This window comes from Micromonospora sp. NPDC049049 (assembly GCF_040649115.1).
GTDB lineage: Bacteria > Actinomycetota > Actinomycetes > Mycobacteriales > Micromonosporaceae > Micromonospora.
On sequence record NZ_JBEZEX010000010.1, the window covers coordinates 1 to 112,097 of the forward strand.

Annotated in this window: 111 protein-coding genes, 1 tRNA gene, 1 other RNA gene, 2 pseudogenes and 1 riboswitch (1 of these 116 running past the window's edge); of the genes and pseudogenes, 53 read left to right on the plus strand and 62 right to left on the minus strand. The window is 71.4% G+C overall.

The window, feature by feature from the left end; genetic code table 11:
* Positions 1-259 precede the first annotated feature (259 nt).
* Entirely contained in the window at positions 260-1,102 is an 843-nt protein-coding gene (locus AB0B68_RS12610) for a histone (RefSeq protein WP_357259803.1), read from the minus strand.
* 82 nt (positions 1,103-1,184) lie between these two features.
* Entirely contained in the window at positions 1,185-1,388 is a 204-nt protein-coding gene (locus AB0B68_RS12615; protein ID WP_357194484.1) for a hypothetical protein, read from the minus strand.
* A 174-nt stretch (positions 1,389-1,562) separates the two neighbouring features.
* On the opposite strand from AB0B68_RS12615, the gene AB0B68_RS12620 reads away from it, so the two are divergent.
* The gene (locus AB0B68_RS12620; protein ID WP_357259806.1) at positions 1,563-2,060 is read left to right on the plus strand and encodes an NUDIX domain-containing protein; all 498 of its coding nucleotides are present in this window, start codon (positions 1,563-1,565) and stop codon (positions 2,058-2,060) included.
* 3 nt (positions 2,061-2,063) lie between these two features.
* Here the strand turns inward: AB0B68_RS12620 and AB0B68_RS12625 are convergent, their stop codons facing one another.
* Genes AB0B68_RS12625 through AB0B68_RS12635 form a run of 3 tightly spaced genes read right to left on the minus strand, consistent with a single transcriptional unit; the run spans position 2,064 to position 4,248 of the window.
* On the minus strand, positions 2,064-3,026 hold the full coding sequence (locus tag AB0B68_RS12625) for a hypothetical protein (RefSeq protein WP_357194489.1): 963 nt from the start codon (positions 3,024-3,026) through the stop codon (positions 2,064-2,066).
* Positions 3,020-3,355: a helix-turn-helix transcriptional regulator gene (locus AB0B68_RS12630; protein WP_357194492.1), complete on the minus strand. Its 336-nt coding sequence runs from the start codon at positions 3,353-3,355 to the stop codon at positions 3,020-3,022. The genes AB0B68_RS12625 and AB0B68_RS12630 overlap by 7 nt, the downstream gene beginning before the upstream one ends.
* Before the next feature lie 20 nt (positions 3,356-3,375).
* The gene (locus AB0B68_RS12635; protein WP_357259809.1) at positions 3,376-4,248 is read right to left on the minus strand and encodes an AraC family transcriptional regulator; all 873 of its coding nucleotides are present in this window, start codon (positions 4,246-4,248) and stop codon (positions 3,376-3,378) included.
* 143 nt (positions 4,249-4,391) lie between these two features.
* On the opposite strand from AB0B68_RS12635, the gene AB0B68_RS12640 reads away from it, so the two are divergent.
* Together AB0B68_RS12640 and AB0B68_RS12645 are read left to right on the plus strand one after the other, a co-directional pair.
* Positions 4,392-4,550 carry a hypothetical protein gene (locus tag AB0B68_RS12640; protein WP_357259812.1) on the plus strand — a complete coding sequence of 53 codons (159 nt, stop codon included), beginning with the start codon at positions 4,392-4,394 and terminating at the stop codon, positions 4,548-4,550.
* 21 nt (positions 4,551-4,571) lie between these two features.
* Complete coding sequence (locus tag AB0B68_RS12645; protein ID WP_357260112.1) at positions 4,572-4,982, plus strand: GrpB family protein; 411 nt, start codon at positions 4,572-4,574, stop codon at positions 4,980-4,982.
* A gap of 103 nt (positions 4,983-5,085) precedes the next feature.
* On the opposite strand, the gene AB0B68_RS12650 is transcribed toward AB0B68_RS12645, so the two are convergent.
* Positions 5,086-5,664, minus strand: coding sequence for a GNAT family N-acetyltransferase (locus AB0B68_RS12650; RefSeq protein ID WP_357259815.1), 579 nt, complete (start codon positions 5,662-5,664; stop codon positions 5,086-5,088).
* A 66-nt stretch (positions 5,665-5,730) separates the two neighbouring features.
* On the opposite strand from AB0B68_RS12650, the gene AB0B68_RS12655 reads away from it, so the two are divergent.
* Positions 5,731-6,615: a transglutaminase domain-containing protein gene (locus AB0B68_RS12655; protein ID WP_357194504.1), complete on the plus strand. Its 885-nt coding sequence runs from the start codon at positions 5,731-5,733 to the stop codon at positions 6,613-6,615.
* On the opposite strand, the gene AB0B68_RS12660 is transcribed toward AB0B68_RS12655, so the two are convergent.
* The 3 genes from AB0B68_RS12660 to AB0B68_RS12670 all read right to left on the minus strand — a co-directional run bounded on the left by AB0B68_RS12660 (position 6,602) and on the right by AB0B68_RS12670 (position 9,730).
* Positions 6,602-7,543: a redoxin family protein gene (locus tag AB0B68_RS12660; protein ID WP_357259818.1), complete on the minus strand. Its 942-nt coding sequence runs from the start codon at positions 7,541-7,543 to the stop codon at positions 6,602-6,604. The genes AB0B68_RS12655 and AB0B68_RS12660 overlap by 14 nt on opposite strands.
* Positions 7,544-8,770 (minus strand): epoxide hydrolase family protein, encoded by a 1,227-nt coding sequence (locus AB0B68_RS12665; RefSeq protein ID WP_357259821.1) that lies wholly within the window; start codon positions 8,768-8,770, stop codon positions 7,544-7,546.
* 180 nt (positions 8,771-8,950) lie between these two features.
* The gene (locus AB0B68_RS12670; RefSeq protein ID WP_357259824.1) at positions 8,951-9,730 is read right to left on the minus strand and encodes an SDR family oxidoreductase; all 780 of its coding nucleotides are present in this window, start codon (positions 9,728-9,730) and stop codon (positions 8,951-8,953) included.
* Positions 9,731-9,874: 144 nt separating this feature from the next.
* Here AB0B68_RS12670 and AB0B68_RS12675 point away from each other — a divergent pair, with 144 nt between their 5' ends.
* Positions 9,875-10,516 carry a TetR/AcrR family transcriptional regulator gene (locus tag AB0B68_RS12675; protein WP_357194516.1) on the plus strand — a complete coding sequence of 214 codons (642 nt, stop codon included), beginning with the start codon at positions 9,875-9,877 and terminating at the stop codon, positions 10,514-10,516.
* A 23-nt stretch (positions 10,517-10,539) separates the two neighbouring features.
* Here AB0B68_RS12675 and AB0B68_RS12680 read toward each other — a convergent pair whose 3' ends face one another.
* A complete protein-coding gene (locus AB0B68_RS12680) occupies positions 10,540-11,373 on the minus strand; it encodes an SDR family oxidoreductase (RefSeq protein WP_357259827.1) in 834 nt (277 codons plus the stop codon).
* A 116-nt stretch (positions 11,374-11,489) separates the two neighbouring features.
* On the opposite strand from AB0B68_RS12680, the gene AB0B68_RS12685 reads away from it, so the two are divergent.
* The 5 genes from AB0B68_RS12685 to AB0B68_RS12705 all read left to right on the plus strand — a co-directional run bounded on the left by AB0B68_RS12685 (position 11,490) and on the right by AB0B68_RS12705 (position 17,112).
* Entirely contained in the window at positions 11,490-12,092 is a 603-nt protein-coding gene (locus AB0B68_RS12685) for a TetR/AcrR family transcriptional regulator (RefSeq protein WP_357259830.1), read from the plus strand.
* 55 nt (positions 12,093-12,147) lie between these two features.
* On the plus strand, positions 12,148-13,074 hold the full coding sequence (locus AB0B68_RS12690) for an expansin EXLX1 family cellulose-binding protein (protein ID WP_357259833.1): 927 nt from the start codon (positions 12,148-12,150) through the stop codon (positions 13,072-13,074).
* Between the two features lie 180 nt (positions 13,075-13,254).
* A complete protein-coding gene (locus AB0B68_RS12695; protein ID WP_357259836.1) occupies positions 13,255-13,725 on the plus strand; it encodes a hypothetical protein in 471 nt (156 codons plus the stop codon).
* 47 nt (positions 13,726-13,772) lie between these two features.
* Positions 13,773-14,144 carry a hypothetical protein gene (locus tag AB0B68_RS12700; RefSeq protein WP_357259839.1) on the plus strand — a complete coding sequence of 124 codons (372 nt, stop codon included), beginning with the start codon at positions 13,773-13,775 and terminating at the stop codon, positions 14,142-14,144.
* Between the two features lie 172 nt (positions 14,145-14,316).
* A complete protein-coding gene (locus AB0B68_RS12705; protein ID WP_357259842.1) occupies positions 14,317-17,112 on the plus strand; it encodes a TIM-barrel domain-containing protein in 2,796 nt (931 codons plus the stop codon).
* 61 nt (positions 17,113-17,173) lie between these two features.
* Here AB0B68_RS12705 and AB0B68_RS12710 read toward each other — a convergent pair whose 3' ends face one another.
* Both AB0B68_RS12710 and AB0B68_RS12715 read right to left on the minus strand, forming a co-directional pair.
* Positions 17,174-17,428: a hypothetical protein gene (locus tag AB0B68_RS12710; RefSeq protein WP_357259845.1), complete on the minus strand. Its 255-nt coding sequence runs from the start codon at positions 17,426-17,428 to the stop codon at positions 17,174-17,176.
* Positions 17,425-17,697: a hypothetical protein gene (locus AB0B68_RS12715; protein ID WP_357194542.1), complete on the minus strand. Its 273-nt coding sequence runs from the start codon at positions 17,695-17,697 to the stop codon at positions 17,425-17,427. Before AB0B68_RS12715 ends, AB0B68_RS12710 begins: the two co-directional genes overlap by 4 nt.
* A gap of 244 nt (positions 17,698-17,941) precedes the next feature.
* On the opposite strand from AB0B68_RS12715, the gene AB0B68_RS12720 reads away from it, so the two are divergent.
* Complete coding sequence (locus tag AB0B68_RS12720) at positions 17,942-18,748, plus strand: helix-turn-helix transcriptional regulator (RefSeq protein WP_357259849.1); 807 nt, start codon at positions 17,942-17,944, stop codon at positions 18,746-18,748.
* A complete protein-coding gene (locus AB0B68_RS12725) occupies positions 18,735-18,926 on the plus strand; it encodes a DUF397 domain-containing protein (RefSeq protein ID WP_357259852.1) in 192 nt (63 codons plus the stop codon). The genes AB0B68_RS12720 and AB0B68_RS12725 overlap by 14 nt, the downstream gene beginning before the upstream one ends.
* 189 nt (positions 18,927-19,115) lie before the next feature.
* Here AB0B68_RS12725 and AB0B68_RS12730 read toward each other — a convergent pair whose 3' ends face one another.
* From AB0B68_RS12730 to AB0B68_RS12745, 4 genes are all read right to left on the minus strand, one after another.
* Positions 19,116-20,870, minus strand: coding sequence for a tetratricopeptide repeat protein (locus tag AB0B68_RS12730; RefSeq protein WP_357259855.1), 1,755 nt, complete (start codon positions 20,868-20,870; stop codon positions 19,116-19,118).
* Positions 20,871-21,968: 1,098 nt separating this feature from the next.
* An RNA gene (rnpB, locus tag AB0B68_RS12735) (RNase P RNA component class A) lies at positions 21,969-22,384 on the minus strand.
* A 176-nt stretch (positions 22,385-22,560) separates the two neighbouring features.
* On the minus strand, positions 22,561-22,947 hold the full coding sequence (locus tag AB0B68_RS12740) for a hypothetical protein (protein WP_357259858.1): 387 nt from the start codon (positions 22,945-22,947) through the stop codon (positions 22,561-22,563).
* Positions 22,944-23,228, minus strand: a complete 285-nt coding sequence (locus AB0B68_RS12745; protein ID WP_357259861.1) for a hypothetical protein — start codon at positions 23,226-23,228, stop codon at positions 22,944-22,946. Before AB0B68_RS12745 ends, AB0B68_RS12740 begins: the two co-directional genes overlap by 4 nt.
* A 92-nt stretch (positions 23,229-23,320) precedes the next feature.
* Here AB0B68_RS12745 and AB0B68_RS12750 point away from each other — a divergent pair, with 92 nt between their 5' ends.
* Positions 23,321-24,082 (plus strand): sulfite exporter TauE/SafE family protein, encoded by a 762-nt coding sequence (locus tag AB0B68_RS12750; RefSeq protein ID WP_357259864.1) that lies wholly within the window; start codon positions 23,321-23,323, stop codon positions 24,080-24,082.
* A gap of 16 nt (positions 24,083-24,098) precedes the next feature.
* On the opposite strand, the gene AB0B68_RS12755 is transcribed toward AB0B68_RS12750, so the two are convergent.
* A complete protein-coding gene (locus tag AB0B68_RS12755) occupies positions 24,099-25,322 on the minus strand; it encodes an MFS transporter (protein ID WP_357259867.1) in 1,224 nt (407 codons plus the stop codon).
* A gap of 54 nt (positions 25,323-25,376) precedes the next feature.
* On the opposite strand from AB0B68_RS12755, the gene AB0B68_RS12760 reads away from it, so the two are divergent.
* The gene (locus tag AB0B68_RS12760) at positions 25,377-25,838 is read left to right on the plus strand and encodes a MarR family transcriptional regulator (RefSeq protein WP_357194607.1); all 462 of its coding nucleotides are present in this window, start codon (positions 25,377-25,379) and stop codon (positions 25,836-25,838) included.
* Positions 25,839-26,018: 180 nt separating this feature from the next.
* Here the strand turns inward: AB0B68_RS12760 and AB0B68_RS12765 are convergent, their stop codons facing one another.
* Positions 26,019-26,909, minus strand: a complete 891-nt coding sequence (locus AB0B68_RS12765; protein ID WP_357259870.1) for an NmrA/HSCARG family protein — start codon at positions 26,907-26,909, stop codon at positions 26,019-26,021.
* Positions 26,910-26,995: 86 nt separating this feature from the next.
* On the opposite strand from AB0B68_RS12765, the gene AB0B68_RS12770 reads away from it, so the two are divergent.
* On the plus strand, positions 26,996-27,541 hold the full coding sequence (locus AB0B68_RS12770; RefSeq protein WP_357259873.1) for a helix-turn-helix domain-containing protein: 546 nt from the start codon (positions 26,996-26,998) through the stop codon (positions 27,539-27,541).
* Positions 27,542-27,726: 185 nt separating this feature from the next.
* On the opposite strand, the gene mctP is transcribed toward AB0B68_RS12770, so the two are convergent.
* From mctP to AB0B68_RS12805, 7 genes are all read right to left on the minus strand, one after another.
* Complete coding sequence (mctP, locus tag AB0B68_RS12775; protein WP_357259876.1) at positions 27,727-29,376, minus strand: monocarboxylate uptake permease MctP; 1,650 nt, start codon at positions 29,374-29,376, stop codon at positions 27,727-27,729.
* Entirely contained in the window at positions 29,376-29,618 is a 243-nt protein-coding gene (locus AB0B68_RS12780) for a DUF3311 domain-containing protein (protein ID WP_238680505.1), read from the minus strand. The genes mctP and AB0B68_RS12780 overlap by 1 nt, the downstream gene beginning before the upstream one ends.
* A 153-nt stretch (positions 29,619-29,771) precedes the next feature.
* On the minus strand, positions 29,772-30,920 hold the full coding sequence (locus AB0B68_RS12785) for a bifunctional RNase H/acid phosphatase (RefSeq protein WP_357259879.1): 1,149 nt from the start codon (positions 30,918-30,920) through the stop codon (positions 29,772-29,774).
* Between the two features lie 3 nt (positions 30,921-30,923).
* On the minus strand, positions 30,924-31,661 hold the full coding sequence (locus tag AB0B68_RS12790; RefSeq protein WP_355008848.1) for a C4-type zinc ribbon domain-containing protein: 738 nt from the start codon (positions 31,659-31,661) through the stop codon (positions 30,924-30,926).
* Positions 31,651-32,523 (minus strand): Nif3-like dinuclear metal center hexameric protein, encoded by an 873-nt coding sequence (locus AB0B68_RS12795; RefSeq protein ID WP_357259882.1) that lies wholly within the window; start codon positions 32,521-32,523, stop codon positions 31,651-31,653. Before AB0B68_RS12795 ends, AB0B68_RS12790 begins: the two co-directional genes overlap by 11 nt.
* Before the next feature lie 82 nt (positions 32,524-32,605).
* The gene (locus tag AB0B68_RS12800) at positions 32,606-33,178 is read right to left on the minus strand and encodes a flavoprotein (RefSeq protein ID WP_238690551.1); all 573 of its coding nucleotides are present in this window, start codon (positions 33,176-33,178) and stop codon (positions 32,606-32,608) included.
* Between the two features lie 16 nt (positions 33,179-33,194).
* Positions 33,195-34,424 carry a helix-turn-helix domain-containing protein gene (locus AB0B68_RS12805; protein ID WP_355008845.1) on the minus strand — a complete coding sequence of 410 codons (1,230 nt, stop codon included), beginning with the start codon at positions 34,422-34,424 and terminating at the stop codon, positions 33,195-33,197.
* Positions 34,425-34,672: 248 nt separating this feature from the next.
* Between AB0B68_RS12805 and AB0B68_RS12810 the strand changes: the two genes are divergently transcribed.
* Complete coding sequence (locus AB0B68_RS12810) at positions 34,673-35,344, plus strand: bifunctional DNA primase/polymerase (protein ID WP_357260115.1); 672 nt, start codon at positions 34,673-34,675, stop codon at positions 35,342-35,344.
* 399 nt (positions 35,345-35,743) lie between these two features.
* Here AB0B68_RS12810 and AB0B68_RS12815 read toward each other — a convergent pair whose 3' ends face one another.
* The 5 genes from AB0B68_RS12815 to AB0B68_RS12835 are packed head-to-tail and all read right to left on the minus strand — an operon-like array spanning position 35,744 to position 41,995.
* Entirely contained in the window at positions 35,744-36,466 is a 723-nt protein-coding gene (locus AB0B68_RS12815; RefSeq protein ID WP_357260118.1) for an FAD:protein FMN transferase, read from the minus strand.
* 49 nt (positions 36,467-36,515) lie between these two features.
* On the minus strand, positions 36,516-37,094 hold the full coding sequence (locus tag AB0B68_RS12820) for an FMN-binding protein (RefSeq protein ID WP_357194629.1): 579 nt from the start codon (positions 37,092-37,094) through the stop codon (positions 36,516-36,518).
* A gap of 13 nt (positions 37,095-37,107) precedes the next feature.
* Positions 37,108-38,526, minus strand: coding sequence for a ferredoxin reductase family protein (locus AB0B68_RS12825; RefSeq protein ID WP_357194632.1), 1,419 nt, complete (start codon positions 38,524-38,526; stop codon positions 37,108-37,110).
* Positions 38,523-39,905: a DUF1501 domain-containing protein gene (locus AB0B68_RS12830; protein ID WP_357194634.1), complete on the minus strand. Its 1,383-nt coding sequence runs from the start codon at positions 39,903-39,905 to the stop codon at positions 38,523-38,525. The genes AB0B68_RS12825 and AB0B68_RS12830 overlap by 4 nt, the downstream gene beginning before the upstream one ends.
* Before the next feature lie 8 nt (positions 39,906-39,913).
* Positions 39,914-41,995: a DUF1800 family protein gene (locus AB0B68_RS12835; protein ID WP_357194637.1), complete on the minus strand. Its 2,082-nt coding sequence runs from the start codon at positions 41,993-41,995 to the stop codon at positions 39,914-39,916.
* Between the two features lie 430 nt (positions 41,996-42,425).
* Here AB0B68_RS12835 and AB0B68_RS12840 point away from each other — a divergent pair, with 430 nt between their 5' ends.
* A complete protein-coding gene (locus tag AB0B68_RS12840; protein WP_355008840.1) occupies positions 42,426-42,683 on the plus strand; it encodes a DUF3040 domain-containing protein in 258 nt (85 codons plus the stop codon).
* Positions 42,684-42,729: 46 nt separating this feature from the next.
* Here the strand turns inward: AB0B68_RS12840 and AB0B68_RS12845 are convergent, their stop codons facing one another.
* Both AB0B68_RS12845 and AB0B68_RS12850 read right to left on the minus strand, forming a co-directional pair.
* Entirely contained in the window at positions 42,730-43,632 is a 903-nt protein-coding gene (locus AB0B68_RS12845; RefSeq protein ID WP_357259885.1) for an SWIM zinc finger family protein, read from the minus strand.
* Positions 43,629-46,862, minus strand: a complete 3,234-nt coding sequence (locus AB0B68_RS12850; protein ID WP_357259888.1) for a DEAD/DEAH box helicase — start codon at positions 46,860-46,862, stop codon at positions 43,629-43,631. The genes AB0B68_RS12845 and AB0B68_RS12850 overlap by 4 nt, the downstream gene beginning before the upstream one ends.
* 195 nt (positions 46,863-47,057) lie before the next feature.
* Here AB0B68_RS12850 and AB0B68_RS12855 point away from each other — a divergent pair, with 195 nt between their 5' ends.
* A complete protein-coding gene (locus AB0B68_RS12855; protein WP_357259891.1) occupies positions 47,058-47,930 on the plus strand; it encodes a PfkB family carbohydrate kinase in 873 nt (290 codons plus the stop codon).
* A 28-nt stretch (positions 47,931-47,958) separates the two neighbouring features.
* Here AB0B68_RS12855 and AB0B68_RS12860 read toward each other — a convergent pair whose 3' ends face one another.
* The gene (locus tag AB0B68_RS12860) at positions 47,959-48,477 is read right to left on the minus strand and encodes a DinB family protein (RefSeq protein WP_357194650.1); all 519 of its coding nucleotides are present in this window, start codon (positions 48,475-48,477) and stop codon (positions 47,959-47,961) included.
* Between the two features lie 82 nt (positions 48,478-48,559).
* Between AB0B68_RS12860 and AB0B68_RS12865 the strand changes: the two genes are divergently transcribed.
* Complete coding sequence (locus AB0B68_RS12865; RefSeq protein WP_355008835.1) at positions 48,560-48,766, plus strand: hypothetical protein; 207 nt, start codon at positions 48,560-48,562, stop codon at positions 48,764-48,766.
* A gap of 8 nt (positions 48,767-48,774) precedes the next feature.
* Here AB0B68_RS12865 and AB0B68_RS12870 read toward each other — a convergent pair whose 3' ends face one another.
* The 11 genes and pseudogenes from AB0B68_RS12870 to AB0B68_RS12920 form a co-directional block, all read right to left on the minus strand.
* The gene (locus tag AB0B68_RS12870) at positions 48,775-49,917 is read right to left on the minus strand and encodes a polysaccharide pyruvyl transferase family protein (RefSeq protein ID WP_357194653.1); all 1,143 of its coding nucleotides are present in this window, start codon (positions 49,915-49,917) and stop codon (positions 48,775-48,777) included.
* A gap of 90 nt (positions 49,918-50,007) precedes the next feature.
* A complete protein-coding gene (locus AB0B68_RS12875) occupies positions 50,008-50,487 on the minus strand; it encodes an N-acetyltransferase (protein ID WP_357194656.1) in 480 nt (159 codons plus the stop codon).
* Positions 50,488-50,627: 140 nt separating this feature from the next.
* On the minus strand, positions 50,628-51,248 hold the full coding sequence (locus tag AB0B68_RS12880; protein WP_357259894.1) for an HAD-IA family hydrolase: 621 nt from the start codon (positions 51,246-51,248) through the stop codon (positions 50,628-50,630).
* 230 nt (positions 51,249-51,478) lie between these two features.
* A tRNA-Val gene (locus tag AB0B68_RS12885) sits at positions 51,479-51,550 on the minus strand.
* A gap of 76 nt (positions 51,551-51,626) precedes the next feature.
* Positions 51,627-52,091 (minus strand): peroxiredoxin, encoded by a 465-nt coding sequence (locus tag AB0B68_RS12890; RefSeq protein ID WP_357259897.1) that lies wholly within the window; start codon positions 52,089-52,091, stop codon positions 51,627-51,629.
* Between the two features lie 111 nt (positions 52,092-52,202).
* Positions 52,203-52,640, minus strand: a complete 438-nt coding sequence (locus tag AB0B68_RS12895) for a DUF3052 domain-containing protein (RefSeq protein ID WP_030330240.1) — start codon at positions 52,638-52,640, stop codon at positions 52,203-52,205.
* Between the two features lie 112 nt (positions 52,641-52,752).
* A pseudogene (locus tag AB0B68_RS12900) lies at positions 52,753-54,723 on the minus strand (thiamine pyrophosphate-dependent enzyme); the annotation flags it as partial.
* A gap of 282 nt (positions 54,724-55,005) precedes the next feature.
* Positions 55,006-55,344, minus strand: a pseudogene (locus AB0B68_RS12905) (transketolase); the annotation flags it as partial.
* Positions 55,345-55,395: 51 nt separating this feature from the next.
* Positions 55,396-55,800, minus strand: a complete 405-nt coding sequence (locus tag AB0B68_RS12910) for a MarR family winged helix-turn-helix transcriptional regulator (RefSeq protein ID WP_355008892.1) — start codon at positions 55,798-55,800, stop codon at positions 55,396-55,398.
* A 255-nt stretch (positions 55,801-56,055) separates the two neighbouring features.
* Positions 56,056-56,460 carry a YjbQ family protein gene (locus tag AB0B68_RS12915; protein WP_357194665.1) on the minus strand — a complete coding sequence of 135 codons (405 nt, stop codon included), beginning with the start codon at positions 56,458-56,460 and terminating at the stop codon, positions 56,056-56,058.
* A 26-nt stretch (positions 56,461-56,486) separates the two neighbouring features.
* Entirely contained in the window at positions 56,487-56,960 is a 474-nt protein-coding gene (locus tag AB0B68_RS12920) for a hypothetical protein (RefSeq protein ID WP_357259900.1), read from the minus strand.
* Between the two features lie 178 nt (positions 56,961-57,138).
* Here AB0B68_RS12920 and aceE point away from each other — a divergent pair, with 178 nt between their 5' ends.
* Complete coding sequence (gene aceE / locus AB0B68_RS12925) at positions 57,139-59,877, plus strand: pyruvate dehydrogenase (acetyl-transferring), homodimeric type (RefSeq protein ID WP_357259903.1); 2,739 nt, start codon at positions 57,139-57,141, stop codon at positions 59,875-59,877.
* Between the two features lie 165 nt (positions 59,878-60,042).
* Here aceE and AB0B68_RS12930 read toward each other — a convergent pair whose 3' ends face one another.
* Positions 60,043-60,489: an SRPBCC domain-containing protein gene (locus AB0B68_RS12930; RefSeq protein WP_210783445.1), complete on the minus strand. Its 447-nt coding sequence runs from the start codon at positions 60,487-60,489 to the stop codon at positions 60,043-60,045.
* A 188-nt stretch (positions 60,490-60,677) separates the two neighbouring features.
* On the opposite strand from AB0B68_RS12930, the gene AB0B68_RS12935 reads away from it, so the two are divergent.
* The 3 genes from AB0B68_RS12935 to gltX are packed head-to-tail and all read left to right on the plus strand — an operon-like array spanning position 60,678 to position 64,764.
* A complete protein-coding gene (locus AB0B68_RS12935) occupies positions 60,678-62,027 on the plus strand; it encodes a GH1 family beta-glucosidase (protein ID WP_357259906.1) in 1,350 nt (449 codons plus the stop codon).
* Positions 62,024-63,301: an MFS transporter gene (locus tag AB0B68_RS12940; RefSeq protein ID WP_357259909.1), complete on the plus strand. Its 1,278-nt coding sequence runs from the start codon at positions 62,024-62,026 to the stop codon at positions 63,299-63,301. The genes AB0B68_RS12935 and AB0B68_RS12940 overlap by 4 nt, the downstream gene beginning before the upstream one ends.
* A 53-nt stretch (positions 63,302-63,354) precedes the next feature.
* Entirely contained in the window at positions 63,355-64,764 is a 1,410-nt protein-coding gene (gltX, locus tag AB0B68_RS12945; protein WP_357259911.1) for a glutamate--tRNA ligase, read from the plus strand.
* Positions 64,765-64,957: 193 nt separating this feature from the next.
* On the opposite strand, the gene AB0B68_RS12950 is transcribed toward gltX, so the two are convergent.
* Positions 64,958-65,575 carry a copper resistance CopC family protein gene (locus AB0B68_RS12950; RefSeq protein WP_357201117.1) on the minus strand — a complete coding sequence of 206 codons (618 nt, stop codon included), beginning with the start codon at positions 65,573-65,575 and terminating at the stop codon, positions 64,958-64,960.
* A 252-nt stretch (positions 65,576-65,827) separates the two neighbouring features.
* Between AB0B68_RS12950 and AB0B68_RS12955 the strand changes: the two genes are divergently transcribed.
* Positions 65,828-66,478, plus strand: a complete 651-nt coding sequence (locus tag AB0B68_RS12955; protein WP_357201114.1) for a hypothetical protein — start codon at positions 65,828-65,830, stop codon at positions 66,476-66,478.
* Between the two features lie 146 nt (positions 66,479-66,624).
* Here the strand turns inward: AB0B68_RS12955 and AB0B68_RS12960 are convergent, their stop codons facing one another.
* Positions 66,625-66,936 (minus strand): hypothetical protein, encoded by a 312-nt coding sequence (locus AB0B68_RS12960; RefSeq protein WP_357259914.1) that lies wholly within the window; start codon positions 66,934-66,936, stop codon positions 66,625-66,627.
* Positions 66,937-67,342: 406 nt separating this feature from the next.
* On the opposite strand from AB0B68_RS12960, the gene AB0B68_RS12965 reads away from it, so the two are divergent.
* From AB0B68_RS12965 to fabF, 7 genes are all read left to right on the plus strand, one after another.
* A complete protein-coding gene (locus AB0B68_RS12965) occupies positions 67,343-68,527 on the plus strand; it encodes a histidine kinase (RefSeq protein ID WP_357259917.1) in 1,185 nt (394 codons plus the stop codon).
* Positions 68,524-69,225, plus strand: a complete 702-nt coding sequence (locus tag AB0B68_RS12970) for a response regulator transcription factor (protein WP_357259920.1) — start codon at positions 68,524-68,526, stop codon at positions 69,223-69,225. The genes AB0B68_RS12965 and AB0B68_RS12970 overlap by 4 nt, the downstream gene beginning before the upstream one ends.
* A 37-nt stretch (positions 69,226-69,262) precedes the next feature.
* Complete coding sequence (locus AB0B68_RS12975; RefSeq protein ID WP_357201102.1) at positions 69,263-70,564, plus strand: helix-turn-helix domain-containing protein; 1,302 nt, start codon at positions 69,263-69,265, stop codon at positions 70,562-70,564.
* 78 nt (positions 70,565-70,642) lie between these two features.
* Complete coding sequence (locus AB0B68_RS12980; protein ID WP_357201100.1) at positions 70,643-71,569, plus strand: ACP S-malonyltransferase; 927 nt, start codon at positions 70,643-70,645, stop codon at positions 71,567-71,569.
* Entirely contained in the window at positions 71,566-72,510 is a 945-nt protein-coding gene (locus AB0B68_RS12985; RefSeq protein WP_238670069.1) for a beta-ketoacyl-ACP synthase III, read from the plus strand. Before AB0B68_RS12980 ends, AB0B68_RS12985 begins: the two co-directional genes overlap by 4 nt.
* Before the next feature lie 86 nt (positions 72,511-72,596).
* A complete protein-coding gene (locus AB0B68_RS12990) occupies positions 72,597-72,836 on the plus strand; it encodes an acyl carrier protein (RefSeq protein WP_030330276.1) in 240 nt (79 codons plus the stop codon).
* Between the two features lie 2 nt (positions 72,837-72,838).
* Positions 72,839-74,065: a beta-ketoacyl-ACP synthase II gene (gene fabF / locus AB0B68_RS12995; RefSeq protein ID WP_357201096.1), complete on the plus strand. Its 1,227-nt coding sequence runs from the start codon at positions 72,839-72,841 to the stop codon at positions 74,063-74,065.
* 50 nt (positions 74,066-74,115) lie between these two features.
* Here fabF and AB0B68_RS13000 read toward each other — a convergent pair whose 3' ends face one another.
* Positions 74,116-74,334: a hypothetical protein gene (locus AB0B68_RS13000; RefSeq protein WP_357259923.1), complete on the minus strand. Its 219-nt coding sequence runs from the start codon at positions 74,332-74,334 to the stop codon at positions 74,116-74,118.
* Positions 74,335-74,465: 131 nt separating this feature from the next.
* On the opposite strand from AB0B68_RS13000, the gene AB0B68_RS13005 reads away from it, so the two are divergent.
* Complete coding sequence (locus AB0B68_RS13005) at positions 74,466-75,134, plus strand: lipoprotein (RefSeq protein WP_357259926.1); 669 nt, start codon at positions 74,466-74,468, stop codon at positions 75,132-75,134.
* A gap of 16 nt (positions 75,135-75,150) precedes the next feature.
* On the opposite strand, the gene AB0B68_RS13010 is transcribed toward AB0B68_RS13005, so the two are convergent.
* Entirely contained in the window at positions 75,151-76,887 is a 1,737-nt protein-coding gene (locus AB0B68_RS13010) for a glycoside hydrolase family 3 protein (RefSeq protein WP_357259929.1), read from the minus strand.
* An 87-nt stretch (positions 76,888-76,974) separates the two neighbouring features.
* Positions 76,975-77,466: a DUF3145 domain-containing protein gene (locus AB0B68_RS13015; protein ID WP_091409261.1), complete on the minus strand. Its 492-nt coding sequence runs from the start codon at positions 77,464-77,466 to the stop codon at positions 76,975-76,977.
* 308 nt (positions 77,467-77,774) lie between these two features.
* Here AB0B68_RS13015 and AB0B68_RS13020 point away from each other — a divergent pair, with 308 nt between their 5' ends.
* Complete coding sequence (locus AB0B68_RS13020) at positions 77,775-78,104, plus strand: hypothetical protein (protein ID WP_030330285.1); 330 nt, start codon at positions 77,775-77,777, stop codon at positions 78,102-78,104.
* Positions 78,105-78,223: 119 nt separating this feature from the next.
* On the opposite strand, the gene AB0B68_RS13025 is transcribed toward AB0B68_RS13020, so the two are convergent.
* The gene (locus tag AB0B68_RS13025) at positions 78,224-78,847 is read right to left on the minus strand and encodes a carbonic anhydrase (RefSeq protein WP_357201133.1); all 624 of its coding nucleotides are present in this window, start codon (positions 78,845-78,847) and stop codon (positions 78,224-78,226) included.
* A gap of 169 nt (positions 78,848-79,016) precedes the next feature.
* Between AB0B68_RS13025 and AB0B68_RS13030 the strand changes: the two genes are divergently transcribed.
* The 5 genes from AB0B68_RS13030 to AB0B68_RS13050 all read left to right on the plus strand — a co-directional run bounded on the left by AB0B68_RS13030 (position 79,017) and on the right by AB0B68_RS13050 (position 85,200).
* On the plus strand, positions 79,017-79,988 hold the full coding sequence (locus AB0B68_RS13030; RefSeq protein WP_357259932.1) for an alpha/beta hydrolase: 972 nt from the start codon (positions 79,017-79,019) through the stop codon (positions 79,986-79,988).
* A gap of 108 nt (positions 79,989-80,096) precedes the next feature.
* On the plus strand, positions 80,097-82,214 hold the full coding sequence (locus AB0B68_RS13035; protein WP_357259935.1) for an AAA family ATPase: 2,118 nt from the start codon (positions 80,097-80,099) through the stop codon (positions 82,212-82,214).
* 106 nt (positions 82,215-82,320) lie between these two features.
* Positions 82,321-83,238: a cation diffusion facilitator family transporter gene (locus AB0B68_RS13040; RefSeq protein ID WP_357201080.1), complete on the plus strand. Its 918-nt coding sequence runs from the start codon at positions 82,321-82,323 to the stop codon at positions 83,236-83,238.
* A gap of 118 nt (positions 83,239-83,356) precedes the next feature.
* A riboswitch (cyclic di-AMP (ydaO/yuaA leader) is annotated at positions 83,357-83,488 on the plus strand.
* A 56-nt stretch (positions 83,489-83,544) separates the two neighbouring features.
* Positions 83,545-84,558, plus strand: a complete 1,014-nt coding sequence (locus AB0B68_RS13045) for a hypothetical protein (RefSeq protein WP_357201130.1) — start codon at positions 83,545-83,547, stop codon at positions 84,556-84,558.
* 141 nt (positions 84,559-84,699) lie between these two features.
* A complete protein-coding gene (locus tag AB0B68_RS13050) occupies positions 84,700-85,200 on the plus strand; it encodes a hypothetical protein (RefSeq protein ID WP_357201077.1) in 501 nt (166 codons plus the stop codon).
* A gap of 144 nt (positions 85,201-85,344) precedes the next feature.
* Here AB0B68_RS13050 and AB0B68_RS13055 read toward each other — a convergent pair whose 3' ends face one another.
* Positions 85,345-85,815: an SRPBCC family protein gene (locus AB0B68_RS13055; RefSeq protein ID WP_357259938.1), complete on the minus strand. Its 471-nt coding sequence runs from the start codon at positions 85,813-85,815 to the stop codon at positions 85,345-85,347.
* Positions 85,816-86,006: 191 nt separating this feature from the next.
* On the opposite strand from AB0B68_RS13055, the gene AB0B68_RS13060 reads away from it, so the two are divergent.
* Together AB0B68_RS13060 and AB0B68_RS13065 are read left to right on the plus strand one after the other, a co-directional pair.
* Positions 86,007-86,984, plus strand: coding sequence for a PfkB family carbohydrate kinase (locus AB0B68_RS13060; RefSeq protein WP_357259941.1), 978 nt, complete (start codon positions 86,007-86,009; stop codon positions 86,982-86,984).
* Positions 86,981-87,808: a 5'/3'-nucleotidase SurE gene (locus tag AB0B68_RS13065; protein WP_357201067.1), complete on the plus strand. Its 828-nt coding sequence runs from the start codon at positions 86,981-86,983 to the stop codon at positions 87,806-87,808. Before AB0B68_RS13060 ends, AB0B68_RS13065 begins: the two co-directional genes overlap by 4 nt.
* 18 nt (positions 87,809-87,826) lie before the next feature.
* On the opposite strand, the gene AB0B68_RS13070 is transcribed toward AB0B68_RS13065, so the two are convergent.
* Positions 87,827-88,192, minus strand: coding sequence for an STAS domain-containing protein (locus AB0B68_RS13070; RefSeq protein WP_357201064.1), 366 nt, complete (start codon positions 88,190-88,192; stop codon positions 87,827-87,829).
* 386 nt (positions 88,193-88,578) lie between these two features.
* Here AB0B68_RS13070 and AB0B68_RS13075 point away from each other — a divergent pair, with 386 nt between their 5' ends.
* From AB0B68_RS13075 to AB0B68_RS13095, 5 genes are all read left to right on the plus strand, one after another.
* Positions 88,579-88,719 carry a hypothetical protein gene (locus AB0B68_RS13075; RefSeq protein WP_167457621.1) on the plus strand — a complete coding sequence of 47 codons (141 nt, stop codon included), beginning with the start codon at positions 88,579-88,581 and terminating at the stop codon, positions 88,717-88,719.
* Between the two features lie 169 nt (positions 88,720-88,888).
* Complete coding sequence (locus AB0B68_RS13080) at positions 88,889-89,284, plus strand: hypothetical protein (protein ID WP_355008803.1); 396 nt, start codon at positions 88,889-88,891, stop codon at positions 89,282-89,284.
* A 644-nt stretch (positions 89,285-89,928) separates the two neighbouring features.
* Entirely contained in the window at positions 89,929-90,615 is a 687-nt protein-coding gene (locus AB0B68_RS13085) for a BON domain-containing protein (RefSeq protein WP_357206953.1), read from the plus strand.
* 96 nt (positions 90,616-90,711) lie between these two features.
* The gene (locus AB0B68_RS13090; protein WP_357259945.1) at positions 90,712-91,209 is read left to right on the plus strand and encodes a redoxin domain-containing protein; all 498 of its coding nucleotides are present in this window, start codon (positions 90,712-90,714) and stop codon (positions 91,207-91,209) included.
* Positions 91,206-91,754 carry a DsbA family protein gene (locus AB0B68_RS13095; protein WP_091409221.1) on the plus strand — a complete coding sequence of 183 codons (549 nt, stop codon included), beginning with the start codon at positions 91,206-91,208 and terminating at the stop codon, positions 91,752-91,754. Before AB0B68_RS13090 ends, AB0B68_RS13095 begins: the two co-directional genes overlap by 4 nt.
* Positions 91,755-91,759: 5 nt before the next feature.
* Here AB0B68_RS13095 and AB0B68_RS13100 read toward each other — a convergent pair whose 3' ends face one another.
* Entirely contained in the window at positions 91,760-94,606 is a 2,847-nt protein-coding gene (locus AB0B68_RS13100) for a LuxR C-terminal-related transcriptional regulator (protein WP_357259948.1), read from the minus strand.
* A 136-nt stretch (positions 94,607-94,742) separates the two neighbouring features.
* Here AB0B68_RS13100 and AB0B68_RS13105 point away from each other — a divergent pair, with 136 nt between their 5' ends.
* The 5 genes from AB0B68_RS13105 to serS are packed head-to-tail and all read left to right on the plus strand — an operon-like array spanning position 94,743 to position 100,122.
* Complete coding sequence (locus AB0B68_RS13105) at positions 94,743-95,264, plus strand: hypothetical protein (protein WP_357259951.1); 522 nt, start codon at positions 94,743-94,745, stop codon at positions 95,262-95,264.
* The gene (locus tag AB0B68_RS13110) at positions 95,261-96,409 is read left to right on the plus strand and encodes an alcohol dehydrogenase catalytic domain-containing protein (protein ID WP_357259954.1); all 1,149 of its coding nucleotides are present in this window, start codon (positions 95,261-95,263) and stop codon (positions 96,407-96,409) included. The genes AB0B68_RS13105 and AB0B68_RS13110 overlap by 4 nt, the downstream gene beginning before the upstream one ends.
* A 50-nt stretch (positions 96,410-96,459) precedes the next feature.
* Positions 96,460-97,641 carry a saccharopine dehydrogenase NADP-binding domain-containing protein gene (locus AB0B68_RS13115; RefSeq protein WP_357259957.1) on the plus strand — a complete coding sequence of 394 codons (1,182 nt, stop codon included), beginning with the start codon at positions 96,460-96,462 and terminating at the stop codon, positions 97,639-97,641.
* A 25-nt stretch (positions 97,642-97,666) separates the two neighbouring features.
* Positions 97,667-98,794 carry a MerR family transcriptional regulator gene (locus AB0B68_RS13120; protein WP_357259960.1) on the plus strand — a complete coding sequence of 376 codons (1,128 nt, stop codon included), beginning with the start codon at positions 97,667-97,669 and terminating at the stop codon, positions 98,792-98,794.
* Between the two features lie 41 nt (positions 98,795-98,835).
* Complete coding sequence (gene serS / locus AB0B68_RS13125; RefSeq protein ID WP_357259963.1) at positions 98,836-100,122, plus strand: serine--tRNA ligase; 1,287 nt, start codon at positions 98,836-98,838, stop codon at positions 100,120-100,122.
* Between the two features lie 123 nt (positions 100,123-100,245).
* On the opposite strand, the gene AB0B68_RS13130 is transcribed toward serS, so the two are convergent.
* The 4 genes from AB0B68_RS13130 to AB0B68_RS13145 are packed head-to-tail and all read right to left on the minus strand — an operon-like array spanning position 100,246 to position 104,968.
* Positions 100,246-101,136: a cytochrome c biogenesis CcdA family protein gene (locus AB0B68_RS13130; protein ID WP_357259966.1), complete on the minus strand. Its 891-nt coding sequence runs from the start codon at positions 101,134-101,136 to the stop codon at positions 100,246-100,248.
* Positions 101,133-101,834 carry a thioredoxin-like domain-containing protein gene (locus AB0B68_RS13135; protein ID WP_357259969.1) on the minus strand — a complete coding sequence of 234 codons (702 nt, stop codon included), beginning with the start codon at positions 101,832-101,834 and terminating at the stop codon, positions 101,133-101,135. Before AB0B68_RS13135 ends, AB0B68_RS13130 begins: the two co-directional genes overlap by 4 nt.
* A gap of 51 nt (positions 101,835-101,885) precedes the next feature.
* Complete coding sequence (locus AB0B68_RS13140; RefSeq protein WP_357195986.1) at positions 101,886-103,349, minus strand: NADH-ubiquinone oxidoreductase-F iron-sulfur binding region domain-containing protein; 1,464 nt, start codon at positions 103,347-103,349, stop codon at positions 101,886-101,888.
* On the minus strand, positions 103,349-104,968 hold the full coding sequence (locus AB0B68_RS13145) for a ferric reductase-like transmembrane domain-containing protein (RefSeq protein ID WP_357195988.1): 1,620 nt from the start codon (positions 104,966-104,968) through the stop codon (positions 103,349-103,351). Before AB0B68_RS13145 ends, AB0B68_RS13140 begins: the two co-directional genes overlap by 1 nt.
* Before the next feature lie 279 nt (positions 104,969-105,247).
* Here AB0B68_RS13145 and AB0B68_RS13150 point away from each other — a divergent pair, with 279 nt between their 5' ends.
* Both AB0B68_RS13150 and AB0B68_RS13155 read left to right on the plus strand, forming a co-directional pair.
* Positions 105,248-106,693, plus strand: coding sequence for an alpha-amylase family glycosyl hydrolase (locus tag AB0B68_RS13150; protein ID WP_357195990.1), 1,446 nt, complete (start codon positions 105,248-105,250; stop codon positions 106,691-106,693).
* A 75-nt stretch (positions 106,694-106,768) separates the two neighbouring features.
* Positions 106,769-107,680, plus strand: coding sequence for a L,D-transpeptidase (locus tag AB0B68_RS13155; protein WP_357195993.1), 912 nt, complete (start codon positions 106,769-106,771; stop codon positions 107,678-107,680).
* A gap of 16 nt (positions 107,681-107,696) precedes the next feature.
* Here AB0B68_RS13155 and AB0B68_RS13160 read toward each other — a convergent pair whose 3' ends face one another.
* The 4 genes from AB0B68_RS13160 to AB0B68_RS13175 are packed head-to-tail and all read right to left on the minus strand — an operon-like array spanning position 107,697 to position 111,181.
* A complete protein-coding gene (locus AB0B68_RS13160; protein ID WP_357195996.1) occupies positions 107,697-108,329 on the minus strand; it encodes a response regulator transcription factor in 633 nt (210 codons plus the stop codon).
* Positions 108,326-109,453 carry a histidine kinase gene (locus tag AB0B68_RS13165; RefSeq protein ID WP_357259972.1) on the minus strand — a complete coding sequence of 376 codons (1,128 nt, stop codon included), beginning with the start codon at positions 109,451-109,453 and terminating at the stop codon, positions 108,326-108,328. Before AB0B68_RS13165 ends, AB0B68_RS13160 begins: the two co-directional genes overlap by 4 nt.
* A 26-nt stretch (positions 109,454-109,479) precedes the next feature.
* The gene (locus tag AB0B68_RS13170) at positions 109,480-110,280 is read right to left on the minus strand and encodes an ABC transporter permease (RefSeq protein ID WP_357259975.1); all 801 of its coding nucleotides are present in this window, start codon (positions 110,278-110,280) and stop codon (positions 109,480-109,482) included.
* Between the two features lies 1 nt (position 110,281).
* The gene (locus tag AB0B68_RS13175) at positions 110,282-111,181 is read right to left on the minus strand and encodes an ABC transporter ATP-binding protein (RefSeq protein ID WP_357259978.1); all 900 of its coding nucleotides are present in this window, start codon (positions 111,179-111,181) and stop codon (positions 110,282-110,284) included.
* A 151-nt stretch (positions 111,182-111,332) separates the two neighbouring features.
* On the opposite strand from AB0B68_RS13175, the gene AB0B68_RS13180 reads away from it, so the two are divergent.
* A protein-coding gene (locus AB0B68_RS13180; RefSeq protein ID WP_357196008.1) for an alpha/beta fold hydrolase crosses the window boundary here: on the plus strand, positions 111,333-112,097 show its 5' portion. The gene runs 90 nt beyond the window's last position; only the first 765 of its 855 coding nucleotides appear in the window; its start codon is at positions 111,333-111,335; its stop codon lies off the right edge, out of view.

The following is a 112,097-nucleotide window of genomic DNA, read 5'->3' on the forward strand; positions in this document are numbered from 1 at the left end:
GGGGGGGGGCCTCCTGTCTCCACGGTTTTGTGGGGGGGGCCGGGGGGGGCCGGGGGGGGCCCCCCCCCCGCCTCGTCGGCTTCACGCTGGGCGTCGGCCGGGAACTCCTCGGGCAGGCCGAGCTCGCGGCGCAACGCGCCGAAGTCGATGCGGGGCGCGAGTACGCGTCGGATGACCACGGGTCAATCCTGACAGCGCCACGGGTGATCCGCTTCCGGTGACCGGCCGGAAATCCGCCTGCTGCGGGGATGCTCCGCGCTCAGCCGGTCGCCTTGCGGGCGGCGCTGCGGGCCCCCCTGGGGGCGGTGGCTCGGGCGGCGACCGGGCGGGCCGGCGACTTGCGGGCGGTCACCTTGCGGGCCGGTGCCTTGGCCGCGACGGTCTTCTTCGCCGGTGCCTTCTTCGCCGCCGCCTTACGGGCGGTGGTCGACGAGGTACCCGACACCTTCGCGGCCGGGGCCTTCTTGGCCGGAGCCTTGCGGGCGCCGCCGCTGGGGCGGGTCGACGCGGTCTTCTTCGCCGCCGCCGTCTTCTTCGTCGCTGTCTTCTTGGCGGCGGACGCCGTGGTCGCCACCTTCCGCGCCGGGGCCTTCGCCGCGCTGGTGGTCCTGCGCGCCGGTGCCTTCGCCGCGGTGGTGGTCCTGCGCGCCGGTGCCTTCGCCGCGGTGGTGGTCTTGCGCGCCGAGGCCTTCGCCGCGGTAGTGGTCTTCTTCGCCGCGCTCGCCGTCTTCTTCGCCGTGCCTGTGGTCTTCTTCGCGGCGGTGGTCGTCTTGCGCGTGGTCGACGCCGGGGCCCGCTTGGCGGCGGCGGTCGTCTTGCGGGTGGTGGTCGAGGCCTTCGCGGGGGCCTTCTTGGCCGCTGCTGTGGTCTTGGTCGTGGTCTTCTTCGCGGGGGCCTTCGTAGCCGCCGTGGTGGTCTTCTTGGCCGGGGCGCGGCCCGCCCCGCCGGCGGCCTTGCGGGCCGGGGCCTTCGCGGCAGCCGTGGTGGACTTGCGCACGGGGGTGGTCCGGCTCGCCGCGGTGTTCCGCTCCGCCGCGGCGGTCTTCTTCGCGGTGGTGCGTCGGGCGGCCGGGCGCTTGGTGGCCTGCTGTGCTTCGGCCATCGTTGTTCCCTCCTTGGGGGACGTGCTCTCGCGTGCGTCCTCGCGGAGCACGAAAACCTCGGCGCGAGCCGTCCCGCGCCGCCTATCTGTCGTCCCCGGCCCAACGAGCGTCCTCGGCATCCCACGCCTCGTTCCGCTCCTGCACTCGTTGCAGGGCGTTCTCCGCGTCGGCCGCCGAGTCGTACGGGCCGAGAACGTGCTTCGCCGGACACACGTTGGAGTCCGTCTCGACCCGGTGATGCCGGGTGCACCAGTAGAACTGCCCACTACGTCCGCTGTCGCTCATGGGAATCACTGTGCACCGCGAACCGGCCGGCCGCCACCGGATCGCACAAGTCGCCGACGATCTCCACAGTAGATATGCATTGCGTTCGTCGGGCCGAAATGGCGAAACGCGTGGGACTGGAACACCAGAAGATGCGCAGGTGAGCCCTGCTGTGGGCACCTCTATGATCGCGGGATGGCGATACCGGACTACATCCTGGGGTTGCGTAAGCACGTCGGCCACGACCTGCTCTGGCTGCCGAGCGTCAGCGCGGTGGTCCGCAACGACGCCGGGGATCTGCTGCTCGGTCAGCGCGCCGACGACGGGCGGTGGTCGGTGATCAGCGGTTTCGTCGAGCCGGGCGAGCAGCCGGCCACCGCGCTGGTCCGCGAGGTGCGCGAGGAGACGGGCGTGGAGGTGGCGCCGGTGCGGATGTCCAGTGCCGTGTCGCACCCGCACACGTACCCGAACGGGGACCGCTGTGAATACCTGAACATGGGGTTCCTGTGCCGGGTGATCGGCGGCACCGCCCGGGTCAACGACGACGAGTCGTTGGCCGTGCGGTGGTTTCCGTTGGACCAGCTGCCCGAGCTGGACAAGCACGCCCTGCTGGTCATCGCGTACGCGTTGCGCGAGAAGCAGGTGGCCGGTTACCTGGAGCCGGGTACGACGTGGGACGACGTACCCGACTGAGGTTCACACCGGGGTCGGCGCGAGGGCGACCGGCTCGGCGGGGGCCGACCGGGCCGCCCGGATGGTGTACGCGAGCGCGTACGGCGTGCAGGCCAGGTAGAGCATGGGTTCCGCCCGCACCTCGTTGATGACGATGTGGAAGATCTCCCACGAGATGGTGGGTCTGGGCAGTCTGATGTTCCATTCCGTCCAGGTGGCGAGGAGCCACAGCGGTGAGGAGATCCAGTCGACGCCGCCCAGTGGCGTCGGACTGCTGACGGGGCCGGCGCGACGGCCCGCCGCGATGACGTCGACGACGGCGAGAATCACCGCGAGGTCGGCGGCGGCGAGTGCGCCGAGGATGCCCACCCACCAGGCCACACGGAGGCGGTTGCGGGAGGCGAGGCTCGCCGCGGCCCAGAGGGCCAGCGTCAGGCCGGCCAGCCAGAGCAGCAGCCCGGGTACGAAGGTGACCGGGTCGTCCGGGGAGATGGCAGCGAGGAACACGACACCGACCGCGCCGATGGGAAGCACCACGCCGAGCGCGATGCGTAGCGGGCTGTCGAGTGCGGTGTGTCGGGCCCAGCGCGCGGCGAACACCGCCAGCAGCACTGCCAACCCGATGGTGAGTGCCGTCCAGATCGGCTTCTGCACCCGCTGGGACCAGTCCTGGGTCACCATCCGCTCGATCGGCATGAGGGCGAAGGCACTGGCGAGCACGATTCCGACGCAGGCGATCGGGGAGAGCAGCAACGCGGCGGCGGTGCGTCCGATCCGACCGCGTATGAGGCGGCGGTCGACGATCGGGGCGCCGGTCCGACCGACGGCCAGGCTCGCCGCGAAGCCCAGCATCCTCGTCCGGTGACCGCTCTCGGCCAGCACGTGCAGCTCGGCGGCCCACTCGCGGCGCAGGTCGTCGCGAACCTCGGCCGGCCAGCGGCGCGCGGCCAACTCCAACAGCAGTTCGGCGGCCCGGCGGGTCACCACGCCGGTGCTCCGGTGGGCTCGGTGCCGCCCCACGGGCGACGGCCACCGTCGGGGATCGCGGCCCGCAGGTCGGCGAGCGCCTGGCGGGCCTGCGTCACCCCGACGGCGGTCAGTCGGTAGTAGCGGCGGGCCGGCCGCCCGGCCGCGACGGGATCGATCGCCTCCCAGTCGGCGGCCAGCCAGCCGGCCCCCTGCAACCGGTGCAGCACCGGGTAGAGGGTGCCGCTGGGCAGGCCGGTCAATCGCATCAGGTCGAGCCCGTAGCGCTGCTCGTCGGGGTCGGCGAGCAGCGCCGCGAGCACCTTCGCGACCGGAATGGTCATCCGCATCCGACCACTGTATCGGAATTCTACATAGGGGTCGGTACCCGTTCGACGGGAATCCACAGCTCGGCGTCCGCCTGGGTTCCGTCCGCCGACACCCGGACCCGGGAGATCTCCGGTCCAGGTCGGCTGCGGTACGGGTTGGACGGAAACCACTGGGTGAACACGTCACGCCACAGGAATTGCACCGCCTGCGGAAACGCGCCGGAGGTGGTGAACACCGCCCACGACCCCGCCTGCACCGGCAGCGCGTCCAGGTCCTCCGGCGGCTCGGTGCCGGTCACCACCCCGTGCCAGTAGTCGAGCTCGGTGCCCTCCTGCCGACTGTCGGCGAGGTTGTCGCTGACGTTGACGATCCCCTTCGGTTCCTGATCGGAGAGCGCCTCGATCCTCTCGGTCGTCTCCGTGTCGATACTCCTGATGAACGCGACGATCGCCGGGTTCATCCCCTCGTGCACCAGCGGGACCCGGGCCTTGCGCCCCACCAGCGCGAACGCGTCCTTGTCGACGATCCGGTACTCCATGCTGCCGCTCCCTTCGACGGTGAGTCGGAAGGACATCCGGGGCTGGGCACGCAGCGCTGCCCCCGTACGCCGAGCTTCTCCTGGCCCCACGCCGTGCACGGCGTGGAACGCCCGGGCGAACGCCTCCGCCGAGCCGTAGCCGTAGTGCACAGCGACGTCGAGCAACGTCCGCTCCCCCGCCAGCACGTCCGCACCGGCGACGGTGAGCCGACGCCGACGGATGTACTCCGACAGCGGCATTCCGGCCAGCGCGGAGAACAGCCGCCGGAAGTGGTACTCCGACGTCAGCGCGATCCGCGCCAGCTCCGCCACCTCGATCTTCCGGTCGAGGTGACGCTCGATGTACGTCATGGCCTCGTTGAGCCGATCCAGCACCCGGGCCTCCTTCCCTTTCGAACACCGACGTTAGGTCGCAGGGTCGGTCGCCCACCCGACATCCGATGCCCGCATCGGTCGGGTGCGGCCACAGCGACCGCCGTGTCGTAGCCTGGCGGACTTTGCTTCCCGAGGAGGTTGACGTGGCCGAGTACCCGCAGAACGTCGTGCAGCGCTTCCACGGCACCCCCGAACAGGTCGACGCCGGCCTGGTGGGCGAGCCGCCGCGGACGTGGAAGTCCGTCGTCATCAAGGAGTACGACCCGTCCTGGGCGCAGCGGTTCATCGCCGTCCGGTCGTAGCTCACCGAGGCGCTCGGTGAGCTGATCATCGGGGTGGAACACGTCGGATCGACGGCGGTGCCGGGGCTCGCCGCCAAGCCCGTCATCGACGTCGACCTCGTCATCGAGGACACCGCCGACGAGGCCACCTATCTCCCCGCCCTGAAACGGCTCGGGTACCGGCTCGTCCTTCGGGAACCCTGGTGGCACGGGCACCGGATGCTGCTCAGCCCCGCCGAGGACGTCAACCTGCACGTCTGGCCGCAGGGTGCTCCGGAACCGGTCCGGCACCAACTTTTCCGCGACTGGCTGCGCTCGCATCCGGACGACCGGGAGCGGTACGCCGCGACCAAGCGCCGCCTCGCGCGGGACACCGCGCACCGGCCCCGCGACTACAGCCTCGCGAAGAACGACGTCATCGACGAGATCTACGCGCGCATCTTCGCCGGCTGATGACCTGACGTCGCCGACGGCCAGGCGCAGATCTTGGACAGTTTCCGTTCCGAGCAAACGGAAAGTGTCCAAGATCTGGCCGTAGACCGGGATGCGAGTCTGATCAGCGCGGCGGCTGCTGCATCATGACCCAGGTGGGTACGGGCTCCGGCAGGAAGCTCATCACCTCCCAGTCGGCCCGGCGGTACAACTCGACGTTGCCCGGGTTGCTGGTCTCCAGGATCGCCGGCAGGCCGTCGGCGGCGGCGCGGTCCAGCCCGGCCCGCATCACGGCACGACCCCAACCGCGTCCGGCGTTGTCCGGGTGGGTGCCCAGGACACCGAGGTACCAGAACGGGAACGCCGGCAGGACGTCGTGCAGGACGTCGTCGTAGCCCTGCACACGGGCCAGCACGTCGGCCGGGTACGGAGATATCTCCGGCGACCCGTGCGCAGCGGCCGACGGGTCAACCGGGGGCTCCCAGATGGCCACGGACGCGCCCCCACCGATCGTCCAGATCGACGATCGGTGCACCCGCTTGTCGAAGAGGTGCCCGAAGAAGGCGGCGCAGTACCGGGGATAGGTCTCCTCGTCGGGGAACAGCCACCGCAGGATCGGATCCTTGATGAACGCGGCGACGAGCGTGTCGACAACTCTGGCGCGGTAGGCGGGCGTGGCGATGGTGATCCCGGGAGTCGTCACGGCAGTCGACACTAGTCGGGAAAAGCGCCTTGACCCTGACACGGTGGCGGACCGGAGACTGGTCGCATGGACCTCGATGACTACCGGAAACACTCCGCGTACAGCGACCCGGGTCGGCACGGCGGGCTCCTCGACGCCGTGGCGACCGACTTCCCCACCGTGGCGGCGACCGCCCGCAACGTGATCGTTCACTACCGGGCCGGCGGCGTCGAGTTGCCCGACGATCGGCTCGACGAGGTGAACTGCCGCTGGGTGGACCGCATCCTCGACACTGACCAGTCCCGCTTTCCGGTGCCCCTCGCGGCGGAGCGTCCGGCCGTCGACCGCGTGGCAGGCTGCTGTCGGGACCACACGCTGCTTTCGGTCGCGGTGCTGCGTCAGCACGGCATTCCCAGCCGCAGCCGGGTCGGTTTCGCCTCGTACTTCGCGCCCGACTGGCACCACGACCATGTGCTGGTGGAGTACTGGAACGGCGACCGGTGGGTCTGGGCCGACCCGGAGCTCGACCCGGCCGGCGACTGGGGGTTCGACGGCTACGACATCGACCCGAAGGCAGGGCTCTTCGACTCGGCGGCGCGGGTGTGGTCGGCGTACCGGGCCGGGACTATCGACCCCGAGCGCTACGGCGTCAGCCCGGAGCTGCCGATCCGAGGCGACTGGTTCATCCACGACTACGTCCTGATCGAGCTGGCCCACCGGCAGAAGGACGAACTGCTGCTCTGGGACGGCTTCGGTGCGATGACCGAGGACATCGCCACCGCCGACCTCACGCTCGTGGACGAGATCGCCGCGTTGTTGCTCGCCGCCGACGACGGCGACGAGACCGCGGAGAAGGCCCTCGCCGACCGGTACGCCAGCGACGCCCGACTCCGCCCCGGCCCGCAGGTGCACAGCATCTCGCCGGTCTCCGGCACCGTGAGCACTGTCGATCTGCGCGTCAGCCGAAGGTGAAGGCGTACGCGGCCGCCCCGGGTTCGCCGAACGTGATCTCCAGGGTCCGCTCCCGGACCGGGCCGTCCTGGCGGACGAGCTGGTAGAGCCGGCCGTCCTGGAGTACGCCGTTACCGTCGACGTCGACGTCGACGCCGTGTGACGGGCCGGGAGGGTCGCCGTCGAGCAGCACGCGGAACGGGATCGGCCCTCCCGCCCCGGGGGCCAGCACGAGATGCGCGTCGCGGGCGTGGAATCGGGAGGCGATGCCGCCGCCGGCCTGGTCCAGCACGACGTTCTCCGACCCGATCGTCCACTCTCCTGCAAGGGCCCACTGGTTCAGGCCGAGGCTCTCCGGCACCTGGTAGGCGCGACGTTCGTCGAGCGCCGGGCCGTTCGGCGACGCGAAGTGTTCGCCGCGACTGAAACCGAGGTACGTCTCGGGCGTCCGCAGGTTGTTCCAGTCGGCCTCCGCCTCCGGGCCGAGCCCCTTGACGGGTACGGGTTCCCGCTCGATACCGAGCAGTTGCTGGAGCACGTGCTCGGACTGCTCGTAGCGTCCCTCGCCGAAGTGCTCGTCGCGGATGACGCCGTCGGTGTCGACGAAGTAGAGCGCCGGCCAGTAGTGGTTGTCGAAAGCGCTCCAGATCGCGTAGTCGTTGTCGACCGCCACCGGGTAGTCGATCGATCGGGCCGCCACCGCCCGCCGCACCCAGTCGACCTCGTGCTCGAAGCCGAACTCCGGGGTGTGCACCCCGATGACCACCAGCCCGTCATCGCGGTATGCCTGCGACCAGGCACGCACGAACGGCTCCTGGCGCAGCCAGTTGATGCAGGTCAGCGTCCAGAAGTTGACCAGGACGACGCGTCCGCCCAGGTCGGCGGGGCCGAGTGGCTCGGAGTTGAGCCACTCGGCCGCCCCGTTGAGCGGGGGCAGGTGCACGGCCATCTAGCGCAGCGACCGGAAGGCGGTGCGAAGCTCTTCGGAGAAGATCTTCGGCTGTTCCCAGGCTGCGAAGTGCCCGCCCACGTCGAGCTTGTTGTAGTAGATGAGGTTGGAGTACGCCTGCTCGGCCCAACTCTGTGGCGCCTCGTACAGCTCGTCGGGGAAGACGCTCACGGCGACCGGAACCTTCACGCCCTTCGCGGCGAAGAACGAGAGTTTGTTCTCCGCGTACAGACGGGAGGCCGAGATCGCGGTGTTCGTCAACCAGTAGAGCGAGATGTTGTCCAGGATGTCGTCGCGGGTGAGGCCCGCTTTGGCCCCGTCGAACACCTCCGAGATCAGGGCCAGACTCTTCGCGTCGTGGTCGAGCAGGAAGGACGCCAGGCCGACCGGAGAATCCGCCAGCCCGGTCAGCGTCTGCGGACGTGTCGCCATCATGAGGGCGTACGCGACGTGTTTCCAGACGAAGTTGGCTTCCTCGGCGGCACGCATCTCGTCGTCGGAGAGCCCCGATGGCAGCGAGCCCATGGCGTTGTTAGCACCGGTGGTGTCGCCCTGGAACAACAGGTCGATCTCGGTGGGGATCGCACCGGGCATGTTGGTGTGGATGCCGAGCAGTTCCGGAGGCGCCTGGAGGCCCATCTGGTCGACGATGACCGCACCCCAGTCGCCGCCCTGCGCGACGAACCGGTTGTAGCCGAGCCGCTTCATCAGCTCCGTCCAGGCGGTCGCGATCTTCTGTGGGTTCCATCCCGACTCGGTCGGCTTGCCGGAGAAGCCGTGGCCGGGCAGCGACGGAATCACCAGGTGGAAGGCGTCCGACGCGCTCGCGCCGTGCTTGGTGGGGTCGGTGAGCGGCTCAATGATCTTCAACTGCTCGATCACGGAGCCCGGCCACCCGTGGGTGACGATGAGCGGCAGCGCGTCCTCGTGCTTCGAGCGCACGTGGATGAAGTGGATGTCCACCCCGTCGATGGTGGTCATGAACTGCGGCAGGGCGTTCAGCCGCGCCTCGACAGTGCGCCAGTCGTACTCTTTCTCCCAATAGCGGGCGACGGCCTGAATCGTCGCGAGTGGCACGCCCTGTGACTGGTCGTCCACCGTTTCCTTGTCCGGCCAGCGGGTGGCCTTGATGCGCCTCTTCAGGTCATCGAGGTCGGCCTGAGGAATGTCGACCGAGAACGGTCGAATCTCCGTGGTGCCCGGACGAGTCTTGGTTTTGACAGCCATGCGTGTTTCCTCTCCGTCTAGGTTTGCGCCTCGCGAGGAGAAATCATGGGGTGAAGGCTCTGCCCGGACTTATGTGCCAATTGGGATTGGGCACGCCGCCGCCATATCTCGGAGCCTAGTGTTGGCCGACCGCGATGGTCGGCGAAGTTGACACTTGCTCAGTCGTCGGATCTGGGCTGCTCATGCGGTCTCGGCCTGGAGGGCGGGGCCGAGGAGGAGCCCACCGTCGATGACGTACTCCGACCCCGTGATGAACGACGCGTCCGATGACGTGAGGAACAGGACAAGACGGCTGACGTCGGTCGGCTCCCCGAGCCGGGGAATGGCGAACGGCTCGGGTGAGTAGAAGTCGGCGATTGCCGCTACTGCGCCAGCTGCTGGTTCGTGGATGAAGGCGGTCGAAATCACGCCGGGGTGGATGGTGTTCACCCGGATGTGGTCGCGGCCGAGCTCGAGCGCCGCCGTTCGGGTGAGACCTCGCACAGCCCACTTGCTGGCGACGTACGGCGCGTAGTGAGCCGTACCGCCCAGGGCCATCGTCGAGGCGATGTTGACGATGGCTCCCCCTGCTGCGCGGCGCAGCGCGGGGGCGGCGGCCTTGATGCCGAGGAAGGTCCCCGTGAGGTTGATGTCGAGGATGCGCGACCACGTGGCCTGCTCCGTGTTTTCGATCGTTGCCGGCGGATTCTGGACGCCCGCGTTGTTGACGAGCACGTTCAGGGCGCCGAAGGCGCTCTCGGCGGCCAGCACAGCGGCGGACCACGAGCTCTCGTCGGTGACGTCAAGGCGGGCGAAGCGAGCGCGGGTCCCGAGCTCGTCGACGAGAGCGGCGCCACGTTCCGCGTCGATGCCGCCGATCACTACGTTCGCTCCCTCCGCGTGGAAGGCGCGCACGTGGCTGGAGCCCTGGCCGCCGGTCCCGCCGGTCACGAGCACGGTCTGGTTGTCGAAGCGGGGCATCAGATGTTCCTTCGGTAGCTGGGGTGAATGACCGGGATCACCAGCGATGGCGGCGGCCAATGGTGAGCCGGTCGACTCACCACTGCCCCGACACTAGGTCGGTGGCAATGGCGAGTCAAGCCACTCACCTCGTATGCTCGGTTCATGAGCAGGGTCGTGACGACGTATCACCAGCGCGTCGCCCAGGAGAAGCGCGCGCTGATCGTCACGGCCGCGACCGCGCTGTTCCTCGAGTTGGGCTACGACCGGACGTCGCTGGCGCAGATCGCAGAGCGCTCGGGCGTTTCGCGGGCCACCTTGTTCAAGCAGTTCCCGAGCAAAGCCGCCCTGTTCGACGCCATCGTCACCGAGTCCTGGTCAACAGCCGACGAAGAGGACCCTCCGCCAGCGGGCAACGTCGTCGACGGGCTCAGCACCATCGGTCGCCGCTACGCCAAGCTGTTGAGCCAGCCCCAGATGACCGACCTGTTCCGAATCGTCATCGCCGAGCTGCCGCGGTTCCCCGAGCTGGCCCAGGCGCAGTTCTCGCACGGGAAGTTGCCCTACTACGAGTCCGTACGCAGCTACCTCCTGACTGAGCACGAGGCGGGAACGGTGCGGATCGAGGACGTGGACCTCGCAGCCACCCAGTTCCTGGGCATGATCTCCAACTACGTCTTCTGGCCGACACTCCTGGTGCCGGGCTGGGAGGTGAGCGCTGAACGCGTCGCTCAGGTAGTCGACGAGGCCGTCCGCACCATCGCCGCCCGGTACGCCACGACTAGGCCCCAGGCGTCCACCAACTGATCCCGCTGACGCTTGCGGGCCGGTCACGGGTGTCCAGGGGCAGCGACGGCTTTTTCGGCGGCTCGGCTGACCTGCTCCCAACCCGCCCAGGTGTCCATCCGCCGACGGGAGATGTCGAACGCCAGGTCGTACACCATGCTCCCGAGCAGGAGCCGCAGCGGCGGGTCGTCGCTGTCGACGAGTCGCAGCAGCGCCTCGGCGGCCAGCCGGGGTTCGCTGTCGATCGAGCCTTCCGCCCATTGGCGCTCCAGCTCGGCGCGTAGTGGCGCGTAGGCGTCCATCGGGGTGGTGGCGCTCAGACTGGTGTAGAGGTCGGTCCAGTAGCCGCCCGGCTGCACGATGCTGACGGTGATGTCGAAGGCCGCCGCCTCCATCGCCAGCGCCTCGCTCATGCCTTCCAAAGCGAACTTGCTCGCGCTGTACAGGCCGGTGCTCGGGAAGCCGCCGAGCGCGGCGATGCTGGAGACCTGCACGATGTGGCCGGCCCGCTGGGCGCGCAGGTGTGGCAGCACGGCCTGACCGACCCAGAGCGCGCCGAAGAAGTTGACCTCGAACTGGGCGCGCGCCTCGGCCTCCGTGAACTCCTCGATCATGCCCATGGACAGGGTGCCGGCGTTGTTGACGACGATGTCGAGCCGGCCGAAGTGCTCGACGGCGGTGTCCACGGCGGCGATGACCGCCGCCCGGTCGGTCACGTCGAGGGTCAGGGCCAACAGCTGGTCGGCGTACTTCTCGTCGAAGTCGGCCTGGGCGATGGTCCGGGCGGCGGCGACCACCCGGTCACCCCGGTCGAGTGCGGCGTCGGCGAAGGCGCGGCCCAGGCCGCGGCTGGCACCGGTGATGAACCAGGTACGCATGCACTTCTCCTCGTTTCAAGACGAGACGGTCCGTCTCGCATGGCCGAGGCTAGGCGTGCGACACCACCGCCGTCAAGACGAGACGGTCCGTCTCGTTGAGTGATATCGTTCTGCCCATGACGCCCAACACGGCCCGGCGGCGGGAGACCTCCCGCCGCGCCATCCTCACCGCGGCCTTCGACCTGCTCCAGGAGACGGGGTACGCGAAGCTCAGCATCGAGGGCATCGCCGCGCGGGCCGGCGTCGGCAAACAGACCATCTACCGCTGGTGGCCGTCGAAGGGCGCTGTCATCTTCGACGCCTTCCTCATGCTCAGCGAGGCCACCGAGGGCGGGCCGCCGACGCTGCCGGACACCGGCGACCTGGCGGCGGACCTGACAGTGGTGCTGCGCGCCACGGTCGAGGAGATGAACGATCCCCGGTACGAGCAACCGATGCGCGCCCTGGCCACCGAGATCGCGCTCGACCCCGAGCTGGCCGCCGCCTACGCCGAACGCCTGGACGGGCCGCTGAAGGAGGCCAAACGGCAACGCCTACGCAGCGCCCAGCAGGCCGGGCAACTCGCCGACGACGTCGACCTCGACGTGGCGGTGGACATCATCTGGGGTCCGCTGTTCAGTCGCTGGCAGCAACGCAGCGGGCCGCTCACCGCCGAGTACGCCGACCTCGTCGTCAGCACCGCCCTCAACGGACTGCGCCCCCGCCGATCCAGCGAGTGACGACCTGTGGGACGGCTTTGCGCTGCCACAGCGGGGTGCGGCAACATCAGGCGCCGTGACGGCACCAGGCACGGCCCCGGACAACGACACCCCGGCCGGCGACACCGGCAGGCCTCGGTTGAGTCGGCGGGTCCGGCACTGGTTGGCCGGTGCTGGCATCACCGCCCTGGCCGCCACCCTCGGCATCACCCTCGCCGTGCGCGGCGGCGCCACCCCGGCCTGCGCCGCACCACCGACGGGCAACGCCGTCCACAAGGGAAAGGCCAGCTTCTACGACGCGGGCCGCTCGGGCGGCAACTGCTCCTTCCCCGGCCCGCCGGCGGACCGCCTCTACGTGGCCCTTGGCGCATCCCAGTACTCCGGATCGGCGGCCTGCGGCAGTTACCTGGAGGTGAGCGGCCCGAAGGGCAAGGTCCGGGTGATGGTGATGGACCAGTGCGGCGGCTGCGGACCCAGCAAGATCGACCTGTCCACCGAGGCGTTCACCAGGATCGCGGACCGGTCTCAGGGCATCGCGCCCGTGACGTATCGGGCGGTGGTGAACCCACCGCTCGACGGAGGGCTCACCTTCCGGATGAAGGGCGGCGCCTCGACATACTGGTTCGCGGTGCAGGTCGGCAACCACGGCAACCCACTGCGCTCGGTCGAGGCGAAAGGGCCGGGCGGCGGCTTCCGCAAGGCCGCCCGGCAGAGCGACAACCACTGGGCCATCGAGGGCGGGATCGGCCCCGGGCCGTACAGCATCAGGGTCACCGACGTGTACGGACGCCAGGCGACCGCCACCGGCATCCGCCTGGTCACCAAGCAGGTGCAACGCAGCACGGCCACCCTCGCCAGCGCCTCCCCCACGCCCAGCAACTCACCCTCGGCCCCGCCGACCCCCAGCGCTGCGCCCTCACCGACTTCAACGGAATCGGTCGCACCCACGACGACAATCGAAGCCCTTGCCGGTGCCGCGCCACTCGACCGCCCCCGCTGCTGAACGTCTGCACGGTCAGGTAGCCCACCGCCTTGCCGTCGGTCGAGCCCGGGCGACTGTTGATCCACTCGGCTTTCAGGAAGTCGGCCCTTCCCCAGCCGTCGGACGCCCCGATTTCATGAAAGCCGAGTGGCAGGGCGAATCTGGGTTGCGTCAGAACCTCTAGCGACCGAGCATCGCCCTGTGGATGCCGTGGTGCAGTGGGTCCGTACGTCATGGACCAAGCGTTCACGCGGCGGAGCCGAGGCGACCCGGCGTAACGCCGTACCGGTGTCGTTCCCCCTGCCGGCACGGGCGGTGCCGTTCGTTCAGGAGATCAAGATTTCGGAGGCCGTGGGGTTCGAGCCTCGCGAGGAACTGACACACCCTCCGTACCGGAGCGACGTGCGCCTCCAACTGGCAGCTGACCAACTCCAGGTTGAATTGCTCGCGGCGGCATGGGGCGCGCCGCGCCGCCACCGCCGGCCGCCCACCGTGCGACTCGCCCGCGGCGAATGGCTGCGCTGGCACATCAACTACCGCTTCGCCGGGATGAATGGCGGCGCCACGACATACCGTCTGGACACGCTCAACCTGGCCCATGGTGACGTTCCGGCTGACACCTTCCTCGGCGAGCCGCCTCGGTTCATCGACGAACGCGCGCACATCTGGTAGTTGCCACCGCCGGGCCCAGGCCCTCATGCCCGCCGTACCATCCAGCGATGGTTTCGGAGACCTTCGATACGCGCGGCTGGCTCACCTACGTTGACCGCCTCGCCTTCACCCAGGGCGACACGCTCAGGGCTGCCCGACGAATGGCCTGGCCGACGGTGAAGCTGCACGCCGACGACAGCACGTTGACCTTCACGTCACGTACCAGGTCGGACACCCTGGAGCACTTCTACGTCGCCGCGGTGGCGCACCATCCGTTTCACCGGCGGTTCCCGCTGCCGGCGACCGCCGTCGCCTTCGAGGTCGAGGAGCGCGACCAGGTCCTGCTCTTCTGGACCCCCCGCGTCGGCGCGGTCCTGCGGGCACTCGAGAAGCTGGGCTGGGACGCCGAACAGCCCGAGCCCTGGACTCCGTACCCCTGAACTGGTGGTCGCGCGGGCCTACGTCACAGTGCGCAGCGGACGCCTGCCGGATGAGTACGGCAGGTGAACGAAAGAGAGAAGGGACACCCTCCGAGGCCCGTTGACATGCGTTTCGAACGAGTGACAGCGTTGTCATCGACTCATTTCCTCCATATGAGACGAGGAGCGCATCTTGCTCTATCGGAACTCACACCGTCGCCGCGCGACAGCAGCCGCCGCAGCCGGAATCCTCATCACGGGGCTGGCGCTCGCCCCGTCCGCGCCGGCTCAGGCGAGCCACCACCGGGCGCAGGACGACGCCGTACGCTCGGGTGACGCGCGTTTCGAGGTGCTGTCCCCGACGCTGATCCGCACCGAGTACCAGAAGGACGGCAGGTTCACCGACGCCGCCACCTTCAACGCCGTCGGGCGCGATGATTTCCCCCGGACGCGTTTCACGAAGCGCGTCGACCACGGCTGGCTCACCATCGACACCGGCGCGATGACGGTGCGGTACCGGGTCGGCTCGGGCGCGTTCACCGCCGACAACCTGACCGTGCAGCTCAAGGCCGGCAAGCAGACCGTGCAGGGCCAGCCGTGGGCCGGCCACACCGCCCCGGCCTGCGCGTTCGGCGCGCTCTGCGAGGCCGAGTCGCTACAGCTCAACGGCCCCGGGGTGGCCACCGACCACAAGGGGTACACCGGGCGTGGTTTCGCGGCCGGCTTCGCCGCGGCTGGCGACTCGGTCACCTTCGCGCTCGACGCCCCGGCGGCCGGCACGAAGCAGCTCACCGTCCGCTATGCCAACAGCACCGGTGGCGACGGCCAGAACGTGGACCGCACCCTGACGGTCCAGGTCGACGGCGACGCCGGCCACACGCTGACGCTGCCGCCCACCGCCAACTGGGACACCTGGGGCCTGGCCACCGTGCCGGTCGACCTCACCGCCGGCCGGCACGAGATCAGCGTGGTGCGGGGTCCCGACGACTCCGGCAACGTGAACGTCGACAGCCTCGCGGTGGTCAACCCGGGTGATGCGTTCCCGGCACCGACCCCGCCCCAGCCGCAACCTCTGCGGTTCGGCACGCTGGGAGAGGCCGAGACCGGCGCGCTGACCGGCGGCGCGAGGCCCGCGAACGACCACAACGGTGCCTCCGGTACGGGATTCCTGGCCGGCCTGGAGAGCATCACCTCCGCCGCCGCGCTCACCGTGACGGATGTTCCGGCCGCCGGTGACTACCGGGTGCAGATCCGCTACGCCAACGGCCAGGCCGGCGCCCAGCCGAGCCAGACGCGCACCATGTCGGTCACCGCGGGAACGGCGGCACCGGTCACGGCGACCCTTCCGCCGACCAGCGGGTGGGACTACTGGAACACCGTTTCCGTGCCGGTCCACCTCGACCGAGGCACCAACACCGTGACGCTGGGCTGCCCCACGGACTCCAGCTGCAACGTCAACGTCGACACGGTCGCCGTCACGAGCAAGGGCTCCCCACTGCTCGCGCCGCACGCACCGCTCGGCGGCTACCGCCGGGGCCTGGACGGCGTGACCGGTTCCGCGCTCACCGCTCCGGGTCTGCTCTACCAGGACGGCTGGTACCTGCTCGACGACTCGGCCTCGGCCCTGAGCACCACCAAGCCCCGGCCGGCGCCCGAGCAGGACGGCTACGTCTTCGCGTACGGGCAGGACTTCACCCGTGGACTGAAGGACCTGTCGACCCTGACCGGGTCCACGAAACTGCTGCCGAAGTGGGCGTACGGGGTGTGGTACTCCGAGTACTACGACCGCACCGCCGCCGAATTCCAGGAGCTGGTGGCCCGGGCGAAGGCCGAAGGCGTACCCCTTGATGTTCTTGTTCTTGACACGGACGTCAAGGCGCCGGACAAGTGGAACGGCTGGAGCATCGACCCCACCCGGATCCCCGACCCGAAGGCGTTCTTCGACTGGGCGAAGAAGCAGGGCCTGCACACCGGCATCAACATCCACCCCAGCATCCTCGGCTCGGACCCGAAGTTCGCGCAGGCGCAGGCCACCGCGAAGGGCAAGCTCCAGCGCGTCGGCTGCAACGGCGGCCCCGACTGCTACGCGTTCGACTTCGGCGACCCGGACCAGCTCACTGCGTACATGCAGCTGCACGACGGGATGATCCCGAAGGGCAGCAAGGGCCCGGACCTGTGGTGGCTGGACTGGTGCTGCGACAACACGAAGTCGTCGCTCGCCGGCGTGACCGGTGACGCGTGGATCAACCAGCAGTACGCCGACAAGACCGGCTTCGCCTTCTCCCGGGCGTACGGCTCGTTGCAGGCCGGCGGCTACAGCAGCCCGACCCCGGTGTCGACCGGCCCGTGGGCCGACAAGCGCACCACCCTGCACTTCACCGGCGACACCACCTCCGACTGGTCGACCCTCCAGATGGAGGTCGGCTACACGCCGGGCGAGTCGGCAGCGACCGGGCTCGCCGCGGTCAGCCACGACATCGGCGGGCACACCGGCGGCCTCCAGGAGCCGGGCAGCGAACCGGGCAGCACCAAGCTGCCCGACGACCTCTACGCCCGGTGGGTCCAGTTCGGCACGTTCCAGCCCATCGACCGGCTGCACTCCAACCACAGCGACCGGCTGCCCTGGCAGTACGGCCCGGAGGCCAACAAGTCGGCCAAGAAGTTCCTCAACCTGCGTAAGGAACTGCAGCCGTACACCTACGCCGCCGCCAAGGAGGCCACCCGCACGGGTACGCCCATCGTCCGCTCGATGTACCTCGCGTACCCGAACGAACAGGCCGCGTACGCCACCGCCGGGTCCCAGTACCTCTACGGCCCGGACTACCTGGTGGCACCCGTGACGACACCCGGCACCACCGCCACCACGTCGGTGTGGTTCCCGCCTGGCGACAACTGGACGGACATCTTCACCGGGAAGACGTACCGGGGCGGCACCACGCAGAACATCACCACCACGCTGGACACCATGCCGGTGTTCAAGAAGCACTGACGTTCCAGGGATCCGAACGCCGGCCGGGTGGGGGTAACCCACCCGGTCGGCGTCTTTTGGTTCAACGTCGGTGGGACCGACGGGCCCGCGACAACCAGCCGAGGAACCTGGCGTGCAGCGCGGCCAGGTCCGGGCGTAGCCCCAGGCCGTACATGTCGTCGGTTGCCTCCTGCATCGACGCGGCCAGGTAGAACGCCAGCGCGATCGAATGACCGTAGAACTCGGTCACGAGCGCGAGCTGGGCCGGGCCACACGGCCAGGGCGCGGCGCAGTTGCGGCACAGCCACGCCGGGCGCATCGGCAGGTGCGGGATCATCCGACCCGCACCGCACGTCGCGGGCGTCTGGTCGGCAGGGCCTGCATCCGCACGCCCGCCCGCCGCACGTACAACTCGCGGTGCGCGACCGCGTCGCCCGCCGCGTTCAGCTGGTAACCCTCAATCCAGACCCAACCGTGGTACGTGTGCCGCTCGGGCAACTCGCGGATGACGCGTACGAAGATCGGGCGCAGAAACTGCACGCTCGCCGCGGTGGTCAGGTGGATGACATCGCCGGCTTTCATCTTCTCGGGCTTGTCGTCGGGCACGGTCTTCCCCTTGGTGCCGCTGGGAAGGGGCCGCTCCCGTGAGTGCTCGCCCGTCGGAAGCGGCCCCGCTGCGAACGCGACCACCGGATCTCGTGGGCCTGCCAGCCGCGCCGCCTGGTGACACACTCTGCTGTGGAGACCACTACGCTCGGAAGGTGCTTCCGGTGTCCGGGCCAGAGCTGGCAGAACAGGCTCCAGACGTGTGGCACGCCGGGTAGTCGATCTTCGAGTTGAGGGGCGTTGAATGGCTGACGTACCGAGTCCCCTCGCGGACTTCATCGTGAGCGAGATCCGCCGGGCCCGAGGGGCTTCCGGCATGACGCAGGAGTCGTTCGGCCGCGCTGCGGGCTTCAGCGCTTCACACGTCAGCGCCGTGGAGAGCGGCACGAGAGCGCTGACGATCGACTTCATCAAGGGTGCCGACCGGGCGCTGAACAACGGCGGACTCTTCGAGCGCCTGGCGACGAAGTTCGGCGCACCGTCGTGGTTCCTGCCCTGGCTGGACGCTGAGCGCGAAGCGACACAGCTCCGCTACTTCGAGCCCAACCTGATCCCGGGGCTACTCCAGGTGGAGCACTACGCCCGCACCGTCCTGCGAACAGTCGAAAGCCTCACCGACGACGAGGTTGAACAGCGGGTGCAGGCGCGCATGAACCGGCAGGCGATCTTTACCGGCGAGCGCCGGCCACAGTTCGTCGCCGTACTGGACGAAGCCGCGATCCGGCGCACGGGCGATGGGCTGGGCGGGATCATGGCCCAGCAGGTGGCTCACCTGGTCGCGATGGCCGAGCTTCCGCACGTTCACGTCCACGTCATCCCGATCGGCAGCGGCCTGCACATCGGACTGTCCGGACCGTTCGCCCTGGCCCGGTCCAGTGAGGGCGTGTGGGTTGGCCACCTCGAAAACCAGCTTGGCGGGGACGTCATCGACAAGGACGATGAGGTGGCTACGCTTCAGGCAAGGTGGGAGAGCGTCCGGAACGAGGCTCTACCGCGCCGGCAGTCCATCGACCTGCTGAAGGAAGTTGAGAGCCATCATGGACCTCAGTAACGCCCGGTGGCGCAAGTCCACCCGCAGCGGCGCGAGCGGTGGTAACTGCGTCGAGGTGGCAAGCAACCTACCCGGTGTCGTGGCCGTACGTGACTCGAAGGACGCCGCCGGCCCAGCACTGACCTTCGCCTGCGCTGCTTGGGAGGCGTTCGTCGCCCAAGTCGCCGAGCGACCGTAAACACAAGCCGCACGCGGAGACCGGCTCTTTCCGATTCGGGGCTGCCACGATGCGTTGACCAGCAATGCATCGCCCTTTGCACTGCCGGCAAGCGCGCCTTCGGCAGGCACGGCGAATCACCATACAGTATCGGTTCGCCAATTTGCGCAGGTTAGCAGGCAGGCCTACCGCAAGTAAGTAGTGTTAGTACTACTCCATGAGTTTATTCAAGGTTCTCAGCAATTGCTCAGAAGCGTCAGGACCGCTAGACGAAAGCGCTAGTCCGTAGAACTCTTGTGCCAAATCTCGGCGCCCTAGTTCTGCTGCGGTTTTCGCGACAGTTTCAGTTAACGACGCCGAGTCCGCTTCATGAGTTCTGCAACGCTCGACGGCCTCTGCAAGCGCAGAGTTGGCGGCCTCCGAGTCACCCAATGCAGAATATGTTGCTGCCAGATTGACGAAGCAACTAATCGCAGCGTATTGATAAATATCTTCCTTGTTTCGCTCTAACAAACCCTGCGCTTCAGTTAGGTGCGAAAGCGCGTCGTGCGGGCGGCTAGTCACTAACGCAAGTCGGCCCACTTCGATCATCGTATCGATTGTGTCCTGACTACCCACTCCTTGCGCCATTCTTTCTATGTCCAATACTGCTAGACCATTCGAGTACGTGGCCTCATGGTCGCCGGACGAGCCGAGTACCTCCTGCAAGTCCCATGCGGCGTAGAGTGCCTGTCGGCTGTACCGACCGTAAAGACCCACCGAAATCTCAAATATCTCTTCGTAAAGTAGGCGAGCTTCGGCGAACTCGGACTCAGCTTTGTGAAACTCAGCGAGTGCCTCGAGGGGCTTAAGTAGTTGAGCGCGATCGTGTCCGAACAGCTCCCTAGCGACGGCTAGCGTCGTCTCCATGACTTGACGCGCATGAGCCTTCAGGTTGACCCAGATCCCAATCTTCCCAGCAACGCCTAAAACCCCTGAAAGTTCGTCACGCAATTCTGCGGCCAGGGCTTTGTACTCAAGATCCCAGATCTCGCGCTGAATAGTGTCGCCCGCCGTCGACGACGATATCTTCCGCAGCAGCGGCAGATAGGCGTGCAGCCCACGGAGCATCACATCAGTTGAGACCTTGCCCGAATTGTGAGCCATATAGAGAAAACGATCGAAAGTGCTCTGCGCGTCGCGGAATTGCCCCTGTTCAGCTTGAAGCTCCGCTAACGCCACATACAGGAGGTAGTAATCTTTGTCCCCACCGGCGGTTGCCCACTCCCGCCTCTCGATTGCTGACTTGCAGACCGACAATGCCTCATCGGGTCGCTTCAGGCGACGCAGTATTGTTTGCAGTTCTAACGCGCTGCGCATCGCTACGCCACGATCGACGCCCCGCGCGATCAAAGTCCTTGTCGGGGCATCCAATAATGCCAACGCTTCATCTAGTTTCCACCGCATTCGGAGCGTCTTGGCTAGGTGATACTTCGCATTTGTAGTTTGAGGGCTGTCGCCATACTCAGCCCGGCACGCGTCGAGTAACGCTTCAAACGCGTGTTGCGCCTTCTCGTGAGAGCCGATGCCGAGATGATAAATTCCCTGCTTCTCGAGCAAGGGAATGATATCCCTGCGAGCTGGCTCAACGATCAGCTTTAGAGATTCGACAACTTCAACTATTTCGGTTGCCACGCTCTGATGCTGCCCCTCCTGGCAATTAGCAGCGATGCCCGTTAGCCGGATGAGCTGAGCGACAACCCGCTGAGATAGTGCAGGCTCTATCACGTGCGTCTCGGATGACGCCTGTTTTAAATTCTCCGGCTTCAAACCAGCCAACACGACCCGGCTCCACGCATTTAGCCACAGCTGAATCTCACCGGCATCGGAAACGCCGCACGCTCGAATGAACGTATTCAGCATCGGCTTCGTGATCGCACGTTTGCCGGCAAGCACTTCCGACAGGCTGCTCTTCGGTAGTGACATCTCACGGCTGCCTGACGAACGCTGCTTGGCGGCCCAGCTTTCAAGCTGACGATACGAAGGCCTCCCCGCCCGTACGTGGAGGCGGACTAGAGCAAGACGTAAGTCTTCAGGGGTCAGCACCTGCTCCAAGTCGGCTCCCGGGTCTGCAAGCATGCCCGCCTCCAACGTCCCACATCGTCCGGTCGTGTCCCGGACGACTGTAGTTGCTGTCCGGACACTTTGGAACAGCCGAGACCGATCGACGGACGGGAGCCGGACGTTCGACTGCGGCCCGGCTCGTACGACTTCGGCCGCACAGTGGCCGGACGAGCTGCACCACTCTTTCCTTGAAGGTGTGCAACGCGACCAGAAAGGACTGGAGTTGTTACCCGACCTTGATACAGAGAGCCTCAAGGATGTTGTTGAAGTTGCAGTCGCTCTTATTCGTGCTCTAACTCTCGTTATCTCTACACGCAGGAGACATGACTCGGCATCACCAGAAGAGGCGGAAGGCCGAGTTGTCGGCAAGCACCGGCGAGAGCGACCCTCAAGCAAATAGACTTTGAACACGCCCCCACTCATAGCCATCTCTAACTTCAAAGCCATTGTGCTGCCGAGTCGGTCTTTTTAAACAAAGTCCCGCCCCGCACCGCCCTTCGCGGTGCGGGGCGGCCAGCCCGACCGGCGGCAAGCCGCCCCGGTCGCCTTCGGCATAGGGGCGGTGCGCCCCCGACAACCAACGGGACACAATCCGCCCTCCAGGGGGACCAGCCCCAGCGAGCCCGTGACGCATGCCAACGGATCGACCTAATCGCGTGCCAGGGCCTCCGTCTACCGTCATTGGGTGGCCGGATCGAGTACCACTCCTATCGCCAGGGCATGCCGGCATTCGCGACAACCGACGGCACCTCCAGATGCCTCGTCAAGCCACCGGACGGCCCTCAGGACGAGGCGATACGCCGTCCCGGCTCGAAGTGTCCACTGACCCTGCGCTCAGGCCGCCTCGCAGGCCCTGGCCTGGGCCGGCACACGCCACCCAACAATGACCAAGGTCAACCAACGGCACCCAATAGAGAATCAGTTTCTAGCCTTGATCGAGGCCGCTGAGCTGGTGGGCGACGGACGAGTCGACCTGTACGCCGGATTCTGTGCGCGGCGCGTACCCCGAGGGGTTTGCGCCGGCGGCGGCCATCCATCTCGGCCTGCCGTTGCCGGCAGGCTCCAGCGGCCTACCCGCAGACATCGGGCGGGCAGCCCTCAAGCGTCTGCGCCGGGTCGTCATCTTGCGGTGACGGCCCTTGCTTGGCCTTGCTCCGGGTGGGGTTTACCGAGCCACCCCGGTCACCCGGGGTGCTGGTGGGCTCTTACCCCACCGTTTCACCCTTACCGTCCCCGTTGGGGTCGGCGGTCTGTTTTCTGTGGCACTGTCCCGCGGGTCGCCCCGGGTTGCCGTTAACAACCACCCTGCCCTGTGGAGTCCGGACGTTCCTCGGCGGCGGGCCGAAGCCCGCCGACGCGGCCGCCCGGTCGACTCGTCCGTCGCGCTCTCATCCTAACGACGCCGCTCGCGCGCCTATTGCCGCCCCGCACGCGGGTGCCAAGCAGGCCTGCCCCGCAGGCGGGTTCCCGCGCAGGCCTGCCCCGCAGGCGGGCCCTCGACAGACTCGGCCCGCACGGCAGCGCGTGGAGATGGACCTTGGGTAGTGACCGGTCAGTTCACGCTGATCGTCACGACACCGGTTCCGGCGTACGCCTTCGGCAGCTCGGTGAGGACCGGACGCCCGGTGGGCCACTCGGCGTCGGGACGTCCCAGCGCGGCGGCATGGGCTAGCTGCCAGTCCACACCTTGACGTAGCAGACGCCCCACCAGCAGAGCGGTCGCGTAGCCCAGCTCGACGACCTCCAGCGCTGGTAGGGCACCGATGTGCTCTCCCAGAGCCGGGCGGGCGGAGGTGGCTGCGGCAAGGCAGAGCGCCGGCGCCTGGACGTGCCGCCCCGCACCCCTGTGTGCGGTGACCACGAGTCCGGAGAGCGCCGGGTTGCCGGCACCGAACGCGAGCACCGCCGCGTGGTCGAGGATGACCGCGGCCTCGATCACGCCGCCCGCCGGCCATCTTCGGCTAGAGATTCCGGGACATTGCCAGCCTCGACGGCCGCCCAGACGTCCTCGCCCCGGGTGAGGTCATCGGCGCTGAGGTCGGAAGCGATCTTGAGTCGGACGTACTGCTCCGCGCGCGCAGCGCGGTCGCGCAGTTCGTCGGCGGTGAGTGCCGCCTGGGTGAGCTGGGCGACGAGGTCCCGCATGGTCGTTCCACGTTCGTTCGCCAGGAGCACCAAGCGGTCGCGTACCTCGGTGTCGACTGTGATCGTGGTATCCACGACCGGAATATACGACCGGTATACCGCTGCCCTGTTCCGCCTCGCCGGCCAGCTCACGACGGGTTCGGCGCGCGTACTAGCCTCGTGGGGCTATGGATCTCTCCCACGCCGCGCTGCTGCTCGCCGCCGGTCTCGCCGCTGGCACTGTCAACGCGGTGGCCGGTGGCGGTTCGTTGATCACCTTTCCGGCGATGATCGCGATCGGGTTGCCCCCGGTGCCGGCGAACGTCAGCAACTCCGTCGCCGTCTTCCCCGGGTACCTGGCCAGCGTGGCGGGCAGCCGGCAGGACCTGCCGCGCCCCCGCGCGCTGGCCACGCTGGTGCCTACCACCATCGTGGGCACGATTCTCGGGGCGTTGCTGCTGCTGGCCACTCCGGCCCGCGCGTTCGAGCTGGTCGTACCCTTCCTGGTCCTCGGCGCGACAGCGGTCCTGGCCTTCCAGGACCCGCTGCGCCGCCTGGTCGGTCACCCCCGGGACCTGTCGCCACGCCGGCGGACGATCGCGGTGCAGACGATGGTCGCGCTCGGTGCGGTGTACGGCGGGTACTTCGGTGCGGCGCTCGGCGTGATGCTGGTGGCCGGGCTGGCCCTGGTGCTGGACGCGACCCTGGCGCGGGTGAGCGCGATCAAGAATCTGCTCTCCGCGGTGGTGGGGTTGACGACGCTCGTGGTGTTCGCCCTGTTCGGCCCCTTGAACTGGGCGGCGGTCGCGGTGGTCGCGCCCGCCACCCTTATTGGGGGGTACGCGGGCGCCCGGCTCGTCCGCCGGCTGCCGCCGGTGGTGCTCAAGACGGTGATCGTGGTGTTCGGTACGACGATCGGCCTCTACCTGCTCTGGCGCGCCCTGCACTGACCGCCCGCGCGGGCGGTCAGTAGGTCTCGCCGACGGGCTCGTGTTCGGTGTCGGCGGCGGCGCGGTTCCAGCGGGACCAGAGCACCCGCTCGCCGTAGCCGGCGGCCATCAGGTGCGCGGAGGCCAGGTAGACGAGCACGCCGACGGCGAGCACCCCGAAGCCGACCCAGAACGGCAGCGCCAGCGACTGCTCGGCGAGCTTGCCGGAAATGATCGGTGCCGGCGCGGCGGCGCCCCAGCGGACCAGGTTGAACGCGCCGGTGGCGACGCGCCGGTCGCTGGAGCCGAGGCCGAGCGCCAGGTCGGTGAGGTTGGCGTTGGCCAGGCCCATGCAGAGTCCGGCGAGTACCAGCACCACGAGCGCCTCGGCGGTGCTGGTGGAGGTGGCGAAGAGGACCATGCAGACCAGCAGCCCGGCGATGGCCACGCCGACGGTCTGTACCGCGCCGATGCGGTGGGCCAGCCGGTGACCGATCACCATGATGCCGGCGGCCAGGCCGAGACCCCAGCCGGTGAAGGCGAGCCCCAGCGGGATGACGTCCAGGCCGAGGAAGAGCGGCGTGTAGCCGAGCACCACGAAGAACACGAAGTTGTACGCGGCGGTGACCACGCAGAGGGCGATGAACGCCGGGCGGCGGTAGGTGGCGAAGATCTGGCCGACGCGTACCGGGGCCTGCCGGTTGGTGGGCTCGCGGAGTTTGCGGGAGGCCACGCCGAGGGCGAGGACCATGAAGACGCCGCAGACGAAGAACGGCAGCCGCCAGCTGACCTCGCCGAGCAGGCCGCCGATCAGCGGTCCGACGGCGAAGCCGAGGCCGAGGGCGGTCTCGAAGAGGCCCACCACCCATTCCCTGTCGACGGCCAGGTTGACGAGCACCACCATGGCGGTGGCGAAGAACATCGCGTTGCCCAGCCCCCAGACGCCGCGCAGCACGGAGAGCTGGACGATGTTGTCGCTGAACGAGGCGAGGATCGCGGCGAGGCCGACCACGGAGACGCCGGTGATGAGCACCGGTTTGAAGCCGAACCGGCCGCTGGCCAGCGTCGCCGGGATCATGCCAAGGGCCATGACCGCGATGTACGCGGTGAACAGCAGCTCGACCTGCCAGGCGGTGACGCCGATCGCCTCGCCGATGGCGGGCAGGATCGGGTCGACGACGGCGATGCCGGCGATGGCGAGGAAGGCCACCAGCGTGGTGGCGTAGATGGCACTGCGGTTCGGTTCGGAACGCCGATCCACTCCGACTCCTCAGATAGCTGTATCGTACAGGTATTTATTCTGTATGATACAGCTATGAGCGACGACAGTGACGAGAGCACCCTCGGCCAGATCGAGACCGAGGTGGCCCTGCTGATGCGCTTCGGCGAGGCCACCCGACGGGCCACCGGCACCGCCGAGCACCGGGTGCTGGACCGCGCGGCGTACGTCATCCTGCGCCACCTTGCCGACGCGGGCCCGCAGAACGTCTCGGCGCTCGCCGCCCGGCTCAACCTGGACGGCTCGACAGTCACCCGGCAGGTGTCCGCGCTTCAGCGCGACGGCCTGATCACCCGTACCCCGGACCCGTCCGACGGGCGCGGCACTGTCATCTCCCCCACCTCGACCGGTCTGCAACGGATGGCGGCCGTCCAGGCCGCCCGCACCCGGCTCTACGGGGACATGCTGGCCGACTGGACCACCGATGACCGGGAGACCCTGGCACGGCTGCTGGGCCGCCTCAACCAGGCCCTGGTGGACCGCAACCGCCGCCGCTGAGCGCGCCTGCCTTTACGTGGTGGCCCATCACCCCGTCCGGCCGCATTACAAGCCCCTCCCACCGCCAAGATCGCGCAAGATCCTGGTTGTAGTGGCCTGCCGCGCGGCCCAACACCACTACAACAAGGATCGAGCGCGATCTTGGCGCGGTGAACCCCCCGATCCGCGACCGGCCGGTTCTCAGGAGAACGTTCGCCGCGCCCAGGTGCGGAAGTCGGTGGTGGGCAGGCCGAGGGCGCGGGCCATCTCCGGACGGGCCGGGCTGCCGTTCTCGTTGATCTGCTCGACCGCCTTGACCATGGCGGGCAGCAGCCCGCGCTCGACGGCCTCCTGCGGGGTGAGCACGGGAGCGGCGATCTCCCGGCCGGTGACCTCGCTCAGGGTGGCCGCGACCTCGGTCATGGTGAGCAGGTCGCCGGCGAGTTCGACGTCCTGGCCGTCGAGCTTCCCCGGGTTCGTGAACGCGATCGCCGCGGCCTCCCCGATGTCGTCGACGGCGATCCACGGCATCCGCGTGTCAGCGGCGAAGCCGGTGATGATGGTGCCGCTGGACCAGTCGCCGAAGAGGTAGGACCAGCCGACGAGGTTCTCCATGAAGGTCGAGGGCTTCAGGACGGTCCAGTGCGCGAAGCCAGCAGAGCGCACCATCTCGTCGATGGTCGCCTTGCTCTCCCAGTAGTGCCGGTCCCACCGGCCCTCGGCCCATCCGGGCTGGTTGCGGTGGAAGTCGCCGGCACCCGAGACGCTGCTGTGCACGACGTGCGACACACCGGCCCGGCGCGCCGCCTCGACGACGTTGCGGCCGCGGGTCACCTCCGCGTCGCCCTGCATGTCCGTCACGTCGGGATATGGGATGGAGAAGAGGCCATCCATGCCGTCGGCCGCGGCGAACAGCGACTCCGCGTCGTCCAGGTCGCCGGTGACCAGTTCGGCACCCCGATCCCGCAGAGCCTGGGCGCTGTCGGCGCCGGGATCACGGACCAGAGCACGGACCGGGACGCCCTTGTCGAGCAGCGCTCGGGCCGTGGCCCCGCCCTGCTTACCGGTCGCGCCGATGACGAGAACAGCCACGATGCCTCCTGAGAAACAAATGGGGTGGTCCCCCACTTCCAGTCGGCTACGATACGGGGGACCACCCCACTTCTGCAAGGCGGGCCATGAGAGCTGACGCGCAGCGCAACTACGACCTCGTCGTCAAGGCTGCCTCCGAGGCGATCGCCCGCGACGGCGCGTACGCCTCACTGGAGGAGATCGCGCGATCCGCCGGGGTCGGTTCGGCGACCCTGCACCGGCACTTCCCCACCCGGTGGTCGCTGCTCCAGGCGGTCTTCCGCGGGTGCGTCCGCAACCTGGCAGCGCGTGCCGGAGATCTGCTCGCCGCGCCGGACGCCCTCGACGGGCTGACGACCTGGCTGCACGAGGTCACCGCGTACGCCACGACAACCCGCGGCCTCGCGGAATCTCTCCTGAACGAGCCCCCCGAGGAGACGGAGGCCTGCGGCGCGATGCTCGTCGCCGCCGGTGAACCGCTGCTAGGCCGAGCCGTCGACGAGGGTTCGGTACGGCCCGACGTCACCATGGCCGACCTGATGATCCTCGCCAACGGCATCTCACTCGCGGCGCAACCGATGGGCGCGCCCAAGGCGGAACAACTGCTGACCCTCGCCCTCAAGGGAATCGGGTCGGAAGACCGGAGCGAGTAGTTCCACAAAGGCTCGTGAGGCTCAGGCGTCGTCGATCATGGAGTTGTGGTGGGGGACGACTGCCATGAACAGTCATCAACCAGGCACCACAACTCCATGATCGACGCGGAAGGGGCGGGCCCGGAAGGGGCGGGCCCGGAAGGGGCGGGCCCGGAAGGGGCGGGCCGGGGCCCGGGGCCCCGGGGTTAGGCGACTGGTTCGCGGGTGGGGTCTGCGTCGCGTTCGGTGCCCGGGGTTACGCGGGGGTCGCCCTCGTCGGCGAAGTAGTCGTCCGGCTCGGTGCCGTCGACTCCTTCCTCGACCTTCGCGGCCCGCAGTGCCAGCGTCACCAGCGCCGCGACGGCCAGGTTGACGGCCACCGCCACGATGCCGACGTAGATCGTCTTGGTCGTGTCGAACCCGAACTCCGACAGCGGGAACGCGGAGCCGCCGAAGTGCTTCCGGGTCGGGCTGGCCACCTGGTAGAGCATCCACATGCCCAGCCCCATGCCGGCCACCCAGCCGACGATCAGGCCGGTGCGGTGGAACCAACGGGTGTAGAGGCCCAGCGCCACCGCCGGCAGCGTCTGCAGGATGATCACGCCACCGATCAGTTGGAGGTCGATGGAGAACTGCGGGTCGAGGAAGACGATGCAGGCCACCGCGCCGACCTTGACCACCAGCGAGGTGATCTTCGAGACGTTCGCCTCCTGGGCCGGGGAGGCGTCCCGCTTCAGGTACTCCTTGTAGATGTTGCGGGTGAACAGGTTCGCCGCCGCGATCGACATGATCGCCGCGGGCACCAGCGCGCCGATGCCGATCGCCGCGTACGCGACACCGGCGAACCAGTCCGGGAACTGCTGGTCGAACAGCAACGGCACGACGGTGTTGCTGTCGACAGTGCCTTCCTTGGCACCGGGCAGCGGCTTCACGCCGGCCGCGATGGCCATGTAGCCGAGCAGCGCGATCAACCCGAGCAGCAGGCTGTACGCGGGCAGCGCCGACATGTTCCGCTTGATCACGTCGCGGTTCCGGCTGGCCAGCACACCGGTGATGCTGTGCGGGTAGAGGAAGAGCGCCAACGCCGAGCCCAACGCCAGCGTCACGTACTGAAGCTGGTTGTTGCCGTTGAGCAGGATGCCGTCGTTCGGATTGGGCGAGGCGTCGAACTTCGCGTCCGCGGCGGCGAAGATGTCACCCCAGCCGCCCAGCTTGTACGGCAGGTAGATGACCGCCACCAGGATCACGATGTAGATCAGGCTGTCCTTGACGAACGCGATCAACGCGGGCGCGCGCAACCCCGACTGGTACGTGTAGGCGGCCAGGATGGCGAACGCGATGATGATCGGCAGGTGTCGGGCCAGCGCGTTGTCGCCGGTGACGCCCATCGTCTTGAGCACCGCCTCGATGCCGATCAACTGCAACGCGATGTACGGCATGGTGGCCACGATGCCGGTGATCGCGATCAGCAGCGCCAGCACCGGCGAGTCGAACCGGTTGCGGACGAAGTCGGCCGGCGTGACGAACCCGTGCCGGTGCGACACCGACCAGAGCCGCACCAGCACCAGGAAGACCAGCGGGTAGATGACGATGGTGTACGGCACCGCGAAGAACCCGGCCGCGCCGGCACCGAACATCAACGCCGGCACCGCCACGAAGGTGTACGCGGTGTAGAGGTCACCGCCGACCAGGAACCAGGTGATCCAGCCGCCGAAGCTGCGCCCGCCCAGCCCCCACTCGTCCAGGTGCGCCATGTCCTTCGGTGCCCGCCACCGGGCCGCCACGAAGCCCATCACGCTGACCAGCAGGAACAGCAGGGTAAAGACGATGATCTCGGTGAGATGGTCGCGCCACATCAGGAACCACCCCGCTTCTTCGTCATCTGGTAGACCAACGTGGTGGTGCCGACGCCGAGCAGGATGAAGGCCAGTTGCAGCCAATAGAAGCGCGGAAAGCCGAAGACCCGGGGCGAGTCGCCATTGAAGAACGCCGGGATCAGCGGCACCACGATGGGGATGAAGAGCAACCAGTTCCAGGGGCTGTGGTCCTTTGCCCTGGTCGGCGCCGTGGGCGGCGCCTCCGGTTCGGGTGCAGCCATCTGACACACCTCCGGGGAGTCGTGGCTCTCGATGCAACGGCCGGAGGCTATGACTTTGTGATGGGCGTCACGTGACCCGTTCGGAAGGTGCTGCGCCGAACGGCTGGTGGCCTGCGCCGAACGGCGCAGGCCACCAGCCGAAGGGTGAGCGGCTCAGAGGGCCGCGAGGTGGGCGGTGTCGTTGACAGTGCGCACCGCCACGCCGCCGTCGGGCCACATGTCGAACACCGAGATGCCGGCCGCGTCCAGGAAGAGCCGGTGCAGGAAGCCGTCGCCGGCCGCGAGGGCGTCACGCAGCACCAGCTTGATCGGCGAGACGTGCGAGACGACCACCACCGTCTCACCGGGGTACGCGGTGAGCAGCCCTCTGATGACGCGGTGCGCGCGTTCGGCGACCTGGGTGAACGACTCCCCGCCCGGCGGCGCGATCCGGGGTGAGGCGAGCCAGGCGTCCATCTCCCCCGGCCACTGCTGGCGCACCTCGGCGAAGGTGCGCCCCTCCCACTGGCCGAAGTCGCACTCGATCAGGTCGTCGTCGGTGCGGACCGGCACGTCACCGAGCGCCCCGGCGATCGACGCCGCGGTGGCCGTACACCGAGACAACGGTGAGCTGAGCACGGCCGCGACGGACGGGGCCAGCTCGGCCACCCGGGCGCCGGTGGCCTGCGCCTGGGCGCGGCCACGCTCGGAGAGCGGCACGTCGCCGCGCCCGGAGTAACGCCCCTGCTCGGTGTACGGGGTCTCGCCGTGCCGGACCAGGATGAGCCGGGTGGCGGTGAAGGACGGCCGTGGCTCCCAGGACGCCGGAGCGGTCGCCGGGTCGCTGCCGACGATCGGGGCGGCGGGCGTCGTCTCGGGACGGGCGGGGGCCGCGGTCGCCGACGGACGACCCGCGGCGGCGTCCATGGCGGCGTTGGCGAGGGCGTCGGCGTGCCGGTTCTGCTCGCGCGGAATCCAGCTGAACCGGACCGCGCTGAACCGGCCCACCAGCGCGGCGGCCTGGGCGGCGAGGGGCCGCAGGCCGGGGTGCTTGATCTGCCACCGGCCGCACATCTGCTCGACCACCAGCTTGGAGTCCATCCGGACGTCCACCTCGGCGGCGCCCAGCTCGGCGGCGGCGGTCAACCCGGCGATCAGGCCCTGGTACTCGGCGACGTTGTTGGTGGCCGTACCGAGCGACTCGGAGCGCTCGGCGAGCACCTCGCCGGTCTCCGGGTCACGGACCACAGCGCCGTAGCCGGCGGGGCCGGGGTTGCCCCGGGATCCACCGTCGGCCTCGATGGAGACGACGCGCGGCGCCACGACCTACAGGCCCGACTCGTTGGTACGGACCATGATCCGTCGGCAGTCCTCGCAGCGGACCACGTCGTCGGGGGCGGCCTTGCGGATCCGGGCCAGGTCGGCGCCGGACAGGTCCAGGCGGCACCCGCCGCAGCGACCCCCGGTGAGCAGCGCGGCACCCAGCCCGGTGTCCTCGCGGATCTTGTCGTAGAGGTTGACCAGATCACTCGGGAGATCGCCGGCGAGCGGCTGACGCGCACCCCGCTTGAACTCCTCCTCCTTGGCGATCTCGGCCAGCGCCTCGTCGCGGCGCTGCTCGGTCGCGGCCCGCTTGTCCCGGGTCTCGGCCAGCCGCTGCTCCACGCCGTCCAGTACGCCCTGCGCGGTCTCCCGCTGCTCCATCAGCTCCAGCTCGGCGTCCTCCAGGTCGCCCTGGCGGCGCTTGAGCGAGACCAGCTCGTGCTGGAGCGCCTCCAGCTCGCGGGCCGGGCCGGTGCCGGCGGCCAGCCGGTTCTCGTCCTTCTCCTTGCGGGCCCGGACCTGCTCGACGTCCTTCTCCAACCGGGCGATGTCCCGGTCCAGGTCGTCCACCGCCACCTGGGCGCGAACCCGCTCGTCCTCCATCGACGACAGCTCCCGGGCCAGCGACTCCAGCTCGGCCCGCTCGGCAAGCGTCCGCCTGCGGTGGGCGAGCTGGGCGAGGTTGGTGTCGATTGCCTGGAGGTCGAGCAGGCGGCGCTGCACCTGAGGGTCAGCCTTCACGGTCGGGCTCCTTGTCGTCCACAACGGGTGCGGCGGCGTGCACGGTCCACGGGTCGGTATCCAGGTCGGACACCAGCGTCTCGACGTCCAGCGCCTCCCTGAGGAAGGCGGCCAGGTCATCCAGCCACGGTCGTTCGGTCGCCCAGTGGGCGGCGTCGATCAGGGCGGGACCATCGGCGGCGAGGTGCTCGCCGGCCGGGTGGTGCCGCAGGTCGGCGGTGAGGAACGCGTCCACCCCGGCGGCGGTCGCGGCGCCGAGGAAGCTGTCCCCCGACCCGCCGCTGACGGCGAGGGTACGAACCATACGCCCGGGATCCCCCGCCGCGCGAACTCCCCAGGACGTGACGGGGAGCACCGCCGCCGCGTGCCGGGTCAGCTCGGCGAGGGTCATCGGCTCGGGCAGTTCGCCGATCCGGCCGAAACCCCTGTCGTCGCCGTGGGCGGGCGAGCCGGGCGCGGGTCGTTGGAGTGGGCGCAGACCGGTGAGCCCGAAGCGGGCGGCGAGGGCGTCGGAGACGCCCGGGGAGGCCACGTCGGCGTTGGTGTGCGCCGCGTACAGCGCCGTCCCGGCCCGGATCAACCGGTGGATGATCCGCCCCTTGAATGTGGTCGCGGCGACCGACGACACCCCGCGCAGGAGCAGCGGATGATGCGAAACGATCATGTCCGCTTCGGCGGCCAGGGCCTCGTCGACCGTCTCGGGCACCACGTCGACCACGCAGAGCACCCGGCGGACCGGAGCGGCCGGCTCACCGAGCACCAGGCCCACCCGGTCCCACTCCTCCGCCCAGGCCGGCGGAAAGCGCCGTTCCAGCGCGGCCACCACGTCGCTGACTGTGGGGGCGGATCCGCTTGTGCTCACGGCGGGCCAGCTTACCGGCGTCGGGGCGGCCGGGCGGTGACACCCGGCCCGGCCGCGTCGGGTGGAAGATCTGCCGGACGCGCTACGCGGCGCTCCAGGAGACGGTCTGCAATGCGGCCAGCGGCATCGCCCAGGGGAAGGCGTGCAGGTGCTGCTCCCCCGTTCCGGGCGGGTGCAGGGCGATCACATCGTCGCCGAAGAGCACCGTGACGCCCCACTCTGCCAACCGGGCCACCCCGGCACGAAACGCCGGGTGGCAGGCCATCGCCGCGTTGGTGTACGGCACCGCCACGATGGGGACGCCCTTGCCCTGCGCCTCGACCAGCAGCCCGAGCGCCAGCGTGTCGGTGATCCCGGCGGCCCACTTGTTGACCGTGTTGACGGTGGCCGGGCAGACGATCATGGCGTCGGCGGGCGGCAGCACGTCCGGGTCACCGGGGTTCTTGTAGTGCGTCCGCACCGGGTGGCCGGTCTGCCGAATCAGGGCCGACTGGTCGACGAACTTCGCGCCGTCCGGCGTGGTGACCACGCAGACGTCCCAACCGTCCTGTTGGGCGAGATCGACCAGACGACCGACGTGCCGGGCCAGCGGCGAGCCGCAGGCGATGACGTAGAGCACCTCACGGTGCCCGCTGTTGTGCGCTGCACCGGCCATCAGACCGGCTCCGCGCTCATACCCCTACTCCCATGTGCTCAGCCAACTCCGCTACCGGAGAAGGCGGCGCACCACGTGTGCGACGGAGGATGTCGGACATCACCTCGTGCGCGATCGGCCGGCAGCGGATCTCCGACGGGGCGAGCCGATCACCGAGCAGCAGCATCTCGCCGGCGTTCGCCACGTCACCTATCTGGGCGTAGCCGCGGGCGATGTCGAGCAGGTGGTGGGCGCGGCGCTCGGGCAGCAGCGCGTTGAAGGCGGGCTCCGCGATGCGCAACTGGTGCACCTCCACGGCCCGCCCCCCGTCGCCCAGCTCCACGGCGGCGGCGGCCCGGTGCAGTTCGACATTGGTCGGGCCGAACGACGTCCAGTAGTGGTTGTAATCGCCGCCGAGCAGGGTGGCGGCCTCCTGCGCGCAGTTGATCAGGTCGTCGACGCTGGCCGAGTCACCGATGCGGGACGCGGCCATCGCACCCTGGAGCAGCAGCATCCCGTAGACGGAGAGGCGGGCCGGGGAGACCGCGTTGCTTCCACCCGGTGCCAGCCGGTTGGCGATCTGGACGTTCAGCTCCAGCGCGGGACGGGCGCGCCCCATCGCGACCAGGGCGTTGCACACCCGGGTGGTGGCGATCCCGGCGAGCAGCGGGTCGTCGGCCCGTTGGGCCACCGCCATCGACCGGTCGGCGGCCAACCAGGCGAGCTCGCACTCGCCGAGCTTGCGCAGCACCGAGGAGGCGATCTGGTAGACCTGCCCGAGCAGGTGGGCCGCCTCGGCGGCCTGCTCACCGCCGTAGGCGGCGTCGGCCGCCTGAGCGTCGCGCAGAAGCTTCGGCAGCGCCCGGGTGAGCATCCCGTAGCGGCCGTACTGGTAGGTGAGCCAGGCGTGGTTGACGGCCTTGCGCATGTCGTCCATCGGCGGCGGGTACGGCGCCGCGTCGAAGTACGCGCTCATCGAGTCGTAGCGTTCCAGCGCCGCCCGGATCTCCTGCACCTCGACCTGGTCGATGCAGTTGAGGGCGTCGGCGCGCCGCTCCGGGTCCTTGCCCATCAGCAGCTGCACGTCCATCTGGAGGATGTCGGCGATCTCGTAGAGGACGGAGAACTTGTCCAACCGGCGGACACCGCGTTCGACCTTGTCCACCCAGCTCTTGGACTTGCCCAGCCGGTCCGCGAAGACCTGCTGCGACATCTTGCGCCGCCCCCGCCAGTAGGCAACTCGCCGTCCTATGGGTAGCTCGTCCATCTCCCCATCCTCCCCTGCCACCGACGACCAATCGAGTCGGGGCGATGTCCGCGGGTGCGGCGACTGCCGTTCGTGTTCAGGTTTTGGCTGGTCGCACAGGATGTACGTCAGCCGGACAGGTAGTCCTCGTACTTTTCGTGCAAGTTGCACGAGCCGTTCGTCAACCTCAACGATCGTGGGTTACGGCAGTGACGGTGCTCGACATGCGACCTGGCGAACGCCGGGCCCGACGAGAGGAGTTGGCACACATGTGGGGGAATGTCGTACCGCGCGTTGCCGAACTGTCGCCGCTGGAACGGGTCCGGCTGCGCCGGGTCGCCATCCGGTACGCGGTACACGGCTGGGAAGTCACCCCGGGCGCCTGTCTGGCCCGTAGCCGCTTCGTCTGCGGGCGGGCCGGCTGCCCCACAGTGGGCTGCCACCCCGCCCTGGAGAACTGGGAACTGGCCGCCAGCGCCGACCCGGCCCGGGTGGCGACCTGGTGGCGGAACCGACCGCACGGGGTGCTGCTGCCCACCGGCCGGGCCTTCGACGTGCTGGAGGTGCCCGCCCACCTCGGCCGGCACGTGCTCGACGCGATCCATATCCACCCGGCCGGCACCGGCGTACGCGGACCGGTGCTGGTCACTCCCACCGGGCGGTGGATGTTCCTGGTCCGCCCCGGCGACCCGCTCAGGCCGGAGCTGGAGCACTGCTTCCACGTGGTCCGGCACGGGCCGGGCTCGTGGATCCCCGCGCCGCCCACCCGGCTGCCCGAGGGCACGGTCCGCTGGGCGGTCGCCCCGGAGCAGGCGCGCTGGCAGCTTCCGGACTCGTACCTTGTGCAGAACACGTTGATCGGGGCGCTGCGCGCCGCCGGGGTGACGCTCGCCCCCGACCTGCTCCCCGGTCACCTGCCACTGCCCCGACGCGGCATGTGAAACCGGCCCGGTCGAGGATTCGATCCGGTGCCCGACAGCGTCGCCGAGGCGTCGGTACTCGTTGACAGGGGGACGGTGCGAACGCGCGCCACGAACGGGGGAACGATGTCCACAAACGACAGAGCGCCTCACCCCGGCGGCACCGAGCCGCCCCGGCGCAGTCACCGGGGGCGCCGCTGGGCCGGCACCCGACCGTCCGGGTCCCGCCCCGGCCGCCCACGCCCCACCGGCTCCCGCCCAGCAGGAACCCACCGCCCCCTCCGCTAGTCCGCCCAGCTTTCCGCGATCTTGCACTTTCTGTCCCGACAATCTCCACGCAAAGGGACAGATCACCAACCGAAAGTGCAAGATCGCGGGCGCGAGAGGGCGCGCGGGGGGCGGGGGCGTGCGGGGCTCGGGCTAGTCGGTCAGGGGGAGGTTGAACGAGTGGTACTCGCGGGCGTTGTCGGTGATCACCGCGTGGGTGTGGTCGTCCAGGCGGGCCAGCCAGTTGAGGCCGGGGGTGCCCATGGCCAGGGCGGCGGTGGCGTACGCGTCGGCCACCCCGAGGTCGGTGCCGACCACCGTCACCGAGCGCAGCCCACTGGCCGGTGCGCCCCGGCGCGGGTCCAGCACGTGCCGGCCGCGTTCGTACACGCCGGACGTGGCCACCGCCAGATCGGTCCCGCTGAGCACCAGGCAGGCCGCCATCGCGTCCCACGGGTGCCGGATACCGATGCGCCACGGCTCCCCGGACGGCGACAGACCCCGCACCCGTACGTCGCCGCCGGCGTTCACGCAGTGGTTGACGGCACCGGCGGCGACCAGGCGGTTTGAGGCGACCTGGGCGGCCCAGCCCTTGACGAAGCCGGACGGGTCGAGCCGACCGGTGGCGTACGCGTCGAAGAACCCGTCGGTCGCACCCCAGAGGTCGGCGCAGGTCTCCAGCACGTACCGCAGGTCAGCGGACGCTTCGGAGAGCAGCACCTCACCACGGTCGAAGCGACAGACCTCGCTGTCCGGCCGGTAGGTGCTGAACCGCGCGTCCACCTCGTGCATCCAGGCGAAGACCTCATCCGCCAGCCCGCGCAGCGTCGCCGGTGGCAGGTCGTCGGCGAGGTCCAGTGTGATCGTCGTACCCATGATCTGTTCGACCCGGCACAGCCCGGGTCGGGTCAGCGTGGCCCGCACGTCAGAATGCCTGCTCGATGGCGGACCGCAGCGACTGCTTGTAGGAGTTGCTGGTCTCTGTGGCACCGGAGACGGTGTTGAGGTTCGCGTTCTGCTTCTGCACGACCTCACCGCCCCTGCCGTCGTAACGGTTGCGGACGTCGCCGCTGTGGATGTCGGATTCACCCCCGCTGGGCAGCGACAACGCGACGGCCTCGACGATCCGGTTACCCGAGACGACGATCTGCACCTGCACGTACCCGTACTCGTTGTCGAAGCCGTTGCCGGTGACCCGGCGGGTGGTCGACTGGGGTGCCTTGGTGGTGGTCCGGGGTGCGGCCTTCGTGGTGGTGCGGGTGCCGGACGGACGGCCGGTGCTCTTTGTGGGTTTGGGCGAAGAGGGCGCGTCGGCAGTCACCGACGGCTTCGGCGCCCCGCCCGACGGGTCGACGCTCGGCTCGACATCCTGCGGGGTGGGGTTGACCGGCTGGGCGGTCGGCAGGTTCTGGGCGACCTGGCTGGTGCCGGGCGAGCCCTTGAACACCACGAGCGCGGTGGTGCTGGCGGCCAGGCCGGTGATCGCGAGGAGCGCGCGACGCATGGGGATGCCCTTCCTACAGCTCGAACGTGGCGAGGTGGATCTGCCGTCGGGGCACGCCGGCCCGCCGCAGCGCCCGCACCGACTGTTCCACCAGACCGGGCGGCCCGCACAGGTAGACGTCGCGCCGGGCCACGTCGGGCACCAGTTGCCGCAGCCCGTCCGGGCTCATCAGCTGGCGGGGGCCGGGGTCGTCGCGGGAGCCGATGACGTACCAGACGGAGGTGTCGCGTTCCTGGGCCAGCCAGTCCAACTCGCGGCTGAGCAGCACGTCGGCCGGTGTGCGGGCCCGGTAGATGAGCGCCGCGCCCGGCGGCAGCTCCTCCAGCATGGCCCGGATCGGCGTGATGCCGCTGCCACCGGCGATCAGCAGCGCCCGTTCCCGGAGCCGGTGCGCGGCGGTGAAGGTTCCCGAGGGGCCTTCGGCCCAGACCCGGGTGCCCGGTTCCAGGTCGCGCAGGTCGGCGGTGTGGGTGCCGACCACCTTGACGGTGACGCGCAGCCAGCGGCCGTTGGCGGCGGCGGAGACGGAGAACGGGTGCGACTGCCACCAGCAGCCCCGGGTGAGGAACCGCCAGCGGAAGTGTTGGCCGCCGAGCATCGCCAGCCGGTCGAGCCGCTCCCCGGTGAGGTAGATGGAGATGGTGTCGGGGCTCTCGGCTACCACGTCGGCGACCCGCAGTTTGTAGCGCAGGTTGAACGCCAGCGGTGCGATCACGCGGCCCCAGAGCAGGGCGGCGACCACCAGCACGTAGAGCGCGATCCAGCCGGTGCGCACCGGGCCGGGCCGGTACAGCTGCGCGCCGTGGGTGAACTGGTGGCCGAAGCCGAGCAGCAGGATCAGGTAGCTGGACAGGTGCAGCAGGTGCCACATCTCGTAGGGCAGCGCCCGCCGGATCGCCCGGATGCTGCTGAACCCGACGAGCATCATGATGCCGGTGGCGACGAACGCCGAGACCATGTCCTCGTAGTCGCCGAGCAACGTGCCGACCTCGGCGAGGATCGACTGATTACGCAGGTCGGCGTAGCCGACCAGGATCAGCGACATGTGCGCCAGCACGGTGACCAGCAGGGTGGCGCCGATGTCCCGGTGCCAGCGGGCCATGTGCTCGCCGCCGATCCACCGTTCCAGCACCGGCAGTCGGCTCATCATCAGCACCTGCACGAGCAGCAGGTAGCCGGCTACCAGGCCGGTGATCCGGCCGGCGGAGGTGAGGGTGGCCGCTGTGGTCCGCAGCGATCCGGCCGGGGTGCCCAGCCACCAGGGCACCACGCTGGCGAGCAGGCCGACCAGGAGCAGCACGCCCAACAGCCGTCGGCCGCCGGGCCCGCGCCGGGCCGGGATCTGCGGGGGTACGGGCGCAGCCGACCGGCCGCCGTGCCGGGACGAGGTCCCGGTACGACGGCCGGCGGCGTGGGTGTGCGGGTACGTCACGCGTACAGCTTCATCGGGGCGTACTTCTGGCGGGGGAAGACCTTGTCGACCTCCGCGTTGGTGAGCCCGAACCGGCCCTGCGCCACCGCGCCGTAGACGTTGAACATGTTGTTGTACTCCGGCACGTCACCGGAGTCCAACTTGTCCAGACCGTTCCAGGTGCCGAGCAGCGAACCGGCCAGCTTCTTGCCGGACAGCAGGGTGACCACGCCGCCGTGCCCGTGGTCGGTGCCGTTGTTGTTGGAGCCGACCCGACGGCCGAACTCACTGGACACCATGATCGTCACGTCGGCGGCCTTCGGGCCGAGGTCGGTGAAGAAGGCGGCCATGGCGTTGGCCAGCTCGTTGAGCCGGCGGTGCAGCTGGCCGCCCTCGCGGGTGCCCTGGTTCTCGTGGGTGTCGTAGCCACCCATGCCGACAGTGGCGACCCGGACGTTGGCACCGCCCTTGATCAGCTGGGCGAGTTGCTGGAACGCGTTGCCGACGCCCTCGTACTTGACGCCCTCGGCGGGCTGGTACGGCTTGGCGGCGAGCTTCTGGGCGGTGGCCAGCGCGCCCATGCCCTCCTGCACGGCTTCCTCGACCGGGTGGTTGATCCCGGTGAAGAGCCCCTTGATGGCCTTCTCGGTGGCGGCCCGGAACCGCTCGTCACCGTTGAGCCGCAGGGAGCCGACGTTGTTCAGGGAGAGCGCGCCGTTGTTGCCGACCAGCGAGCGGGGCAGCGTGCTGCCGATGCCGACGCTGCGGAACGCGGTGCCCTTGCCCAGGTTGTCGACCAGACCGTCGAGCCAACCCCGGCCGCCGGTCTCGTTGGGCAGCCCGCCCAGGTTGCAGGCGTCGGCGGCCTGGAAGTGGCTGCGGGACAGCCGCTCGTCGGAGACCGCCGGGATGAAGCCCAGCTGACCGGCCGTGAGCCACTTCTCCAGCGGCTTGAACGCGCTGGTCAGCTTGAAGCCGCGGCCCAGGGCCAGCGAGTCGTTGCCGAGCAGCAGGTCGGGCCGGGCCTTGTTGAGCACCGCGTCGTTGTCCGGCGCGATCAGGCTCAGGCCGTCCAGCCCGCCGTAGAGGAAGACGTGGATCAGGGTGCCGGTCTTGGTCGCCGCGAACGACGCCGAGGTGGTGACGAACTGGGCGGTGGCCAGCGCGGTGGCGGTGGCCGCGGCACCGGCGACGAAGGTCCGCCGGGTCACGCCGCGACCGTCCTGCTGGGCCTCCTCCAGGTTCTCCAGGGTGCGGTACCTGTCGAACTCGGCGGCGTTCTCGGCGGCGACGATGTCCGCCTCGGCGCGCAGCAGAGCCTCGGCCGGGTTGTCGGCCAGCCGGCGCACGTCGGGGCATTCGGGGTGCAGGGGGAAAGAGTTGTACACAGTCTTCTCCATCGGGTGCCTCACCGGAGGTGGTGCTGGGGGGAAGCGAGGATCGCCCGCGCGACGGCGGTGATGGCCCCGTTGAACGTGGCGTCGACCTTGGTGGTCGCCGCCACACCGGCCACGCCGAGGATGAGGTTCTTCTCCCGCGTGCTCAACTTCTGGCCTACCAGCCGCTGGGAGAGCGCGTCCACGTACGCCCCGGCCGTCGCCGGTGGCTTGGCGACCAGCTTCTCCGGCGCCGTGTACGTGAAGGTGGTGCGGTAGCCGGCGAGGATCTCGCCCGCCTCGTTCCAGCCGTTGACCATCGTGCCGGCCGAGGTCCAGGCGACGTAGACGTCCGGGTAGCCGTCCGGGGTCGGGTGACCCATCGGGGACTGGCCCAGCTCGCGCATCTTGTCGTGGATCTGGCGCAGCCCCCGGGCGTACGCGGTGCGCTTGCTGTCGCCGTTGTTGTGCTTCGGCGACGCCTCCGGCGAGACGCCCAGGGTGCGGTACGTGGCTACCAGGTACTCCATCGGCCGGCGCACCTTCTGGCCCACCCCGGCCCAGAACTCCGAGGAGCAGAACAGCGTCATCAGGACCGGCTTGATCATGCCCTTGTTCGTGGTGTACGTCTTGGCCAGCCGGTCCACCAGGGACTTCGGCGGGGTGTCCGAGACGAACCGGGTGGCCAGGCTCTGCGCCACGTACTTCGCCGTCGACGGGTGCGTCGCGATGTAGGTGATGTACGCGTCGATCGCCGCTTCGGCCTTCTTCGGGTCGGCCGAGTTGTTCGCGTGGGTGAAACCGAGGATCTTCACCTTGCCGACGTAGTGCTGCTCGGGGCGGAAGACGTACTTGCCCTTGTCGTCCACACCGCGGCCGGTCTGCAACATGGCGGCCTGCCGGACGTCGGGCTCCTTGTAGCCGCCGTCGACGCCGACCGAGTAGAGCTCGAGGTTCTCCCGGGCGAGGTTCTCGTTGATCGCGTCCTTGCGGGAGTCCTTCTGGTTCAGGTAGATCAGCAGCGCCGGGTGCTTGTTCGCGGCGACCAGCATCTCCGGGTAGCTGCCCAGCGCGTGCTTGCGCACGACGTCCTGGTCGAACGAGTTGCGGTACACCTCACCGCCGTCGAAGTCGGCGGCGACGTGCAGGAAGTCGTTCCAGAAGTCGACCATCACCTCGAACAGCTGGCGCTTGGACCAGATCTGCCGGGCGATGGTGGCGTCGACCATCTCCCGCTCGGGGTGGGCGTCCTGCTCGTTGAGCTTGTCCCGCTGGTCGCGCAGCTGCTGCACGGAGAGCTTCTGGGTCGGCAGCTCGGCGAGCTTCAGCTCACCCTTGCTCGGTTCCAACTTCCCCGGGTCCAGCTGGGCGCGGATCCAGGCGTCCATGCCCTCGCGCTTGATGTCGGCGACCACCGCGGGCGTCACGCCGAAGGTGGCGCGCCGGGCCAGGTGCAGGATTGGGTCCTTGGCCAGCACCGTCTTCACTGTCACAGTGGTCGCCGCCGCGGCGGCGGCCGGGCCGGAGTAGGTCCGCCCGCCGGCCGGCGCGTTCTTCTTCAGCGCCTCACCGGCCCGGGAGCCCATGTAGCTCTCGTTCTGCTCGGTGTAGGTACGCACGGTGCTGGGCTGCTGGCCGCTGGGCCGCGCCGCGGTGCCGTCGGTCACCGTGCTGCCGGTCGCGTCGCCGGCCACCGCGTCGTCGCCGAAGAGGCCACGGATCTGCGGGGTCATGGCGAGCGCCGCGCCACCGGCGACGACGGCGGCAGTGCCGCCGAGGGCCACCATCGCCTTACGTCGGCCGACCTTGCGATCCGGCTCGTTGTCATCGTCGAGGGTGGGCAGTCCGGTGCCGGCCGGTCGCGCCGGGGCCGGGCGGCCAAGGCCCTCCGGGCCGACCCACTGCGGACCGCGCGGAGCGGGCGCGGGCTGCCCGGCGTACTGCTCACGCGGGTCGGCCTGCGCGGCGTAGCCGCCCTGGTAGGGGTGGGGCGAGTCGTAGCCGTAGGGCGCCGGCGGGTGGGGGTCGCCGTAGCCGTCAGCGCTGGGGTGCTGATGTCCGTCCCAACCGCGGTCGTCCCGCGGTCGACGTGGTGGCACATTCTGGTCGGCCATGTACCAATCCCGATTTCTGATGAGCGCCGGAAGCTGCTACCGGGCAGGTGCGGCAGGTGCGGCGACTGTTGCCTGAGGGGGTTGCTACGGCAAAGTAACCAAGGCCCCATGGCCCTTCAAGGTGGCCGGAACCCACTCGGGAGGGCACTTAAGACAGCGTTCAGTGCGACCTCGGCGGCGGGCGGAGGAACGGACCCGCCCGCAGAGCTTCCCAGCAGGGCGTACGCGCGCCAGCCGAGCACGGACCGGACCTCGCCGCCGTACGCGACAGTTTCGGCGTCGTTCACCACCAAAGGCAAACTTAAGGTTCAGGTAAGCCGGACGTGAAGCGTGCTCGCGTGGAGGAAAGTAGCAGCAGCGGGCGAGCGTGAGCCACCACCGCAGCGGGTATGCCGCCGAACCGCTGAACGCGTGAGGGGAAGGCAGCGCCATGCTCAGCAAAGAGGATCAGCGCAGATTCGACCAGATCACCCGTCAGCTCCGGGAAAGTGACCCGGCCTTCTTTAAGCGGCTGGACCACCGGGCCCGAGCCCGCAGAGGCCGCTACCTGATGTTGTTGACCATCGTGCTGTGGGCGTCGCTGCCGGCGATAGCCGTGTTCGCCGGTCGACTCACCGGCGCGATCTGCGCGGTGGTGCTGGTGGCCAACGCCGCCATCATGTGGCGGTTTCGCCGCCGCTGGACGTGACTGTTGAACCGCTCGACGGGACGGCTCAACCGGTGGACGTGACAGCTCATTTGTCGGCCGGGCCGAACGCCCGGTACGCGCGGCGCAACCGTTCGAGCAGTCCCGGCCCACCGATGGCCGGGGCCGGTGCTCCGAGCTGTCGCAGCAGCAGGTCCGTGCCGGTCACCAGTCGGGGCGGCCGATCCGGCAGCGGCACCGGCGCTGACCAGAACCGGTCCGCCGTATCCGCCAGCGGCGTCGCCGACAGCCCGGCGAGCGCCCGGGCGGCACCGACCGGCGCCACAGCGTCCACACTCGACTCCGCACCGTCCGGTTCGGACGGTGGGTCGAGCGGTGGGGGCGGTGGGGTGGCACCGGTGGTCGCGACCCGGCGGGCCCGGAGTTCGTCGAGCAACTCCGCCCGGGACCGACCGCGCCAGTGCAGCAGTTCGAACGGGTCCGCGTCGAACGCCTCGGCCAGCAGGTAGAACGTCGCCGCGAGGTGCTTGCACGGCACCGCGAAGTCGGGGCAGTTGCAGCGCTGGGTCAGCTCGTCCACACCGGCTGGGAAGAGCGGTGCGCCGGCGGCGGAGAAGACCTCCTCCAACTCGTCGGGGAGGTCACCGGCGAGCAGCCGGGCGCTGAAGAACGCCTGCCCGGCCAACTCGTCCTCGATGCGGGACCAGAGCGCCGCCGGGAACGGCTTCAGCGCGATCGACACCTGGTACGGCTTCGGCCGGGAGCCCTGCACGACCGCGCTGACCCGCCCGGGTGCGATGTCGAGGGTGAGCACCTGACCGGCCCGCGCGTACGACCGGCCCCGGGTCAACCGGGTGCCGAGCGCGAACGACTCCAGCACCTCCAGGAAACGCCGCGACCACCAGGACCGGCCGATCGCGCCCCGGGCGCTGCGCGCCCGCAGGCCCCCGTCGACCCGACGAGGACGCCCGTAATCGGCGAACTCCGTCACTCCACCACCGCGCCGGCTTCCAGGGCGAACAGGTCCCGCAACTGGCCGGTGGACAACTCGGTGATCCACTGCTCGCCGGTGCCGACCACCCGTTCGGCGAGGCTGCGCTTGTCGGCGATCATCGCGGCCACCTTCTCCTCCACAGTGCCGGCGCACACGAACTTGCGCACCTGCACCCGCCGGTGCTGCCCGATCCGGAACGCCCGGTCGGTGGCCTGGTCCTCGACCGCCGGGTTCCACCACCGGTCCACGTGCACCACGTGGTTCGCGGCGGTCAGGGTCAGCCCGGTGCCGCCGGCCTTGAGGGAGAGGACGAACAGCGGCGGACCCTCCGCGGACTGAAAACGCTGCACCAGGGCGTCCCTCTCGGCCTTGCCGAGGCCACCGTGCAGGAACAGCACCTCCCGGCCGAACCGCGCCGACAGGTGACCGCGCAACATCGCACCGAACTCGGCGTACTGGGTGAACAGCAGCGCCTTCTCCCCCGCCGCCAGCACCTCCTCCAGGATCTCGGTGAGCCGAGCCAACTTGCCGGAGCGGCCCTCCAGCGCCGAACCGTCGCGCAGCAGTTGGGCGGGGTGGTTGCAGACCTGCTTGAGGCGGGTCATGGTGGCCAGCACCAGACCGCGTCGCTCGATGCCGTCGCTGGTCTCGATCCGGGCGAGCATGTCGTCGACCACCACCCGGTACAGCGCGGCCTGCTCCGCGGTCAGGTTGCACAGCACCTCCATCTCCAGCTTCTCCGGCAGGTCGGAGATGATGGACGAGTCGGTCTTGAGCCGACGCAACACGAACGGGCCGGTGATCCGTCGCAGCCGCTCGGCGGCCTCGGCGTCGCCGTGTCGCTCGATCGGCTCGGCGAACCGTTTGCGGAACGTCGCGGCCGGCCCGAGCAGACCCGGGTTGGCGAACTGCATGATCGACCAGAGGTCGGCGAGGCGGTTCTCCACCGGCGTACCGGTCACCGCCACCCGCTGCCGGGCGGGCAGCGCGCGGACCGCCTCGGCCTGCCGGGTCGACGCGTTCTTGATCGCCTGCGCCTCGTCCACCACCACCCGGTGCCAGTCGATGCCGGCCAGATCGGCGGCGTCGCGGGCGGCCACCGAGTAGGTGGTGAGGACCAGGTCCGCGCCGTGCGCGGCCGCTGTGAACTCTGCCCCCCGCGCCCGCTCGGCACCATGGTGTACGTGCACCCGCAGCTCCGGGGTGAACCGGGCCGCCTCCCGCTGCCAGTTGCCGACCAGCGACATCGGACAGACCAACAGGGTTGGCCCGGCCTCCGGTGGGTCCCCGGCGAGCAGCGCGAGCAGTTGCACCGTCTTGCCCAGCCCCATGTCATCGGCGAGGACACCGCCCAGACCGAGTGAGCGCAGGAAGGCAAGCCACGCCAGCCCTCGCTGCTGGTACGGCCGCAGCGTCCCCCGGAAGCCCGGCGGCGGGTCCAGCGGGGTGAGCCGCCGCTCGACCGCGCCGGCGAGCAGGTCGCCCAGCGCACCGTCGGCGGTCACCTCCAACACCGGCAGCTCGCCGGTGGCCTCGCCGTCGGCCAGCCCGAGGCGGAGCAGATCGGCGACGGTCAGCTCGCCCGCGGAGCGGAGCAGACGCAGCCCCGCCGCGAGCCGCCCCGGGTCCAGCTCCACCCACCGGCCGCGGAGCCGTACCAGCGGGGTCTTCGTCTCGGCCAGCGCCGCCAACTCCTCGGCGGAGAGCGGCTGGTCACCGAGCGCGATCTCCCAGCGGTAGTCGACGAGGGCGTCCAGACCGACACCGGCATCGGTACCACCCACAGTGCCCGGTGCGGTGCGGCTGCGCGCTCGCAACCGGGCGCCCAGTCGCGCCGACGGACGCTGCCACCAGGACGGCAGCAGCACCCCGAAACCGGCCGCGTGCAGCACCGGGGCACCCGCACTGAGGAACCGGTGCGCTCCCTCGACGTCGAGGTCCATCGCCTCCGGGGCGGCGGTACGCAGCGCGGCGTCCAGGTCCGGCCAGAGTCGACTGGCCCGGCCCAGCTCGGCGAGGAGCGTCTCCTGCGGGCTGGTCGTCCGGCCGACCAGGCCGCCAAGGGTCTGCGGCGCTCGCCAGATGTCCCCGGCGTCGACGTGCAGGCCGGGCTCGTCCGCGGCCTGCAACCCGAACTCCAACCGCCAGCGCCCGGCACCGATCGACCCGACCGAGACCGGCGCGCTGTCGGCAGGCACCGGCCCACCGTCGGCGGACACCACCCGGGTGGCCAGGATCGGTTCGGTGACCTCGTCGGGGGCCGGTTCGACAAGCCGGAAACTGGCCCGCACCGGGCCACCGGCGGCGTCGCGCTGCCAGGCGTCCAGTTCGGCGGAGAGGGTGGCCAGCCCGGCCGGGTCGATGGTGAAGTCCCGCTGCGGGCCGGCGAGCGCGGCCAGCCAGGCCGGCGCCGGACCCCCTGGGCGCAGCCCCCGGGCCAGCGTGGTGGTCGCCAGGGCAGCCCGCGCGGCGGCGTCGGTCAGCGCGTCCAGCGCGTCCGCGACCAGGACGGCAGCGGTCAACTCGGAAGCGGGCGGGTCGGCAGCGGTCAACTCGGAAGCGGGCGGCTCGGCAGCGGTCAACTCGGAAGCGGGCGGCAGGACGGTGGCTCGGGCGGCGGGTGGCAGGGCCAGCGCCAGCGAACGCGCCCAGGCGGCGTCGGTGCCGGTCAGCAGCGGACGCCACACCGCCTGCACGGGAACGTCGGACGCCACCGGCACGTCAGCGCCGGGCGTCAGGTCAGCCGTCGTCGTCCTACGCACACCGGGGAGGACGCGGCCACGAGTCACCAGGTCGGCGGCGAAGTCGGCAAGCTCGGCGAGGTGTCGCAGGGTGGCCCCGGCCACCGCCGGGATGTCGTTCAGGGCTTGCAGCAGCGACAGCGCGTCGTCCGGGGCGTACACCAGGGTGGGGACCCGCCACCCGGCGAGTGTGAGCCGACCGCGGGCCGCAGGTGCGACGGTGGTCCGGATCAGCTCGGGTGAGTCGGTCGGCGCGCCCGCCAGGGTGGGCAGGGTGAGCAGCGCGGTGTCCGGCCGGCTCGGCTCGGCGGCGTCGGCGAGGACGACGGCCAGGTCGGAGTGCCCGGCGGCGAAGGGATGCGGGCGTTCCCGGGCCGGCCGGCCCGAACGCGGAGCGGGGATCGGTGCGGCGCTGTCCTCGGCCCAGACGGCGAGGCCGCCGGTCGAACTGCCGCCGGGCAGCCACAGCCCGTGGATGACCAGCACCTGCTCCCCCTACTCGCCGCCCGCCCCCAGAATAGGGCGGCCCACCTGGCCGGCGATCCGCACCCATCGCCGCACTCGCGCGATCTTGCACTTTCTGTTGACGTTCTGCGAGCAATGCACCTTTTGTCACCACAGAAAGTGCAAGATCGCGGAGGCGCGGGAGGGCGGGACGGGAGGCGGGTTAGCGTCGGTGTTGTGGTCGATCTTTTGGTTCTTGGCGGGCTCGGGGTGGACGTGCGGGTTCGGGTGCCCGCGCTGCCGCTCCCGGCTGCCGATTCCCACACCGTCGAGCCGATCGAGCTGCGGATCGGCAACACCGGCGCCGGGGTGGCGTTGGCCGCCCGGGCACTCGGCCTGCGCGTGCTGGTCGTCGACACCCTCGGTGCCGATCCGGCCGGTGAGCTGGTCCGGGCGGCGTTGACCCGGGCCGAGGTGCCGGCGCTGCTGGCCGAGCACCCGGGCGGCACCCGCCGGTCGGTGAACCTGGTGGACCCGGGCGGACGGCGCACGTCGTTGTACGACCCGCGCCCATGGCAGGGTGATCCACCGTTTCCCGCCACCGAGGTGGCCGCACTGGTCCGCGACGCCCGGCACGTCCACCTCTCGATCATGGATTGGGTGGTGCCGTTGCTGTCCGCCGTGCGGGCCGCCGTTCCGGCGGGCGTGGCGCTCTCCACCGACCTGCACGACTGGGACGGCGAGAACACCTACCACCAGCCGTTCGCGGAGGTCGCCGACCTGGTTCTGCTGAGCGGGGTGCGGTTGGGCGACCGGGCCGCGTCGCTCGCCGGCACGCTGGCGCCTCGGACGATGGTGGTGACCCGCGGCGCGGACGGCGCCGAGGTGTACCCGGGCGACGGCACGGCGGTACCCGTGCCGCCCTCCGTCCCGGGAAAACCGGTGGTGGACAGCAACGGGGCGGGGGACGCCTTCGCGGCCGGCCTGATCGCCGGCCGGTTGCGCGGCGAGCCACTGACGCATGCCGCCCGGTACGCGGCGCGGGTTGCCGCTGCGGCGTGCACGCACGACGGGATGGAGTATCCGCCGGGCCTGTTGCCCACCGGGTGACGGCCGACGGCGTGCGGCGACCCGGGGCTCAGAGCGCGCCGGCCTCGCCGTCGGTCAACTCGCGCAGGATGTCGGCGTGGCCCGCGTGCCGGGCCGTCTCCTCGATCATGTGCACCAGAATCCAGCGCAGCGACACCTCACCGAGTTGCGGGTGCGGCACCACGTGGTCGAGGTCGATGCTCGCGGCGACCGCCCGGGAGCGGGCGCAGGCCCGTTCGTACGCCTCGGTGAGACCGACGACGGTTTCCTGATCGCTCAGCGTGAAGCTGGCGACCGCGTCCTCCTCGGAGGTCAGGTAGACGTCGCCGGGCTCGGGGGCCAACAGGGTCGGGAACCAGTTCCGCTCGACCAGGGTCAGGTGCTTGACCAGCCCGACGAGCGTGGTCGCCGAGGGCACCAGCCGACGTCGGGCGTCGGCATCGGAGAGACCGCGCAGTTTGCGCAGCAGCACGGCCCGGTGAAAGTCGAGGAACGAGGTCAGGACAGCGCGTTCGTCGCCGGTGCGGGCGAGCACCGGACCGAGCGTGGGATCGATCGTCTGCTCCATCCGCCGACCCTAGCCACGGGCCGGGCCCCCCGCTGCCCCGCTATCCGCTGCGGGCCGACGCTGGGCCGGGCAGGATGGGCGCATGGCTTCATCCGTGCAGATCCTTCTCGTCGGCGGCTCGGCGGACGGGCAGACCATCACCGTCGAACTGGACAGCAACGGCCGTCCGCCGCTGACCCACCATCACCTCGGCTCCGGCGGGCTGGCCGACGCGCAGATCTACGAGTTGGAGACCGCCCGCGAGGAGGCCCGCGAGTGGCGCTACCGGTGGACCGGCCCGGCGGTGTGACAGCCAGCTCAGACCCGGGTGAGGGTCTGGCTGCGCAGGCTCTCCAGCACGCCGCGGGTGACCTCCGAGGTGCCCCGGGCCTGATCGCACACCTCCGCCACCCGTCGTGCGGTGGCCTCGGCGCGTTGCTCCCGCTCGTCCCAGAGCCGGTCGACCTCGGCCAGCAGCGGGCCCTCGACCTCCCGCTCCACGCCGCGTAGCGCCGGCACGCCGAGTCGTTGGGCCAGGTCGAAGACCTTGCCGGCGTACGGCAGGGGCAGGAACGGCGTACCGACCATCGCCGCGAAGATCAGGAAGTGCAGGCGCATGCCGACCGCCAGGTCGAAGTGGCGCATCAACCCCAGCACCTGCTGCGGTGAGTAGGTGCCGTGCAGGATCCGACCTCGCTCGGCGGCGACCATGTGCGACAGCACCCCGTGGGAGTGCCGGATGTCGTCACGCTCCATCGGCACGAACAGCACGTACGCGTCGATCCGGTGCACCAGGAAGTCACCGATCTGGGCCAGCAGCCGGTGGTAGCCGTCCACGTCGAGGCGTTCGGCGGCCCGGCCCGGCTCCCGCACACTTATCCCGACGAGGCGCTTACCGACCGGCACACCCTCCTCGGCCAACAGGTGGGCCGGGAACTCCTCCGGTTGCAGGAGGAACGCCGGGTCCGCAGTGACCGTGATCGGGTTGAGCAGGCCAGCCTCCTCCAGCACCATCCGGGACTCCTGGTCCCGGACGGTCACCTGGGTGGCGCTGGAGAGCGTCTCCCGGACCATGCCAGTGTCCACCCCCTCGCTGAGCGGCCCGACCCCCACCGCGTACGTGATCAGCGGCAGGCCGCGTTCCTGGGCCACCCGGACCACCCGCAGGTAACGGCGGGCCTCCCGGTCGTACAGGATGCCGCCACCGCCCAGGATGAGCAGGTCGAGCTGCGCCAGAACCAGTGCCGAGTCGGTACGGCTCACGCCCTCCCACGGCACCGCCTCGACATCGGGGTGGGCAGCCCGGGTGTGCGCCGGGTTCCGTGAGAAGACGATGATCCGGGCGTTCGGTTCCTGCGTACGCAGATCGGTGAGCAGGCCGGTGAGGATCGCCTCGTCGCCGAGGTTTCGCCCACCGTACGAGCCGAGCACACCGATGGTCAGTCCGGCGCCGTGCGTCATCCGTCGCTCCTCCCCAGGTGCGGTCCGCGCCGGTTTCCCGCTGGGCAGGTGAACAGTCCTGCCGAAGGGACCCGTCCCCGGGCCGCCGGCTCAGCTCCCCGGGGTGAGGCGTTTCGCCATCTGCTGCGAGGTGACCTCGAAGCCCAGACTGCGGTAGAGGCCGATCGCCACGGAGTTCGTACCGAAGACGTTCAGACCCAGCTCGGGCACACCGTGTTGGGTGAGTTCGGCCTCGATGAGCTGGATCATCCGCCGCGCGTACCCGCGTCCCCGGTGCTCCTCGTGCACCTCGATGTTGTGGATCCAGGCCTGGTCCGGGGCGGCGGCCGTCGGCAGGGTCACCCAGATCCAGCCGACCTCGGTGTCGCCGACCCTGCCCACCCGCAGCAGGGCCCCCTCGGTGGCCGCACCCGCCGGCAGCGACTCCCGGATCTGGCTGACCGACCGATCGAGGGCCGCCTCGGGGGTCATCCCCCGGTGCGCCACCAGATCGTCGGCGTACCCCTGCTCCAGTGATTCGAGCAGGCGGGCCAACTCCTGTGCCGTCATCGGCGTCAACGTCAACTCCACCGCGTCTCCCCTTCGTCGTCGCGAGCCGGTAGTGCAGCAGAACCGGCCCGGCCACGCCAACTGTTTCCCCGCCCGGGGTGGACGGGACGGCCGGGCGGCGGCGACGGACTGGTCCGCGGAGCGCTACCTGGCCCAGCTGGTCAGGGCGTCGACTCCAGTTGGTGCGCCAGTTGGGCCAGGTCGCGCAGACGCAGGTCGCCGTCGAGGCCCTTCAGCGCGGCGGTCATCGCCCCGGCAGCCCGACCGGCCCGCAGGCCGACCTCGGCGTCCTCGACGACCAGGCACCGCCCCACGGGTACGCCCAGCAGCGCCGCGCCCCGCAGGTAGCCCTCCGGGTCCGGCTTGCCGACGCTGACGTCCTCCACGGTGACGAGCACCGGCGCCTTGATGCCGGCGGCACCGAGCCGGGCCGCGGCGAGCCGCGCGTCGGCGCTGGTCACCACCGCCCAGGGCAACCCCAGCCGGGCCAGCGCGTTCAGTAGCTCGTGCGCTCCGGGGGTGGCCGTCACGTCGGACAGGTCGTCGTACTGCAATGCGAGCTGCCGTGCCGCGGCGGCGGCGACCGCGCTGTCGTCGAGCGTGGGCAGCAGCCGGCGGACGGTCCGGTCGGCCGGGCTGCCGTGCGCGATCGCCAGCGCCGTGGCCGGGTCGACGGCGTACTCGGCCGCCCACCGCTCCCAGGCCCGCTCAACGGCGGCGTCGGAGTCGACCAGGGTGCCGTCCATGTCGAACAGCACCGCGCCGATGCCTGCCAGTCCCACTACACACGCTCCCCGGATCGCTCGCCCCACCCTCCCCCACCTCGCAAAATCCGCGCAACTTCGGTGATCCTGCTGTCTCGTCGCCTGGTGAGGCAGCAGGATCCGTGAAGGTGCGCGGATCATGGCGGCCGCCGGGTCGCAAGCCGTCGAGGATGGCGGGAATCGGACCCTGGCGGTCGGAGCGAGACGTCCGATGGCCGAGCCCGCGCGGGCTGCGTCGTACTACAGGGTGGGCGCGGCAGGTTTCGAACCTGCGACCCCCCGCTTGTAAGGCGGGTGCTCTCCCACTGAGCTACGCGCCCGGATCGCCCGTGTGGCGGGCCGGTGGCTGGCAAGCTTACCTGCCCGCCACCGACCCGGGCGCGCGGCGTACCCCGGTCAGTTGGTCGCTTCGGCGATGGCCTTGCGCCAGCTCTGCTGGTCGCGGGCCTCGCCCGGGCCGTTCATCTCGGCGAAGCGGACCACTCCGGCCTTGTCGATGACGAAGGTGCCCCGGTTGGCGAAGCCGGCCACGTCGTTGAAGACCCCGTACGCCTGGGCGACGGCGCCGTGCGGCCAGAAGTCGGCGAGCATCGGGAACTGGTAGCCCTCACGGTCGGCCCAGATCTTGTGACTGTAGGCCGAGTCGACGCTGACGGTCAGCACCTGCACGTCGTCGTTCACGTACTCGCCGAGGTTGTCGCGCACCTCGCTCAACTCGCCCTGGCAGGTGCCGGTGAAGGCGAGCGGGTAGAACACCAGCAGCACGGTGCGCCTGCCCCGGAAGTCCGAGAGGCGGACCTCCTGGTTGTTCTGGTCCTTGAGCACGAAGTCGGGTGCTTCGGCACCAACCTCTACGGGCATGCGAACTCTCCTCGCTGCTCGGCCACGCCGGCGACGGCGTCGGGGCGGGGGGACGGCACCAGCCTGCTACCCGACGGTGGGCGGACCGTCGGGCGAGCGGAGCGGCGCTGGCTACTTCTTGGCCTTGGCACCTCGACGCAGCACCAGACGCGCGCCGCTCCAGTCCCGGCCGGCGTTGACGGTCGAGGTCTGCTGAAGGCCGGCGGTGGGCGCGGACTCCGCGACCTCGCTCGGTTCGACGTGCCCCTCGCGCCCCGCCTTCGGGGTGAGCAGCCACACGACGCCGTTGTCGGCCAGCGGGCCGAGGGCATCGACGAGCAGCTCGAAAAGGTCACCGTCGCCGTCCCGGTACCAAACCAGCACCGCGTCGACCACCTCGTCGGTGTCCTCGTCGACCAGATCTCCACAGCGGTCGGTCAGGGCGTCTCGGAGATCCTGGTCGACGTCGTCGTCGTACCCCATCTCCATGACGACCATCCCCGGTTCGATCCCGAACCGGTCCGCCAGGCTGCGTACCCCGTCGGCGGCCTGACCAGCGGTCGCGCTCACTGTCGCGTGCCTCCTCATCTCGTCCCTGCTCGCGACGTCGGTGCGACGCCGTCAGGCAAAGTCCACACAGTTGTTGGGCTGCGCGCAAGTGGCGCACCGGGTGGAACGGAATTTACCGTGCCAGCAGCGTACGGGCACCGTCGGTAATGGCTTCAGCGGAGACCAGTACGTGACGTGCTGCCGGACCTAATGGTACAAACGAGTCAACTCCCGCCACTCGACGCGCGGCACCGACATATCCGGCGTCCACCAGCGCGGCGATCACGCCCTCGCCGACCCCACCGGAGCGACGCGTCTCGTCCACCACCAGCACCCGGCCGGTCGCCGAGGACTCCCGGATGATGTCGGACACCGGCAGCGGAGCCAGCCAGCGCAGATCCACCACGCGGGTGCCCACCCCCTCCTCGGCGAGGACGGCCGCGGCCCGCAGCGACATCCGCACCCCGTTACCGAAGGTGATGATGGTGAGGTCGTCCGCCGAGCCGACCGGGTAGACCCGGGCCCGCCCGATCGGCACGTGCCCGGCCACCCACCCGCCCGGCTCCGGATAGCCGGCCAGCCACTCGCCGTCACCCTCCGCGTACAGGTCGCGGGTGTGGTAGAGCGCGATCGGTTCCAGGAACACGCAGACGCTGCCGTCCACCGCCGCGCTCGCCAGACAGGTCCGCAGCATGGGCGCGGCATCGTCCGGCCGCGCCGGCACCGCGACCACCAGACCGGGCACATCCCGGAGTACGGCCACCGAGTTGTCGTTGTGGAAGTGCCCGCCGAACCCCTCCTGGTACGCCAGGCCCGCCACCCGCACCACCATGGGGTTGCGGAACGCCCCCTGCGAGAAGAACCGCATGGTGGCCGCCTCACCGCGCAACTGGTCCTCGGCGTTGTGCAGGTACGCCAGGTACTGGATCTCCGGCACCGGCAGCATCCCGGCCAGCCCGGCACCGAGGCCCAGCCCGAGCACCGACGTCTCGTCGAGCAGGGTGTCGAAGACCCGGGCCGCCCCGAACCGGTCGCGCAGCCCCTTCGTCACCCCGTACACGCCGCCCTTGGTGGCCACGTCCTCACCGAAGAGCGCCATCTGCGGGTGGTCGAGCATCCCGTCGGCGAGCGCGGCGTTGATGCTCTGCGCCAGGGTCATCGGCCCGGCCAGCTCCGGCGGCTTGCCGCCGAACGCCTCCGCCCGGGCGCCCGCTCCCGGCCCACTGGCCCGCGCCGCGGCGTCGGCCACCGCCCGCGCCACCCGCACCGGACGACGTGGGGCCAGCGCCGACACCACGTCGGCCGCGGAGGCCAGCTTCGGCTCGCCCAGCACCTCCTCGGCCAGCCGGCGTACCTGCCAGCCGGTCTCGTCGTACCGGGCCAGCAGCTCCTCGCCGGTCGCCACGCCCGCCTCGACGAGCAGCCGCGCGGTGGCGGCCACCGGGTCCCGCTCCAGGTCCCCGGCCAGCTCGGCCGGACCCCGGTACGCCGACTCCGCGTCCGCCCCGGCGTGCCCCATCAGCCGAACGGTGCGCAGGTGCAGCACTGCCGGCCGCCGGTTGCGGCGTACCCAGGCCGCGGCCTCCGCCGCCACCTCGTACGTCCGCACCGGGTCTGCTCCGTCCGCGCTGAAGTAGCGGATGCCCGGCTTGGCCCGCAGGGTCGCCTCGACCCAGCCCTCCGGCGAGCGGACGCTGATGCCCAGCCCGTTGTCCTCGCAGACAAAGAGCACCGGAATCCGCAGCCCCGCGTGGTCGTACCACCCGGCGGTGTTGAAGGCGGCGGTGGCGCTCGCGTGGTTGACCGAGGCGTCGCCGAAGGAGCAGACCACTATGGCGTCGGGTGGCCAGGGGGCGTGCGTGGCGCCCGCGCCGCTGCCGACCCGCATTCCGGCCCCGGTACGCCGTCCGGCGCTGTCCAACCGGCGCAGCCGCTCCACTGCCAGTCCCATTCCGACTGCGCGGGGCAGGTGCGAGGCGATGGTAGAGGTGGTCGGCACGACGGCCAGGTCGGCCCGGCCGAACACCTTGTGCCGTCCCCCGGCGATCGGTTCAAGGCTGGACGCGACCATCCCGCGCAGCACGTCCCGGGCCGCGTCGGCGTACGCCGCGAACCCGTTGGCGGCCGGGGCCTGTTCGATCCCGGACGGCTCCGATTCGGACAGCCGTGGATCGGTGCCGGGGTCGGGGTCACGGGTCGGTGCGCCGTCGACGGTCGACTGAGTGCCGGTTGACGGTTCGGAGTCGACGGTTCCCGCCGGGGCGAACCGCTCGGAGTCGACAGTTCGCGCCCGGCCGGCGGCTGGCGCTTGGTCAGCGGCGGCCCGGGTAGCGTCCGCGGCGGCCTCCGCGGAGTCCACGGGAGCCAGGGCTGGGTCGGCGGCGGCCTGGGCGGCGCGCAGGCAGTAGAAGGCACCCGAGCGGTAGTGCAGCAACGCCGGATCGGTGGGACGAAGCGCGGCGGCGACCGCGGCGTTGCCCTCGTGCCCGGCGGAGCCGATCGTGTAGAAACCCTCCCCGAAGCTGCGCAACCAGCGGCCGGCCAGGTCGAGCTGCCGGCTGGTCACCTGCGCGTCGAACAGGTCCAGCACCTGCCCGCCGGTCAGCGGGGCGTCGTCGGTGACCGGGTCGGCGGGGTCACGCCGTCGCTCGGCGGCAGGCAGCGCCGCCAGCGTCTCCCGGAACCGGTCGTCGAGATCTTGCGGGGTGGTCACGTCGGACAGCATTACCGACGGAGGCTCCGCTCGCCCAGTGGGACACGGCCGGAAGGGTCGGGCTCACTCCGACCCGCAGGGCTCCGGAAAGCCGCCGTCGGACACCTTCCAGACCAGGTCACGAAGGGTACGCAGCTCCTCGTCGCCCAGCCCGGACAGGAGTCGGGAGTCGGACATCACCTCGATCACCCGGGCCCGTACGACGCGGCCCTCCTCGGTGACCAGCAGCGTCTTCTGCCGCCGATCCGCCGGGTCGGTGCGACGCTCGACCAGCCCGGCCTGCTCCAGCTTGTCGACCAGCACCGTCACATTCGACCGGTCACAACCCAGCTGACCGGCGAGATCGCGGGCCGGCAGCGGATGATCAGGGTCCAGCTCCCGCAACGCCCGGGCCGCCGCCGGTGTGAGCCCGACCTCGGCGAACGCGCTGCCCTGCCGGTGTCGTACCGCGTCGCTGACGTGGGCCATCCGCCGCAGCACGTCGGCGGCGAGACCTGCCCGATCCGCCGGCCCGCCCACCACGGAACCCACCTGCCCCGTCACGACCACATCGTACGCACCAGCCCGCCCAACCCAGCTCAGCCTGATCACCCCCGCGCGCGCCCCCCTCCGCGCCGATCTTGCGGTTTCGGTTGTCCGGATGAGTGGAATGCCCCTTGTGTCGGGACAGCAAGTGCAAGATCGCCGAGATGGGGGCTGGGCGTGAGGCGCGGAGGGGCTGGGTCAGGCGGGGAGGAAGGAGAAGCGGACCTGGCGGGTCGGGTTGTCGCCGTTGGTGTCGACGAGGCAGATCGACTGCCAGGTGCCGAGCGCCAGTCGACCGCCGAGCACCGGCAGCGTGGCGTACGGCGGGATGAACGCCGGCAGCACGTGGTCGCGGCCGTGGCCGGGCGAGCCGTGTCGGTGCCGCCAGCGGTCCTCGGTGGGGAGCAGGTCGTCCACGGCGCTGAGCAGGTCGTCGTCGGACCCCGCCCCGGTCTCGATGATCGCCACGCCGGCGGTGGCGTGCGGCACGAAGACGTGCAGCAGGCCGTCGCCCTCGCCCGAGACGAACTGCTGGGCCTCCGCGGTGATGTCCCGGACGGTCGGCCGGGACCCGGTCTGGACGGTGATCACGTCGCTGCGCATACGTCGCATTCTGCCGCAGGGTGAGGTCAGGAGCTGCCGCCACCGCCGCCGGAGTCGCCGCCACCGGACCACCCACCGCCCGAGTCACTGCCGGACCAGCCGCCGCCGGAGTCACCACTGGACCAGCCCCAGCCGGACCAGCCTCCCCCGGAGTCGCCGCTGCCGCTGGCCGGCTCCGTGTCGTCGGAGCGGTCATGGTCGCCGTCCCGCTGGTGGCCGACGTTCCCGCTCCCGGCGTCCCCGGCGGGCATCGGGTGGTAGCCGTACCCGCCGCCACCCGAGTCCGGACGGCGGCGACGGCCGCTGGCCTGGCCGCTCCGACGGGCCGCTCGGCTCGCGTCGCGCAGCAGGCCCGCGCCGAGCACGGCCACCAGGGCGCCGAGGGCCACCAGTCCGACCATCGGCAGGCTGCCGGAGGCGAGGGCGACCGCGCCGATGACCAGGCCGACCACCCCGACAACGATCATGCTCGCGGCAACCGCGACACGGCGTCCGTTCATGGCGGCAACGGTAGGACTGGCGGTCAAACCGCTCAGGTTCCACCGCGTCGTCGCGCTAAGTTACCGGCGGGTACCTGTGTTCAGCATCGCGTCGGGGGGACCTAGACGTGACGAGGGGTGCCACCAGGGGGCAGGATGGCGCTAGAGACCTATCCCACACACAACCGAGGGAACGCCTGTGGCTACGGAACGCAAGCGCCCGGTGATCAGCGACGGCCTACCGAGCCAGCTTCCGGACATCGACCCTGAAGAGACAAGCGAATGGGTCGAGTCGCTTGACGGTGTCATCGACGAACGCGGCGCCAAACGCGCTCGCTACGTCATGTTGCGCCTGCTGGAGCGGGCCCGTGAGCGCCAGGTCGGGGTTCCGCCCCTGACCACCACCGACTACATCAACACCATCCCGTCGGAGCGCGAGCCCTGGTTCCCGGGTGACGAGCACGTCGAGCGGAGGATCCGGGCGTACGTCCGGTGGAACGCCGCCATGCTGGTGCACCGGGCTCAGCGCCCGGAGATCGGCGTCGGCGGGCACATCTCCACCTTCGCCAGCTCGGCGTCGCTCTACGAGGTGGGCTTCAACCACTTCTTCCGGGGCAAGAACCACCCGGGCGGTGGCGACCAGATCTTCTACCAGGGCCACGCGTCCCCCGGCATGTACGCGCGGGCGTTCCTGGAGGGGCGACTCAGCGAGCACCAGCTCGACGGGTTCCGCCAGGAGCTGTCGCACCCCGGTGGTGGGCTGCCCTCGTACCCGCACCCTCGGCTGATGCAGGACTTCTGGGAGTTCCCCACCGTCTCGATGGGCCTCGGCGGTCTGAACGCGATCTACCAGGCCCGGTTCAACCGGTACCTGCAGCACCGCGGCATCAAGGACACCTCCCAGCAGCATGTCTGGGCGTTCCTCGGCGACGGCGAGATGGACGAGCCGGAGACGCTCGGCGCCATCGGCGTCGCCGCCCGCGAGGAGCTGGACAACCTCACCTTCGTGATCAACTGCAACCTCCAGCGGCTGGACGGCCCGGTCCGGGGCAACGGCAAGGTCATGCAGGAGCTGGAGGCGTTCTTCCGGGGTGCCGGCTGGAACGTGATCAAGGTCGTCTGGGGTCGTGAGTGGGACCCGCTGCTCGCCGCGGACACCGACGGCGCGTTGGTCAACCTGATGAACACCACGACCGACGGCGACTACCAGACCTACAAGGCGGAGTCCGGCGCGTACGTGCGGGAGCACTTCTTCGGCCGTGACGCACGAACCCGCAAGATGGTCGAGCCGCTCAGCGACGACGAGATCTGGAACCTCAAGCGGGGTGGGCACGACTACCGCAAGCTCTACGCGGCCTACAAGGCGGCCACCGAGCACACCGGTCAGCCCACCGTCATCCTGGCGAAGACGATCAAGGGCTGGACCCTCGGCTCGCACTTCGAGGGCCGCAACGCGACCCACCAGATGAAGAAGCTGACGCTGGAGGATTTGAAGACCTTCCGCGACCGGCTCTACCTGGACATCCCGGACTCGGCGCTGGAGGACAACCCCTACCTGCCGCCGTACTTCCACCCGGGCGAGAAGTCCGAGGAGCTGGCGTACCTCAAGGAGCGGCGCGAGCAGCTCGGCGGGTACCTGCCGTCCCGGCGGACCAGCACGAAGCGGCTGGCCATCCCGGGCCCGGAGCGGTTCGCCGACATCAAGCGCGGCTCGGGCAAGCAGAAGGTGGCCACCACGCAGGCCTTCGTCCGTCTGCTCAAGGACGTGATGAAGGACAAGGAGTTCGGCAAGCGTTGGGTGCCGATCATCCCGGACGAGGCCCGCACCTTCGGTCTCGACTCGATCTTCCCGACCGCGAAGATCTACTCGCCGCACGGCCAGCGCTACACCTCGGTCGACCGCGAGCTGTTCCTGTCGTACAAGGAGTCGACCTCCGGGCAGATCCTGCACGAGGGGATCAACGAGGCCGGTTCGGTGGCCTCGTTCACCGCGGCCGGCTCGGCGTACGCCACGCACGACGAGCCGATGATCCCGATGTACATCTTCTACTCGATGTTCGGGTTCCAGCGGACCGCCGACGGGCTGTGGGCAGCGGCCGACCAGATGGCCCGGGGCTTCCTCCTCGGCGCCACGGCGGGTCGGACCACGCTCAACGGTGAGGGCCTTCAGCACGAGGACGGGCACTCGCTGCTGATCGCCGCCACCAACCCGGCAGTGGTCGCGTACGACCCGGCGTTCGCGTACGAGATCGCGCACATCCTGGAGCAGGGTCTGCACCGGATGTACGGGGACGCGCAGGAGAACGTCTTCTACTACCTGACGGTCTACAACGAGCCGACGCTGCAGCCGGCCGAGCCGGCCGACGTGGACGTTGAGGGCCTGCTCAAGGGCATCTACCGCTACTCGCCGGCACCGCAGGTCGACGGCCCGAAGGCCAACCTGCTCGCCTCGGGCACCGGGATGCAGTGGGCGCTCAAGGCCCAGCAGCTGCTCGCCCAGGACTGGGGGGTGGGTGCCGACGTCTGGTCGGTGACCTCCTGGACCGAGCTGCGCCGCGACGCGGTGGAGACCGAGGAGTACAACCTCCTCAACCCGGGCGCCGAGGCGAAGGTTCCGTACATCCAGCAGAAGCTGGCCGAGGCGGACGGGCCGAAGGTCGCGGTCAGCGACTTCATGCGTGCGGTACCGGATCTGATCGCCCGCTGGGTACCCGGCGACTACACGTCGCTCGGCACCGACGGGTTCGGCATGTCGGACACCCGGCACGCGCTGCGCCGGCACTTCCACGTCGACGCGGAGTCGATCGTGGTGGCCACGCTGCGGCAGCTCGCCCGCAGCGGCGCGGTGGCGATCACGGTGCCGGCCGAGGCCGCCAAGAAGTACGCGATCGACGACGTCAACGCCGCCCCGGTCGGCGAGACCGGCGGCGACAGCTAAGACCCAGCACGACCGCAGAAGGGCCCGGCGCATCAGCGCCGGGCCCTTCTGCGGCTACGGCCCAACCCAACTGCGGTCGGGGGTACGGAGCGGCGGTGGTCCGGGGGCCCTGGCGGGGATCCGGACCACCGCCGTCGCGGGTGACGCCGGGAGGATGGGCGCTCGTCAGCCGACGGCGGCCAGGTCGGTGAGCCGGGCCAGCGAGTCCTCCAGGTCGGCGCCGACCCGACGCAGTCCGAGGCGCAGCATGGCCGCCTTGACCGGGCCGGCCGGCCAGCGGACCACGATGAGGCGCACGATGGTCCCGCCCTCCTCCTCGTCTCCGGTGAGCTGGACGTAGATCTCGGTGCGCGCCTCCGCCCGAGATCCAGCGCCCTTGGCTCGTTCCCGCCAGCCGATCAGCGTCGGCTCCTGGTAGGCGATCACCTCGGCCTCATGCGCCGAGCCGCGCCCAGCCTGGACGAGTTGTCGCCGCCCGAAGCCCTCTCCCGAGAGCACTTCGGCCGCTCGGACCCCGGCCAGCCAGGCCGGCAACTGCTCGGCCCGCTGCACGACATCCCAGACCACTTCAATTGGCGCCGCCACGTGCGCACTGCGTTCCACGAGGATCATTTCCGTCTTTCCTCCGGTGAGGACATCCCACGATATCGGCACTCTATGCGCTAAATCGGACTTACCCGGACGGGTTCGGAAAAAGACACGCCGATCAACCATTGCGGATTACGCCAGGGCGGCCTATGGCGCATTCATCAAGAGCGCTTTAAAGTCCCGAACACGTTTCACGTTGACCGGGAGGGCGCATGTCGACCGCACCGATGCCCCAGTTCCCCACCGGCTTCCGCTGGGGCGTCTCCACATCGGCCCACCAGATTGAGGGGGCCACCACCGCCGACGGTCGCGCTCCGTCCATCTGGGACACCTTCGCGCGCTCCCCCGGGCGGATCAGCGACGGCAGCAGCGGCGAGGTGGCCTGCGACCACTACCACCGACACACCGAGGACGTGGCGCTGCTGGCCGGCCTGGGCGTCTCCGCGTACCGGTTCTCCATCGCCTGGCCCCGGATCCAGCCCACCGGCGCCGGCCCGGCCAACCCGGCCGGCCTGGACTTCTACGACCGCCTGGTGGACGAGTTGCTGGCCGCCGGAGTCGACCCGGTGGCCACCCTCTACCACTGGGACCTGCCGCAACCCCTCGAAGACGCCGGCGGCTGGATGCACCGGGACACCGCCGCCCGCTTCGCCGAGTACGCCGAGAAGACCGCCGCTCGCCTCGGCGACCGGGTCCGGCTCTGGATCACCCTCAACGAGCCGTTCATCCACATGAGCCTCGGCTACGGCATGGGTGTGCACGCCCCCGGCCGGATGCTGCTGTTCGACGCCTTCCCGGTCGCCCACCACCAACTGCTCGGGCACGGGCTCGCGGTCGCCGCGCTGCGGACCCACACCGCCAGCCCGGTGGCCATCGCCAACAACTACTCCCCGGTGCGGGTGCTCGGCGACCGCGACGCCGACCGGGCCGCCGGGGCCGCGTACGAGGCGCTGCACAACCGGCTCTTCACCGACCCGCTGCTCGGCCGCGGCTATCCGGAGCTGCCCGGCTTCGATCCGAGCGTCATCCACCCCGGCGACCTCGACACGATCGCCGCGCCGATCGACGTGCTCGGGGTCAACTACTACAACCCCACCGGCGTACGGGCGGCCGAGGAGGGCTCACCCCTGCCGTTCGACCTCGTGCCGCTGGACGGCTACCCGCGTACCGCCTTCGACTGGCCGGTGGACCCCGAGGGGCTACGCGAGCTGCTCGGCTGGCTCCGCGACACCTACGGCGACGCGCTGCCGCCCATCGAGATCACCGAGAGCGGCTGCGCGTACGACGACGCGCCCGACGCCGACGGGCAGGTGGCCGACCCGGAACGGATCGCGTACCTCGACGGGCACCTGCGGGCGGTCCGGGCCGCCATCGACGACGGGGTGGACGTCCGCGGGTACTTCGTCTGGTCGCTGCTGGACAACTGGGAGTGGGCCGAAGGGTTCACCAAGCGCTTCGGGCTGGTACACGTCGACTACCCCACCCAGACCCGTACGCCGAAGTCGTCGTACACCTGGTTGCGGGACGTGATCGCGGCCAGCCGGCCGGGGTCGGCGCGGTGACCACCCTCGACCCGACACCGGCGTCGCTGCCGGGGGCGCTCGCCGAGCCGACGGTGCCGGTGCGGCGCAGCTGGATCGGCTTGATCTTCGCGGCCAACCTCGGCGTGTGGATGGCGTTCTTCACGCCCATCCAGGTGCTGCTGCCGCAGCAGATCGAACAGATCGCGCCCGGCGACAAGGAGAACATGCTGGCCGTGGTCACCGGCCTCGGCGCGTTGGCCGCGGTGCTCGCCAACCCGTTGGCGGGCGCGCTCTCCGACCGGACCTGCCTGCGCATCGCCGGCCGCGAGTTCGGCCGTCGGCACGTCTGGACGGCGGGCGGGGCGGTGCTCGGCGCGGCGGCCCTGGTGCTGCTGGCCCAGCAGCGGACCATCCTCGGCGTCGCCCTCGGCTGGGTCGCCGCGCAGGTCTGCTTCAACGCGATGCTGGCCAGCCTCAGCGCCGCCATCCCCGACCGGGTCCCGGTGCGCCAGCGCGGCGGCGTCTCGGGGTGGGTGGGCATCCCGCAGGCGCTCGGGTTGGTGCTCGGCGCGGTGCTGGTCACCGCAGTGGTCACCGGCAACGCCGCCGGCTACCTGGCCATCGCCGTGGCCGTCCTGCTGCTGTCGCTGCCGTTCGCGCTGCTCACCCCCGACGAACCGCTGCCGCGTACCCATCGGCCGGCGATCCGGACGCGGGCGCTGCTGGCCTCGATGTGGATCAGCCCTCGCCGGCACCCGGATTTCGCCTGGGCCTGGATCACCCGGTTCCTGGTCCAGTTGGGCAACGCCCTGGGCACCCTCTACCTGCTGTACTTCCTCAGCGACGGGGTGCGCCACCCCGACCCCGAGGGCGGCCTGCTGGTGCTGATCCTGCTCTACACGCTCGGGATGATGCTGACAGCCGTGGTCGCCGGCCGGCTGTCCGACCGTTCCGGCCGCCGCAAGATCTACGTGATCGTCTCCGGGCTGATCATGGCGGTGGCGGCGCTGCTGCTCGCTGTCGCGCCGGTCTGGCCGATGGCGATCGTCGCGGCGCTGCTACTCGGTGCCGGCTACGGCGTCTACCTCTCGGTGGACGCCGCGTTGATCACCCAGGTGCTGCCCCGGGCCACCGACCGGGCCAAGGACCTGGGCGTCATCAACATCGCCAACTCTGCGCCGCAGGTGCTCGGCCCGGCGCTCTCCGCCCCGCTCGTGGTGTACCTGGGCGGCTATCCCACGCTCTACGCGGTCACCGCCGTGGTCACCCTGCTCGGCAGCGCGCTGGTCGTCAAGATCCGCTCGGTCCCCTGAGCCCTGGGGGGCGGTGGCGGAATGCAGTCGCGGACCGCCGTAGGCTGGGGGACGTGACAGTACGTGTGCGCTTCGCCCCTTCCCCGACCGGTATGTTCCACGTCGGCGGCGCCCGCTCGGCGCTGCAGAACTGGATCTACGCCAAGCAGCAGGGCGGCGTGTTCGTGCTGCGCATCGAGGACACCGACGCGGCACGCAACAAGCCCGAGTGGACCGAGGGCATCCTCTCCGCGCTGGACTGGATCGGGATCTCCCGGGGCAGCTACGAGGGCCCGTACTTCCAGTCGGCCAACGCCGGGGAGCACCGGGCCGCCGCCGCGCGCCTGTACGAGTCGGGCCGCGCCTACTACTGCGACTGCACCCGCGAGGACGTGCAGGCCCGCACCGGCTCGCAGTACCAGGGCTACGACGGCTACCACCGCGACCGTGACCTCGGCCCCGGCCCCGGGCACGCCCTGCGCTTCCGTACGCCCGACGAGGGCGCGACAGTGGTGGTCGACCTGATCCGCGGTGAGCCCACGTTCGAAAACAAGCTCATCGAGGACTTCGTCATCGCCCGGGGTGACGGCTCGCCGGTCTTCCTGCTGGCCAACGTCGTCGACGACATGACGATGGGGATCACCCACGTGATCCGGGCCGAGGAGCACCTGCCCAACACCCCCAAGCAGCAGCTGCTCTGGGAAGCCCTCGGGGTCAAGCCGCCGATCTGGGCACACGTGCCGGTGGTGGTCAACGAGAAGCGGCAGAAGCTCTCCAAGCGCCGGGACAAGGTCGCCCTGGAGGCGTACCGCGACGAGGGCTACCTGGCCGGCGCGATGCGCAACTACCTCATGCTGCTCGGCTGGGCCCCCTCCGGCGACCGGGAGATCGTTCCCTGGTCGGTCATCGAGGACGAGTTCCGGCTGGACGAGGTCAACCTCTCCTCAGCGTTCTTCGACGAGAAGAAGCTGCGCGCGTTCAACGGCGAGTACATTCGCGCGCTCCCGGCGGCCGAGTTCATCGACGCCTGCCAGCCGTGGCTGACCGGCACCGGGACCATCGCGCCCCCGCCGTGGCAGCCGGAGGAGTTCGACGCCGACGCGTTCGCCGCCGTGGCACCGCTGGCCCAGACACGGATCGCGGTGCTCAGCGAGATCGTGCCGAACGTCGACTTCCTCTTCCTGGCCTCACCGCTGATCGACGAGGCCGCCTGGACCAAGACGATGAAGGACGGTTCCGCCGAGCTGCTGGACGACGCCGTCGCGGCGTTCGAGGCGCTGGAGTCCTGGGACGCCGAGTCGTTGAAGTCGACGCTGGAGGCGGTCGGCGCCGAGCGGGGCCTCAAGCTCGGCAAGACGCAGGCGCCAGTGCGGGTCGCGGTCACCGGTCGCACAGTGGGTCTGCCGCTGTTCGAGTCGCTGGAGGTGCTCGGCCGCGAGCGCACCCTGACCCGAATCCGCGCCGCCCGCCTACGCCTGGTCTAACCCCCCCCGGTCCCCGCCCCCGCGCGCCGCTCCCACCTCCCAGCGCGTCGATCTTGCAATTTCGGTTGTCGACATGGGTGGAATGCCCCTTGTGTCGGGACAGGACGTGCAAGATCGCGGAGCAGGGCCAGCTCGGCCCCGGGAACGATGATGCCCGGTCGGATTCGGGACCGACCGGGCATCAGATGATCGACTAGGCGGTGTCTCGGCGGCGGCGGAAAAACAGGCCGGCCGCGAGTGCGGCGAGCAGCAGCAGGCCGCCGACAGCCCAGATCCACCAGCGGCTGCCGGAGTCGGACTGCTCCGAGGCGGCCGGCACCGGGGAGGCCGTCGAGCTGCCGGGTGCCGCCGACGGCGAGCCGGCGGAGGGTACGCCGACGGCCGACGCGCCAGCCGAGGGCGAGCTCGCCGGGTTGGTTCCGGCGGTGGCCGACGGCGAGGCAGTGGGGTCGGCTGCGGTGCCGGTGGTGAGGGTGAACCGCACCTCGCCCTTCACCGGGTGCCCATCAGACGACGCGAGCTGGTAGCCGACGATGTAGAGCCCGGCTGCGGCCGGCTTGAACGGCACCCGCACCCGACTGCCGTCGAAGGCGGGAGTCCCGCCAGCGACCACATTGTCCGGTCCGGTTATTGTGATCTTCGTCGTAGTCGGCGACGGCTTGGCGAGGAACCGCAGCTCGACCCGGGCGGGTGCCGACGCCACGCGGGCGCCGTCGCGCGGGTTGCTGCCGGTCAGCTGGTTGTGGGCGGCGGCCGGAGTCGCCGGCACCAAAAACGACACACCGAACGCCACGCCGAGCACCACTGGCACGACCCGCACCGTACGTGTAACCCTGCCCCCCATGAACCCCTCCGTAAGGGTACGATCCGCCCGCTGATCAAACGGCTCCTCATTAGTCGAGCAGAGATCGCAGATAGTTCCAATTACTGTTCCGAAAGCTGCAACTCATCGACGTTCTGCGGAGTCTGTAGGAGTGGACGCGACCATCCGGTCGATGCCACACCGGCAGGTCGGTCCAGACGTTACGACGAAGCCATCCATCGAACGGGGCGAGGAGGCGGGATGGTCCGACACGTGAGGCGGTTGGCCGCCGTGTTGGCGGGCACGCTGGCGGTAGCACTGCTGTCGCTTGGCACCGCCGGCTCGGCCTCGGCGGCGCCGAAGCCGGCACCCGCCGGAGTGGACATCACCGGCACGGGGCTGCCTGCACCGCTGCGGTTGCGCGCGGAGAAGGAGCCCGCTCTCGTGGGCGCGGTCATCGACCAGGTCAACTTCCTCGCGCGCACCGGCATGCCGACCGGTCCGAAGGCAGCCAACCTCGGTCCGAAGTACACCGTCGTGGTGCTCGCCGGCGAGACGCCGAAGCAGACCTACGACCTCTACCCCAAGGCGATCGGCGGCCCTCGCGTCTTCCGCCCGGCGAAGCAGCCGGACGGCCGGAAGACCAGCGCCGGCTGGTTCCTGGGTCGGCTCAGCATGTCCGAGACCCTGCGCACCGCCGGTGTGCCGCTGGAGCGGCAGTTCGACACGGTCAGTGGCGGCGCGGGCGGCGGTGAGCGCGTTCTCCCGGAGGACACGCTCGACCCGGCGAAGGACCTCGACGAGGCGCTCGGCGACCTGCAACGCCTGCTGCTGCTCAACGTCGGCGTGATGCTGACCATCACCGTCGGCCTCGCCGGGATCGCCCTGCTGATCCGCAGGCGCACGCGCTGAGCTGGCGCACGCGCTGAGCTGGCGCACGCGCTGAGCTGGCGCACGTACTGAGGTCACGCTTTCGCTGACCCGCAGCGACACGCGACGGTCCGACGCACTCGCTGGTCAGCGGGTGCGTCGGCCGACCGGGCACCGCAACTCGGTGTTCAACACCAGCGGCGCGGTGGGCGCTCCCGGCGGGTGGCTCGTGGACGCGGTCGGACCGCGCCGTGCCGGTGCGCCCCGGCCCAGCCTGAAAGTTCACTGAGGCAACCAGCGGGAACGTCCGAGTCGGGCTCGGCAGAGCGCTGGCGCGGCAGCACGGGCTCGTCGTCGATGCGCCCCGGCAGCGGCTCCACCGGGTGCGATGGCGCACCGCCGACCGGCCGGCGGGGCTTGCCAGCCGCCTGCGGGTCGTGGTGCCCCGGCCGGCAGGGCTCGCCCTGGGCGCAGCCGTGCTCGGCCTCCCCGTGCGCCATCCCCGGTCTCCTCACGCTCGCCTCACCCTCGAATGCTTCCCGAGGTGCCCTGTCACCGTACTGGCCGGGACCGACGGGCCGCGCGCAGCGTACCCGGGGTCCGGACCGGCCGGTCCCCGGAGACGCCGTTGAGCGCGGGAGCCGGTTACGCAGTTCACAGCTTCTTTTCGTGTGGTTCACCGTGAGGTCCGGCGGCCCGGCGGTCAGCGGGCGCGGTGAGCCTCCAGGTCGGCGCGGGCGAAGAGCGCCCGCAGTGCCAGCGCGGCCAGGGTTTCCACATCGGTCATGATGATCATCATTGGGCTGACGAGGCGCGGCCCGCGTACCCCTTTCGGCGCATGTCGCAGGCGGCGGTCTCCTCCCCCGGTCGGACTCCGACCCGGTGCGACTGTGGTGGGATCGGGGCATGCGTCCGCCACCGTGGCTCGGCTCCGGCACCCGCGGCCGGGACCTGGCGCTGGCCGGGGCGTCGCTGGCCGGCGGGCTGGTGCTGTGGACCCTGGGTTGGCAACCGCAGATTCGTCCGCACCCGGACGTGCCCGCGGTCCTGTTCCTGCCGTCGCTGCTGGCGATGTGCGTCGCGGTGGGCCTGCGTCGCGCCGCCCCGCGTGCCAGCCTCGCCGTCGGCACCGTGGCAGTGGTGGTGGACATCGCGCTCGGGGGCTCGCTGGGCGCGATCCTGATCTACACGCAGGTCCTCTACGACGCCTGTGTCTACGGTCCGCCGCGGCTGTGGCGGTGGCTGCTGCGGGCGACCATCGGGCTGAGCGTGCTCGGTGCGGTCGTCGGCGTGATCCTCACCGACCAGTGGAGCGGGGTGGCCATCGGCGTGCTGGTGGTGCTCGTCGGCCTCCTGCCGGTCCTGACCGGCATCAGCGTGCGGCAGTACCGCGATCAGGCCGCCGCCGAGCGGGCGCGGGCCGAGCAGACCGCCCGGCTGGTCGAGTTGGACCGTCGGCAGGCGGTCAGCGCCGAACGGGCCCGGATGGCCCGGGAGCTGCACGACGTGGTCGCGAACCATCTCAGCGCGGTGGCCATCCACGCCACCGCAGTGCTCTCCGTACCCGGGTTGGATCGCGGTCAGGTGGAGTCGGCGTTGCGGGTGATCCGGGAGAGCAGCGTGCAGGGCCTCGCCGAGATGCGTCAGATGATCGAGGTGCTGCGCGAGCCGGGGACCAGCGCCGACCCGGCCGCGCCGGAGGTGGTCATCGCGCGGTTGGCCGAGGCGGACGGACTGGTCGACCGGGCCCGGGCTGCCGGCCTCGCGGTGCGGGTCCGGACCGATGGCACGCCGGGCGCGTTGCCGGTGGGGGTGGACCTCGCCGCGTACCGGATCGTGCAGGAGTCTCTGACGAACGCGCTCAAGCACGGTACGGGTGAGGCGGAGCTGACGATCGCGTACCGGCCGGCCGAGGTGGTGCTGACTGTGGAGAACCCGGTGCGTGGGGGCGGGGCCGGGCTGCCGGGCGCCGGGGCCGGGCTGATCGGCATGCGGGAGCGGGCCACGCTGCTGGCCGGCCGGTTCACCGCCGGGCCGCACGACGGCCGTTGGCAGGTGCGGGCGGCCCTGCCCACCGGGGAGGGCGGGTGACCGGGCCGGCGCGGCCGTCGGACGACACGGCACCGGCGACGGTACGGGTGGTGCTCGCCGACGACCAGCCGGCGGTACGGGCCGGACTGGCCCTGATCCTGAACGGCTCAGCGGGCGTCGAGGTGGTCGGCGAGGCGGCCGACGGCGACGCCGCGGTGCGCCTGTGCCGGGAGTTGCGACCCGACGTGGCGGTGCTGGATGTGCGGATGCCGCACCGGGACGGGATCTCCGCGACCCGGGCGATCGTCAGCGAGGGGCTCGCCGACGTGCTGGTGCTCACCACCTTCGACCTGGACGAGTACGTCTTCGGGGCGTTGCGGGCCGGGGCGGCCGGGTTCCTGCTCAAGGACACCGACGCCGACGGCCTGGTCGGCGCGGTGCGGACGGTGGCGCGGGGCGACGGCTTCATCGCGCCCACTGTGACCCGTCGGTTGATCACCGCCTTCGCGGCCACCGCGCCGGGTGCGTCGGCGGACGCGCGGGCCGCGCTGGACACCCTCACCCCGCGTGAGCGTGACGTGTTGGCCTGCCTCGGGTTGGGCCTGTCCAACCAGCAGATCGCCGATCGACTGGTGCTGGCGGAGAGCACCACGAAGACCCATGTGAGCCGGATCCTGGCGAAGCTGGACCTACGCAGCCGGGTGCAGGCCGCCATCCTGGCCCAGGAGGTGGGCCTGCCCGCTCCCCCGCAGTCGTGAGACGGGCCCGCTGGGTGCGCGGCGGACCGGTGCCGGCGTGGTTGGCCTGCTCACGACGTGTCAGGCTAGGGCGGTGAGCACGCCGGGCGGTGGGGAGCTGTCGGCCACGCTGCGCCGGATCGAACGATCGGCGGGGGCGTTGGCCACCTCCAGCGTGGCCCGGATGGACGAGACGCTGCCCTGGTTCCGGGCGCTGCCGGCCGACCAGCGTTCCTGGGTGATGCTGGTGGCGCAGGCGGGCGCGAGGTCGCTGGTGCAGTGGCTGCGCGAGGGCGGCGGCACCGCGGACAGCACCCAGGAGGTCTCGGACGAGGTCTTCGCCGCCGCCCCGCAGGCGCTGGCCCGGTCGATCACCCTCCAGCAGACCGTGGCGTTGATCAAGGTGACCATCGACGTGGTCGAGGAGCAGGTGTCGCACCTGGCCGCCGAGGGTGAGGAGCAGCAGCTACGCGAGGCGGTGCTGCGCTTCTCCCGGGAGATCGCGTTCTCCGCCGCCCGGGTGTACGCGCGGGCCGCCGAGTCGCGCGGCGCCTGGGACGCCCGGTTGCAGGCGCTGCTCGTCGACGCGCTGTTGCGGGGTGACTCGCCGGACGTCCTGGCCAGTCGGGCCGCCGCTCTCGGCTGGGCGGACGCGCCGCCGGTGGCGGTGGCTGTCGGTCGGTCGCCCGGCGGCGAGGTCTCCGCGGTGCTGCACGTGGTCTACCGGCAGGCCCGCCGCATCGGCGTGGAGGTGATCGGCGGCGTCCACGGCGACCGGCTGGTGATCGTGCTGGGCGGCGCACCTGACCCGCTGACCGCCACCGCGAAGCTGCTGAGCGCGTTCGGGGACGGCCCGGTGGTGGTCGGTCCCGCCGTACCGAGCCTGGACGAGGCGACCGAGTCGGCGCGGGCCGCGCTGTCCGGCTTTCGGGCCGCACCGGCCTGGCCGAGCGCGCCCCGGCCGGTGCCGGCCGGGGACCTGCTGCCGGAGCGGGCCCTCGCCGGCGACACCGAGGCCCGTCGGCGGCTGCGTCACGATGTGTACGCGACGCTGGTGCGCGCAGGTGGGGAGCTGCTGGCCACCCTGGACGCCTTCCTGGCGGCCGGTGGCACCTTGGAGAGCGCGGCCCGGGCGCTGTTCGTGCACCCGAACACGGTGCGCTACCGGTTGCGCCGGATCGCCGAGGTGACCGGGTTCTCGCCACTGTCGCCGCGCGACGCGTTCGCCCTTCAGGTCGCGCTGACCGTGGGTCGGTTGGATCCGGTCGCCCCGCTGGCCTCGCCGGTCCCGACTCAGACAATGACCCCGGCTACCCGGAAATCCGCCCAAACCGAGGATGATCCCCGCCGATCTTTGTAGGAAACCTCTAAAGGTCCTAGTGTGGTTTGGTCGAAGGCGGCACCGCGTTACCCGCCATTATCCGGGAGAGTCATAGACGTGCTCGCCGTACTTAGTCCCGGCCAGGGTTCTCAGAAACCCGGCTTCCTGACCCCCTGGCTCGACCTGACCGGCACTGAGGCGCGACTGCGCGACTGGTCGGCGTTGGCCGGGGTCGACCTGCTGCACCTGGGCACCAACGCCGACGCCGACGAGATCAAGGACACCGCCCGCACCCAGCCGTTGCTGGTCGCCGCGGCGTTGCTCGCGGCCGAGCACCTGCCGCTGGACGGCGTCGCCGTCACCGCCGGCCACAGCGTCGGCGAGTTGGGTGCCGCCGCCCTGGCCGGTGTGCTGTCGGCCGACGCCGCGATCACCCTGGCCGGCGTGCGCGGCCGGGAGATGGCCGCCGCGTGTGCGCTGGAGCCGACCGGAATGGCCGCGGTGCTCGGTGGTGATCCCGACGAGGTGATCGCCGCGATCGAGGCGAACGGGCTCTACCCGGCCAACCGCAACGGCGCCGGGCAGATCGTCGCCGCAGGCGCCCTGGACGGGCTCGACAAGCTCGCCGCCGCGCCGCCCACCCGGACCCGGATCATCCGACTCCAGGTGGCCGGCGCCTTCCACACCCCGTACATGGCTCCGGCGGAGACCGCGCTCGCCGCTGAAGCCGCCGGGATCACCCCGGCGAACCCGGCCCGCACCCTGCTGTCGAACCTCGACGGCACCGCTGTCGACGACGGCGCGGCAATGGTGCAGCGCCTCGTTCGTCAGGTCACCGCGCCGGTGCGCTGGGACCTGTGCATGCGTACGCTGGCCGACCTCGGGGTCACCGGCGTGATCGAACTACCCCCGGCCGGCACCCTCGCCGGTCTGGTCAAGCGGGAACTCAAGGGCGACGGCGCCCCGGAGATCGTCACCCTCAACACCCCGGACGACCTGCCGGCCGCACGGGACCTGATCGCCCGTATCGGAGGCCGTTCATGACTGGCAGTCGCATCGTCTCGATGGGGCACTACCAGCCCTCCCGGGTGGTGACCAACGACGACATCGCCCAGCTCGTCGACACCAACGACGAGTGGATCCGTGACCGGGTCGGCATCGTCAGCCGGCGGATCGCCGACAGTGAGACGGTCGCCGACATGGCCGCCGCGGCTGCCGGCAAGGCACTGGCCAACTCGGGCCTGACCGCCGCCGACATCGACCTGGTCGTGGTCGCCACCTGCTCCTCCATCGACCGCAGCCCCAACGTGGCCTGCCGGGTCGCCGGCAAGCTGGGCATCACCGCGCCGGGCGCGTTCGACCTCAACACCGCCTGCTCGGGCTTCGCGTACGCGCTGGGCACCGTCGACCACGCCATCCGGGCCGGGGCGTCGCGCAACGCGATCGTCATCGGCGCGGAGAAGCTGTCCGACTTCACCGACTGGACCGACCGCTCCACCTGCATCATCTTCGCCGACGGGGCCGGTGCCGCGGTGGTCTCCGCCACCGCCGACGACGAGCCGACCGGGATCGGCCCGGTCGTCTGGGGTTCGGTGCCGGACAAGAGCGACGCGGTCCGCATCGAGGGCTGGCGCCCGTACATCCAGCAGGAGGGGCAGGCGGTGTTCCGCTGGGCCACCACCGCCATCGCGCCGCTCGCGCTACAGGCCTGCGAGCGGGCCGGGGTCGACCCGTCGGAGCTGGCCGCGTTCGTGCCGCACCAGGCCAACGCCCGGATCATCGACGGCATCGCCAAGCGGCTCAACATCCCCGACGCGATCATCGCGAAGGACATCGTCGAGTCCGGCAACACCTCCGCGGCGAGTGTGCCGCTGGCCCTGTCCAAGCTGGTCGAGCGCCGGGAGGTGCCCTCGGGCGCACCGGTGCTGCTGTTCGGCTTCGGCGGTGGCCTGACCTACGCCGGTCAGGTCGTCCGCTGCCCCTGATGACCCCCTCGGGCGCGTACGCGTCCAGGATTGGCGGTCGGCGACGCCGGCCGCCGGAGAAACCCCGATGAAAGGAACCAACCGCAATGACCCGTGACGAGATCACCACCGGCCTCGCCGAGATCCTCGAAGAGGTTGCCGGGGTGAACCCGGACGACGTGGCCGAGGGGAAGTCCTTCACCGACGACCTCGACGTCGACTCGCTCTCCATGGTTGAGGTCGTGGTCGCGGCCGAGGAGAAGTTCGGCGTCAAGATCCCGGACAACGAGGTGCAGAACCTGAAGACCGTCGGCGACGCTGTCAGCTACATCGCGGCGCAGTCCTGATCATGAGTCGTCCAGACGTCGTCGTCACCGGGCTCGGCGCGACGACCCCGCTTGGCGGGGACGTCGCGTCGACCTGGGACGCAATGCTCGCCGGCCGCTCCGGGGTGAGTGCCCTCACCCAGGAGTGGGCCGAGCAACTGCCGGTCCGGATCGCCGCCCAGCTGGCCGTGGAGCCGTCCGAGGTGCTGGACCGGGTCCGCCTGCGCCGCCTGGACCGTTCCGAGGCGATCGCGATCATCGCGGCGCAGCAGGCCTGGGCGGACGCCGGCCTCGCCGGCTCCGACCTCGACGGGGAGCGGTTGGCCGTCAGCGTCGGCTCCGGCATCGGTGGTGCCACCACACTGCTCGCCCAGGACGACATCCTGGAGGCCTCCGGGCCACGGCGGGTCTCCCCGCACACCATCCCGATGCTGATGCCGAACGGTCCGGCCGCCTGGGTCGGGCTGGAGCTGGGCGCCAAGGCCGGCGTGCACTCGGTGGCCAGCGCCTGCGCCACCGGCGCCGAGGCGATCGCCCTCGGTCTGGACATCATCCGCTCCGGTCGGGCCGACGTGGTGGTGGCCGGCGGCACCGAGGCGGTCATCCACCCCCTGCCCATCGCCGGCTTCAGCTCGATGCGGGCCATGTCGACCCGCAACGACGACCCGGAGCGGGCCTCCCGCCCATGGGACCGGGGCCGGGACGGCTTCGTCCTCGGCGAGGGCGCCGGCATCGTGGTGCTGGAGCGGGCCGAGCACGCCGCGGCCCGGGGCGCCCGGGTGTACGCGCGCCTCGCCGGCGCCGGCATCACCTCCGACGCGTACGACATCGTGCAGCCGCACGCCGAGGGCGAGGGCGCGATCCGGGCCATCGCCAAGGCGATCGCCGACGCGGACGTGGCGAAGCGGGACATCGTGCACGTCAACGCGCACGCCACCTCGACCCCGGTCGGGGACATGCTGGAGATCGGTGGGCTGCACAAGGCGCTCGGCGACCACCCGGTGCTGACCGCGACGAAGTCGATGACCGGTCACCTGCTCGGTGCGGCCGGTGCGCTGGAGTCGATCGCCACCATCCTGGCGATCCGCGACAGTGTCGTCCCTCCGACGATCAACCTCGACGACCCCGAGCCAGGCCTCACCCTGGATGTCGCCGCGCACAAGGCCCGTCACATGGAGATCCCGGCCGCGTTGAACAACGCGTTCGGCTTCGGCGGCCACAACGTGGCTCTGGTCTTCGCCCGCCCCTGAGATCCTGCGAAAGGGCCCCTCCTCGTCGAGAGGAGGGGCCCTTTCGTCGTTCAGCCCTGGTTGCGGGGGTGCTGCTTCGCGGTGCGCTCGTTGCCGTGGCGGTAGTTGCCGGTCCAGCGGGCCATCACCAGCTGCGGGTCGTCGTCGACCTCGGCCAGGAACTCGGCGGCCCGAGCGCCGCGCAGCGTGCCGGCGACCCGGCCGTGGTGGGTGATCACCACGGTGCCGTCCGCCCGTCGTACGTGCCGGAATCCTGCTGCCGCTCCCATGGGGTGAGGCTGTCAGACCGATCGGCGCGGAGGCGACCGGATTTCCGTCGCGGCACTCGATCCCGATTGACGTCGAGGGACCGCGCGGCTTAGATGGGCCGACTGAAGATCGACTGACGGGGATCACCACAATGGACGCTCGTACCCGCGTCGCCGTGTCGGCGGCGCTCATCCTCGGCCTGCTGGCCGGCTGCGGCGACGACGCCGCCGCTCCCGCCGGGCCCGCGGCCGGCGACCCGACCCCGCAGGCCACGGGCGAGCCCTGGTACGACGAGACGACCCCCGCCGCGTCCGGCGGCACCACCGGCGGCGCCGGTTCCCCCTGCCCGGTACCGGTGACGTTTCCGCTGGCCGACGGGTGGACGGCGAAGGCTGTCGAGCCTCCCAAGGGTGAGCTGGCCGAGCTGGTCGGCGAGGCGCTCACCAAGCGCGGCGGCACCACAGTGCGTTGCGAGGTGGACGGCCGGCCGGCCGGCGGCGGGTTCCTGCGGATCTGGGCGACGGACACGCCGACTGCCGCTCCGCGCGCCGCGCTGGAGAGCTTCGCCGCGGGAGCCGGCGAGACGGTCACCGGCCAGCAGTTCCGCGATCTCCGCGCCGGCGGCCTCGACGCCACCGAGATGACCTGGCTCGCCACCAGTCCGCTGGCCGAGGAGGAGGCGGCGCGCAACTGGGCGCTGGCCGTTCAGTCGGCGGGGCAGACGCTGGTCTTCGCGGTCAACGAGGGCCTGATCACCGAACGGACCGACGTGCTGCCGGCGTACCGGCTCGCGGTGCGCGGACTCACCGCTGCCGGCTGAGGTGGACCCGGTCGGGTCAGTTGCTGGCGCAGGTCGTCGCGGGAAGTCCGGGAACGGTCACCGGGGACCGGCCGCCCGGCCGGGCCTTGCCGGCGAGCACGGCGGCCAGGGCTGTCATCGATGCCCGGCTGGACGAGTACGTGGCCAGCAGCCTCGGTGACTTCGCGTCGGCCAGCACGTACGGGGTGTCCATGGCGACGGTGATCGCCGCGTCGGGGCTCAGGTCCTTGGCGCCGTCGCCGTAGCCCACCAGGTGCACGACAGTGCCGCCGCTGGGCTTGACCTGCACTCCGGCGGCGGTCAACGCGGCGGTGAGGGTGGCCCGGGTGCCGTCCCGACCGCCGGACGAGGTGACGGTGACCGGCCCGCGTACCGCTGGGCCGCAGGCGCCCCGCAGCACGGTGACGGCGGCAGCGGCCAGCGCGTCGGCCGCCGCCCGGTGCGCCGGGGCGTTGAGCGTGGACATCTGCGCCGACGGCAGCTCGGCGAGCTGGAACTTCATCGTCAGCACCCGGGTGACCGCGTCGACCAGCCGGGTCCGGGGCAGCGACCCGCCGCGCAGCGCGGCGAGCAGCCCGTCGTACGCCTGACCGACGTTCGGGGTCATCAGGATGAGGTCGTTACCGGCGTTGAGCGCCCGGACCGCCGCCTCGCCGGGAGCCCAGCGCATCGCGGGCGGCATGTTCATCCCGTCGGTGATCACCACGCCCTTGAAGCCGAGTTGGCCGCGCAGGACGTCGGTGAGCAGCTTGTGCGAGAACGTCGCCGGGGTCCCCGGGTCGATCGCGCGCGCGTCCAGGTGACCGGACATCACGGCCATCGCGCCCGCGTCCATTCCAGCGGTGAACGGCGGCCACGCGCCGCTCTGCAACGCCGCGGCGGACTGGGTCAGCACCGGAAGGTCCTTGTGCGAGTCGTCGGCGCTGTGGCCGTGCCCGGGGAAGTGCTTCAGGGTGGCCGCGACCCCGGCCGCCTGGAGGCCACGGACCGCGCCGCCCACCTGCGCGGCGGCCTGCTTCGGGTCGGAGCCGTAGGACCGGGAGCCGATCACTGCGCTGCGGGTGGCCAGCACGTCGGCCACCGGGGCGAAGTCGATGTTGATGCCCATCGCGGCCAACTCGGCGCCGGCGGCCCGCCAGGCGGCCTCGGTGAGCTTCGGGTCACCGGCCGCGCCGGCCGCGAGGGCGCTGGGCAGCACCGTGACACCGTCGGTCACGCGGGTGACGACCCCGTACTCCTGGTCGGTGCCGATGAGCAGCGGCGCCGAACCGGCGGCGAGCCGACCGGCGGCGCTGCGCAGCCCGGTGGTGAGCTCGTGGACCTGCCTGGGGTTGTCGACGTTCGTGGTCTCCTGGTTGCCCTTGGTCGGGTCGTCGGCGCTGAAGCCGACCAGGATCAGGCCACCCAGTCGGTACTTGGCGATCATTTCGGCGGGGGTGTCCACCCCGCCGAGAGCCTGGTTGCCGGCCGCCGAGCCGGCGGAGACCTTCGTCGCCGAGTCTCCGTAGGCGTACGGCATCAGCACCTGGCCGACAAGGTCTTCGTCGGACAGCGTCGCCACCAGCGCGGCGGCGCGGCCGGCGGGGTCGCTGGCCGGCGGCGCGGGCGGGACGCTCGGGCCCGCCGACGTCCCGACGGGGCTGGGCGTCGGCGTGGGGCGCTCCGGGTCACCTGAGCAGCCGGAGAGGAGCAGGGCGGTCAGGGCGGCGACAGCGACACTGGCGCGCCACGGGCGATTCGACACGTCGCCCATCCCACCAGCTTCTCCCTTATCGGGGCAACTTGACCTTACCGGTCGTCACCGGCCCGACGGCGTACGGCCAGCGGCCCGCCGTTCGGATCAGCCGACCCGAGTGAGCAAGGTCACCGGGGCGCCGTCGCCGGCGTACCGGTAGGGCTCCAGGTCAGCGTCCCATGCCGTGCCGAGCGCCTTGTCGAGGGCGTGCGCCAGGGCCTCGGGGGCCCGGGAGGCCGCCATCAGCGCCCGGAGCCGGTCCTCGCCGAGCTGAATGTCGCCGGCCACGCCGACCGTCGCCCGGAACAGGCCACGGGCTGGCACGTACATGAATCGCTCACCGTCGGCGCCGGGACTCGGCTCCTCGGTGACCTCGAAACGGATCATGGGCCACTGCCGTAGGGCAGCAGCCAGCTCGGCGCCCGTCCCCGGACGACCGGTCCACCCGCACTCGGCCCGGCGTGCGCCGGGGTCGACGGGCTGAGCCGTCCACTGCAGGTTGACCGGCGCGGCTAGGACGCGCGCGATCGCCCACTCGACGTGCGAGCACACGGCGAGCGGGGTCGAGTGGACGTATACGACGCCACGCGTTGGCACGGTGACCTCCCGGAGAGCGAGGTGCGTCTTCCCCTACGACCTCGTCCACCCAGGTGGCTGCTGCAACACATGATGACTCCTGTGACGCATGGTGCGCCAGGGAATCGGAAAAAACGCCGGGTGGAATAGCCGGACGGGTGGTCGCCGTTGCCTCTCAGGACACCGCGACGACCAGCATGATGTCGTGGTCCTGTACAGTTCCACCGGCGGCTTATGCCGCGTTACACCTTCGCGGGCCGAGTCACGTACGACCCGCACACAGCCCCCGGACGTCTAGTCCTCCCGTACGTCTTGCAAGGAGTACCTCCGTGGCGAGCAACACCTCTAAGACCGCGCGCGCGTCAGTCCGGGCCGGCCAGGCTGGCCAGGGTGGCGCCCTCAGCGTGCTGGGCGAGTTCAAGTACCTCATCCCGCTCAACGGCGGCAAGCACGCCTACGTGCGGAACCTGACCAACGGCAAGACCGCGCACCTGCGCACGGACTCCGACGCCTTCGTCGAGGAGATCCGCGTTCTGGCCGCCGCCGGCCACGCCGCCAAGATCCGGGCGGAGATCAACAACCTGGCTGCCACCCACCCGGGTGACGGCTGGGAGGCCACCGAGAAGCGCCTGGTCGCGGCCGGCGTCTTCGAGGGCTGAGCCCTCCCCACCGCTCCAACGAACCGCCCGCCGGGAGTTCCCGGCGGGCGGTTTCGCGTGCGCGAGGATCGACTTCGGGCGGCGGCGGGGGGACGGTCCTCGGGCCAGGGCAGGGCAGCTCAGCCTGGATCGAGCAGGGCGACCTCGCCGGTGGCCAGGTCGTAGAGGCCGCCGACCACGGCCACCCGGCCGGCGGCCACCGGCCCGGCCAGCAGATCGTCCTGGCGCAGGGTGCGCACCGTACGCCGGACGTGCCGGCGGATCGCCAGCGGCAGCACCGCCGGATCGTCGATCCCCGCCTCGGTCACCGCCGGCGCGATCTCGTCCACCAGGTGCGCCAGCGACCCGCCGGGACGCTGGCCGATGCGCAGCGCCTCTACCGTGGCCTGCACCGCGCCACACCGCTCGTGGCCGAGGACCATCACCAGCGGTACGCCGAGCTGGCCGACCACGTACTCGATCGAGCCGCGGACCGCGCGATCGAGCACGTGTCCCCCGGTGCGGATCACGCAGATCGCGCCGAAGGTCTGGTCGAAGATCGCCTCCAACGGCACCCGGGAGTCGATGCAGCCCAGCACCACCGCGTACGGCTGCTGGTCGCCGGAGGCCGCGGCGGCTGCCGTGACGTCGTGTCCGTGCACCGGCTGGCCGCTGACGAACCGCCGATTGCCGGCGAGCAGGTCGGCCAGGGCGGCGCGGGGCGTACCGCCGGCCTGCCGCCCCTGCCCCGACGTCGCACCCATGGGCGCTCCCGACGACCCCATGCCGTCCAGCTTGGCCCGCCGCCGTCCGGCACGGGCGAGGTCGGGAATGTTCGCCACGGCGCGATTGGCGTGGTGTCATGGCGGGTAGCCGGTGTTACCGCCGGGTATCCCGGTGCTGGTGATACTGGGCGGCCCTGGGGAGGTGGCGATGCCGGAGCGGTTCGAGGTCGGCCTGCCAGACGGTGTACGGCTCAACGTCGAGGCGACGGGTCCGACGGACGCCCAGGTCACCGCCATCCTGCTGCACGGCTGGACGCTGGACGGGCGCGCCTGGCACCGGCAGGTCGAGGCGCTCACCGCGCCGCAGTTCGGCGATGCGGTGCGGGTGGTCGCCTACGACGCGCGGGGGCACGGCCGGTCCAGCTGCATGGCGCTGCCCACGGCCACCCTGGCCCAGTTGGGTGACGACCTGGCCGCGGTCATCGACGCGGTCGCGCCGACCGGCCCGGTGGTGCTGGTCGGGCACTCGATGGGCGGCATGACGATCATGGAGTACGCCCACCGCCACCCCGCGCACTTCGCCGCCCGTACCGCCGGCCTGGTCTTCGTCTCGACCACCGCCGAGGGGCACACGCACACCGTCTACGGGCTCTCGCCGCGGATCGCCCGGTTGATCCGGCTGGCCGAGACGACCGGCGCCGGTGTGCTGGCCCGGTGTGGCTCGTGGCGTGCTCCCCGGGCACTGCTGAACGCGCTGCGACCGAGCATCCGGTGGATGCTCTTCGGTGACCGCTGCGAGCCGGCCGACATCCGCCTGGTGACGTCGGCGGTGGCCCGGGCCTCGCTGCGTTCGATCGGCGGGTTCCGCGCCTCCATCGGCACCCAGCACCGCCTGGACACCCTCGCCGCGTTGGCCCACCTGCCGGCCGCCGCCCTGGTCGGCGACCGGGACCGGCTGACCCCACCGCCGTGCGCCGAGTCGATCGCGGCGGCTCTGCCGGCCACCGAGCTGACCGTCTGCCCAGGTGCCGGGCACATGCTGATGATGGAACGCCCGGACGAGGTGAACGCCGCGCTCACCGGCGTCGTACGACGGGTGATCGCCGAATCGCCGCCGGCCCACCTCGGCGCGTCGCCGACGGCTCACCGTGGCGCGGCCCCCGCCGAGACGGGTGCCTGAGCACGTTCGCGCACCTCGGGCGCGGCGGGTCGGGTCCGGGGCCGTACCCTTCTGCGGTTGGCCCGCGCGGTTTCCACCGCCTGCCGGCGACCTCTGAAGGAGCGTGCGTTGACCGACCAGACCGGCCTGGAGCAGGAGATCGCCGTCGAGCAACGACACCTGGACCGGGTGTACGCCCGACTGGCCGAGCTGCGGCAGTCGGCCGTCCGCGCCGAGCGTGACGGCTACCGGATGGCCCGGGTGGGCACGCACGGCGCCCTGGTCGAGCGCGACGCGATGGTCTTCCACGCCGCGCAGCGGCGGCACACCCTGGACGCCGAGCACGAGGGGCTGGTCTTCGGCCGACTGGACCTGCGCGACCGTCAGGTGCTGCACGTCGGGCGACTGGGGATCCGCGACGAGAACGCCGTCACGCTTGTCGTCGACTGGCGCGCGCCGGCCGCCGCCGCCTTCTACCAGGCCACCCCGGCGCAGCCGCTGGACGTGGTGCGGCGTCGCACCATCCAGTCCCGCGCCGAGCGGGTCACCCGGATCGAGGACGACCTGCTGGACCCGACGGCCGCCCCGGAGGGGATGACCATCGTCGGTGACGGCGCGTTGCTGGCCACCCTGTCCAAGGCCACCGGCCGGGGCATGCGCGACATCGTGGCGACCATCCAGCGGGAGCAGGACGAGGCGATCCGCTCGCCCGGTTCCGGGGTGACGATCGTCGCGGGCGGCCCCGGCACCGGCAAGACCGCTGTCGCCCTGCACCGGGCCGCGTTCCTGCTCTACTCCGACCGCAGCCGCTACGCCGGCGGCGGCATCCTGGTGGTCGGCCCGTCGTCGGTGTTCGTCGAGTACATCGGCTCCGTGCTTCCGTCGCTCGGTGAGGACACCGCGACCCTGCACTCGCTGGGCACCCTCTTCCCGGGGATGACAGCCACCCGCCCCGACCCGCCCGAGGTGGCGGCGGTCAAGGGCTCGTTGCGGATGCGCCGGGTGCTGGAGCGGGCGGCCCGCGACGCGGTGCCGGGCGGCCCGGGTGAGCTACGGCTGCTCTACCGGGGCACGCTGCTGCGGTTGGACCGGGTCGCGCTGGACCGGATCCGGGACCGTGCGCTGCAACGCGGCGCACGGCGCAACGAGGTGCGCCGGGCCGGTTTCGACGGTGTGTTCGCCGCGCTCTGGGCGCAGGCCCGTGAGCTGAGCAGCGGTCGGCTGCCGGAGCAACCGGCCTTCGAGGCGGAGATCGCCGAGCGGTCGGAGTTCCGGGAGTTCCTCAAGGCGTGGTGGCCTCGGCTGCACCCCCGGCACGTGCTCGGCTGGCTGGCGCAGCCGGACCGCCTGCGCCGGTACGCCGGGGGGATTTTCTCCTCGGCGGAGATCCGGCTGCTCAACGCCGCGTACCGGAACCTGGACTCGGCCGGGCTGACCATCGCCGACGTGGCACTGCTTGACGAGCTGGACGCGCTGCTCGGCAAGCCCGCGCAGCCGGCCCGCGCGCGACGCGACCCGTTCCAGCTCGCCGGCGGCGTCCGTGAGCTCAGCACCCTCGGTGAACGGCAGCGGGCCGCCCGCGCGGCGGCCCGGGAGCGCCCCGAGGACTACCGGGACTACGCGCACGTGGTCGTGGACGAGGCACAGGACGTCTCGCCGATGCAGTGGCGGATGATCGGTCGACGCGGCCGACTGGCCTCCTGGACCGTCGTGGGCGACCCCGCGCAGACCGCGTGGACCGGCGATCCGGAGGAGCTGACCCGGGCCCGCGACCAGGCGCTGGGCCGGCGTAAGCGACACGACTTCACGCTCACCACCAACTACCGCAACTCGGCGGAGATCTTCGCGGTGGCGGCGGCGGAGATCCGGCGGCTCTACCCGGACCTGCCGCTGCCGACCGCCGTCCGCTCCACCGGGGTCGAGCCGGTGGAGCTGGTGGTGCCCGCGACGGGCTTGGAGACCGCGACCGTGGAGGCCGCCGCCGGCCTGCTGGCCGAGGTGGAGGGCACGGTCGGGGTCATCACGCCGGTCCCCCGCCGGGACGAGGTCGCCGGTTGGCTGGGCGCGCTCGGCGCACCCAGGTTGCAGGTGGTGACCAGCCTGGAGGCCAAGGGCATGGAGTACGACGGGGTGGTGCTGGTCGCCCCGAGCGAGATCCGGGCGGATCCGGGCGCCGGGGTGCGCACCCTGTACGTGGCGCTCTCCCGGGCCACCCAGCGGCTCACCACCATCGACCCGACCAGCTGACGTGTGCGGACTGCCGCCGGCGGAACGCCCTGCCCGTACACTTGCACACATAGCGATGTGAGCATACATTTGACCGGGTCCCGACCAGCGGCGGAAGGTGGTTCTCGTGGGCGCAGGTCATGACCACCACCATGGGTCCGTCGCCAATGCCGCACACCAGCACCGAGGTCGACTCTGGGCGGCCTTCGGATTGCTCGCCACCCTGATGGTGGTCGAAGCGGTGGTCGCACTGCACACCGGCTCGCTCGCCCTGCTCTCCGACGCCGGGCACATGTTCACCGACGTGCTCGGCATCGGGATGGCGCTCGCCGCCATCACGGCGACCCGGCGGGCCACCGGCGACCCGCAGCGCACCTTCGGGCTCTACCGGCTCGAGGTGCTCGCCGCGCTGGCCAACGCCGTCCTGCTCTCCGGCGTCGCGATCTACGTGGTGGTCGAGGCGATCCGCCGCTTCGGTGACCCGCATGAGGTCATCGCCGGCCCGATGCTCGCGGTGGCCGTGCTCGGCCTGCTCGCGAACATCGCCGCGTTCGCGCTGCTGCGCGCCGGAGCCCGGGAGAGCATCAACCTCCAGGGCGCCTACCTGGAGGTGCTCGGTGACCTGCTCGGCTCGGTCGGCGTCATCGGCGCGGCGCTGCTCATCACCGTCACCGACTGGTGGTGGGCCGACCCTCTGGTCGCGGTCGCCATCGGCGTGTTCATCCTGCCGCGCACCTGGCGGCTGGCCCGCGCCGCTATCCGCATCCTGGTGCAGGCCGCCCCGGAGCACCTCCAGGTGACCGCCGTGCACGACCGGCTCGCCGCCGTCCCCGGTGTCGTCGAGGTGCACGACCTGCACGTCTGGACGCTCACCTCGGGCATGGAGGTGGCCTCCGCCCACCTGACCATGGCACCGGGCGCGGAGGTCGGCGCGGTGCTCACCGCGGCACGTACGGCCCTGCACGACGACTTCCGCATCGAACACGCGACATTGCAGATCGAGCCCGGCGCCGCTTCTGGAGCCTGCGGCTCCATCGAATGGTGACCGGTTCGTCGATTTCCGTGGTGACGTACGCACCGTCCGTCACATCGGCTGCAGCGGCCCCACCCGCACCGGTAGGCTCGGTCCCGGCCGTCACCAGGCGGCGCCCTCCCGGCGCCGGTGGCGGTCGCCGCCTAATCGCCCAACTGGGCGAACCGGGGAACCATGTTCCTGGGGTGTATCCGCGTCAGCGGTAGGGATCTTCCGTCCCGAACCCGTCAGCTAACCCGGTCGGCGGCTGACGGAAGGACATGCGCAGTGGCACCAGCACGACCACCCGCCGCCCGACTGGCGGCCCTGATCGTCGCGATGTTCGCCCTCGGCGTCGCGCTTCCGGCCGGCACCGCCTCGGCCGCTCCCCCGACCGGCCTGCGAGCCGCCGCACCCGACTCCGACGAGGAGGGCGGCACCCCGGCGTTGCGAGCCCAGCTCGATGCGGCCAGCAAGGGCTACCTGGACGCGAAGCGCGCCCTGGACACGTCAGTGCAACGGCAGAAGCAGCTCGGCACCCAGTTGAAGACCATCGAGGTCGAGATCGACCAGCGCAACGGCAAGGTCGGCGAGATCGCCGAGGTCGCCTACCGCACCGGCCGGCTGGGTGCGGTGTCGGCGCTGCTCAACAGCAACACCCCGGAAGGCTTCATGGACCGGGCGGCCGCGCTGGACGCGGTGGCGGCCAACGAGGACCGGGTGCTGCGCGACCTGCTGGACACCAAGGACAAGGCCAACCGCACCCGGGTCGCCCTGGACGGCGAGATCAACGAACAGCGCAAGCAGGTCGCGGTGATGGCCAAGCGCAAGGAGCAGGCCGAACGGGCCCTGAGTGTGGCCACCACGCCCAAGCCGCAGACCACCGCCGACGCCGGCTCCAACCGGGGCACCTCCAGCGCCAACGCGAAGGCCGCACCGCGCAACTCCGACGGCTCCTGGCCCTCCGAGTCGTGCAGCGTCAACGACCCCACGCCGGCCAACGGCTGCATCACCCCGCGCACCCTGCACGCGCTCAACCAGGCCAAGGCCGCGGGATTCACCCGGTACGTCTCGTGCCACCGCCCCAGCGGCTCGGGTGAACACCCGAAGGGCCGGGCCTGCGACTTCGCGGCGCAGAAGAACGGCTTCGGCGGCGACGCCACCGGCGGCGACAAGACGTACGGCAACAACCTGGCCGCGTACTTCATCCGCAACGCGGACCGGCTCGCCGTGCTCTACGTGATCTGGTACAGGCAGATCTGGCTGCCCAGCAGCGGGTGGAAGTCGTACAGCGGGGCGGGCGGCGACCCGTCCAGCGACCACACCAACCACGTACACCTGTCGGTCTACTGACCGACGCGTCGTGATGCCTGTGAGCCACTGGATGGCTCACAGGCATCACGTGCGTCAGGGGCCGGGCTACGTCACCGGGCGTACCCCTGATGTCGTCGCTCGTCGGACGACCCGGCGGTGGCCGGCGGGCAGCATCGCGGTATGCCTCGGATCCGACCCACCACCCGCAAGGCGCTGCTCACCCTGCACCTCGTCACCTCGCTGGGCTGGCTCGGCGCCGACCTGGTGCTGCTCACCCTCGGCGTCGCCGTGCAGCGGGGCGCCGATCCGGCGGTGGTCTATCCGGTCACGGCTCTGGTCGGCACGGTGCTGTTCGCGCCGCTGAGCGTCCTGGTGTGGTTGATCGGAGTCGCCAGCTCGCTGCTCACCCCGTGGGGCCTGCTGCGCCACCGGTGGGTGCTGGTCAAGCTCGTGATCACCACGGTGATGGTCGGGCTGGTGCTGTTCCTGCTCACCCCGAATCTGCGTCACGCCGGAGCGGTCGGCGCCGCCCTGCCCGCCCGCGATCGCGCCGACCTGGTCATCGCGCCGGCGGTGTCGACCAGCCTGATGGTCATCGCGACAGTGCTCTCCACCTACAAGCCGTGGGGCCGACGTCCCACCACCCGCCCGACCCGCAAGAGCGCGCCAACCCCGATCTAACGCGCCCGCCCCGCCCTACGCGCCCGCGATCTTGCACTTACTACGCCGACATATGGGTTCCATCCCACCGATATCGACAGCTGAAACTGCAAGATCGGCGCGCCAGGGGCGCGGCACGGGGTCGGCCACGGGTCGGGACGCGGGTTAGGGGTTAGGGGGCGGGGTGTTGTTGGTGCGGTCCAGGGCGGCGCCCAGCCGGGTGGCCAGGGCGAGGTGAGCGGCCTGGGCCTGGCGGAACGCGTAGCGGAACAGGGGCCTCGGCGCGGTCAGGGTGATCTCGACGTCGACGCGGGTCAGGCCGTCCGGCTCGGCGCGTAGACGGGTGTGGTTCCGCACAGTGGTGGCCGGCCACTGGCGGGCCACCATGACGATCTCGTCGGCCTCGCTGATCAGCACGTCCGCGTGGTAGGTGGTCCGGAAGCGCAGCGGACCGGCCGCCAACCGGTCGTTGATCGTGTAGCTCGCCTGGGCGCCGGGCCGGGGCGGTACCCGGCGGACCTGCACGATCAGCGGATGCAGCTCGCCCTGCCGGGTCAGGTCGCTGAGCAACGCTGCCGCCTCGGCGGGTGAGCACCGGGCCTGGACGGTGTAGCTGAAGGTATCGCTGCTGAGCACACCGTCTCCCGCCGTCGTCTGGTCGCCCGATCGTCCCGTACCGATGTCTGGCTGGCAACGCCCCAGGGACCCTCAGCGCCGCGCCGGACCGGGCCGATGCGACGACCTGCCACCACCTGCGCCATTAAGGTCGGTTAGTACGAAATCTTCCGAAGGTGCCGGAGGGCGGCCAGCATGAACGGCGACGACCGATGAGTGGGCACGTGATGGTCTTCGCGCCCACCCCACAGCTGACGGTGATGGTGGACCAGCCCAACGACCACCCCGAGCTGCATCTGCACCCCGGCGGGCAGGGCGTCTGGCAGGCCCGGATGGTGCTCTCCCTCGGAGTCCACGTGGTGCTCTGCGCCGCCCTCGGCGGTGAGATCGGCCAGGTGCTGGAGCCACTGCTGGTCAGCGAGGGTGTGGACCTCAAGGTGGTGGTCCGTGACTCCGGCAGCGGCGGGTACGTGCACGATCGCCGCGACGGCTCCCGGCAGGAGATCGCCGACGTGCCCGGACAGCCGCTGAGCCGGCACGAGATCGACGAGCTGTACAACCTTGCCCTCGGCGAGGGCTTGCGGGCCTCGGTGAGCATCCTCAGTGGGCCGAACGAACCGTGGCTCGTACCGGCCGACCTGTACCGACGCTTCGCCGCCGACCTCGGCGCGAACGGTGCTCGGGTGGTGGTCGACCTCTCCGGCGATCACCTCGCTTCGGTGCTGGAGAGCGGGGTGTTCTTCCTCAAGGTCAGTCACGAGGAGTTGATCCGCGACGGCCGCGCCCGCAGCGAGGACACCGAGGAGCTGACCCGGGCCATGTACGAGTTGCACGCGGGCGGCGCCGAGACGGTGGTGGTGAGCCGCGCCGACCAGCCGGCGTTGGCGCTCATCGACGGGGAACTGTTCCAGGTCGAGATGCCCCGGCTGGAGGCCGCCGACCCACGGGGCGCGGGCGACTCGATGACGGCCGGAGTGGCCGCCGTCGTGGCCAGGGGCGGCGACATTCGGACCGCCATCCGCACCGGCGCCGCCGCCGGCGCGCTGAACGTGACCCGGCACGGCCTGGGCACCGGGCGGCTGGACTCGATCACCGGCCTGGTGGACCGGGTCCGGCTGGTGCCGGCGGACAGCCGTCAACAGGAGCGGACCACCCCGGACGAGTTGGCCGGCCGGGTGGTCGAGCGATGACCCTGCGGGTGTTGATCACCAACGACGACGGGGTCGCCGCGCCGGGCATCCAGGCGCTGGCCTGGGCAGCCCGGCAGCGGGGCCTGGACGTCGTCGTGGCCGCGCCGATGGAGGAGGCGAGCGGCACCAGTGCCGCGATGAGCGCCGTGGAGCGCGACGGGCGGGTCGTCGTGAACGAGCATCCGCTGCCGGACCTGGCGGGGGTGCCGACGTACGGGGTCGCCGGGTCCCCGGGCTTCATCACGCTGATCGCCCTGCACGGGGCGTTCGGACCACCGCCGTCGGTGGTGCTCTCCGGCGTCAACCGGGGCGCCAACGCCGGCCGGGCGGTGCTGCACTCCGGGACCGTGGGCGCCGCGTTCACCGCCGCCAGCAACGGCTGCCGGGCGATGGCGGTCTCCCTGGACGTGCTCTCCGCCGGCGAGGCGACGGCCGCGAGCGGTGGCGCCGCGGTGGATGCCGCAGCCCGGATACGCGACGCCGAGCGGCACTGGGGCACCGCCGCGCGGGTCGCCCTGGACCTGCTCCCCCGCCTGACCTCCGCGCCCATGGAGAGCGTGCTCAACGTGAACACCCCGGACCTGCCGCACGGGCAGTTGCGCGGGGTGCGGCGCGGCACCCTGGCCAGCTTCGGCCAGGTGCAGATGACGGTGGCCGAATCCGGCCACGGGTTCGTCCGTACCTCGCTGGAGGAGCCGGGGCAGGCCGCACAGCCGGGCACGGACGTGGCGTTGCTGGCCGCTGGGTACGCGTCGGTGACGGCCATCCGAGCGGTCACCGAGGCGACCGACATCGACCTGACCGGTCTGGACGAGCAGCCCTGACGGGGAGACCCGGCGCGCTCAGGCGCCGGGGAGCACCTCGGGGGTGGGAGCAGCGCCGGCGAAGTACGGCTCCGGGGCACCGAAGAGGCCGAGCAGGCCGGTCACCCAGAGCTGCCGGTGCACGAATCGGCTCGGCTGGGTCACCACCAGCTTGACGTCGCTGACCTCGGCTGTCTGGAAGCCGGCGACCATGGCGCTGATGCCGACCGAGTCGATGAAGGTGACCAACCTCATGTTGAGTTCGATGCGCAGGGGGCGGCCCTTGGCCAGCACCTCTGCGATCGCTTCGCGCACCTCGTACGCTGTGTCGACGTCGATCTCACCCCGCGGGGCGATCTCCACGACACCACCGGACAGAACCGACTTCACGATCGACAGGCTCACGCGAGCACCTCCACCCGCCCGTCCCCCGGGCGTCTCATCAGTACGCGGGCCGCGACCGAGAGTATTCCTCTGACGGCCTCGGTCGCCACCCCTCGGGATGAGCAATTCACGGATCCGGGCCCACAAAGCTACCCATATCCGTACTTTTCAGTATCTGATTACTCAAGACTTTTCGTTATCTGACCATCGGCGATCAGTCGGGACCGGCCCGCCGCCGAACCAGGGTAGCGGTCCGGAGCCGGCGCTCCCGACATGCGGCCCATGACCTACGCCCGCCCCGTGTGCCGTCGGCGTGTCGCCCACCGTCGGCCGGCGCGGCCCGCGCCCCCGGTTGCCGACGCGCCCTAGCATCGGCCGGGACACCACCGCTACGGAGAGGATCTTCGATGATCAAGCGACTTGCCGGGCTGGCCGGCGTCGGTGTTCTGCTCGCCCTCGTCCTGGCCTGCGGTTTCGGTGGCGGCGGCGACGATGACGACGATGACGACGACTTCGCCCGAGGTGTCGCCGTGTCAGCCGTGCGCTGATTCGGTGGCGCGCAGGTTCCCGGCGCGCCGGGCTACCGGTGCTGCGTGCAGCTCGGGGTTTGCGTCCGGCTGACCCGGGGCACTGCGGGGTAGGCGACACCGTGACGCGCTGGAAAGACGCCGAAGTCCGAAGTGGCCGGCGGCTTCGGCACCTGAGGAGGTAACCACGATGTTCGGAACCAACCTGCTGGACCGCCGCAGCAAGCCGGAGCGGATCGCGGACCAGGCATGGGAGCACCTGCTCTCAGCGGTCAGCTACGCCGGTGACAGTGTGCGGGACACCGCCCGATCGGCCCGCCAGAACAGCAGCGACCTCGCCGACGGGGCGGGTGACCTGGTGGGCTCCGCCGCCGAGGAGGCGCGACGCCGCGCCTCGCTGGCCTTCGACGCGCTCGCCGGCCGCCAGCCGGCACTGCCCTGGACGCTCCTGATCGGCGCCGCGCTCGTCGGCGCGGCGGTCGGCTGGGCCGTCGGCTCCGCCGCGCGGGCCGCCGGCAGCCGGGACGACACGGTCGACGACGTGGAGTTCGTCGACGTCGACCGCCCCAACTCCCCCGCCGTCTGACCGACAGCACCACCATCGGCCCCGCTCGACCCCGGTCGGGCGGGGCCCGCTGTCATCCGCCCGCTCGGGTGGAACCCGGTCCGCCGGGTGCCGGACCCCTCAGGCGGCCCGGCGGACCGGTGCATGGGTGGTGATCCGGGGTCCCGTCCGGATCACCTGCTCGGTGGTTCGCGCCCGTGCCGACGGCAGGTCTGGGTGGTTGTCGGCGCGGTACTCGGAGGCCGTCGGTCGGTGGCAGGCCGAAGTGGACGTCGGCGCCGGTGGGGGTCGCCGGACTGATCTGCGCAAGGGCGGTTCCTCTCGGGATCGGCCCCGGGGGACGGGGTCGATCACCTGGCTGCCGCCGTGGCCCGGGGGACGAGCACGACGACGAGACGGGTAGAGCTGCCCTGGCTCCACCACCCGACGCGACGGCTCCCGCAATCGAGGAATGCGATTACCGTAACCGAAAGCAGCTCGCTTTGGAAGCGCTCCCATCATCGATGTTCGACGCGCTCCCCCACCCGCCCCGCCCAGGTCGGGCCCCTCCGTCACCCGGTCCGGGCGAGGACGGCTCACCCGGGGCGGCGGCAGGATCGCAGCACGGCGGACCTTCGGCCGCGGCCAGCACCCGGTCCGCCATCGGAACAGCGGAGGAGGGACAGATGGCCATCGCGGAGATCAGTCGTACCGACCAGGACATCCAGTCCGCCGTGCTCGACGAGCTGACCTGGGAACCACGGGTGCAGCCGCACGAGATCGGCGTCACCGTCGCCGAGGGCGTCGTCACCCTGACCGGCCGCGTGGACAGCTACGCCAAGAAGTGGGCCGCCGAACGAGCCACCCACCGGGTCGCCTCGGTCCGGGCGGTCGCGAACGACCTGGCCGTGCAGCTCACCAACGGCACCGAGCGCGCCGACAGCGACCTGGCCGCCGCCGCCAGCCACGGGCTGGAGTGGGACGCGTTCGTACCCATCGAGAAGCTTCAGGTCACCGTCTCCGCCGGCTGGGTGACGCTGCACGGCGACGTCGAGTGGGAGTACCAACGGCGGGCGGCCGAACGCGCTGTGGCCCGGCTGACCGGCGTACGCGGGGTGAGCAACGGCATCACCGTAAGACCGGCCAGCGCGCCGGACGCCCGCAACCTGGCCGACCGGATCGTCGACGCCCTCGCCCGGGCCGGAGCGACCGAGGCCGAACGGATCAACGTCCGGGTGCACGGCGACACCGTGATCCTCGCCGGGTTGGTGCACTCGATGCCCGAACGGGCCGAGGTCGAGCAGGTGGCCTGGTCCGCACCGGGCATCCGGGAGGTGCAGAACCACATCGCGGTCGCCCCGGTGCTGCGCTGAGCGGGCGCTGCGCCCCATTGAGCGGGCGCTGAACGGGCGCGGAACCACCCGGGGCGGGTGAGCCCGTCTCACCCACCCCGGGAGCAGGCTGGTGGCATGAGTGATCCGAACGGGCTGATCCAACCGGGGCGCACCGCACCCGGTTTCACCCTGCCGGCCACCCCGGACGGGGCCCTGCTGGGGCCCGAGCAGTTCCGTGGCCGGCCGGTCGTGCTCGCCTTCTACCCCGCCGACTGGAGCCCGGTCTGCGGTGACCAGATGTCGCTCTACCAGTCGGCGGCACCCGTCTTCGCCCAGTACCAGGCGGTCGTGCTCGGCCTGTCGGTGGACAACATCTGGTCACACCGGGCGTTCGCGGAGAGCCGGGGCATCGAGTTTCCCCTGCTGGCCGACTTCGAGCCCAAGGGCGAGGTGGCCCGCCGCTACGGCGCGTACATGCCCAACGGTGAGGCGGCCCGCGCGCTCGTGGTGCTGGACCCGACGGGGACGGTGACCTGGAGCTACCTGTCGCCGCCCGACGTCAACCCCGGCGCCGACGGAATCTTCGACGCGCTGGACCAACTCGCCGCCGATCGGAAGGTGATGGCCCGATGAGCACGCCACTGCAGGTCACCGCCCGACTTCGAGACCCGGTGACCACCGACGACCACATCCGGGGGCCGGCCGACGCGGCGGTGACCATCGTCGAGTACGGCGACTTCCAGTGCCAGTTCTGCGGTGCCGCGTACCCGAACCTGCACGAGTTGCTGCGGCAGCGGGCCGACACCGTACGGCTGGTCTACCGCTACTTCCCGATCGCCAACGTGCACCCGTACGCCGAACGGGCCGCCGAGACGGCCGAGGCCGCCGGGGTCCGGGGCCGGTTCTGGGAGATGCACGACTGGCTCTACGAGCATCAGGACCAGCTCGACCCGGTGCACCTCTCGCTCGGCGTCGAGCAGGTCGGCTTGCCGCCGGACGAGTTGAACGCCGAGGTGGAGAACCGTGCGCACGCGGACCGGGTGCGTCGGGACTTCGTGGGGGGCATCCGCAGCGGGGTGAACGGCACCCCGACCCTGTTCGTGAACGGCATCAGGCACGACGGCGGGTACGACCTGCCCGACCTGCTGACGGCAGCGGATGCCGCCGCCAACGCCTGACCCGCTCAGATCAGACGCAGCTCGCGCGCCCGCCGGACCGCCTCGCGCCGGCGGGTCGCGTCGAGTTTCCGGTAGATGTTGCGGACGTGGGTCTTGACGGTGTTGACCGAGAGGGACAACTCGGCGGCGATCTCCACGTTGGACAGGATGCTCTGCAGGTAGCGCAGAATGGTCAGCTCCCGTTCGGTGAGCGGCTCGTCGAGCGCGCCCCCCGGCCCGGCGGTCGGCCCGACGGCGCCCTGTCCCGCGCCCCGCACCAGGTCACTGACCAGCGTGAAGTGCGCGGTGCCCGCGTCCAGGTGCGCGGCCAGCAGGTCCCGTACCGGTGGTTCGGCGCGGGTGAAGACCCTGCGGCAGCCCTGCGGGCCGGCCAGGCTCAGCGTCTGCTCCAGGATCCGACCCGCCCGACGCCCGTCCCCGGCCCGCTGGGCCAGCACCGCGTCGAGCAGACCGGCGTCCAGGCGTACCGGTAGCGGCCAGGCCGTGGCGGCCGGCGCCTGCCAGTCCGGCAGGGTCCGCTCGGCGATGGCGGCGTCACCGGCCCGCAGCTGCACCTTCGCCAACGTCACGGCGAGCACCGGGTCGGCCCCCTCGTCGGTGGCGTCGGCCAGCAGGTCGCGGGCGGAGTCCAGGTCGCCCCGCGCGGCCCGCAGTTCGGCCTCGGCGGCCCGCAGCAGGCCGGTCAGCTCATCGGCGGACGGTCGGTCGGCCAGTGCCTCCCGGGCCTGGACGAGCAGCCGCTGGCCGGTCGCCGGGTCGCCGGAGTCGCGGCGTAGCTGTGCCCGGCACAGCGCGGCCACCGCCGCCGCCACCGGCTCGTCGAAGGCACCAGCCAGCCAGTCGCCACCCAGGGAGGGGTCGCCGGTCCAGCCGTGCGTGACGTCGAGCGCCCCGACGGCGAGGGCGAGGTTCGCGGCGGCCTCCTCGGGCTGGTCGCGCAGCAGTGCCACCACGGCGAGAGCCAGGTACGCGTGGCCGCAGTCGAGCCGACAGGACCAGCCCCGACAGGGCGGCATGCCGAGCGCCTCCCTGGCCGCCTGCTCGGCTGCCCGCAGCTCGCCGCGCACCGCGAGCAGCAGCGCGGCGCGGCTTGCGGCGACCAGCTCGGTGCGCGGCCGGCCGGCTTCCCGCGCGGCCGCCCGGGCCCGCACGAACCGGGCGGTGGGCAGCGCCCCGTCGGCCAACTCGACCAGCCCCAGCGCGGTACCGGTGAACGCCCGCAGGTCCAGGTCGTCGGCGGCGCCGCCGCCACCGGCCGTCGGGGCGGAACTGGAAGCCCCCGTCGGCAGCCCGGTGGGCGTGGCGTCCGCCGGGCGGGTGCGCAGCAGGCGAGCGGCGGCGGCCCGGGCCTCGGTGCGGTCGTCGGCGAGCCGGGCCACTGTCAGCTCCAGCGCGGTGACCAACCGCAGGAACCGGTCCCGGCGCGGCACCGGCAGCCCTGCGGCGTGCCCGGCGGCGGCCCGCAGGTGACCGGTGGCGGCCGGCAGGTCACCGGCGTACGCGCGCTCGGCGGCGCAGGCCAGCGCCACCTCCGGGTCGGCCCGGATCACCTCCGCCGGCGGCGGGGTGGGTGCCGGGGCCTGCACCGGGTCCCGGTCGTAGCGGGTCAGCTCCGGCCAGTTCGCGACGAACAGATCACCGGCCAGGTCCCAGCGGCCGGCGGCCAGGGCGTGCCGCAGAGCGTCGGCGGGCCGCCCGTCACCCGCGTACCAGTCGGCGGCCCGGACGTGCAGGTCGCGTAGCTCGTCGACTGGCAACCGGGCGAGGTCGGCGCGGAGCAGCTCGGCGAGCAGGGAGTCGTACCGGTACCAGGGCGGCCGGGTGTCCTCCCGGTGCAGCAGACCACCGGTCCCGGCCAGGTCGGCCAGCACCTGCCCGGCGTCGGCGCGGCCGGTCAGCGCCTCGGCCAGGTCGGCGCAGATGGTGTCGACGACTGCGGTACGGCGCAGCAGCTCCTCCTCGGCCGGGTCGAGGGTCGCCAGCACCTCCTCGCGCAGGTAGCCGGCGATCTCCGGGTGGTCTCCGCCGAACTGCCCCACCCAGCGTTCCGGGTCGGACTGTCCGCGTACCGCGAGGGCGGCGATGCGCAGCGCGGCCGGCCAGCCGCCGGTGCGCTCCCGCAGCCGGCGCACCGCGGTCGCCGGCAGCGCGGCGGCGTGGGCGGTGAGCAGGTCGGCCACCTCGTCGTCGGTGAAGGCCAGCTCGTCCGGGCCGATCTCGGTCAGCTCGCCGGCGAGACGGAGCCGGTGCAGTGGCAGGTGCAGTCCGGCCCGCGCGCCGATCACCAGACGGAGCCGGCGCCCGGCGTGCCGCAGCAGGAACTCCAGGCCGGTCAACGCCGCCGGGTCGGCGACCCGGTGCAGGTCGTCCAGGATCAGCAGCACCGGCCGGTCGGCGGCGGCGAGCATGGCGGCCAGCGCCTCCAGCTGGTCGGGGCGGGGCGGCCGGTCGGGCACCGGGCCGCCCTCCGTCGCCCCGGTCGCCGAACGCAGCGCCGCGGCGAGGTACGCCCAGAGCCGGTCGGAGTCGTCGCCGGCCTCCACCGACATCCACGCCGAGACCGGGACGTCAGCCGACGAGACCGACAGGTCACCGGAGTGCGGCACCGTCCCGCCCGGCTCCACGTCGGGCGGCGCGCCGCCCAGCCGTGTCCAGGACGCGAGCAGGGTGGTCTTGCCCCAGCCGGCGGGAGCGGCGACCAGGGTGACCGGTCCCGCGCTGCCCTCGTCCAACCGGCGCAGCAGGCGGGGCCGGGCGACCACCGGCTCCGGCGGCACGGCCGGCGTCAGCCGGGACGCCAACAGCGGTGGCCCCGATGCCGGTTCGACCCGTACGTGATCCTGTTCCGGCACCCAGCCCCACCCCCACCACGCGCTCCGCCCCCGGTCGGCGAGCGGTTACCCGGCACGGGCCGGTTCACCCCTTCCGGGCGAGCGCGCTTCACCCGGGTGCGACCGACGATCGGGGGACGTGAACCCGGGAGGACGGGTGGTACCGATGCGACGGCTGGTGCGGGCGGGACCCGCCCTCGGTGGGGCGGCGCTGGCCGGGGCGGCGCGGCTGCTGCGCGTACCCCGCCGGGGTGGCCGGCCTGGCGCGGACGGTGACGCCGCTGCACGTGGCCGGCACGGCGCGGACGGCGACGCCGCAGCACGTGGCCGGCACGGCGCGGACGGCGACGCCGAAGCGTCGGCCCGGTGGGAGGTGGTGACCGTCGACCGGCCGCCGGAGCAGGTGCTGCCGGAGGGCCGCTGGCCGGAGCCGCTGCGCCGCCTGGACGGGGCGGTCGAGGTGCGGGTGCGCCCGGCGCCCGGTGACCGGGGCACCGAACTGGCCGCCCGACCGCTGGCCGGCGTCACACCGCCCACCGGGCTCGCCGCGCACGTCGTCGGCGACGACCCGGGTCTGCTGGTCCGCCGTACCCTGCGCCAGATCAAGCAACGGGTGGAGGCCGGTGAGGTGCTCCGCGCGGACCGCTCGGCGCTGGACCGCCCCGAGGTCCCCGGGTGAGAGCGCTCTGTTGGATGGCCGCCGGCGAACTGGCCGTACGCGAGGTCCCCGACCCGGAGCTGCGCAACGAGCGTGACGTCATCGTCCGGGTTCGGCGCAGCGCCACCTGCGGCGGTGACCTGCCGCTGCTGGCCGGCCGGCACCCGCTGCTGCGGCCCGGCGAGGTGCTCGGCGCGGAGTTCCTGGGCGAGGTGGTCGAGGTCGGTCCCGGGGTCCGCCGACACCGCGCCGGCGACCGGGTGGTGGTCGGTGCGAGCGTGGCCTGCGGGGGCTGCTGGTACTGCCGCCAGGGCCTGCACTCCTGCTGCGACAACGCCCACGCCGACCTGCCCAGCGCCGACCCCGACTGGGCCCGCTCCGACGCAGGCTGTTTTGGGCGGCCCCGGGCGGCGGGCGGTTTCACGGGCGGCCACGCCGAGTACGTGCGGGTGCCGTACGCCGATGTGAGCGCCTTCCGGGTGCCGGACGCCGTCGCCGACGACCGGGCGGTGTTCGCGGCGGACGTGGCGCCGACCGGGTGGCTCGCGGCCGAGTTGGGTGCGGTGCGTCCCGGCGACGTGGTGGCGATCTGGGGCGCCGGGGCGGTGGGTCAGTTGACCGCCCGGGCGGCGGTGCTGCGCGGGGCTGCCCGGGTGCTGGTCGTGGACCGGCACGAGCAGCGGCTGCGGATGGCCGAGCGGCACTCCGACGCCGAGCCGCTCGACTACCGCCGGACCGACGTCGCGGCGGAACTGCGCGACCGTAGCGGTGGGCGCGGGCCGGACGTGTGCGTGGTGGCGGTCGGCACGCCGCCGGCCCGGTCGAGGACCGACCGGTTCGGTGGCCAGCACGCCGACCGACCGGACGCGCTACGTGAGGCCGTGCACGCGTGCCGCAAGAGCGGTGTGGTGGTGGTGCTCGGCGCGACGGGCGGGTTCGTCGACGCGTTCCCGCTGGGCGCGCTGACCGAACGGCGGCTCACGCTGCGCGGGGCCGGTCGGCCGGATCTGCGGGACGTGCCGATGCTGCTGGACCGGATGGCCCGCGACGAGCTGCGGACCGAACACCTGGCCACCCACCGGCTGCCGTTGGCGCAGGGCCCCGAGGGGTACGCGCTGTTCCGGGACCGGGCCGACGGCTGCGTACGTGCCGTGTTCACGCCGTGACCGCTTCCTCGTGATCGCTGATCGGCGACCACGAATGGCAGACTCTGAGGATGACTGGCGAGCGAACGTACGACGTGGTGCTGTTCGGAGCGACCGGGTTCACCGGCGGCCTGACTGCCGAATACCTGGCCCGGCACGCGCCGGCCGAACTGCGCTGGGCGTTGGCCGGGCGCAACCCGCAGCGCCTCGCCGCCGTCCGGGACCGGCTCGCCGCGATCAACCCGGGCCTGGCCGACCTGCCGCTGCTCACCGCCGACGTGACCGACGCCGAGTCCCTGCGGGTGGTGGCGGAGAGCGCCCGGGTGGTGGCGAGCACTGTCGGCCCTTACATCCACCACGGGGAGCCGCTGGTCGGGGCGTGCGCCCGGGCCGGCACCGACTACCTGGACATCACCGGGGAGCCGGAGTTCGTCGACCTCATGTACGTGCGTCACCACGCCGAGGCGGCACGCACCGGCGCGCGGCTGGTGCACGCCTGCGGGTTCGACTCCATCCCGCACGACCTGGGCGTCTGGTTCACCGTCAAGCAGCTGCCCACCGACGTCCCGATCACAGTGGACGGGTACGTGCGGGCCGGCGGTCGGTTCTCCGCCGGCACCTACCACTCGGCGCTCACCGCGTTCTCCCGTACCGGGCAGGCCAGCCAGGCCGCCCGGGACCGCCGGGCGGTCGAGCCGCGCCCCACCGACCGGCGCGTCCGGGCGGTGCCCGGCCGGCTGGCCCGCTCGGCGGAGCTGGGCATCTGGACCGTGCCGTTGCCGACCATCGACCCGCAGGTGGTCCGCCGCTCGGCAGCGGCCCGCCCGGAGTACGGCCCGGACTTCCGCTACCGGCACTTCGCCGCCGTGAAGCGGCTGCCCACCGTGCTGGCCGGCGCGGCCGGGTTCGGCGCGCTGATCGGGCTGGTGAAGCTGCCGCCCAGCCGACGCTGGCTGCTCGGCCGGCTCGCGTCGGGGCAGGGGCCCACCGCGGAGCAACGAGCGTCGTCCTGGTTCCGGGTCCGGTTCGTCGGCACCGGCGGCGGGCAGCGGGTGCTTACCGAGGTCGCCGGCGGTGACCCCGGCTACGACGAGACGGCGAAGATGCTCGCCGAGTCGGCGCTGTGCCTGGCGCTCGACGAGCTGCCGTCGACCGCCGGCCAGCTCACCCCGGTCGCCGCGATGGGTGACGCGCTGCTCGACCGGCTCGTCCGGGCCGGCCTCACCTTCCGGGTGCTGGAGCGTTCGGCTTGACCCTCGACCGGGTCGAGGGGGCAGGATGCCCAGCGTGAGTGACCTGCACAGCATCGGCGAGCTGGCCCGAGCCAGCGGCCTGACCGTCAGCGCACTGCGCTTCTACGACTCGGCGGGGGTGCTGGAGCCGACCCTGGTCGACCCGGTGACCGGCTACCGCTGGTACACCGAGGGGCAGATCGCCCCGGCCCGGCTGGTGGCCGGGCTGCGTCGGATCGGCATGCCGGTGCCGGAGATCGCCGCCGCGGTTCGCGCCGAGCCGGCAGCGGTGCACCACCTGCTCGACGCGCACCTGCGTCGGCTGACCGACGGGCTCAGCGACGCCCGCCGCGAGGTCGACCGCCTCCGCGCCCTGGTGGACCCGGCCCCGCCGAGCGCCACCACACTCCTGGTCACCCCCACCGCCCTGGCCGCAGCGCTCGACGCGGTGCGCTTCGCCGTCGGCGTCGACCCGGAGCTGCCGATGCTGGCCGGGGTGCTGTTCGACGTGGAGTCCGACGGCGTCCGGCTCGTCGCCACCGACCGGTACCGGCTCGCGCTGGCTCGGGCCGGGGCCGACGTCGACGGGCCGCCCGTGCGGGTGTTCCTGCCGGTCGCCCTCGTCGACCAGCTCCGGCCGCTGCTCGACACCGGCGACACCTGGCCGGTACGGCTGACAGTGGCGGGCACGGACCTGCGGGTGCGGGTGGCCGACCGCACGCTGACCGCCGCCGCCCTGCCGTACGACTTCCCGGACTACCACCGGCTGTTGCGTAAGTCCGTCGGTGAGCGACCGACCGCGCGCCGGATCCCGGTGGACGTGGCCGCGCTGCGCGCCGCGCTGGCCGACCCGGCGGCACCCACTGTCGCCCTCGACCACGACGGCACGACCCGGCCGGTCACCGTGCTCGGCGTCGACGACCAGGGCGGGCTGCGGCTGCTTCCCGCCGCCGACCTGGGCACCGACGCGCTGCGGGTCGGGGTGGACGGCGGTTACCTGCTGGACGCGCTGAACGCGGCCGGCGCGCCGCAACTGGTGCTGGAGCTGGATGGGCCGATCGCACCGCTGGCCGTACGCCGACCCGATGACGCCGACACCTACTCGGTGCTGATGCCGATCCGGCTGGAGAACCTCCCCGTCCCGGGCCGAGAGGGCCGCGACGGTAGCATCTGATGGTTCACCAGTGAACCCCGGACGGAGGCGTACGGAGCAGCATGCTCGACATGGAGTTGATCCGGAAGGATCGCGAGGCGGTGGCGACCGCGCTGGCGAAGCGTCTGGATCCCGCCGAGGTCACCCGTGCCCTGGACGAGATCCAGCGGCTCGACCAGGAACGCCGCGCCCTGATCACGGAGATCGACGCCGAGCGGCAGCGCCGCAAGGCCGAGGCCCGGGCGTACGCGCTGGCGTTGCGGGCCGGCGAGGAGCCGCAGGCCGCCGCACCGGAGGCGGAGCGTAAGCAGCTCGCCGAGCTGGAGTCCCAGCTGGACGAGGTGCAGGCCCGGCTGCGCGACGCGATGAGTGAGCTGCCCAACCTGCCCAGCGACGACGTCGTGGCCGGCGGCAAGGAAGCCAACCGGGTGGTGAAGACCTTCGGCGAGCCGCCGGTGATCGATAAGGTCCGCGACCACGTGGAGCTGAGCCGCGCGTTGGGCCTGGTCGACTACGAGCGCGGGGTCAAGCTCGGTGGGTCTGGTTTCTGGATCTACACCGGAGTCGGCGCCCGGCTGGAGTGGGCGCTGCTCAACTACTTCGTCGACCAGCACATCAAGGCCGGCTACGAGTTCCTGCTCCCGCCGCACCTGCTGCTGGATTCGGCCGGCTTCGCCGCCGGGCAGTTCCCCAAGTTCTACGACGACGTCTACCACCTGGACTCGGCGTCCGCCCCGCGCGGCCAGTTCCTGCTGCCCACGTCGGAGACGGCGATCCTCGGCGCGTACCAGGACGAGATCCTGGAGACCCCGAAGCTGCCGCTGAAGGCGTTCGCGTACACCCCGTGCTACCGGCGGGAGTCCGCCGGCTCGCACTCGGACGAGCGCGGCACGGTGCGGGGGCACCAGTTCAACAAGGTGGAGATCTTCCAGTTCACCCTGCCGGAGCAGGCCGACGCGGCGCTGGAGGAGATGCTCGCCCATGCCGAGAGCCTGGTCGAAGGGCTGGGACTGCACTACCAGCGCACGCTGCTCTCGGCCGGTGACGCCAGCGCCTCGATGAAGAAGACCCTCGACATCGAGGTGTGGATGCCGAGCACGGGCAAGTACAAGGAGGTGTCGTCGGTCTCCTGGGCCGGCGACTACCAGGCGCGTCGCGCGGCCATCCGTTACCGCGAGCCGGGCGGCAAGCAGACCCGCTTCGTGCACACCCTCAACGGGTCGGCACTGGCCACCAGCCGGCTCTTCCCGGCCATTCTGGAACAGAATCAGCAGGCCGACGGCAGCGTCCTGGTCCCGAAGGTCCTTCAGGACCGCCTGGGCACCGACCGTCTGACCCCTCTGCGCTAGCCGGCCCCCGAAGCGGTCGACGGCGGCGGGGCCGGTGCGGACGCACCGGCCCCGCCGCCGTCCATCCAGGCCACAGGTGTAACGCCAAGGTCAACCACCGCGCCCTCATGGTTGATCATGAAGTTATTGCCCGTCGCCCCGGCGTGTCGCGGCGATAACTTCATGATCAACGGAGGCTGGGGTCGGGCGGTGGGCGCGGCTGAGCAGGAGCGCGGCCAGGAGGAGCGTGGCCAGGGCGGCCAGCAGCACCGCCGGGCCGATCCGGTCCAGGGCGTCGGCCAGGGCTCGCTGGGCCTGGGCGGCCACCCGGATGACCGGGTCGTGCAGGGCGTCGCGGCGGCCGGCAGCGAGCCGTAGCTCGTACCAGCCGTACCAGGCGACGTAGCAGCCGGCGACCAGCAGCACCAGTCCACTGAGGCGGGGCACCAGCGCGCCGGCGACCCGCAGCCGGGCCACCAGGCCGTCGCGCACCAGCGCCACCCCGAGCGCGGCGACCGCGACCACCAGACCCATCCCGAGGGCGTACGCGCCGAACAGCGCCAACCCCTGACCGGTCGAGCCGGCCTGGAGGCTGGTCACCACGATGGCCAGGAACGGCGCGATGGCGCAGCCGAGTGACGCCAACGCGTACGCGGCACCGAACAGCACCATCGACGGCCAGGAGCGGGTCAGCCGAGGTGCCCGGGCCGACCAGCCGGGGGCGGGCAGCCGCCGACCGGCGAGCAACCAGCAGCCGGCCACCACCAGCAGCACGCCGAGCGCCACTGTCAGCCACGGCAGCCGGGGTCGCAGCCAGCCGGCCAGCGGCGCCAGCGCCAGGCCGAACGCGCCGAACACCAGCACGTACCCCACTGTCAGCCCGGTCGCCGCGGTGAGCGCGCGGCCGACCGCGCCGCGGGTGTCCGACTTCCCGGCGATCAACAGCGAGAGGTACGCGGGCAGCAACGCGAAGCCGCACGGGTTGACAGCGCCGAGCATGCCGGCGGTCAGCGCGAGCAGCAGTGTGGCGGTCACGCCCCGGCCAGTGCGGCGACCTTGGCGGTGAGCGCCTCACCGTCCAGGAAGCCGTGGTGCACGACTGCGCCGTTCCGGTCGATGATCACGAAGATGCTCTGCTCGGTCACCTTGAACCGCTTCCAGAGCACGCCCTTGGTGTCCTCGATCTGCGTCGTCGCGCCGAGGTCGAACTCGGTGACGAACTCTTTCATGGCCTTCCGCTCGCCCAGCCCGGCGACGCCGACGATCGGCACGGTGTCCCGGTATCGGGGTTCGATCTCGGCCACCGTCCAGGCCTGGCTGGCGCAGGTGGCGCACCACGGCGCCCAGAACCACAGCACCACCGGTTTGCCGGCGAGCCGTGCCGCGTCGAACGCCGCCCCACCGAGCGTGGTTCCGGTGAAGCGCAGCACGTCCGGGACCTGCGCCGGAGCGGCCGGCGGCCCGCCGGTCGGCGTGGACGCTGCCCCGGTCGGTGCGGATGGCGCCCCGGTCGTGGTGGACGGGGCATCGGTCGAGGCCGGGGCCGATCCGGCGGCGGCGGGCCCACCCGGCGCGGTGCCGGTGCAGGCGGCGACACCCAACAGGGCTACCACGAGCGCCCCGGCGGCAGCGGCCCGGCGTACCTGCCCGGCCGCGGTCCCGCGGCGTACCTGCCCGGCCGCGGTCCCGCGGCGCAACCGCCCGGCCCCTGTCCACGCCATGCTGACCCGCATCCGCTTCTCCGTTCCGGTCCGGAAGGGACCCCTGGTGGGCCTGACGCTTCGCTATTCGGCCTTGGCGAGTCGGAGAGCCAACTCCGGGCAGACCTTGACCGCCTTCAGCGCGCCCTCGCGCAGCCAGGTCGGCACGGGTGTGGCCGGGAAGGCCGGATATCCGTTCGCGTCGAGCCGGATGAAGTCCGGTACGACGTGCGCGCAGAGGCCGTGCCCGTCGCAGCGGGACCAGTCCAGGGTGAGCTTCTGCGGATTCGCGTCGGGTGCGCCCGGCAGCCCCATCATGCCCTTGACCCGCCGGCCGCAGCCGTCGCCGGTGCTGTGCAGCCGTAGGTCCTCGACGAAGACCTCGATCGCGGAGAGCGCGAACCGGGCGGTGCCGTCGGGGTGACTGCACGCGCCCCGGCCCTTCACCTCGCCGGCGGCGGCGCGCACGACGTCCGCCGGTTGGCTGCCGGCCACGGCCAGGTCCACCGCGCGGGCCAGGTCCGGCAGGCCCATCTTGCACGGCCCGCACTGGCCGGCGGACTCGCCGGCCAGGTAGCGCACCACCTGGGCGGCTTCACCGAGCGGGCAGGTGTCGACGCCGAGCGGGACGATGATGCCCGCGCCGAGGGTGCCGCCGACAGCGGCCAGGCCCTTGCGGGAGACCTCGGCCTTCTCCGCCGCCTCCGCGGTGATCCACTTGCCGTGGTAGCCGCCCATGAGGATGCCCTGGACGTCCGGCACCTCGCACAGGTCGAGGACGTCGCGCAGCGGCATGCCGGCGGTGCACTCCACCACGGCAGGTCGGCCCGCCGCGCCGGTCACCGTGAGCAGCACGGTGCCCGGCTCGTCGTCGGTGCCGAGCGCCGCGTACTCGTACGGGCCCAGTCGGGCACCGATGGCGAGCTGGGCAAACGTCTCGGCGTTGGACAGCAGGGTGGGCAGGCCGCTGACCCCGGAGTCGCTGGAGCGTTTCTTGGTGCCCGGCGGGATGTGCGGCAGCCCGTTGATGCCGTTGACGAGTGCGCCGCCCTCGCCGGAGATGAACCGGTGCGGCACTGTGACGATCGTCGTCTGCACCGGCATCCGGCGCTCGTCGAGCGCGTCCATCAGTGAGTCCCGGCCGACCCCGTCGTCCGCCACGCCGATCACGATCTCGTCGGCGTCCAGCGCGTACGCGGCCAGCGCGGCCCCGTCCAGGATCAGGTGCGGGGCGCGGGTCAGCAGCACCTTGTCCTTCCAGCTGGCCGGCTCCCCCTCGGTGGCGTTGACGACCACCACGGCGGCCAGGTCCTGCCGCTCGCAGGACTCCAGCACCGCGCGCATCTTGCGGGCGAACGGGAAGCCCGCCCCGCCCTTGCCCTTGAGCTGCATGCCCTCGGCGAGCTGGAGCAGCTGCGCGGGCTCCATGGGGCCGATCGGTCCGTGCACCTCCTCGTGCGCGCGCAGGTCGAGTCGGCCGTACTCGGCGAAGCCGGCGGTGAGCCGGGGCTCACCCACGCAGGCGACGGGTGGCACGGCGGTCCGCATCACTTCGCCTCACCCCGCAGCCCGGCCCAGTACGCCCCGTCCACCGCGTCTGCGCTGGCCTTGCGGCGCTTGGACTTGCCCTCGCCGGCTGCCCGCTTGGCGCGGCGGGACGCCAGGTCGACAAGGGTCGGGGTGTCGTCGACGGGCGGCGCCACCTCGTCCGGCACGTACCGGGCCGGCGGACGCCAGTAGTCCGGCTCCTCGGGCAGGTCGTCATCGGCGCTGTGCCGGCCGCTGCCGCTGCGCGGCGCCGACGAGATCGGGCTGCTGGAGACCGGGCCGGCGGAGATCGGCTCGTCGGGCTGCCACCGGCGCGGGCTGTCCCAGGGCTCCTCGGGCTCGTCGAGGGCCGGCAGCGGCGGCGCCGAGTAACGACTGCCGTCGTCCTCGCTGCGGGACCGGCGACGGGACCGCTCGGCGGCCGGCTCCTCGACGCGACGCCGTCCGGTCGGCACGGCCTCGTCTCGGGTACGCGAGGCGCGCCGCCGGGTCACCGGCTCGACCTCCTCCTCGTCGCGTCGACGGGTGTCGGTCTCGTCCACGCTGCGGCGGGCCGACCGGCGGGTCGTCGACTCCTCCTCGGCACGTCGGCCGCGTGAGGACCGCTCGGTGTCGCGGCGGGCGGCCGGCTCCTCCTCCCGCCGACGGCGGCTCGGCCGGGCCGGCTCGACGAGGGAACCGGGCTCGGGCACCACCGGGACGGTGAACCGTTCCGGGTCGCGCCGCGTGGCCGGCGCGGCCCAGGTGGCGGTGGTGGTGTCCGCCCAGGCGGGACGCTTCTCGGCGGCCTTCGGGCGCCGACCCAACCCGGCCAGCAGCGACCTGGCGGTCTTCGCCTCCTCGGCCCGGCCGACCATCACCGCGTTGCGCACCGCTGCCTGGTGCTGCTCGCGGCTGCGCCGACCGATGCTGACCGAGAACCGGACCAGCAGGGCCAGCACCACCAGCAGAATGCAGCCCAGGTAGCTGAACATCACCCAGGGCGCTGCGGCCCGACCGGCGTTGAGGCCGTGGAAGACAGCGAACGGCCAGGCCAGGTACGCGGTGGAGTGCAGCGTGCGCCACAGCCACTTCGGACCGACGCCGGCGAAGCGGGCGCGGATGATGCCGGTCCAGATCACGCTGACCATCAGCAGCGCCGCCACAGTGCCGAGCCCGATGTAGAGCCCACGGCCGCCGACGAACGGAACCAGCGCGTCGGTCGCCGCCGCCCGCCCGGTGGCGACCTTGGTGAGGACGTGGAAGCCGAGCCCGGCCACGCCCAGCACGCCGGTGGCCCGGTGTGCCGACTGCATCAGCACCCGGTGCGGGATGCGCAGCACCAGCCGGTCGGTGGCGAGCAGACCGAGCATCACTGTGAGGCTCAACGCCACCAGGGAGATGACCCCGGCGAAGAACTCGGTGAAGAAGAAGCCGTACGCGTACGCCGTCTGACCGACGCCGGTCAGCATGATCGCCGCCCAGAGCGCGGCGAGCACCGACGCGATCAGCAGGGCGCTCGCCGACCGTGACGGGGCGCGCACCCCCCGACTGCTGGCGCTGGTCCGGACCGTCGCCGCCTTCTTGTCCTGCTCTGCCCGGGCCATCTGCTCCTCGATCGTCTCGCGGCGGCGCACCACCGGCCGACCCCTGCTCCCCCATCCAGTACGGACCGGCGGGGCGTGCGGATCACCTGCGGAAGGAAATTTCTGGGCCGACATCGAACCGAGGGGCGCGGCCGTGCGTTCCACCCGCTCCCACCCGCCGATCAGGACAGTGACGAATGCCCATGCATTGACAGTCTCCGCAACACGCTTGTAACCTTTCAGCAATTTTCAGTCAGGCTTGCAATATCCCGGCAAGCCGGCACTCCCCCACCGCACCACCTCCCCCGCTCCCGCTCCCGTCAGGAGTCCCCCATGCACCGACGTCGACGTGGTTCGGCGCTCCTCGCCCTCGGACTGATCGCCAGCCTGCTCGTCCCCACCGCCGTGACGGCACCCCCGGCCGTCGCCGCCCCGTCCGGCGGCAAGAAGGTCATCGTCCAGCTCTTCGAGTGGAACTGGCCCTCGGTGGCCAGCGAGTGCCAGAGCACCCTCGGCCCCAAGGGCTACGGCTACGTGCAGGTCTCGCCTCCGCAGGAGCACGTGCGGGGCAACCAGTGGTGGCTGGCGTACCAGCCGGTCAGCTATCGGATCGAGTCCCGCAAGGGCACCCGGGCCCAGTTCCAGTCGATGGTGAACACCTGCCACGCGGCCGGGGTCAAGGTGATCGTCGACGCGGTGATCAACCACATGTCCGGTCAGGACAACGGCGGCACCGGTTGGGCCGGCTCGACCTACTCGCACTACGACTACCCGGGCATCTACCAGACCCAGGACTTCCACCACTGCGGGCGCAACGGCGGCGACGACATCGCCAACTACAACGACAGGTACGAGGTGCAGAACTGTGAACTGGTCAACCTCTCGGACCTGAAGACCGAGTCGGACTACGTCCGCACGAAGATCGCCTCGTACCTGAACGACCTGCTCTCGCTCGGCGTCGACGGCTTCCGGATGGACGCCAGCAAGCACATGCCGGCCGCCGACATCGCCGCCATCAGGGGCAAGCTGTCCCGCTCCGCGTACATCGTGCAGGAGGTCATCTACGGTGCCGGCGAGCCGGTCCAGCCGACCGAGTACACCGGCAACGGCGACGTGCACGAGTTCCGCTACGGCAAGGACCTGGCCCGGGTGTTCCGCTCCGAGCGGTTGGCGTACCTGCGCAACTTCGGCGAGGGCTGGGGGCACCTGCCCACCGGCCCGGCCTCGGTGTTCGTCGACAACCACGACACCCAGCGCGACTCCGGTGGGGTGCTGACCTACCGCGACCGGGGCATCTACGCGCTGGCGAACGCCTTCATGCTGGCCTGGCCGTACGGCTCTCCGACCGTCATGTCCAGCTACACCTTCAGCAACCGGGACGCCGGCCCACCGTCGGACGGCGCCAACAAGACGCTCAACGCCACCTGTTACTCCGGCTGGGAGTGCGAACACCGCTGGCCGGTGATCGCCAACATGGTCGGCTTCCGCAACGCCACCGAGGGTGCCGGCGTGGCCAACTGGTACGACAACGGCAACAACCACATCGCGTTCAGTCGCAGCGGCAAGGGCTTCCTCACCGTCAACGACGAGGACGCCGCGGTGAACGGCCGCTCCTACTACACGGGGTTGCCCGCCGGTCGGTACTGCGACGTCATCCACGGCACCTACGCGGGTGGGACGTGCAGCGGTCCGGTGATCACGGTGGACGGTAACGGCTGGTTCGCGGCGAACGTGCCGGCGCACGACGCGGTGGCCATCCACATCGGCGCGCGGGTCTGACGCGATCGGGGCCTCCGGACGGCGGGTCTCGCCGAACCGGGGGCCCCGAAGCATCCGCCACCATAGAGTGGTTTCGTGCCGTTTGACCGAAAGACTCCGTCCCGCCGTCGCGGCGTCTGGGTGGCCGCCGCGATCGGCGTACCCGCGCTGCTGGTGACCGCGCTGCTGGTCGGCCAGGCCCTCACCCCGAGCTCGACGGCCCCCGACGACCGCGACGTGGTGGCAGCCGACCCCACTCCGAGCAGTGTGGAGCAGAGCCCGGAGGAGTCGATCCCCCCGGCCGCGCCCGCCCCGGACGGGCTGCCGGTTGTCGACTACGACCCCGCACCCGGCGGGTTCCCCGCCGATCCGTTCACCATGGACGTCACACCGCTGGCCGACGGCGCGCACCCGACCAGACGGATCGCCGCGTACGACGCGCCCGGCGGTCGGCCTCGCGCCTTCCTCGAACCGACCATCCGCGGCGTCGAGCTGACCATGCCGATCGCCCAGCGGCGCGCCGGCTGGACGGCGGTCCTGCTGCCCTCGGCCAACCGCCGGCTCGCCTGGCTGCCGCCCGGCGGGTTCGAGACGGTGCCGCTGCGCGACCAGATCGTGGTGGAACGCAAGGTCCACCGGCTCACCTGGTACCGGGCCGGCAAGGCGGTGCGCTCCTGGGAGGTCAGCCTCGGCCAGTCGGGCCAGGAGACCCCACTGGGGCGGACCTTCATCCTGGGCCGCACCCCACCGCCGGAGGAGGTCTACGGCGGGGTGGACATCTACGCCCTCGGTTCGGTGCCCGACGACCCCGAGTCGGTGCCGTCCGGGCTGCAAGGCGCGCACATCGGGGTGCACACCTGGCACAACGACGACGAGCTGGGCGAGAACACCACCAACGGCTGCATCCGGCTGACCCGCAGCGGTCAACGGGAACTGCTCGCCGAGGTCCGCCCCGGCAGCAGCGTCGTCGTCGTCGACCAACTGGCCGCCCCACCGCCGACCGCCTGAGCACCGGCTCGCACTGTCACTCGCCGAGCAGCCAGCCGTTCTGCTCGGCGACCCGGATCGCGTCGGCCCGGTTGCGGGCACCGGTCTTGCCGATCGCCGCCGACAGGTGGTTGCGTACCGTCCCCTCGGACAGGTGCAACGCCCTGGCCAGGTCGGCGACGCTGCCACCGCCCCGGGCCGTCCGCAGCACCTCGGTCTCCCGCTCGGTCAGCGGGCTGAGCCCGGCGGCCAGCGTCTCCGCGGCCAACGTCGGGTCGACCACCCGCAGCCCGGCGTGCACCCGGCGGACCGCGTCGGCGAGCTGCCGGGCCGGCGTGTCCTTGACCACGAAACCGCTCGCACCGGCCTCCATGGCACGCCGCAGGTAGCCGGGTCGACCGAAGGTGGTCACCACCAGCACCCGGCAGGTCGGCAGCGCGGCCCGCAACGCCGCGGTGGCGGCGATCCCGTCCAGGCCGGGCATCTCCACGTCCAGGAGAGCCACGTCCGGAGCGCTGCGTCGGGCCTCGGGCACCACCTCGTCGCCCCGGCCGACCTCGGCGACCACCGTCAGGTCCTCCTCCAACGAGAGCAGGGCTGCCAGTGCACCCCGGACCAGCGCCTGGTCGTCGGCGAGCAACAGCCGGATCGGCGTGGAGCCGCCGCTCACCGGGCCTCCGCCGGCGCGTGCACCCGCAGCAGAAAACCGTCGCCCGTCGGCCGCCGGCCGACGGTCACCACAGCGTCCAGCCGCCGCGCCCGCTCCCGCAGGCCCACCAGCCCGTGCCCGCTCGGGTCGGGAGTGGACGGCCCGCCACCGTCGTCACTGATCTCGACCCGATCCGGGTGCACCCGAATGACGCAGCACCGCGCCCCGCTGTGCCGGACCACGTTCGTCACCCCTTCCCGTACCGCCCAGCCGAACAACCGGTCCCACTCCTGCGGCAGCTCGGGCACCTCGGCCGACACGTCCGCCGCGATGCCCGCCGAGGCCAGCGCGGAGCGGGCGCCGGCAAGCTCCGCGGCGAGGCTGACCTCGCGGTACGCCCCGACCGTCTGTCGTACGTCGGCCAGCGCGGCCCGGGCCAGCGCCTCCACCTCGGCGATCTCGGTGGCGGCCCGGTCCCGGTCGACCTCGATCAGACGGCCGGCCAACTCGGCCTTGATCGCCACCACGGTCAACGAGTGCCCGAGGATGTCGTGCAGGTCACGGGCGGCACGGGACCGCTCCTCGGCGACCGCGAGCCGACCGATCTCCTGTTGGGCGGCGCGGAGTTCGCTGTTGCGCTGCGCCAACTGGGACACACCGAACATGGCGAACGAGGCGAGCAGCACCGCGAAGACGATGCCGTTCTCCGCCTCCCACCCCGGCACCAGCCGGGACGCCAACACCGGGGTCACCGCACAGAGCACGACGACGGCCAACGCCTCCCGCAGCGGCAGCAGGAAGACCGCCGCCGCGGCCACGTAGACCAGGGTGGCCAGCCAGTCCCCTCCGGTGCCCGGGAGACTGGCCAGGCCCACCGCCAGCAGCAGCGCCAGCCCGGCCCGAGCCCGGCCGGCCGGGATGGGCGACATCGACTGGCGCAGCTTGCGCGCCCACTGGAACAGCAACACGTAACCGATGCCGAAGACGACAAGGGCCACCACACCGAGGAGCCGCCGCCACAGCTCCGGCTGGTGCAGGGCGGTGGCGAGCGGCACGTTGAGGAAGAACAGCCAGACGGCGGCCAGCAGCCAGCCGGTGACCCGCCAGTGGCGGCTCACCGGCCGCTGCCCGCTCGGGAGGTCCATCGGGTTCACGCTAGCGGCCCGGTCGCTCAGACCCGCGCGGTGTCCCGGCGGAACAACCGGGCCGCGCCGACGCCGAACAGCAGCGCCCAGACGACGAGGTTCGCCACCGCCGCCATGCTCACCCCGTCGCCGGTCAACGGGGCACGGGCCAGCACGCCCATGCCGTACACCGGGGTGAACTTCGCGACCTGCTGGAGCACGTCCGGCAACACCTCGACCGGGACGAACAGTCCGCCGAACATGGCCAGCACCGCCAGCACGGGGCCGATCATCTGCATGACGTTCTCGGCCGGCGCCAGGTAGCCGATGAAGAGACCGAACGCGGCGAAGACCAGCGAGCCGATCCAGGCGGCGAGCCCGGACAGCAGCCAGACGTACGCCGGGACGCGAACGCCGGCCACGGCACCCACCAGGAACTCGACGACCACCGCGAGCAGACCGAGGCTCATCGCGGTGATCAGCTTGGTCGCCACGTACGCCGCCGGGCGCAGCGGGGTGAGCCGCAGTTGTCGGCTCCAGCCCAGGGCCCGTTCGGTGGCCACCGCGCCACCGACACTGGTGGTGGCCACCATCGCCGCGTAGACGGCCAGGCTGATCATGACGTACGCCGTCACCGGCCGACCGTTGTCCAGTGACTGCCCGCCCTGCGGCAGGCCGAAGATGAGAAAGAAGACGCCGGGCATGATCAGCGTGAAGGCGAGGGTGCGGCGGTTGCGCAGCACCCGGCGCAGCTCGATGCCCAGGGCGCCGGGAGCGAACCCGCCCAGCGCGGGCAGCCGACGGTCCGGCTCGGTGACAGCGGCGCGGGTGGGGGTGGAGGTGGTCATCTCAGGCTCCGGTCTGCGCTGTGGTCAGGGCGAGGAAGGCGTCCTCGAGGTTGCGGGAGATGATCTCGACGTCCCGGGCGGCGGTCCGGGTCAGCAGGTGCCGGGCGACGGCATCCGAGTCGCCGGTCCGTACCAGCACGCTGTCGCCGCGCACCTCGACGGCGTCCACGCCGGGCAGCGCGGCGAGCGCGGCCTGGTCGGCACCGGGCAGGGTGGCCCGCACGGTACGGCCGGCGGCCAGGTTCTTGATCTCCGCGGTGGTGCCGTCGGCGACGATGCGTCCTTGCCGGACCAGCACGATCCGGTCGGCGTACGCGTCCGCCTCGTCGAGGTAGTGGGTGGCGAAGATGACTGTCCGTCCGCGCCGGGCGTCACGGCGCAGGGCCTGCCAGAAGTCGCGCCGACCCTCGACGTCCATGCCGGTGGTCGGCTCGTCGAGCACCATCAGGTCCGGGTCGGGCAGCAGGGCCAGCGCGAAGCGCAACCGCTGCTGCTGACCACCCGAGCAGCGCCCGACCACCCGGTCGGCGATGTCGGTGATACCGGCCCGCTCCAGCACCTCCGCCGCCGGGCGGGTGTGCCGGTAGAAGTGCGCGGTCATCCGCACCGTCTCGCCCACGGTGAGGTCCTTGAGCAGCCCACCGGTCTGGAGTACGGCGGCGACGCGACCTCGGGCCACCGCGTCGTCAGGGGTGCCACCGAGGACGCGGACGGTGCCAGTGTCCGGGCGGGACAGCCCGAGCAGCATGTCAATGGTGGTGGTCTTGCCCGCGCCGTTCGGGCCGAGGAACGCCACCACCTCGCCGGGCTGCACCCGAAGGCTCAACCCGTCGACAGCGGTGACCGCCCCGAAACTCTTGGTGAGGCCGTCCAACTCGACAGCCGGATGCGTACTGGTCATGCCAGTCATGCTCCGGCGGCGCGTACCCCGATGCCCGGAGCGGTCGTCACGCTCCGACCGTGACATTTGTCAGGGGCCTGTTCCCCCGGAGGGTTTCCCCGCCCGGCAGCGGGTAACCGCCGGGCCGAAGCCGCGACACCGGGAGGACGCGATGGGTGCCACGCCGCAGGGTCAGGTCGACACGATCGTGCTGATCCACGGGCTCTGGATGACGCCGCGCAGCTGGGAGGGGTGGGCCCAGCGGTACACCGAACGCGGTATGCACGTCATCGCCCCAGCCTGGCCCGGCATGGACCGGTCCGTGGAGCAGTTGCGCGACGACCCCGGCCCCATCGCCGAGCAGAGCATGGCCACCATCGTCGCGCACTACGACAAGATCATCCGGGCACTGCCCCGACCGCCGATCATCATGGGGCACTCGTTCGGCGGCCTGTTCGCCCAGGTCCTCGCCGACCGGGGTCTCGGCGCGGCAGTGGTGGGGGTGCACCCCGCGGCGATCAAGGGGGTGCTCAAGGTGCCGCTGAGTCAGCTGCGCTCGGGCTTCCCGATCCTGCGCAGCCCCGCCAACCGCAGCAAGGCCGTCCCGTTCACCCAGGACGACTTCGCCTACACCTTCGGCAACACGATGAGCCGCGAGGAGTCCGACCGGGCCTGGCAGCGCTACGCCGTCCCCGGCGCCGGCCGGGTCTTCTTCGAGGGCGCCTTCGCCAACGTCGACCCGCGCTCACCCGCCCGGGTCGACGTCGGGCGCACCGACCGGGCACCGCTGCTGCTGATGGCCGGCGAGGCCGACCACGTGGTGCCGGCGTCGGTGGTCCGCGCCAACGCCGGGCTCTACCAGAAGTCCCGGGCCCTCACCGCGTACGAGCAGTTCCCCGGCCGATCGCACTTCACCGTCGGACAACCCGGCTGGGAG

Excerpts from the sequence above, each read along its gene's own strand:
- AB0B68_RS12610 (WP_357259803.1), bottom strand. The coding sequence starts at position 1,102 with ATGGCCGAAGCACAGCAGGCCACCAAGCGCCCGGCCGCCCGACGCACC.
- AB0B68_RS12615 (WP_357194484.1), bottom strand. The coding sequence starts at position 1,388 with ATGAGCGACAGCGGACGTAGTGGGCAGTTCTACTGGTGCACCCGGCAT.
- AB0B68_RS12620 (WP_357259806.1), top strand. The coding sequence starts at position 1,563 with ATGGCGATACCGGACTACATCCTGGGGTTGCGTAAGCACGTCGGCCAC.
- AB0B68_RS12630 (WP_357194492.1), bottom strand. The coding sequence starts at position 3,355 with ATGCGGATGACCATTCCGGTCGCGAAGGTGCTCGCGGCGCTGCTCGCC.
- AB0B68_RS12655 (WP_357194504.1), top strand. The coding sequence starts at position 5,731 with ATGGACCTCGATGACTACCGGAAACACTCCGCGTACAGCGACCCGGGT.
- AB0B68_RS12660 (WP_357259818.1), bottom strand. The coding sequence starts at position 7,543 with ATGGCCGTGCACCTGCCCCCGCTCAACGGGGCGGCCGAGTGGCTCAAC.
- AB0B68_RS12665 (WP_357259821.1), bottom strand. The coding sequence starts at position 8,770 with ATGGCTGTCAAAACCAAGACTCGTCCGGGCACCACGGAGATTCGACCG.
- AB0B68_RS12670 (WP_357259824.1), bottom strand. The coding sequence starts at position 9,730 with ATGCCCCGCTTCGACAACCAGACCGTGCTCGTGACCGGCGGGACCGGC.
- AB0B68_RS12675 (WP_357194516.1), top strand. The coding sequence starts at position 9,875 with ATGAGCAGGGTCGTGACGACGTATCACCAGCGCGTCGCCCAGGAGAAG.
- AB0B68_RS12680 (WP_357259827.1), bottom strand. The coding sequence starts at position 11,373 with ATGCGTACCTGGTTCATCACCGGTGCCAGCCGCGGCCTGGGCCGCGCC.
- AB0B68_RS12685 (WP_357259830.1), top strand. The coding sequence starts at position 11,490 with ATGACGCCCAACACGGCCCGGCGGCGGGAGACCTCCCGCCGCGCCATC.
- AB0B68_RS12700 (WP_357259839.1), top strand. The coding sequence starts at position 13,773 with ATGGTTTCGGAGACCTTCGATACGCGCGGCTGGCTCACCTACGTTGAC.
- AB0B68_RS12710 (WP_357259845.1), bottom strand. The coding sequence starts at position 17,428 with ATGATCCCGCACCTGCCGATGCGCCCGGCGTGGCTGTGCCGCAACTGC.
- AB0B68_RS12720 (WP_357259849.1), top strand. The coding sequence starts at position 17,942 with ATGGCTGACGTACCGAGTCCCCTCGCGGACTTCATCGTGAGCGAGATC.
- AB0B68_RS12725 (WP_357259852.1), top strand. The coding sequence starts at position 18,735 with ATGGACCTCAGTAACGCCCGGTGGCGCAAGTCCACCCGCAGCGGCGCG.
- AB0B68_RS12730 (WP_357259855.1), bottom strand. The coding sequence starts at position 20,870 with ATGTCACTACCGAAGAGCAGCCTGTCGGAAGTGCTTGCCGGCAAACGT.
- AB0B68_RS12750 (WP_357259864.1), top strand. The coding sequence starts at position 23,321 with ATGGATCTCTCCCACGCCGCGCTGCTGCTCGCCGCCGGTCTCGCCGCT.
- AB0B68_RS12760 (WP_357194607.1), top strand. The coding sequence starts at position 25,377 with ATGAGCGACGACAGTGACGAGAGCACCCTCGGCCAGATCGAGACCGAG.
- AB0B68_RS12770 (WP_357259873.1), top strand. The coding sequence starts at position 26,996 with ATGAGAGCTGACGCGCAGCGCAACTACGACCTCGTCGTCAAGGCTGCC.
- mctP (WP_357259876.1), bottom strand. The coding sequence starts at position 29,376 with ATGTGGCGCGACCATCTCACCGAGATCATCGTCTTTACCCTGCTGTTC.
- AB0B68_RS12780 (WP_238680505.1), bottom strand. The coding sequence starts at position 29,618 with ATGGCTGCACCCGAACCGGAGGCGCCGCCCACGGCGCCGACCAGGGCA.
- AB0B68_RS12800 (WP_238690551.1), bottom strand. The coding sequence starts at position 33,178 with ATGGCCGGTGCAGCGCACAACAGCGGGCACCGTGAGGTGCTCTACGTC.
- AB0B68_RS12805 (WP_355008845.1), bottom strand. The coding sequence starts at position 34,424 with ATGGACGAGCTACCCATAGGACGGCGAGTTGCCTACTGGCGGGGGCGG.
- AB0B68_RS12810 (WP_357260115.1), top strand. The coding sequence starts at position 34,673 with ATGTGGGGGAATGTCGTACCGCGCGTTGCCGAACTGTCGCCGCTGGAA.
- AB0B68_RS12815 (WP_357260118.1), bottom strand. The coding sequence starts at position 36,466 with ATGGGTACGACGATCACACTGGACCTCGCCGACGACCTGCCACCGGCG.
- AB0B68_RS12820 (WP_357194629.1), bottom strand. The coding sequence starts at position 37,094 with ATGCGTCGCGCGCTCCTCGCGATCACCGGCCTGGCCGCCAGCACCACC.
- AB0B68_RS12830 (WP_357194634.1), bottom strand. The coding sequence starts at position 39,905 with ATGGAGAAGACTGTGTACAACTCTTTCCCCCTGCACCCCGAATGCCCC.
- AB0B68_RS12835 (WP_357194637.1), bottom strand. The coding sequence starts at position 41,995 with ATGGCCGACCAGAATGTGCCACCACGTCGACCGCGGGACGACCGCGGT.
- AB0B68_RS12840 (WP_355008840.1), top strand. The coding sequence starts at position 42,426 with ATGCTCAGCAAAGAGGATCAGCGCAGATTCGACCAGATCACCCGTCAG.
- AB0B68_RS12860 (WP_357194650.1), bottom strand. The coding sequence starts at position 48,477 with ATGGAGCAGACGATCGATCCCACGCTCGGTCCGGTGCTCGCCCGCACC.
- AB0B68_RS12865 (WP_355008835.1), top strand. The coding sequence starts at position 48,560 with ATGGCTTCATCCGTGCAGATCCTTCTCGTCGGCGGCTCGGCGGACGGG.
- AB0B68_RS12870 (WP_357194653.1), bottom strand. The coding sequence starts at position 49,917 with ATGACGCACGGCGCCGGACTGACCATCGGTGTGCTCGGCTCGTACGGT.
- AB0B68_RS12890 (WP_357259897.1), bottom strand. The coding sequence starts at position 52,091 with ATGCCCGTAGAGGTTGGTGCCGAAGCACCCGACTTCGTGCTCAAGGAC.
- AB0B68_RS12910 (WP_355008892.1), bottom strand. The coding sequence starts at position 55,800 with ATGGCCCACGTCAGCGACGCGGTACGACACCGGCAGGGCAGCGCGTTC.
- AB0B68_RS12915 (WP_357194665.1), bottom strand. The coding sequence starts at position 56,460 with ATGCGCAGCGACGTGATCACCGTCCAGACCGGGTCCCGGCCGACCGTC.
- AB0B68_RS12920 (WP_357259900.1), bottom strand. The coding sequence starts at position 56,960 with ATGAACGGACGCCGTGTCGCGGTTGCCGCGAGCATGATCGTTGTCGGG.
- AB0B68_RS12930 (WP_210783445.1), bottom strand. The coding sequence starts at position 60,489 with ATGATCCTCGTGGAACGCAGTGCGCACGTGGCGGCGCCAATTGAAGTG.
- AB0B68_RS12935 (WP_357259906.1), top strand. The coding sequence starts at position 60,678 with ATGTCGACCGCACCGATGCCCCAGTTCCCCACCGGCTTCCGCTGGGGC.
- AB0B68_RS12955 (WP_357201114.1), top strand. The coding sequence starts at position 65,828 with ATGGTCCGACACGTGAGGCGGTTGGCCGCCGTGTTGGCGGGCACGCTG.
- AB0B68_RS12960 (WP_357259914.1), bottom strand. The coding sequence starts at position 66,936 with ATGGCGCACGGGGAGGCCGAGCACGGCTGCGCCCAGGGCGAGCCCTGC.
- AB0B68_RS12965 (WP_357259917.1), top strand. The coding sequence starts at position 67,343 with ATGCGTCCGCCACCGTGGCTCGGCTCCGGCACCCGCGGCCGGGACCTG.
- AB0B68_RS12985 (WP_238670069.1), top strand. The coding sequence starts at position 71,566 with ATGACTGGCAGTCGCATCGTCTCGATGGGGCACTACCAGCCCTCCCGG.
- AB0B68_RS12990 (WP_030330276.1), top strand. The coding sequence starts at position 72,597 with ATGACCCGTGACGAGATCACCACCGGCCTCGCCGAGATCCTCGAAGAG.
- fabF (WP_357201096.1), top strand. The coding sequence starts at position 72,839 with ATGAGTCGTCCAGACGTCGTCGTCACCGGGCTCGGCGCGACGACCCCG.
- AB0B68_RS13000 (WP_357259923.1), bottom strand. The coding sequence starts at position 74,334 with ATGGGAGCGGCAGCAGGATTCCGGCACGTACGACGGGCGGACGGCACC.
- AB0B68_RS13005 (WP_357259926.1), top strand. The coding sequence starts at position 74,466 with ATGGACGCTCGTACCCGCGTCGCCGTGTCGGCGGCGCTCATCCTCGGC.
- AB0B68_RS13010 (WP_357259929.1), bottom strand. The coding sequence starts at position 76,887 with ATGGGCGACGTGTCGAATCGCCCGTGGCGCGCCAGTGTCGCTGTCGCC.
- AB0B68_RS13025 (WP_357201133.1), bottom strand. The coding sequence starts at position 78,847 with ATGGGTGCGACGTCGGGGCAGGGGCGGCAGGCCGGCGGTACGCCCCGC.
- AB0B68_RS13030 (WP_357259932.1), top strand. The coding sequence starts at position 79,017 with ATGCCGGAGCGGTTCGAGGTCGGCCTGCCAGACGGTGTACGGCTCAAC.
- AB0B68_RS13045 (WP_357201130.1), top strand. The coding sequence starts at position 83,545 with ATGTTCGCCCTCGGCGTCGCGCTTCCGGCCGGCACCGCCTCGGCCGCT.
- AB0B68_RS13050 (WP_357201077.1), top strand. The coding sequence starts at position 84,700 with ATGCCTCGGATCCGACCCACCACCCGCAAGGCGCTGCTCACCCTGCAC.
- AB0B68_RS13060 (WP_357259941.1), top strand. The coding sequence starts at position 86,007 with ATGAGTGGGCACGTGATGGTCTTCGCGCCCACCCCACAGCTGACGGTG.
- AB0B68_RS13065 (WP_357201067.1), top strand. The coding sequence starts at position 86,981 with ATGACCCTGCGGGTGTTGATCACCAACGACGACGGGGTCGCCGCGCCG.
- AB0B68_RS13075 (WP_167457621.1), top strand. The coding sequence starts at position 88,579 with ATGATCAAGCGACTTGCCGGGCTGGCCGGCGTCGGTGTTCTGCTCGCC.
- AB0B68_RS13080 (WP_355008803.1), top strand. The coding sequence starts at position 88,889 with ATGTTCGGAACCAACCTGCTGGACCGCCGCAGCAAGCCGGAGCGGATC.
- AB0B68_RS13085 (WP_357206953.1), top strand. The coding sequence starts at position 89,929 with ATGGCCATCGCGGAGATCAGTCGTACCGACCAGGACATCCAGTCCGCC.
- AB0B68_RS13090 (WP_357259945.1), top strand. The coding sequence starts at position 90,712 with ATGAGTGATCCGAACGGGCTGATCCAACCGGGGCGCACCGCACCCGGT.
- AB0B68_RS13095 (WP_091409221.1), top strand. The coding sequence starts at position 91,206 with ATGAGCACGCCACTGCAGGTCACCGCCCGACTTCGAGACCCGGTGACC.
- AB0B68_RS13115 (WP_357259957.1), top strand. The coding sequence starts at position 96,460 with ATGACTGGCGAGCGAACGTACGACGTGGTGCTGTTCGGAGCGACCGGG.
- AB0B68_RS13120 (WP_357259960.1), top strand. The coding sequence starts at position 97,667 with ATGCCCAGCGTGAGTGACCTGCACAGCATCGGCGAGCTGGCCCGAGCC.
- serS (WP_357259963.1), top strand. The coding sequence starts at position 98,836 with ATGCTCGACATGGAGTTGATCCGGAAGGATCGCGAGGCGGTGGCGACC.
- AB0B68_RS13135 (WP_357259969.1), bottom strand. The coding sequence starts at position 101,834 with ATGCGGGTCAGCATGGCGTGGACAGGGGCCGGGCGGTTGCGCCGCGGG.
- AB0B68_RS13140 (WP_357195986.1), bottom strand. The coding sequence starts at position 103,349 with ATGCGGACCGCCGTGCCACCCGTCGCCTGCGTGGGTGAGCCCCGGCTC.
- AB0B68_RS13150 (WP_357195990.1), top strand. The coding sequence starts at position 105,248 with ATGCACCGACGTCGACGTGGTTCGGCGCTCCTCGCCCTCGGACTGATC.
- AB0B68_RS13165 (WP_357259972.1), bottom strand. The coding sequence starts at position 109,453 with ATGGACCTCCCGAGCGGGCAGCGGCCGGTGAGCCGCCACTGGCGGGTC.
- AB0B68_RS13170 (WP_357259975.1), bottom strand. The coding sequence starts at position 110,280 with ATGACCACCTCCACCCCCACCCGCGCCGCTGTCACCGAGCCGGACCGT.
- AB0B68_RS13175 (WP_357259978.1), bottom strand. The coding sequence starts at position 111,181 with ATGACCAGTACGCATCCGGCTGTCGAGTTGGACGGCCTCACCAAGAGT.